Source organism: Blastomonas sp. AAP25 (assembly GCF_001295965.1).
GTDB classification, from domain to species: Bacteria; Pseudomonadota; Alphaproteobacteria; order Sphingomonadales; family Sphingomonadaceae; genus Blastomonas; species Blastomonas fulva.
This window is the reverse complement of sequence record NZ_LJHP01000013.1, coordinates 1-84,358: the sequence shown is the minus strand read 5'-3', so window position 1 is coordinate 84,358 and position 84,358 is coordinate 1. Positions and strand designations below refer to the sequence as shown.

Sequence of the window (84,358 nt, the reverse complement as noted above, 5' to 3'; positions counted from 1 at the left end):
CCCGCTGCGCGGGCGGTCCCCCTCCCCCAGCAAGCTGTGGGAGGATTTGAGAACGGAGCAAATATCATGCACACCGGATCATGCCTCTGTGGTGCGATCACCTTCACCGTCTCGGCCCCGCTCAAGGGCCCGGATGCGTGCCATTGCGGGCAGTGCCGCAAGCAATCTGGGCATTACTGGGCCTCGACCGACGTCAAGCGCAGCGCCCTTGCGATTACCGGCGCGGACCATATCCGCTGGTACCAGTCGAGCCCCAAGGTGCGGCGCGGGTTCTGCGATACCTGCGGCAGCTTCCTGTTCTGGGACCCGCCGCAGCGCGATTCGATGGCGGTCGCGATGGGCGCGTTCGATGCGCCCACCGACACGCATCTGCATGTGCATATCTTCACCGCAGACAAGGGTGATTACTACGCCATCGCCGACGGCCTGCCGCAGGAGTGAGGGGGGTCGGTTGAATTACCCGGTCCCCTGCGGAGGCAGGGGCCCATCTCCAAACGGCTGCCATATCCGGCCTGGGTAGGAGATGGACCCCTGCCTTCGCAGGGGACCGAAAAACTCAGTGCCGGTGGCAATTCGCCTTTTCGTCGGCCGTGTCGAAGGCTAAGCGATCAGCCATCAGCCGAATACCGCTCGAGCCAGGATCCTTTCACCATGACCGCCCCCTTCAAGCGCCTTGCCATCTATTGCGGCTCCGCTACCCCCTCCGACCCCGTCTATATCGAGAACGCCCGCATGGTCGGCGCGACGCTCGCCGGGCGCGGGATCGGCGTGGTTTATGGCGGCGGGCGGCTGGGGCTGATGGGCGCAGTGGCCGATGCCGCGCTCGATCTGGGCGGCGAAGTGATCGGCATCATCCCCGAAGCTCTGGTCCAGGCCGAGGTCGCGCACCAGGGCTGCACCGAGCTGCACGTCGTCCCCGGCATGCACGCACGCAAGCAGAAGTTCACCGATCTGGCCGACGGCTTTGTCGTGCTGCCCGGCGGGGTGGGCACGATGGACGAACTGTGGGAGGCGATAAGCTGGTCGCAACTGGGCTATCACACCGACCCTGTGGGCCTGCTCAACATCAACGGCTTCTACGACGAGCTGATCGCGTTCAACCGCCACATGATCGAGGTCGGCTTCATCCGCCCGCAGCATGCTGACATCCTGATCGTCGACGAGACGCTCGACGGGCTGCTCGCCAAGATGGAAGCCTATCAGCCGCACCGGACGATCTTCGCGATGACGGCGGATGATCTTTGAAGGATCGGGCGGGGCTGTGACTCCTTCCCCCACCCCAACCCCTCCCCTCAGCTGGAGGGGCTTTGATCGCGCAGCCCTCGTCGCCTACGCCCGCGATTCGATCGCGCGCGGCTCCAAATCCTTCGCGCTCGCCTCGAAGCTGTTCGATGCCCCCACCCGCGAGCGCGCCTGGCTGCTCTATGCCTGGTGCCGCAAGTGCGACGACCTCGCCGACGGGCAGGACATGGGCCATGGCATGAGCGCGGTCACCGACGCGCACGCCCGCGTCGCCTATATCCGCGAACAGACCCAGGCTGCGCTCGCAGGCGCGCCGACCGACGACCCGGCCTTCGCCGCGCTGGCGGTGGTCGCTGCCGAGTGCCGCCTGCCGCACCGCTATATCTTCGATGTCATCGACGGGTTCGATCTCGACGCGCAGGAATGGCGCCCGCGCAGCGCAAACGACCTTTACCAGTATTGCTATCATGTCGCAGGGGCCGTCGGGCTGCTGATGGCGATCGTGATGGGGGTCGATCCCGAGGACGACGCCACGTTAGACCGCGCCTGCGATCTGGGGCTGGCGTTCCAGCTCGCCAATATCGCGCGCGACCTGTCCGAGGACGATTCGATGGGGCGCTGCTATCTGCCGATGGAGTGGCTGGCAGAGATGGACATTCCGCCGGGCCAGCACATGAAACCCTGGCTTCGCTCGCAGCTGGTGCCGCTGGCGGCGCGGCTGGCGGATCGGTCGGAGGCGCACGAGGCATCGGCGCGGGTGGGGGCGGAAAAGCTGCCGTTCCGCGCGCGCTGGGCGGTGCTGGCTGCAGCGGGAATCTATGGCGACATCGCCCGCGAGGTGCGCCGCCGCGGCGCGCAGGCCTGGGATCACCGGGTGATCACCACGGGCGGGCAGAAGATCGGCTGGCTGGCGCGCAGCGGCTGGCAGGCGGCATCGCGTCCCGATCCGGTCAGCCGCGAGGGGCTGTGGACCCGGCCGCGCTGATCAGGCCGCGCGCGTCGCGGCAATCTGCTCGGCGAGCGGGTAGATCTCGCGGTGCTCCATGTCGATCCGCTGCGCCAGCGCCGTAAACACCTCGGCCGATTCGCTGCGGAACCGGGCCTGCTGCGCGAGCAGCACATCAGCGCGCTTCCAGCGATCGACAAAGTCCAGGAACACATCGGCCAGCCCGCCCATCTCGCGCCATGCGCGTTCGCCGATCTCCGCCGTGCGCGGGTGGCTCGACTTGCGCAGCGCCGGATAGAGAATCTCGTCCTCCAGCGCGAGGTGGATGCGCAGGATGCCGGTCAGCCGCGCCAGCATGAGCGTGATTTCGACCGCGCCGGGGCGGTCTGCGATGTGGGTGGACCGGGACTGGATGTCCTGAACGATGGCCAGGCAGGCTTCATGTTGGGATTTCAGTTGAGCGATGCGCCACATGGTGCGGTTGGTCCCAAAGGCAACTCCGGCAGGAGTGCGGTCACCACAGCTAGCCAGACGTGCTTAACAATCTGCTAACCCCTGCCGGGAACTGCAGTTTCTCGCGGATCATACCAAGGTTGACGCTTGCCAGCCAAACTGGTTGCATATAGAAACCCAATATGCGCTTTCCTTCCCCTGTCGCCGCCAGAATGACGCTGGGCCTGTTGCTGTCCTGGGCCGCGCTGTCGCTGGCCTCCTGCTCGGAAGAGAAATCCGCCTCGGCCGCTTCGGGCAGCGAGAAGGTCTATCCGGTGACTCTCGCGATCGTGCAACCGGCGGCGACATCCAAGACCATCACCGCCGCCGGAACGGTGCGCTATCGCTACGAGACACCTTTGGGCTTCACCAGCGCGGGCAAGATCGCCAGCATCCGGTTTGAGGAGGGCGACCGGGTGGTGCCGGGCGCGCTGATCGCGGCGCTCGATGCGACCCAGGTCAATTCCGGCCTCGAAAGCGCACGTGCCGAGCAGCAGCGCGCGCAGGCAGAGCTTGGCCGCTTCCAGCAGCTGTTCGAAAAGGGCTGGGTCACCCGCGCCCAGCTCGAGCGCAGCGAGGCGGCGGCGCGCGCGGCAACCGCGCAGGTGAGCAACGCAGGGTTCGCCAGCGGCACATCGCGGATCATCGCGCCATCGGGCGGGATCATCCTGGCGCGCACCGCAGAACCAGGACAGGTGGTCGCCGCGGGCACGCAGATCGTGGTGCTGGGCGAAACCAGCGGCGGCATGGTGCTGCGCGCGCCGATGATCGACAGCGACATCAGCCGCCTCACCCCCGGAATGCCCGCGCAGGTGACGCTGTCTGGCATCGCCGAAGGGGTGATCGAAGGCACGATCAGCGAGATCGACGCCCGCGCCAACCCGACCTCCGGCGCGTTCGAGGTGACCGTGGCGCTGCCCGCCAATCCCGGTCTGCGCTCGGGCCAGATCGGCACCGTGCAGTTCCGCGTTGCGGCCCAGCCGCAGGACACCGGCCTCGCCATCCCCGCGAGCGCAGTGTTCAACGTCCGCGCAGGCGAGGGGTTTGTCTATCTGCTCGACGCCAAGGCCAGCCGGGTGCGCGCGCGCGCGGTGCAGATCGGCAGGATCGATGACCGCCAGCTGGTCATCACCGGCGGGCTGAAGCCCGGCGACCGGATCGTGGCGAGCGGGCTTGGCCTGCTGGTCGATGGCGCACGGGTCAAGCCGCTGGCGACCCGCCAGCCCAGCCGGACCCGCCAGCCCGCGCCCGCCCCCATGACGGCCCGGTGACGCCTCCGGTGCAGACAGACCGACGCGCGCCATGAACCTTGCCGCCTTCACGATCAGCCGGTGGCAGCTCAGCCTGGTGGCGTTCATGCTGCTCGCCGCGCTGGGGCTCACCTCGCTGTTCACCATCCCGCGCTCGGTCGATCCGCATTTCCCGATCCCCGTGGTCACCGTGATCATCGCGCTGCCCGGCGCCGATGCCGCCGATATCGAGCAGACCATCGCCAAGCCGGTCGAGGAGGTGCTGCGCGGGATCGACGACATCGACGAGATCCGCACCGGAATCACCGACGGCTTCGTGACCATCACCACCGAATTCGACTGGAACGGCGACCCCGACCAGTATTTCAACGATGTCGTGCGCGAAGTCAGCGCGATCCGCAACCAGCTGCCCGAGGGCATCACCGAGCTGCGCTACCGCAAGGCGCGCACCACCGAGGCAGCGGTTCTGCAGCTCGCCATGGTCAGCGAGACCGCCAGCTGGCGGCGGATGCAGAAATATGCCGAGGATATCCGCGATACCTTTGTGCGCTATCCGGGTGTGCGCAACACGGTGATCGACGGCCTGCCCCAGCCCGAGGTGCAGGTCTCGATCGACAGCCGCCGCCTCGCCGAATTGGGGCTTGCACCCTCGGCCATCGCCGATGCGCTGCGCCGCGGCGGGGCGGAGCTTCCGCCGGGCGCGGTGGAGAGCGCCGGGCGACGCTTCAACGTCGAGGCCGGCGGCGCCTATCGTGATCTCGAAACCATCCGCAACCTGCCGATCCGCGCGGGCAACGGCACATTGCTGCGGATTGCCGATGTCGCCACGGTGGACTGGGGCAATGCCGAGCAACTGTACATCACCCGCTTCAACGGCAAGCGCGCGATCTTCCTATCGATCCAGCAGAAGGATGGCTACGACGTCATCCGGCTGCGCGATTCGCTCGATGCCGAGCTCAGGCGGCAGCAGGCCGGCTTCCCGCCCGATATCCGGCTGGAGCAGATCTTCGACCAGAGCCGCGACATCGAATATCGCCTGCGCGAGCTGACCCGCGATTTCTCGATCGCATTGTTCCTGGTCATCTTCACTTTGCTGCCCTTGGGCTGGCGTGCCTCGGTGATCGTGATGATCTCGATCCCGCTGTCGCTGGCATCGGGGCTGCTGGCGATCAGCGTGATGGGGTTCAACTTGAGCCAGCTCGCGGTCGCAGGCTTCATCGTCGCGCTGGGTCTGCTGGTCGACGATTCGATCGTGGTGACCGAGAACATCTCGCGGCACCTGCGCATGGGCAAGCGCCGGTCGATCGCAGCGATCGATGCGACGCGCGAGATCACGCCTGCGGTGCTCGGCTCGACCGGCGTCTTGATCTTCGCCTTCACCCCTCTGCTGTTCCTGCCCGAAGGCGCGGGCAAGTTCACCCAGTCGTTCATCTACACCATCATCTTCACGGTGTTCGCCTCTCTGGTGATCTCGCTGACGATCATCCCGTTCCTCGCCAGCCGCATTCTCTCGCGTGACGAGGACCCGGAAGGCAACGCGATCCTGCGCTGGCTGACCCACCAGATCGAACGATTGTACCGCCCGATCCTGCACCGCGCGCTGGACAAGCCGCGCCAGACTTTGTGGGCATCGATGGCGCTGACGCTGTCGGCGTTCGCGCTGATCCCGGTGCTGGGCTTCAGCCTGTTCCCTTATGCCGATACCGCCTATTTCCGGGTTACCGTCGATGCCGAGCAGGGCAGCGGAGTCGCCACCACCGATGCGCTGGTGAAGAAGGCCGAGGCGGTGCTGGCGCGCGAGAGCGACATCAAGGTGCGCGCCACCAATGTCGGCAGTTCCAACCCGCAGGTGTTCTACAACGTCTTCGCGCTCGATCAGCGGCCCAATTTCGGCGAGGTCTTCGCGGTGATGGATCGCTGGGACCCGAAGCAGAGCCCGCAGATGGTGCAGCGCATCCGCGAACGGCTCGAGGCGATTCCCGGCGCGCGGTTCAATGTCGAGCTGTTCCAGAACGGCGCCCCGATCGCATCGCCCGTGGCACTGCGGCTGACCGGCGAGAATCTGGAGACGCTGCGCAGCCTGGCCGCGAAGATCGAGACGATCCTGCGCGCGACCCCCGGGGCGCGCGACGTGATCAACCCCGTTGCCACCAACGGCATCGATCTCGACGTCGGACTGGACGAGGCCAAGGCGGCGATGCTCAACATCGCGCCGGGCGAAGCGCGCCGCGCGGTCCGGCTGGCTTTGTCGGGCGAGAACGCTGCAGCCTTCCGCGATGAGGAGGGCGACAGCTACCGCGTCGTCGTGCGCCTGCCGCTCAGCGGTTCTCAGCCGATTTCCGCGCTTGACCAGATTTATGTCGCCAGCCGCACCGGCGAGGCAATCGCGCTGTCGCAGATCAGCACCCCGCGGCTGGAAAGCGTGCCCCCGCAGATCCAGCGCTATCAGCTCGAACGCTCGGTCACGATCACCGCCAATGCCCAGCCAGGCGCGCTGCCTTCGCGAATCAGCCAGCAGGCGATGGACAAGGTGGCCGAGCTCAAGCTGCCGCCGGGCTATCGCGTATCGGCAGGCGGCGAGGCAGAGGCGATCGCCACCGTGTTCGGCGGGCTGGGACCGATCATCCTGATCGCCCTGTTCGGCATCTTTGCGGTACTGGTCGCCGAATTCGGCCGTTTTCGTGAGACGATCGTGGTGGCAGGCGTCATCCCGCTGGGCACCTTTGGCGGTTTCGTCGCGCTGTTCGTCACGGGTGCATCGCTGAGCTACATGGCGATCATCGGCTTTGTCGCCTTGGTCGGGATCGAGATCAAGAACTCGATCCTGCTGGTCGATTTCACCACCCAGCTGCGCCGCGAGGGCATGGGGCTGCGCGCAGCGATCGAGCGCGCGGGCGAGGTGCGCTTCCTGCCCGTGCTGCTGACCTCGGTCACAGCCATCGGCGGGCTGCTGCCGCTCGCGATCTTCGGCGGATCGCTCTATGCGCCGCTCGCCAGCGTGATCATCGGCGGGCTGATCTCGTCGACCCTGCTGTCGCGCATCGTCACCCCGGTGATGTACCTGCTGATCGCACGCGGCGGCGAGCAGGATGATGATCCGAAATCGGCGGCGATAGCGCCTGTTGCCGGTTGAGGAACTTGTGCAGCGAGCATCGCGCGCTATCTAAAGCTCACACTCTCTCCCCTCCCGCATGCGGGAGGGGCAGGCCCGGCTTCCCGGGCCGGGGTGGGCCTGTAAGCACGAACCTCTGCTCAGGCCCAGCCCGGCCTTCGGCCACCCCTCCCGCATGCGGGAGGGGAGAATTGAAAAGGAACGATTTCACATGACGCAACAAACCGCCATCATCGCCGGAGGCTGTTTCTGGTGCACCGAGGCCGTTTTCAACGACGTCATCGGAGTGAGCAAGGTGGAAAGCGGCTATATCGGCGGCACAGTGGCAAACCCGACCTACAAGGCGGTGTGTGCGGGCACGACCGGCCATGCCGAGGCGATCCGCGTCACCTTCGACAGCGAACAGCTGAGCTATGCCGACCTGCTCGACATCTTCTTTGCGACGCACGATCCCACGCAGCTCAACCGCCAGGGCAATGACGTCGGCACGCAGTACCGCTCGGCGATTTTCCCGCTCGATGCCGCGCAGCAGGTCGAGGCGGAAGCCGCGATGAGCCGCAACCAGCCCAACTGGCCCGCGCCGATCGTCACCACCATCGAGGAGGCAACCACCTGGTATCCGGCCGAGGACTATCACCAGGAATACTGGAATGGCGAAGGCCAGCGCAATCCCTATTGCCTCGCCGTCATCCCGCCCAAGTTGCAGAAGCTGCGCAAGAGCTTCGCCGCACGGGTCAAGGGCTGACCCTGCCCGGCCTGCACTCTCCCGCCGACGCGGCACTGTCGCCTTGACAGTGCCGCACCGCGCTGCAAGGCAGGGCGTCGTCGGGGTGTAGACAAAAGGATACGACGTGAAGCCCATCCGCAAGGCTGTGTTCCCGGTGGCCGGTCTCGGCACCCGCTTTCTGCCCGCCACCAAGGCAATCCCCAAGGAGATGCTGCCGGTCGTGGACATCCCGCTGATCCAGTATGCAGTGGACGAGGCCCGCGAGGCGGGGATCGAGCAGATGATCTTCGTCACCGGTCGCGGCAAGAGCGCGATCGAGGACCATTTCGACATCGCGTACGAGCTCGAGCACACCATGCGCGAACGCGGCAAGTCGCTCGATGTGCTCGAACCCACCCGGCTTGGCCCCGGCAATTGCGCCTATGTGCGCCAGCAGGAGCCGCTCGGGCTGGGCCATGCGATCTGGTGCGCGCGCGACATCGTCGGCGACGAACCATTCGCGATCTTCCTGCCCGACGAGTTCATGGTCGGATCGCCCGGCTGCATGAAGCAGATGGTCGATGCCTATGCGAGCCTCGGCGGAAACCTGATCAGCGTTCTCGAGGTCCCGCGCGAGGCGGTTTCGAGCTATGGCGTGATCGCTCCGGGCAAACAGGACGGCGCAATCACCGAAGTGACCGGGCTGGTCGAAAAGCCGAAGGTCGAAGACGCTCCGTCCAACCTCATCATTTCAGGCCGCTACATTCTGCAGCCAGAGGTCATGCAGACGCTGAAGACGCAGGAAAAGGGCGCGGGCGGCGAAATCCAGCTGACCGACGCCATGGCGCGGATGATTGGCACCCAGCCGTTCCACGCGGTGACCTTTGCCGGCAAGCGCTATGACTGCGGATCCAAGGCGGGCTATGTCCAGGCGAACATCGCCGTCGCGCTGGAGCGTGAGGACATCGGCGCGGAGATTCGCGCCTTTGCGCTCGACCTGCTGAAATAGCGGTTCAGCATCGGCTCAGCCGGGCTATAGCAGGGAGGCGCGCGGGCGCTCGATCTGCGCGCCGGAGGGTCGAATCGATGAAATTCCTGTATCCGCTCGTGTTGCTGGCGCCGCTTGCGCTCTCCGGCTGCATCGCCAGCGCCGTGGGTGCGGTGGTCACCGCCCCGGTCAAGATCGTCTCCAAGGGCGTCGACCTTGCCACCACCAGCCAGTCGGAAGCCGACGAGAACCGCGGCCGCGCGATGCGCAAGGCCGAAGAGCGGCTGGGCAAGCTGCAGCGCCAGCGCGACAAGGCGCTGCGCAAATGCGATGACGGCGACGAGCGCGCCTGCGCCGATGCGCGCAATATCCAGGACCAGATCGACGAGGAGCGCGACCGCTTCAACTGAGCCGCCGGCAATCCGGTCTGGCACGCACCGCGGCACTGGTCACGAATCGCTGAAGCCGATATGGGCAGAGCCGCGCCGCTTCGGTTCAAGGCGGCAGCGTTGATGAAAGGCCTCGATTTCCCATGGATGGACAGCAGCTTTTTTTCCTGATCGCCGCACTGGTGGTCGTCGCGATGATCGTCATCTGGGCGCTGGTCGGGCGCAGTGGTGGCACCGGACACCACGACGCCGGGCATGATCACGGCCATGGCCACGACGATCATGGCCACGCCGCGGTCGAAGCGCCGCCCGCGATCGTCCCGACGATGGGCGCAGCGCTCGATCACACGGTCGCGCCACTCTCCACCGCCGATGTCGACGCCCAGATCGCCGCCCAGGCCCAGGAAGCCCAGGCCAGCGGCACGCCGCGGATCGCCGCCGCCATCGGCGAGCCCGACGACCTGCGCAAGATCAAGGGCATCGGCCCCAAGCTGAACACGCTGCTCGGCGAACTTGGCGTGTCGCGCTATGACCAGATTGCAACCTGGACCGCCGCCGATGTCGCCGAGGTCGATCCCTATCTCGGCACCTTCAAGGGCCGCATCACCCGCGATGCCTGGATCGAACAGGCCGGCTTCCTCGCCAAGGGCGATATAGCCGGGTTCGAGGCGAAGTTCGGCAAGCTTTGAGGTTCATCCTCGCCGGGACGGGACCATCTTCGTCACCCTGAACTTGTTTCAGGGCCCATTTTTCCGGATTGTGGCTTCGGCTCTTGGGGGCACGATGGGTCCTGGAACAAGTCCAGGATGACGGCAACAGGCCGGGTCACCTGCCGGTGAGCAAACAAAAAGGGCCGGGTCATCGCATGATGACCCGGCCCTTTTGTGTTCAGTTCGAAAAGATCAGGCCAGAGCGGCCTTCAGCTTGTCGGCCAGGTCGGTCTTCTCCCAGGGGAAGAAGTCGCCTTCTGGCTTGCGGCCGAAGTGACCATAAGCAGCCGACTTCTGGTAGATCGGCTTGTTGAGGCCCAGATGCTCGCGGATGCCGCGCGGTGTCAGGCGAACCAGCTGCGGCAGAACCGCCTCGATCTTGTCGTCGGCGACCGTTCCCGTGCCGTGCGTGTCGACATAGAGCGACAGCGGCTCGGCGATGCCGATGGCGTAGGACAGCTGGATGGTGCAGCGGCGCGCAAGGCCGGCTGCGACGATGTTCTTGGCCATGTAGCGGCTGATATAGGCAGCCGAACGGTCGACCTTGGTCGGGTCCTTGCCCGAGAACGCGCCGCCACCGTGCGGCGATGCACCGCCGTAGGTGTCCACGATAATCTTGCGTCCGGTCACGCCGGCATCGCCATCGGGGCCGCCGATTTCGAACGATCCGGTCGGATTGACGTAGATCGCGGTTTCATCGGTGATGAAGCCTTCGGGCAGAACCTTGTGCATCACAGCGACGACGTGGTCGTACAGCTTCTTGTACTTGTCCGCATCGCCCTTGCCTTCGTGCCAGAAATAGCCCGGAGCGTGCTGGGTCGAGACGACCAAAGCGGTGGCGCGCACCGGCTTTTCGTCTTCATACGCCAAGGTCACCTGGCTCTTGGCGTCGGGCTCGAGGAAATCGACGACCTTGTTGTGACGATCGTGCGCGAGCTGCTCGAGGATCTTGTGCGAATAGTCGAGCGTTGCGGGCATCAGGTCTTCGGTCTCGTCCGACGCATAGCCGAACATGATTCCCTGGTCGCCTGCACCTTCGTCCTTGTTGTCCTTGGCATCGACGCCCTGCGCGATTTCCGAAGACTGGCCGTGCAGGTGGTTTTCGAAGCTGAAGGTTTCCCAGTGGAAGCCGTCCTGCTCATAGCCGATGCGCTTTACGGTGGCGCGAACGGCCTGCTCGATCTCTTCCTTGGCACCCGGTGCCCATTCGCCGTTTTCGTAGACGCCCTTGCAACGGATTTCTCCGGCAAGCACGACGCGCTGGGTCGTGGTCAACGTTTCACATGCAATGCGTGCATAGGGATCCTTGGAGAGGAACAGGTCGACGACGGCGTCGGAAATCTGGTCCGCAACCTTGTCGGGATGGCCTTCGCTGACGGATTCGGAGGTGAAGAGGAAGCTCTTGCGCATGGGTCGCCTTCTTGCTGGGGCATGCCGGAAAACCCCCCGGCAGGCACATATAAAGAATTCCTTATATGATCGCCCTTAACGACGGAATGCGCGCAGTGCAACCGCCAACAGCAGCAGCACGCCCGCAAACGCCAGCGGCACAAGGTTGCCCCACAAGGCAAACGGGGTCGGGCCGTGCGGGCGCGGCAGCATCGCATCGATATGGCCCGCGCTTTTGTGCGCGATGCTGTGGAGCAGCCGGCCATCGGCATCGATCACCGCCGAAATTCCTGTGGGGGTCGAGCGGATCACCGGCACGCCCTCTTCCAGCGCGCGCAGCCGCGCCTGCGCCAGATGCTGCGGCGGGCCCCAGGATCCGAACCAGGCATCGTTGCTCGGGTTGAACAGATAATCGGGGCGGTTGGCGGCATCCACCACCTCGCCCGAGAAGATGATCTCGTAGCAGATCTGCAGCCCCATCCGCCCGAACGATCCCAGATCAAGCGTCTGCGCGCCGGGCCCGGGCGTGAAGCCGATCGTGCCGGGAACCAGCCGCGAGAGGCCGATCCGGCCGAGGATCTCCTCATAAGGCAGATACTCACCGCCGGGCACCAGATGGCTCTTGTCATAGCTGCCCAGGATCTCGGACCGGCTGGACAGCGCGAACACGCTGTTGGCCGCCGCGATCGGCTGGCCGTTGCGGTCGAAGTCCAGCTTGACCCCGCCGGTGATCAGCAGGTCGCCATCATTGATCGCGCGGGTCAGCCGCGCGCGCACGCCCGCGGCGGTTTCCGGGTACATATAGCGGCGCGGATAACCGTCCTCGAGAAAGTCCTCGATCGCGGCCTCGGGCCAGAACACGATGCGCGGGCCAGCGGCCTTGCGGTCGACGGTCTGGCGGGTGAGCCGCGCAAAGTTGCGCGCGGAAGCGACGGGATCGTATTTTTCGCCCTGATCGTTGTTCGGCTGGACCACGGTGATTGGCGTATCGCTGAAGCCGGCTTTATCCATCTGGGTGAGCCAGCCCGCGCCGGTCACCGCGCCGACGCCCGCCAGTATAGCCGCCGCCGCGATGAACTGCCTGCGCGCGAGCAGCCATACCGCGCCCGCGGCCAGCACCACCAGCGCGCCAAGGCCATAGGTGCCCACCAGCCGCGATCCCCAGCCCGCCTCGAGCGCGGCCACACCCAGCGGGTTCCAGGCAAAGCCGGTGAAAACCCAGGCGCGCATCCATTCGGTAACCAGCCACAGCCCAGCAAAGGCGAGGACGAACGCCGTGTCTGCGCTGCGCTCCTCGCCTCGCGCCAGCCATCTGGCGAACAGCGCCGCAAATCCCGGGAACAGTGCCAGGTAGAGCGACAATCCGACCACCGCGACCCAGCCCAGCCAGGCCGGCATCGTGTCCTGATAGGTGAAGGCATGCGCGATCCAGTTGAGGCCGATGCTGAACTGCCCCACCGCGAAGAACCAGCCGCGCGAAAACGCGCCGCGCTTTGAAGGTGCGCTGGCGATCAGGTGGATCAACACTGCATAAGCGATCAGCGTCACCGGCCACAGCCCCAAAGGCGCAAAGCCGGTGGCAGACAGGGCGCCAGCCAGCAGCGCGAACGATCGGGGATGACGCAGGATCATGGCGGCAAGCCTATGCCCGGCCTGCGATGCGCTGACAATCGGCCTTGCAACGCGGCTGTCATATCGTGGCGGGATGCCTCGCGCGAAATCAGGTGACAGCATCCGGGCGGGTGCGCATAAGCGGCGGCATGAAAAGCCTGTTGCTGCTGCTGAGCCTGCAAACCGCCGCCGTTCCGGCTGCCCCCGCCGCCCCTGCGCCCGCGCCCGTTTCGGCTCCTGCGCTGACACCGGCGCAGCGCGAGGACCTGACCTGCGCGGCGGCGTTTGCAATCATCGCATCCGAACAGGCGCGCGGCGTGACCTCTGCGCTCGCCTATCCCACCCTGGTAGTGCGCGGCCGCAGCTATTTCGTCGCCACCGCCGAGCGGATCGTCACGGAGACCGCGACGGACGACGACGCGGTTGGGCTGGCACTTACCCGGATCGTCGAGGACCTGCAGGCCCAGGCGGCACAATCCAACGATCCGGCGGGCGTGGTCGATGCCATCATGACCCCGTGCCTTGCCAAGCTCGACGCTGCGGTGCCGCTGCCGCCGCCGCCCTCGATGCTGCAATGCGCGATCTATCTACAGCTCGCCTTTGACGAGGTCGCTGGCCGCGAAGGCGATTCGGCGACCGCACGCGATCTCAAGACTCTGGCCACGGTGCTCGAATCGCGCGCGCGCGACGAGATGCGCGACGAAGGCCTCAGCGGCAACGAGGCCGACCGGCGCTTCATCGAGACCCGCGAGGCGATCGACGCGCGCGAAAAGGCCCGCGCGCCCGACGACGATGCCACCGATGTCGATTTCGAGCATTGCTTCACGCTCGCCAAGCCCGCCGAAAAGCGCTGACCTGCGGCAGTTGCCGCGCGTCCGGATCCGGCACAGCCCCCGCCTGCCCCCTGTCAAAAAATTGGCGTAATCTGTCACCCGGGCTGACGGCTTTACGCATCGTTAACGAATTACCCCTAAATCGTTAACCCAAGGCGGTAACGACCGCCATGAATGGAAAACGGGGCAAATTACATGGAAACGCTGGACGCACTGGCAATGGCAGACATGATCGTGGGCAACAGCACCGCGATCCGCGAAATTCGCGGTCTGGTCCGTTTCGCCGCAGAAACCCGCGCTTCCGTGCTGATCACCGGTCCTTCGGGCACCGGCAAGGAGCTGGTCGCACATGCCCTGCACCGCGCATCGTCGCGCGCCGCATCACCCTTCATCGCGGTCAACAGCGGCGCCATCCCGCGCGAACTGATCGAATCGGAACTGTTCGGTCATGAAAAGGGCAGCTTCACCGGCGCCATGGCGCGCCGCATCGGCCATTTCGAAGCCGCCAACACCGGCACCCTGTTCCTCGACGAAATCGGCGAGATGCCGCTCGACATGCAGGTCCGCCTGCTGCGCGTGCTGGAGGACCACAAGGTCCGCCGCATCGGCAGCAACGACGATGTCAATGTCGATGTCCGCCTGATCGCGGCGACCCACCAGTGCCTGGAAAGCGCAATTGCCGAAGGCCGGTTCCGCGCCGACCTTTTCTACCGGCTCAACGTCCTGCCGATCGAACTCCCTGCGCTGGCAGACCGGGTCGAGGACGTGCCGATGCTGGTCCAGCATTTCCTGTCGCGCGGCTTTGCCAGCGACAACCCCCCGGTGTTCACCGACGAGGCGCTCGCCATCCTGATGGCGCACGACTGGCCGGGCAATGTCCGCGAGCTCAAGAACCTGGTCGAGCGCGCTGCCGTGTTTTTCCAGGGCATGGAAGTGGGCACCGACCAGATGGCGATGCTGCTGCGCCCCGCGCGCTCGGCGCGCGCCGCAATCGCCGCACCGGTCGCGGTCGAACTGCCCGAAAACGTGGTCGCGCTGGCCGCGCCGATGGCCGCCACCCCGCGCTTTGCCCGCCCGATGGACCTGCGCGAGCATCTGCAGAACGAGGAAAAGCGCGTCCTGATCGAAGCGCTCGAATCGACCGGCGGCGTGGTCTCGGCCGCCGCCCGGCTCGTCATGCTGCAGCGCACGACCTTCGTCGAAAAGATGAAGCGCTACCAGATCGGCCGCGAAATGGCGCTGAGCGCGTAAGAACGAGCCTCTCCCCTCCCGTTTACGGGAGGGGAGGCTGAGCCGAAGGCGAAGACGGGGTGGGCCTGCGCCAACGTCGTGCTTTCAGGCCCACCCCGGTTCAGCAAGCTGAACCTGCCCCTCCCGCAGGCGGTAGGGGAGATTCTCTTTAAAAATCCGCTTCTTCGTAATGCGAGGGGGGCTTGATCACTTCCATCCGTTCGGCCAGCAGCGGACGAAAGGAAGGCCGGGATTTGAACTTCCGGTACCAGTCGGCGGTCTGGGCGTGCGCCAGCCAGTCGATCCCGCCCAGATAATCGGCAATCGAGATATGCGCAGCAGCGGCCAGGTCTGCCAGGCTCATCGTCGCGCCGCCGATCCACGCATTATGGTCGAGCAGATAGTCGATGTAATCGAGGTGAGTGTTGGCCAGCCGCATCGCCTCGCGCAGCACCCGGCCATCGGGCGGCTGGCGATAGATCAGCCGCTTGCGCATGCGTTCGTGCATCAGGGGGGCAACGACATCGCCGAAGAACTGCTCATCGAACCACGCCACCAGCCGCCGGATCTCGGCGCGGTTGTCGGCGGACCCGTTGATCATCGGGTTCTTCTCGACCGTTTCCTCGAAATACTCGCAGATCGCCCAGCTGTCGCACAGGGTCTGGTCGCGATCGCGGTGGCGCATCACCGGGGTGCGCCCGGCGGGGTTCATGTCGAGAAATTCGTCGCGCTGTTCCCAGGGTGATTCGCGCACCAGCTCATAGCCGATACCCTTTTCCCCCAGCAGCAGCCGGACTTTTCGCGAAAACGGACACAAGGGAAACTGGAACAACTGCCACATGGCATTATCCATGCCCCAGCAACAGGCAGGCGTCCACAGCCGCGAACGGGCGAGCACTGATTTTCCCGGTGGAAAAAGCCGATGCGCGAAAAGCGTCCGCCAGAAATCGCGAAGATGAACAGATTGTCATTTTATTACGACCAACCGCAGCAATCTGTCGATTGACAGCATCTTTCGTTCAGCTTGCAGTCCGCCTTGGCAGTCTAACCGGGTGGGGCGTCGGCGTTGAACCCGACGTCCAATGAAGGACACAATAATGAAGAAACTCTCCCCCATCAAACTCGCAGCCTTTGCAGCCTTTGCTGCGGCACCCTTTGCCCTGTCGGCGCCCGCAATGGCGCAGGACGCGCCCCAGACCGAAGTCTATGTCGGTGCGCAGGGCGGCTATCATGACCTGGGCAACAACCCGCTCGGCAAGGACGGCAGCCCAATCTATGGCCTGTTCGCCGGTGTCGACGTTCCCGTCGGCCCGACGCTGATCGTCGGTGCCGAAGGCAACTTCAACCTTGGCTCGGGAATCATCGACAGCGAATATGGCGCCACCGGCAAGATCGGCGTGCGTGTTGGCCAGAGCGGCCAGATCTTTGCGCGCGGCGGCTATCAGTGGGTCGATGTCGACGTTCGTCGTGCGACCGGCGTGAATGCCCCGGCCGGCTTCGATGACACCAGCGGCGACTATCTCGTCGGCGTCGGTGCCCAGTACAAGATCGGCACCAACACCGCGCTGCGCGTCACGGCCGACACCCTGGGCTTCGACACCACCCGCGTAACCGGCGGCCTGGCGTTCAACTTCTGAGCGACGGCCTGCTGACCGCTATCGGGTAACCGACAGCGGCAAAAAAACAGACCCCGCCTGCAGCCCTTTCCCCAAGGCTGCAGGCGGGGTTTCTGTTTGGGGTGCAGGTGCCTATTCGGCTGCTTCCATCGCCACCGCATCGCTGAGCGGATGGGCCAGCCGGGTGAGCATCTCCTTGGGGCAGACCTGCCAGAATTGCGGCAGATAGCGATCCCAGTTGCGCAGGATCTCCTGTGCCCACTGGCTGTCGGTGCCCTCGATATGCGCAGCGATCAGCCCCTTGAGCCGGTCTTCCCAGTGCGCGCTGTCGATCCGCTGCCACACGATCGATTCGGGATTGGCCTGGCCGGAGAAGCGATCATGCCGGTCGAGCACGAACGCCATGCCGCCGGTCATGCCCGCGCCGAAATTGCCTCCGGTCTCTCCCAGGATCACCGCAGTGCCGCCGGTCATGTATTCGCAGCCGTTCGCGCCGCAGCCTTCGACCACCACCTCGGCGCCCGAGTTGCGCACCGCAAAGCGCTCGCCCGCCTGGCCCGCGGCGAACAATTTGCCCGCCGTCGCGCCATAGAGCACGGTGTTGCCGATGATCGTGTTGGCATGGCTGACCAGAGGCGAGCTGACCGTGGGCCGCACGATGATCGTGCCCCCCGACAGCCCCTTGCCGACATAGTCGTTGGCATCGCCGAACACTTCCAGCGTGATCCCCTGGCACAGGAATGCGCCCAATGACTGGCCCGCAGACCCACGCAGCCGGATGCGGACATGCCCCTCGTCGAGCGCCTTCATCCCGTAGATCCGCGTGATCTCCGCCGACAGCCGGGTGCCGACCGCGCGGTGCGTGTTGCGCACATTGTACGTCAGCTGCATTTTCTCGCGCCGTTCGAACACGGGCTTGGCATCCTTGATGATCAGCGCATCGAGGCTGTCGGGCACCGCGTTGCGCCAGGTGTCGAGGTTGAACCGGCGCTGGTCGCTGGCGACATCCACCTTGGCGAGGATCGGGTTGAGATCGAGATCGTCGAGATGCTCGGCACCGCGGCTGACCTGACGCAGCAGGTCGGTGCGGCCGATGATCTCGTCGAGGCTGCGGAAGCCCAGCCGCGCGAGGATCTCGCGCACTTCCTCGGCGATGAAGGTCATCAGGTTGATGACCTTTTCAGGCGTGCCGGTGAACTTGGCACGCAGCCGCTCGTCCTGCACGCACACGCCCACCGGGCAGGTGTTCGAATGGCACTGGCGCACCATGATGCAGCCCATCGCCACCAGCGAGAGCGTGCCGATGCCGAACTCTTCTGCCCCCAGGATCGCCGCGATGACGACATCGCGCCCGGTCTTGAGCCCGCCATCGGTGCGCAATTTGACACGGTGGCGAAGGCCATTGAGCGACAGAACCTGATTGGCCTCGGACAGCCCCATTTCCCACGGGGTGCCGGCATATTTGATGCTGGTCTGCGGGGACGCTCCGGTGCCGCCGACATTGCCCGAGACCAGGATCACGTCGGCATGCGCCTTGGCGACGCCGGCAGCAATCGTGCCGATGCCCGCAGCCGACACCAGCTTGACGCACACGCGCGCATTCGGGTTGATCTGCTTCAGGTCATAGATCAGCTGCGCCAGATCCTCGATCGAATAGATGTCGTGGTGCGGCGGCGGGCTGATCAAGGTCACCCCGGGGGTCGAATGGCGCAATTTGGCGATGTATTCGGTCACCTTGAAGCCCGGCAGCTGCCCGCCCTCGCCGGGCTTTGCCCCTTGCGCGACCTTGATCTCGATCTCCTCGCACGCGCCCAGATATTCGGCGGTGACGCCGAAGCGGCCCGAGGCGATCTGCTTGATCCCCGAATTGGCGTTGTCGCCATTCTCGCGCGGCGAAAAGCGCTCGGAGGCCTCGCCGCCCTCGCCCGACACCGCCTTGGCGCCGATGCGGTTCATCGCGATCGCCAGCGTCTCGTGCGCCTCGGGCGACAGCGCACCCAGCGACATGCCGGGCGTCACGAAGCGCTTGCGGATCTCGGTGATTGCCTCGACCTCGTCCAGGGCCACCGCCTTGGGCGCGTAGTTGAACTCCATCAGATCGCGCAGATACACCGGCGGCAGCTGGCGCACGCCTTCGGCGAACTGGAGGTATTGCGAATAGCTGTCCTTGGCGACCGCGGTCTGCAGCAGGTGCATCAGGCCGGCGGAATAGGCATGCGCCTCGCCGCCATCGCGCTGCTTGTAGAATCCGCCGATCGGCAGCCGCGCGACATTGCTGTCCCACGCCGCGTCGTGGCGCAACTTGGCGTTGAGGTGCAGCGAGGCATAGCCTTCGCCCGAGATCTTCGAGGGCATTCCGGGGAACAGGTCGTTGACCAAAGCGCGGCTCAGCCCCACTGCCTCGAAATTGTAGCCGCCGCGATAGCTCGAGATCACCGCGATGCCCATCTTGGACATGATCTTGAGCAGGCCCTCGTTGATCGCCTTGCGATAGTTGGCGATGCAGGTGTCGAGCGACAGCGCGCCGCATAGGCCGCGCGCCTGCCTGTCGGCGATCGAGAGCTCGGCCAGCCAGGCGTTGACCGTGGTCGCGCCCGCGCCGATCAGCACCGCGAAATGGTGCGTGTCGAGGCACTCGGCTGAGCGCACGTTGATCGACGAATAGGCGCGCAGCCCCTTGCGCACGAGGTGGGTGTGGACGGCGGCGGCGGCCAGGATCATCGGTACGCCGATCTGGTCCTCGTTGGCGGTCTCGTCGGTCAGGAAGATCTCGGTGCTGCCTTCGCGCACCGCCTGCTCGGCCTCGTTGCGGATCCGCGAGATCGCGCTGCGCAGCTGCTCGGGGCCGCCATCGGCGGGGAACACGCAATGGATCTCGGCGACGTTCGATCCGAAATCGGCCTTCAGCCGCAGCCAGTCGGCATTGGTCAGCACCGGGGTGTCGAGCACCAGCACGCGCTCGTTCTGGCTGTCCTGCTCAAGGATGTTGGCAAGGTTGGAAAAACGCGTCTTCAGGCTCATCACGTGCCGCTCGCGCAACGAATCGATCGGCGGGTTGGTGACCTGGCTGAAGTTCTGGCGGAAGAACTGCGCGATCGGGCGCGGCTTGGCGCTGACCACCGCAAGCGGCGTATCATCGCCCATCGATCCGATGGCTTCCTTGGCGTCCTCGGCCATCGGCGCAAGGATCGTCTCCATGTCCTCGATGGTGAGGCCGGCCGCAACCTGGCGACGGGTGAGTTCGGCGCGGGTCATGTCGGGCAGGCTGTCGGCAGCTGCGGGCGGCAGGTCGGAGAGCTGGCGGAAGCCCTTGACCAGTTCGCGGTAGGGCTGCTCAGCGGCGATCCGGTCCTTGATCGCACGGTCGTGGTAGAAACGACCCTCGTGCAGATCGACCGCGATCATCTGGCCCGGGCCAAGACGGCCCTTCTCGACGATGCTGCTTTCGGGCAGCACCACCATTCCGGTTTCAGACCCGATCACCAGCAGGTTGTCGTTGGTGACCGAATAGCGCAGTGGACGCAGCGCGTTGCGGTCGACCCCTGCGACCGCCCAGCGGCCATCGGTCATCGCGAGCGCCGCCGGGCCGTCCCAAGGCTCCATGACGCTGGCCATATATTCGTACATCGCCTTGTGCTCGGGCGGCAGCACCTGGTCGCCCTGCCAGGCCTCAGGCACCAGCATGATCTTGGCGGTGGGCGCCTCGCGCCCCGAACGGCAGATCGCCTCGAACACCGCATCCAATGCAGCCGTATCCGACGCACCAGCGGGGATCACCGGCTTGATGTCCTCGCTGTTCTCGCCGAACGCAAGGCTCGCCATCTTGATCTCGTGGCTCTTCATCCAGTTCTTGTTGCCGCGGATGGTGTTGATCTCGCCATTGTGCGCAAGGCAGCGGAACGGCTGCGCCAGCCACCATTGCGGGAAGGTGTTGGTCGAATAGCGCTGATGGAAGATCGCGATCCGGCTTTCGAAGCGCGGATCGGTGAGATCAGGATAGAACACCGACAGGCTCTCGGCGAGGAACAGCCCCTTGTAGATGATCGACCGGCACGACAGCGAACAGACATAGAAGTCGTTGATCTGCGCGGCGATGACCTTGTTCTCGATACGCCTACGGACGAGATAGAGCTGCTTTTCGAACTCGGCGACATTCTGTTCGTCAGGCATTGGACCCGCGATCATGATCTGTTCGATCTCAGGCCGGGTGCGCTGCGCCTTGTCGCCAATCACCGAGATGTCGACCGGCACCTGCCGCCAGCCATAGATGGTATAGCCCGCCTCGATGATCTCGCTCTCGACAATCGTGCGGCAGGTTTCCTGCGCCTGCAGATCGGTGCGCGGCAGGAAGATCATGCCCACGGCGAGCTTGTTGGGGAGCACCTTGTGCCCCGAATCGGCGATCGCATCGTCGAAGAAGCGCACCGGCAGATCGACATGCAGGCCGGCACCGTCGCCGGTCTTGCCATCGGCATCGACCGCGCCGCGGTGCCACACCGCCTTCAGCGCATCGATCGCGCTTTCGACCACGCGCCGCGAGGGCTTGCCATCGGTCGCCGCGACCAGCCCGACACCGCAGGCATCGGATTCATAGTCGGGCCGGTACATGCCCTCGCGGGCGAGACGTTCGTGTTCGGGAGTGGCGAAGTGGGTCATTCTGAAACCTTTTGCTGTAGGTCGGCGATGTGTGCTGCAATTGCATCAAGGAAGACCTGCGAAACGCGCCCCTGCTCGCGCGACAAGACCTCAGCGACCCAATCGCTCGTACCTTGCCGCAGCTTTGGCCGGAGAGCGGCCAGCTTGGGATAAACGGCCGAGTTCCCAAACCTGGTCAGTGCGTCGGTATCTTCGGGGCCCATTGCTTGCAGCGCTGCTATAGTACCTGCTTGGACGATCTCATCTAATTCAGACCCAGTTGCACCATTGATCGCAGCACGGGACAACTTTCGACCCGTTGGCGAGCTATAGAAATTATAAGCTTGGCTTACTTCATCTAAAGTCAGCTCTTTTTTTAAGAGACTTAATACGAAATGTCTAAGAGCTGGTAGATTTTCCTCCAATATTAATTCTGTCTCGTTACGCGTTGCACGAACAATGGCCTCAGTTATTCCAGGGTATGTCATTTCCGGGGAAACGTCATTTCCCTCTCCAACTTTTTTTCTAACTTCCCATTCAAAATCATTCAGTAGCGACTGAATCAACCCATCGGGACTTACCAAAAGATCTGCAAGCATCTCAACAGGTGATGACTGAACCATGGCTCTGTCCGCGCCAACCGGTTGCAAAAACGCATAGCTTGCTGCAGGCATCGCAAAGAACAATGGACCGAATATGAGGCAGGCGCAGTGCTTCATGCTGCGACCTTCTGCGCACCCGCCCGCGCCTTGGCCTTCAGATATTTGTGCATATGTTCGGCGACATCGCGTCCGTCGCGGATCGCCCAGACCACCAAAGATGCCCCGCGCACGATGTCGCCAGCGGCGAACACCCCGTCGAGGCTGGTCATCATCGTCTTGTGATCGACCCGCAGCGTGCCCCAGCGGTTGACCGACAGCTCGTCGCAGCCGAACGCGCCTGGCAGATCCTCGGGATCGAAGCCCAGGGCCTTGATCACCAGATCGGCGGGGACAGAAAAATCGCTGTCGGGATCGGGCTCGGGGGTGCTGCGGCCCGAGGCATCGGGCGCACCCAGCCGCATCCGGCTGGCGCGCACCGCGCTGGCGTGCGGCGTGCCTTCGACCGCGACAGGCCCGGACAGCCAGACGAACTCGACGCCTTCTTCCTCGGCGTTCAAAACTTCGCGCTGCGAACCGGGCATGTTGATCCGGTCGCGGCGGTAGAGGCATTTGACCGACGCCGCGCCCTGGCGGACCGCGGTGCGCACGCAATCCATCGCGGTATCGCCGCCGCCGATGACGACGACGTTCTTGCCTTGCGCATTGAGCGCGCCGCTGTCGAATGCGGGGACATCGTCGCCAAAGCCCTTGCGGTTGGAAGCGACGAGATAATCGAGCGCCGCCACCACGCCATCGGCGCCGATTCCGGGCACCTTGATGTCGCGCGCCTTGTACACGCCGGTGGCGATCAGCACCGCGTCATGACGCTCGCGCAGCTCTTCCATGCTCGCATCGCGCCCGACGTCGAAGCCGTTGTGAAACACGATACCTGCGTCCTCGAGCCGCTTGACCCGGCGCATGACCACGTCCTTTTCGAGCTTGAAGCCCGGGATGCCATAGGTCAGCAGCCCGCCCGCGCGATCGTAGCGGTCATAGACATGGACGTCATAGCCGCCCATGCGCAGATACTCCGCCGTCGTCAGCCCGGCTGGGCCTGCACCGATGATGCCCACCGACTGGCCGCGCGGACGCCCGACGGCGACCGGTTCGACCCAGCCCTGCTCCCAGGCGGTATCGGTGATGTACTTTTCGACCGAACCGATGGTCACCGCGCCGTGGCCGGAGAATTCGATCACGCAATTGCCTTCGCAGAGGCGATCCTGCGGGCAGATGCGACCGCAGATCTCGGGCATGGTCGATGTCAGGTTCGACATCTCGTACGCCTCGCGCAGCCGGCCTTCCGCGGTCAACCGCAGCCAGTCGGGGATGTGGTTGTGCAAGGGGCAGTGCGTCGAGCAATAGGGCACGCCGCATTGCGAGCAGCGCGCGGACTGCTCCTGCGCGGCGTGGCCATCGAAACGATCCGAGATCTCGTCGAAATCCTCGGCGCGCGCGTCGGCAGCGCGCTTGGGCGGGTATGACTGGTCGAGATCGACGAACTTGAGCATCGCCAGCTTTTCCGCTGCCATGGCCGCAGCCTGGGTTGCGCCGTGCGGTTGCCCGTTTTCCGGTTGTTCTGCCATATCCTACCTGTCGCGCTGATGGTTAGTCGGCGGCAGGGCTATGCGCCCGCCGCGATTGCCGCAGCTTTAGGTCATCGGATCGGCGGAGTCACGTACTTTTATGACAATAGGTAAGCCTTACTGACTTTGTAATTTTGGACCATCTAGCTACAGGCGTATGCCTGGAGGCATGGCCACCTTTAAAGGACCGAAATGCGACTATCTGTTGGCGAGCCACACCAGAGCCGCCACGCCTGCGATTATGCGATACCAGGCAAAGGGCACGAATCCGAAGCGGGTGATGATCTTGAGGAACGCCTTCACCACTACCAACGCGACCACGAACGAGACGACAAAGCCGATCGCGATCGCGCCGAAATCATCGGGGGTCAGCAGTTCGCGGTTCTTGAACAGCTGAAGCGCGGTGGCGCCGGTCAGCGTCGGCAGCGCCAGAAAGAAGCTGAACTCTGCCGCGGTCTTGCGGTCGACGCCCATCGCCATGGCACCCAGGATGGTCGCGCCCGAGCGGCTGACGCCGGGGATCATCGCGATGCACTGGACGAGGCCGATGCCGATCGCGGTCTTGAACGGAACGCCGGCAACACCGCCGGCATCGCTGGTCTTGGCGAGTTTCTCGACCACCAGGATCGCGACACCGCCGATGATCAGCGCCCAGGCGACCACCACCGCATTTTCGAGCAGTTTGTCGATCTGATCGCCAAACGCCAGGCCCAGCACGACGGCGGGGAAGAAGGCGATCAGCAGGTTGCGGGTGAAGGCGACCGCCGAAGGCTCCCATGTCATCAGGCCCTTGAGCACATCCATGAACGTCCGCCAGTAGAGCACGACGATGGCAAGAATCGCGCCGGGCTGGATCGCGATGTTGAACACCGCCCAGGCCTGGGCATCGAAGCCCAGCAGCTCGGTGGCGAGGATCAGGTGCCCAGTGGATGAAACCGGAAGAAACTCGGTCAGGCCTTCGACGATTCCCAGCAAAATGGGGATGAGATACAGTTCGATCATCCGGCTGTAAGAGCGGCGGCAGACTGCCAAGTCAACCGGCTATCGGCCTTTTTGCATGGGCATCTGCCGCACGACAGATCGGTTTTCGAACCGGGCCGACGAACAGATGCTGACATCCGCGATCGCTTATGGCAGCATCGCTGCCAATAGATAGGCGCAGCAGCGCCAGGCGATCAGGATGGAGGATGACGATGAAACGGATCTGGAAAACCGGCGTGATGGCGCTTGCGCTCGCGACGCCGATGGCGGCGCAAGCGCAGCTCACCGACGCCGAGCGCGCGGCCGTGCTGGCGAGGCTCCCCGCCGATGACGGCAGCGACCTTGCCGATGCGACCCGCGGCAAGATCGCCGAGATTCCCGGCGGGCTGATCCGCACGTCAGATGGCAAGACCGTTTGGGATGCAGGCGCGTTCGATTTCCTCAACGCCGAAACCGCACCTTCGACCGTCCACCCCTCGTTGTGGCGGCAGGCCCGGCTCAACCGCATCCATGGGCTGTTCGAGATCGTCCCGGGCAAGGTGTGGCAGGTGCGCGGCTATGACATCGCGGTGATGACGATCATCTCGGGCAAGACCGGATGGATCGTGGTCGACCCGCTTCTCACCGAGGAAGCTGCGGCCGCAGCGATGCAGCTTGCCGAATCGAAGATCGGCAAGCTGCCGATATCGGCACTTCTGTTCAGCCACAGCCATGCCGACCATTTCGGCGGGGTCGGCGGGATCATCTCGGCTGACGAGGTGAAAAAGCGCAAGGTGCCGGTGGTCGCGCCGCACGGCTTTGCCGAGGAAGCGGTGAGCGAGAACGTGCTTGCGGGCAACGCCATGACCCGCCGCTCATCCTACATGTTCGGCACCGCGCTGGCGCCGGGAGTCGAGGGCCGGGTCGACAATGGCCTTGGGACCGGGCTGTCGGTCGGCACCACCGGGTACCTTTCGCCCAATATGCTGATCGGGCCCGAGGGTGGCCTGAAAATCATCGACGGCGTGCGCTTCGATTTCCTCGATGCCGCCGGGACCGAGGCGCCCGCCGAATTCCTGTTCTATCTGCCCGATTTCAAGGTGCTGCACACCACCGAGGTTTCGGTGAAGACGATGCACAACATCCTCACGCTGCGCGGCGCGCAGGTGCGCGATGCGCTGCTCTGGTCGAAGATCATCGACAAGGCGCTGGTCAAATGGGGCGGCAGCGCCGAGGTGCAGATCGCGTCGCACAACTGGCCGACCTGGGGGCAGGCGCGGGTCGCGGGCTATCTGGAGAACCAGCGCGATGCCTATCGCTTTGTCCACGACCGCACTTTGGGCCGCGCCAACTCCGGCATGACGCTGCACGAACTTGCCGACGGCATCGCCGAGCCTTCGGCGCAGCAGCAGGCCTATGCCGCGCGCGGCTACTACGGCACGATCAACCACAACATGAAGGCGACCTATCAGCGTTATTATGGCTGGTGGGACGGAGTTCCGGCCAACTTCAATCCGCTTCCCCCGGTGACCGCGGGCAAGGGCTATGTCGAGCTGGCGGGCGGCGCCGATGCGCTGCTTGCGGCGGGCAAAAAGGCGCAAGGCGCGGGCAACCACCGCTGGGCCGCCGAATTGCTCAACCATCTGGTGTTTGCCGAGCCCGCGAACGCGGCAGCCAAGGCGGCGCTCGCCGACAGCTACGAGGCGCTGGGCTTTGCTGCCGAATCGGGGATCTGGCGCAATTACTATCTCGCAGGCGCGGCCACGCTGCGCGGCACCGAACTGCCGCGCAAGGGCGCGAGTACCCAGAGCCGCAGCTTCATCAGCGCTATCCCCACGGCAGAGTTCTTCGATGCGCTCGCCACCCGCTTTGCCGCCGAACGCTCGGGCAACATGCGCGCCAGAATCAACTTCATCCTGCCTGACACCAAGGAGACGCTGGGCATCATGGTCAACGGCGATGTCGAGATCCCGCGCTATGGCGCAACGCTCAGCGATGCCAATGCAACCGTGACGCTGAACCGCAAGGACTTTGACGCCATCGTGCTGGGGGAAACCGATTTCCCGAAGCTGATGCAGTCGGGCGCGATGAAGATCGACGGGGATTCGGGGCTGTTCCTGCGCTGGCTGATGCTTCACCCGCCATTCGACCCGGCGTTTGCCGTGGTGACGCCATAGCGCGATCTCTCTCCCCTTCCGCAGGCGGGATGGGAGAAATACCTTACCGCTCGAACCGGTCGATCACCCACGTCTCGGCGAGCGCGGCCTCGGTCCATTGCGCCATCCATTCATGGCCCAGAACCGCCTCGCTGTACGCGCGGGCAAAGCCCGGCAGCGTAAACCCATAAGTTTCGAACCGGCTGACCACCGGGGCGAACATGATGTCGGCGGCGCCAAAGCTGCCGAACAGGAACGGACCGCCGCGCCCGAAGCGCGCGCGCGCCTCGGCCCAGAGCGAGAGGATGCGCATCACGTCCTGGTGCGCCTCGGGGCTGACGGGGACGTCGGTGTGCCGCGCGCGCATGTTCATGCTGAATTCGCGGCGCAGCGCCATGTAGCCGCTGTGCATTTCCGCCGCCATCGAGCGCGCAAGCCCGCAGGCGACCGGGTCCTTGGGCCAGAAGCGGTCGCGGTGCGTCCTGTCGGCAAGCCAGTCGATGATGCCGAGCGAATCCCACACCACCGCTTCGCCATCCCACAGCACCGGAACTTTGCCGGCAGACGGCTGGAACTCCTCGCGCAGGCGGGTCTCGGCCCAGGCATCGTCATACAACGGCACGACGATCTCTTCGAACGGCAGGCCCGACTGCTTGCACGCCAGCCAGCCGCGCAGCGACCAGCTCGAGTAGTTCTTGTTGCCGATGTACAGTTTCATGCCAGCCCCTGCCCCTGCCGCGCTGTTCACTCGCTGATCGAATCCATCACGAACCCGCGCAGCTCGTCAATGCCCATGCGCTTTTCGGACGAGGTGATGATGACATCGGGGAAGGCGGCGGCGTGCTTGCGCGCTTCGGCGCGGGTGGCGTCGGCGACCTTTTCGAGCTCGCTTGCCTTGAGCTTGTCCGCCTTGGTCAGCACCAGCCTGTAGCTGACCGCAGCCTCGTCGAGCATCTTCATGACGTCGAGATCGACCTCCTTGACCCCGTGGCGGCTGTCGATCAGCACCAGGGTGCGCTTGAGCACCGCGCGGCCGCGAAGGTAATCGTTGATCAGGAAGCGCCATTTCTTGACGACATCCTTGGGCGCCTTGGCATAGCCATAGCCCGGCATGTCGACCACGCGAAAGCGCACCGGATCGCCGATATCGAAGAAGTTCAATTCCTGCGTGCGGCCCGGCGTCACCGAGGTGCGCGCGATCGCCCGCCTGCCCACCAGCGCGTTGAGCAGCGAGGATTTGCCGACGTTGGAGCGGCCCGCAAAGGCGATTTCGGGCACCGAGGGGGCGGGCAGGAATTCGAGCGCGGGCGCGGACTTGAGGAAGGTCACCGATCCCGAGAACAGCCGGTTGGCCTCCTGCAGCAGCGGATGGATGGTGGGCTGGGATTCGTCGGTCACGCGCCACCCTTCTCTTTGGGCATCTTGTCCTTCTCGGCCTTGGCGGCCTTGGCCGCCGCCTCTTGCGCGGCCAGCTCCTTCAACTGCGGATGACGGCTGTAGAGCCACTTCTGCTGCGCGATGGTGAGCACGTTGGACATCGCCCAATAGAGCTGCAGACCCGCGGCAAACGGCGCCATCACGAACATCAGCACCCAGGGCATGATCGAAAAGACCTGCTGCTGGACCGGGTCCATCGGCGCGGGATTGAGCTTGAACTGCAGCCACATGGTGACGCCCAGGATGATCGGCAGGATGCCGATGGCGATCATGCTCGGCGGATCGAAGGGGAGCAGTCCGAACAGGTTGACCGGAGTCAGCGGATCGGGCGCGGAGAGATCCTTGATCCACAAGACGAACGGCTGGTGACGCATCTCGATCGCCAGCAGCAGCACCTTGTACAGCGCGAAGAACACCGGGATCTGCAGGAACATCGGCAGGCATCCGGCGAGCGGATTGACCTTTTCCTTGCGGTACAGCTCCATCATCTCGGTCTGGAGCTTCTGTTTGTCGTCCTTGTAGCGTTCCTGCAGCGCCTTCATCTTGGGCTGCACCGCGCGCATCTGCGCCATCGAGGCGAACTGGCGCTGTGCGATCGGGAACATCAGGCCGCGGATGATGATGGTCAGCAGGATGATCGCCACGCCGAAATTGCCGACCTGCTCGAACAGCCAGTTGAGCAGCTTGAAGATCGGCTTTTCGAACCAGATGAACCAGCCCCAGTCGACCGCGCGGTCGAGCAGCTTGATGTCCTTGGCATCGACATAATCGTCGAGCAGCTCGGTTTCCTTGGCGCCGGCAAACAGCATCGCCTTGGTCTCGACCATCTTGCCGGGTGCCACGACCTTGCTGTCGAACAGCAGCTCGGACTGGTAGAGCTTGCCGCCCAGGCTGCGGAAATTGCCCGCCATCTGGCCGGTCGATCCGGGCGCGGGGATCAGCGCCGAGAGCCAGTAATGGTCGGTGAAGCCCAGCCAGTCGATGTTGCCGCCATATTCGACCAGCTTCTTGGGGTTCTCGTCGAGATCGTCATAATGCACGTCGAAATCGGCGACATCGTCGAACACGCCCAGCGGGCCGTTGCGAACGGTCCAGGTGCTGGGGTCGGCATTGGCGCTGGTGCGGTTGATCAGCCCCAAAGGCCGCACGATCGCAGGCGTGGCGCCCGAATTGATGAACCGCTGGGTGACGCTGATCAGATAATTGGCGTCGATCGCATAGACGATCTCGAACCTTTGCCCGGCCGGGTTGGCCCAGCGCAGCGTGACGGGAGTCGATGGGGTGAGCCTGCCGCCGCTGGGCGTCCACACCGTCTGGCTGGTCGGGGTGACCACGCCCTCGCCGATCCAGCCGAACTGCGCGAAATACTGGTCTGCGGTACCGGCAGGCGAGAACAGGTGGACAAGGTCGCTGTCCTTGTCGAGCTTCTCGCGATAATCCTTGAGCACGACATCATCGATGCGCGCGCCGGTGAGGTTGATTGACCCGCCCACGCGCGGCGCATCGATGGCGACGCGCGCGCTGTCGGCCAGCACGGCCTTGCGGGTGCGGATGATCTTGGAGGCGCTTGCGGTATCGGGAACGGTGCCCGAAACCGCGCCCGAAGAGGTGCCGGGGGTGGCGGGATCGAGGCCCGGGCGCGGCGCATTGGCCACATCCTCGACCGTTGCCGGGCGCGCTGGATAGAACACCTCCAGCGCATAGGGCCATCCGAACAGAATCAGGGCCATCAGGGTGATGGCCAGGATGACGTTACGCTGATTCTCCACGCTTCAAACCTCGTTCCGGTAATGCATTCGGGGGCGCCTCATCTGCGCGTCAGGGCACCGGATCATGGCCGTGCCCGCCCCATGGGTGACAGCGCAATAGCCGCTTCGTCGCCAACCAGCCACCCTTAATCGCACCATGGCGTTTGAGCGCCTGGATGGCATATTCCGAGCAACTGGGATCATAGCGGCACGACGGCGGAAGGATGCGCGACGGGCCAAGTTGCCAGCCTCGGGCGATCCAGATCAGCAGGGTGCGCATCGGTATTCCATGCCCCCAAGCTCAAGCCGAACCTGCCGCGCGCGGCCAGAGCTATCGGACCGGCATGCGATTCCAGGCGACCAACACGCGATCATCGGCTGCGCCATCATCGCCGCCGGGGCTTGCCACGCGGCGGACGGCGATCGGACGAGGCCTTGCCATCGCGCACCCGCTCGAGCGCGCGGACCAGATCGGCGTGCATGGCGGCAAAGTCGCGCGTCATCGCCTCGCCCCTGCCGATCAGCACATGATCGGCGCCGGGAAGGCCGTGATGGCCAAGCACCTGGTGCGCCAGCGCGCGAAAGCGCCGCTTGATCCTGTTGCGGACGACCGCGTTACCGATCTTCTTGGTGACGGTATAGCCGATGCGCTTTGCCGGGCTGTCGTCCTGGCGCGGCTTGACCAGCAGCACGAAAGCCGGGGTGCCGACGCGCAGGCCGCCATTGGCCGCGAGAAAGTCGGCGCGCTGGCGCAGCACAACGGGCGCGCCGGAGGTATCCGGAGCGCCCGTCGAATCGGTCGGACTGGAAGGTGTGTCAGCAGCCACGCCCGCATCCACGGACGCCGGTTGCTCCACAGCCCCGATCAGGCGCTCAGGCGCTTGCGACCACGCGCGCGGCGTGCACGCAGAACCGCGCGGCCACCCGGGGTTGCAGTGCGCGAACGGAAACCGTGACGACGCGCGCGCACAAGGTTGCTGGGCTGAAATGTGCGCTTCATGCGGCACTCCTGATAAAACGGTGTTGGTTGATGATTCGCCGCGTGCTGCAGCTTGCGCCGAGCCCGCGAAAGCAGGCCGCATACGGTCGGGGCCAACCAAAGTCAAGCAATCCGCACCCTGCCCCGCGCCATTTCTGGCAGAGCGGGACGAATGCTCAGCCCGCCGCTGCCTCGCATGCGGTCAGGATGCTCATCAGATTGCCGACCGGGCTGATATCGCGCAGCGACAGCGCGAACAGCCGCTGGATCGAGGCCTCGTCTGTGTGGCCCTTCTCGATGTAGCGTTCCGGGGTCAGCCGCGCCGACAGCCGGTCCGCCAATGCGGTCATCCGCTTGCCGAACGGGCTTTCGCCCGAATCCTCGAGCTCGCTCTCCGCCACGCCCGCCATATAGCCGGTGAGCGCATAGCATTGCATGTCGCGGGTAAACGGGTCGGCAGGCAAGGTGATGGTGCGCTTCGAGCTGATCAGCGGGTAGCGCGCCGCACACAGCGGCAGGAGCTGCGGCGCATCGGTCGCCAGCGTCTCCAGATTGGGCGGGGTAAGCCCGACCAGTTCCTCGACCTTCTCCACGAAAGTCTCGGGCGTGTCGGCGGTCACCCTGCGCGCGGCATCGAACAGGAACCACGTCGCTTCGGCCACCGCTTCGGTCTGGCCGCGCCCGGCGAGCACTGCGGCATAGAAGCACATGATGCCCGCCGCCTGCGCATCGGCAGGCAGGGAAGGCGTCGCGGCGACCTGCGCCCGTGCCGGGGAGGCCGGCACCGCGCCAAGGGCCATCGCCGCGCCGATCAGCGCAGCGACAGCCCGTGACACGAACGGCTTCATGCAGCCAGCTTCCTCAGCACGTAATGCAGGATGCCGCCGTTCATGAAATACTCGATTTCATTGGCGGTATCGATGCGGCACAGCGCCTCGAAGCTGAAGGTCGAGCCATCGGCGCGGGTTACCTTGACGGTGACCTGCTGGCGCGGCTTGAGATCGGCAACACCTTCGATGGTGAAGCTGTCGTCGCCGGTCAGGCCCAGCGACAAGCGGGTATCGCCGTCCTGGAACTGCAGCGGAAGCACGCCCATGCCCACGAGGTTGGAGCGGTGGATGCGTTCGAAGCTCTCGACGATCACGGCTTTCACACCCAGCAAGTTGGTGCCCTTGGCCGCCCAGTCGCGCGACGATCCGGTGCCGTATTCCTTGCCCGCGATCACTACCAGAGGCGTACCATCGGCCTTGTGACGCATCGCTGCGTCATAGATCGGCATCACTTCCTGGCCATAGCGGCTCATGCCGCCCTCGATGCCCGGGACCATCTCGTTCTTGATGCGGATGTTGGCGAAGGTGCCGCGCATCATCACGTCATGATGGCCACGGCGCGCGCCATAGCTGTTGAAGTCGGACTTGGCGACCTGATGCTCCATCAGCCACTTGCCCGCAGGCGAATCCGCCTTGATCGAGCCTGCGGGCGAGATGTGGTCGGTGGTGATCGAATCGCCCAGGATCGCGAGCGGCTTGGCCTCGATGATGTCGCCCACCGGCGCGGGGGTCATGCTCATGCCCTCAAAGTACGGCGGGTTGGCAACATAGGTCGAGCCCGCGCGCCAATTGTAGGTGTCCGAACCTTCGACGTTGATCGCCTGCCAATGCTCGTCGCCGAGGTAGACGTTCGCATAGCGCGCCTGGAACATGGCGCGGTCCATGCACGCCGCCATGGTGTCGGCAACTTCCAGATTGGTGGGCCAGATGTCTTTGAGGAACACGTCATGGCCGTCGGTCGCCTGGCCGATCGGGGTGGTGGTGAAGTCCTCGATCACCGTGCCCTTGAGCGCGTAAGCCACGACCAGCGGCGGGCTGGCGAGGAAGTTGGCGCGCACGTCGGGCGACACGCGGCCTTCGAAGTTGCGGTTGCCCGAGATGACGGCGGCGGCGACCAGACCGTTCTCGTTGATCGCCTTGCTGATCGGCTCGGCCAGAGGGCCCGAGTTGCCGATACAGGTGGTGCAGCCATAGCCGACGAGGTTGAAGCCGACCGCATCGAGATGCGTCTGCAGCCCGGCCTTGTTGAAATAGTCGGTGACCACCTGCGATCCGGGCGCGAGCGAGGTCTTGACCCAGGGCTTGGGACGCAGGCCCAGCTCATTCGCCTTCTTGGCGACGAGGCCGGCGGCAACCATCACGCCGGGGTTCGAGGTGTTGGTGCACGAGGTGATCGCAGCGATCATGACATCGCCATCGCCGATATCGAAGTCCTTGCCGTCCACCGCGACGCGGGTGTTGGCGCGCTTGTAGGTTTCGGCCATGTCCTTGGCGAAAACGTCGTCGACTTCGGTGAGATCGACGCGATCCTGAGGACGCTTGGGACCGGCAAGCGAAGGCACGACGGTCGACATGTCGAGCTCGAGCGTGCTGGTGAACACCGGATCGACCGCATCGGGGTGGATCCAGAAGCCCTGCTCCTTGGCATAGGCTTCGACCAATGCCAGCGCGTCTTCGTCACGCCCGGTGAGGCGCATGTAATCGAGCGTCTTGTCGTCGATGCCGAAGAAACCGCAGGTCGCGCCATATTCGGGCGCCATGTTGGCGAGCGTCGCGCGGTCGGCGAGGCTCAGCGAAGCCAGGCCCGGGCCGAAATATTCGACAAAGCGGCCGACCACGCCATGCTTGCGCAGCATGTTGGTGCAGGTCAGCACCAGATCGGTGGCGGTCACGCCCTCGTTCAGCTGGCCGGTCAGCTTGAAGCCGACGACTTCGGGGATCAGCATCGAGACCGGCTGGCCCAGCATCGCGGCTTCCGCCTCGATCCCGCCGACGCCCCAGCCGAGCACGCCCAAGCCGTTGATCATCGTGGTGTGGCTGTCGGTGCCGACGCAGGTGTCGGGATAGGCGACGGTGGCGCCGCTTTCATCGGTGCTGGTCCATACGGCCTGCGCGATGTTCTCGAGGTTCACCTGGTGGCAGATGCCGGTGCCCGGAGGAACCGCCTTGAAGTTGTCGAGGCTCTTGGAGCCCCACTTCAGAAAGTCGTAGCGCTCGCCGTTGCGGTAATATTCGATCTCGACATTCTGCTCGAACGCCTTGGGGTGACCGAATTCGTCGACCATCACCGAGTGGTCGATGACCAGGTGAACAGGGACGAGCGGATTGATCTTGCTGGTGTCACCGCCCAATTTGGCGATGGCATCGCGCATCGCCGCGAGATCGACGACGCACGGCACGCCGGTGAAATCCTGCAGCAGCACACGCGCGGGGCGATACTGGATTTCCGCATCCGACGAGGGGTTCTTCTGCCAGTCGACGATCGCCTGCGCATCGGCCACCGACACGGTAAAGCCGCCGTCTTCAAAGCGCAGCATGTTCTCGAGCAGCACCTTCATGCTGAACGGCAGCCGCGAGATATCGCCGAGCTTCTCAGCCGCCTTGGCGAGCGAATAATACGCGATGGACTTGCCGCCCACCTCCATGGTCGCGCGGGTGCCGAGCGTGTCCTGTCCAACAGCGGTCATGTGAAGGTCCCTCCAAAAGTACCAGTTATATGTATGGCGCATTGAAAGCGCCGGGTGTGACGGTTCGCACCAGAGGCCGGAATGGGGACGCGCGCGACCATTTTTCTGCGCGAAACCGGCGGGCCGATGCTGAATCGGGTGTGTCGGGGGAGGCCTTAGCGCAAGGTTGTGCGGGGGGGAAGGGGTAGATGGGGTCGGCAGTGTGGGTTCGCGGTTCGCAAGCCTTGCGGCGGGCTGTCTTACGCTCCGGTTCCCCCCACCGTCAGCCCGCTGACCAGCAACGTCGGCTGGCCCACGCCCGCAGGCACGCCCTGGCCTGCCTTGCCGCACATGCCGACGCCTTCGTCGAGCGCGAAGTCGTTGCCGATGCCGGTGACCTTGGTGAGTACGGTGGGGCCGTCGCCGATCAAAGTGGCGCCCTTGATCGGGGCTCCGAGGCGGCCGTTTTCGACACGATAGGCTTCGGTGCACGAGAAGACGAACTTGCCCGAGACGATGTCGACCTGGCCGCCGCCGAAGCTCTTGGCGAAGATGCCGTTTTTCACGCGCGACAACAATTCCGCCGGGTCATCATTCCCTGCGCGCATGAAGGTGTTGGTCATGCGCGGCATCGGGGCGTGGGCGTAGGACTGGCGGCGGCCGTTGCCGGTGGGGGCGACGCCCATCAGCCGGGCGTTGAGCCGGTCCTGCATGTATCCGCGCAGGATGCCGTTTTCGATCAGCACATTTTCCTGTGTCGGCGTGCCTTCGTCATCGATGCTGAGCGATCCGCGCCGGTCCATGATCGAGCCATCGTCGACCACGGTGACGCCATCGGCGGCGACGCGCTGGCCGACCCGGCCCGAAAACGCGCTGGTGCCCTTGCGATTGAAATCGCCCTCGAGCCCATGCCCGATCGCTTCATGCAGGATGATCCCGGGCCAGCCGGGGCCGAGCAATACGGTCATCTCGCCCGCGGGCGCAGCGACGCTCTCCAGATTGGTCAGTGCCTGCGCCAATGCCTCATCGATCGCGCGGTTCCAGGTCGCCTCATTGAACAGGCCGTCGTACAGATAGCGCCCGCCCATGCCGAAGCTTCCGACCTCGCGCCGCTCGCCGCTTTGCGCAACGATCGAGACGTTGAGGCGCACCAGAGGGCGGACATCGGTGGCGACAAAGCCATCGGCGCGCACCACCTCGATCACCGACCAGCTGCCGATCAGGCTCGCGGTGACCTGCGCCACGCGTGGGTCACGCGCGCGCGCGGCGGCGTCGATCTTTTCGAGCAGCGCGATCTTGGTCTCGAACGGGATGCTCTCGAGCGGGTTGCCGTCGGTGTAGAGATGGCGGTTGTTCTGCCGCGGCGGGGGGGCCGCCTCGCCCTTTGCGGGATCGAGCAGTTTCAGCGTCTCGGCGGCGCGGCGGATGCCCGCTTCGCTGACGTCGTTGGCATGCGCAAAGCCGGTCATCTCGCCCGAGACCCCGCGCAGGCCGAAGCCCGAGTCGGTCGAATAATCGGCGGTTTTCAGCCGGCCGTCATCGAACACGAAACTCTCGCTCGCGGCGTACTGCAGGTAGAGCTCGCCATCATCGCAACGCGCGAGCGCATCGCGGGTAAGGCGCTGCGCAGCATCGGGATCGAGCGCGTCGGGGCGGTAGAGGAACGAGCGGGGGTCTGCGGTGGCGATCATGGTCATGCCACTGCATATGCGGCATGCGAGGGGATTATCCAAGGGCGTGCCGAGTTTTCACCTTCCCGTCATTCCCGCGAACGCGGGAATCCCGCTTTGCGACTACGCGGAAGACGGAAGTGTGACCCCCGCCTGCGCGGGGGTGACGAAATTGGGCAAGGCGTGGCGTGCGTCTAGCCGCCAAGTCGCTCCAAGGCCCGCTCGCGCCCGATCAAAGGCAGCAGTTCGCCCATGTCGGGCCCATGGTCCATTCCGGTGAGCGCGCGGCGCAGCGGCAGGAACAGCCCTTTGCCCTTGCGTCCGGTGCTGGCCTTGAGCAGCTCGGTCCAGTCCTTCCAAACCGTCGGACCGAAGTCGATCGGTTCGAGCGCAGCGCGCGCCTCGACCAGAAACTCCGCATCCTCGGCTTCCGGCGCGGGCGCGTTGATCGGCCCTTCGATGATCCGCCAGTAATCGGCGACCTCGCCCAGATGCGCGATATTGGGACGGATCGCGTGCCACGCCGCCTTGTCGATCTGCGGCGGAAGCTGATCGGCGATCGCAGCGAACTCGGCGGTGTGGATCAGTTGGCGGTTGATCCGCTCGAGATCCTCTTCGGCAAAACGCGCGGGCGCGCGGCCGAAGCGGGCGAAGTCGAAGCTCTCGAGCAGCGCTGCGCGATCATGCAGCGGCTCGACCGGATCAGACGTGCCCAGTCTTGCCAGCAGCGCGACGATCGCTTGCGGCAGGATGTGCTTGTCGCGCAGCTCGCCGACACCCAGCGAGCCCAGCCGCTTGGAGAGCTTGCCCTCCGAGCCGACCAGCAGCGCCTCGTGCGCGAACGCAGGCGGCGTGCTGCCCAATGCGGTGAACATCTGCAGCTGCACCGCGGTGTTAGAGACATGATCCTCGCCGCGCACGACATGGGTGATCTGCATGTCGACATCATCGATGGCAGACGGGAGCATGTACAGCCAGCTGCCATCGGCACGGCGGATGACGGGATCGGAGAGGCCGGCGGCGTCGAATTTCTGGGGCCCGCGGATCAGGTCGTCCCAGGCGATAGGTTCGTCATGGTCGAGCTTGAACCGCCAGTGCGGTTTCAGTCCCTGCCCCTCGAGCTCTGCGCGGTCTGCATCGGTGAGATTGAGCGCAGCGCGATCGTACACCGGCGGCAGGCCGCGCCCCAGAGCGATCTTGCGCTTGAGGTCGAGCTCCTGCGAGGTTTCGTAACACGCATAGACCCGGCCCGCGTCGCGCAGCCGGTCAAAAGCCGCGTCGTACAAGGCGCTCCGCTCCGACTGGCGATATTCCGCATCGGGGGCGAGCCCCAGCCAGGCGAGGTCCGCGCGAATGCCCTCGACATACTCCTCGCGACTGCGCTCCTGGTCGGTGTCGTCGATGCGCAGGATGAAGCGCCCGCCCGTCTTCCTCGCCCACATCCAGTTGTGCAGCGCGGTGCGGATATTGCCGATGTGCAGGTGCCCGGTGGGCGACGGGGCGAAGCGGGTGGTGGTCATGGGTTACAATCTTGTTGGTGCACGCCGCGGGTCGCCCGGCGGGGCTCCTCGCGTTGGGTGGGTTCAGGCAGCTGTCTGCAATGGCTCTACAGTCGGCTGGCTGTGCTCGAGTGCCATGGCAAGATCATAATTCGCCTGCAAGCCGATCCAGAATCGCGCGGTGCTCACACCTGCGCGTTCCAGCCGGATGGCAAGATCAGGGCTGATCGCGGCTCGGCCATTGATCACGCGCGACAATGCCACTCGCGACATACCCAGCTTGCGCGCTGTTTCGGTGACACCAAGGCCGAGCGGGACGATAACGTCATCGCGCAGCATGGTTCCTGGGTGGGGGGGAGTTTTCATCATCTCAACTTGCCTCAATGATAGTCCTGATAATCCACTAGTTCCACATCAGGCCCGACAAACCGAAATGTGACCCGCCAGTTGCCGTTCACCCATATCGACCAATGACCTGTCATATCGCCCTTTAGCGGATGCAGCCGGTATGACGGGAGCGGGAGCTCGCGGGGCGACTGGGCTACATCCAATGCTGCCAGAATGCTGAGCAACTTCGCCTTGTGACCAGCCTGAATGCCTTTGGTCGAACCAGTTTCGTAAAGCAGCCGCAGGCCCTTGTGACGAAAGCCGATGATCATGGCACCGATATATCGCGTAACGATACACGATGCAAGCGATCACACTGTCCGGAACCTGTTGGTGATCGGGTAGCGCCGGTCGCGGCCGAAGTTGCGGATGCCCAGTTTCACCCCAGGCGGGGCCTGGCGGCGCTTATATTCGGCGATGTAGAGCAGGCGCTCAATCCGCGCGACGGTATCGTGCTCGAAGCCGCGTGCGACGATCTCGGCGACGCTGAGATCCTCCTCGATCAGGCCGTGCAGGATCGGGTCGAGAATTTCGTAGGGCGGCAGGCTGTCGTCGTCGCGCTGGTCGGGGCGCAGTTCGGCGCTGGGCGGCTTGGTGGTCACGCGCTCGGGCATCACCGGGCCGTCCGGGCCCAGCGCCAGCGGCGGCCTGTGCGCGTTGCGCCAGCGCGACAGTTCGAACACGGTGAGCTTGTAGGCGTCTTTCAGCACATTGTAGCCGCCCGCCATGTCGCCATAGATGGTGGCATAGCCGACGCTCATCTCGCTCTTGTTGCCGGTGGTGAGCAGCATGTGCCCGAACTTGTTGGAGAGGCTCATCAGTGTCACCGCGCGGATGCGTGACTGGATGTTCTCTTCGGTGATGTCGACATCGCGGTCGGAAAAGCTGCCTTCGAGCATACTGTCGAACGCTGCGACCGCAGGCTGGATCGGGATACTGTCGAGACGGCATCCGAGCATCTTGGCGCAGCCTGCGGCATCATCCAGGCTCTCCTGGCTGGTGAAACGGCTGGGCAGCATCACGCACCACACCCGCTCGGGGCCCAGGGCATCGACCGCGACGGCGGCGGACAGCGCGCTGTCGATCCCGCCCGAAAGCCCCAGCACCACGCCGGGAAAGCCATTGGCGTTCACATAATCGCGCAGCCCGACGATCATGGCATGATAGGCATCCTGCGGGAACGGATCGAGCGCATGGATCTCGCCGGGAGCACACTGCCAGCCGCCTGCCCCGCGCGTCCATTCGGTGCGCACGCTCGCCGCCTCCCAGTCGGGCAGCTGATGGACAAGCGATCCATCGGCGTTGACCACGAACGAGGCGCCGTCGAACACCAATTCGTCCTGCCCGCCGATGCGGTTCAAGAACACCAAAGGCAGCCCGGTCTCGGCAACGCGCGCGCGCACCACATTATGCAGCCGGCGCTCATCCTTTTCGATCTCGTAAGGGCTGCCATGCGGCGCGATGAGGATCTGCGCCCCCATCGCCTTGAGATGCCCGCAGACCTTGGGGAACCAGATGTCCTCGCACAAAGGCAGGCCCAGCATCACGCCGCGGAACGGCACCGGAGGCTGCAGCGGAGCAGACGCGAACAGCCGCTTCTCATCGAAGGTGCCGTAATTGGGCAGCTCGTGCTTCAGGCGCACCGCGGTGATCGCGCCGCCATCGAGCAGTGCGAGGCCATTGAAAAGCTGGCCTTCACGCGCGAACACCGACCCCACCAGCATGGCCGGGCCGCCATCGGCGGTGGCTGCGGCCATCTCGTCGAGCTTGGCGGCAGCGCGCGCGATCAAAGCGGGCTTGAGCACCAGATCCTCGGGCGGATAGCCGATCAGCTGCAGTTCGGGGAACACGACAAGATCGCTTCCCGTCGCCTTGTCCCGCGCCGCCAGCATGGCATCGGCATTTCCGGGGATATCGCCCATCGCCTGCGCGCACTGGACAAGGGTGATCATAAGCCGGTCGGTCATCCCTGCCAGATAGGCGGCAGGCGCAAGCGCGGCAACCGAATTTGGCGGACCGCCCTGATGGTCGGCGGCGCGGGCTTGCGTGTCACACACATTTCACGAAACTTACATCTTCCGCTTGCCGGGTCACTTGGCTAACAGGGCCAAATTCGATCCGCGCAACGGGGAAGCACGATCACATGAAAATCCTGTCTGGCAACAGCAACCTGCCGCTGGCGCGTTCGATCGCGGCCTATCTGGAAATGCCGCTGACCGATGCCAGCGTGCGCCGCTTTGCCGATGAGGAAATCTTCGTCGAGATCCACGAGAATGTCCGCGGCGAGGATGTCTTCGTGATCCAGTCGACCGGCTACCCCGCCAACGACAATCTGATGGAACTGCTAATCTGCATCGATGCATTGAAGCGCGCATCGGCCCGCCGCATCACCGCAGTGATCCCCTATTTCGGCTATGCCCGGCAGGACCGCAAGCCCGGCCCCCGCACCCCGATCTCGGCCAAGCTGGTCGCCAACCTGATCACGGTTGCGGGCGCGGACCGCGTTCTTTCGGTCGATCTGCACGCAGGACAGATCCAGGGCTTTTTCGATATCCCCACCGACAACCTCTATGCCGCACCGGTGATGGCGGCGGACATCCAGGCGCGCTTCGGCGAACACCAGCTGATGGTGGTGTCGCCTGACGTGGGCGGCGTGGTGCGCGCGCGTGCGCTCGCCAAACGGCTCGACAACGCGCCGCTGGCGATCGTCGACAAGCGCCGCGAACGCCCGGGTGAATCCGAAGTCATGAACATCATCGGCAACGTCGAAGGCCGCTTCTGCATCCTGATCGACGACATCGTCGATTCGGGTGGCACCCTGTGCAACGCGGCGCAGGCGCTGAAGAACGCAGGCGCGGTCGACGTGGTCAGCTATGTCACCCATGGCGTGCTTTCGGGCGGCGCGGTCGCGCGCGTCAACAACAGCGCGCTCAAGGAACTGGTGATCACCGATTCGATCCAGGCCACCGACGCAGTGACCGGATCGGACCGCATCCGCAGCCTGCCCATGGCGGCACTGATCGGCGAAGCCATCCGCCGCATTGCAGACGAAAGCTCGGTCTCAAGCCTGTTCGATTGATCCGGCGACATGGCGTCGATCCGCATGGCTGCCCTGCTGCTGGCAGCGATCGGGCTGGCGGGATGCGCGCGCGATAACAGCGACGCGCTGGCGGTGTACCGGCCAGCACCCGGTATCACCGAGATCGTGTCCGGGCCGATAGAGGCAGCGCCGGGCCATCATCTCGTGATAGGCGACCTCAATATCCCGCCGGGCGCGCCGATCCCGCGCCATTTCCATCATGGCGAGGAGTTTCTCTACGTCATCGGCGGTAGCACGGTCATCGCCCGTCAGGGTCAGGAGGCCATGACGCTGCTGCCCGGCCAGGGCATCCGCATCGCGCCCGGCACGGTGCACTGGGGCCGCGCCGGACCCGAAGGATTGCGCGCCGTCTCGAGCTGGGTCGTGCCCGATGGCCAGCCGCTGCGCGTGCCCGTACCGGCACCTGAAGGCAGCGCACATTGACCGCATTTCTTGATCGCTACCTCGCCCGGCTCGGGCTGTCACAGCTTCCTTCGGTCGATCTTGCCGGGCTGGATTGTCTGCTCTGGGCACAAAGGCTGGCCATTCCCTATGATGCGCTCGACGCACGCCTGGGCCGCGGTGTGGACCTTGATCCTGCTGTCGTCGCGGCCAAGCTGCTGTCGGGCACACGCGGGGGCTATTGCTTCGAGCTCAACCAGCTGTTTGCGCGCGGGCTCGAGGCGCTGGGCTTTGCCGTGGACCCGATGCTGGCGCGGGTATGGTTCCGTCAGGAGCCGGACGAAGACGTCCCGCCGCGCACGCACATCGTGCTGGCCGTCGCGCTGGAGGGCGAGCGCTGGCTTGCCGATGCAGGCTTTGGCGGCGGGCATGTCCCGGCGATGCCGATCCGGGACGGAGCCGAGGCCGCAGGCAATGACGGTGCCATCCATCGGCTGAGGCGCGATGCGGAATTCGGCTGGATGCTCGACCGGCATTTCGCCGGGCAGTGCCGCAACCAGTACAGCTTTACCGAAGACACTGCGCTCGCCGCCGACATCGCGATGTCCAATCACTGGACCGCGACATCGCCCTGTTCGCGCTTTATCCGCAACGTGCTGGTCAGCCAGGTGACGCAGGACGGATTGAAAGCGATCACCAACGACCAGTTCAGCGTGCAACGGGGCGACACCACCGACCGGATGCAGATTACCGGGCCCGAGGCGATGCGCAGGCTGCTCGCCGACGAATTCGGTATCATCATGTCAACACATGACGTCGAGGCACTCGCCGCATTTTGACCCGGATCAGTCTGGCCAACCGCGGCCCGAAGCGATAGCAGCATTCCCATGATCCACAGCAAAGACATAGCGCTCGCCGAAAGGCTGGCCGAAGCCGCAGGCGAAGCCATCCGCCCGTTCTACCGGTCCACCTTCACCACCGACCGCAAGGCCGATGCCTCGCCCGTCACCGAGGCGGACCGGGCCGCCGAGGCCGCGATGCGCGCGATCCTGGATGCCGAGGCGCCGCGCGATGGCGTGATCGGCGAGGAGTATGGCGAAAAGCCCGGCTCGACGGGCCGGGTGTGGGTGCTCGATCCGATCGATGGCACCACCAGCTTCATCGCCGGGCGGCCGATCTTCGGCACGCTGATCGCGCTGATCGCCGAGGAGTGGCCGGTGCTGGGCGTGATCGATCAACCGATCGGGCGCGAGCGCTGGGTCGGCGCGACCGGGCGCGGCACCACCTTCAACGGCAAGCCGGTCAGGGCGCGATTGTGCCCCGAGATCGAGGACGCGGTGCTCGCCACCACCAGCCCGCACCTGTTCAGCGACCATGACGCGATGCACTTCATGGCGCTCGCCAAGCAGTGCGACACCAGGCGGCTGATCTGGGGCGGCGATTGCTACAATTACGCGCTGGTCGCGCAAGGCAGTGTCGATCTGGTGTGCGAAAGCGGGCTCAAGCTGCACGATTTTGCCGCGCTGGTGCCGGTGGTCGAAGGCGCGGGCGGGCATATGTGCGACTGGAACGGCGATCCGCTGCACAAGAACAGCGACGGCCGCGTGATCGCGATGGGCGATCCCGCGCGGCTGGAAGACGTGCTTGCCGCGCTGGGACAGCACGATCATTGAAACATCATCCCCTGCCCCGCCATGTCCAGTGAGCAGGGCAGGGGAATGACGGCGCTCCACCCGGCAAAGGGCGGAGCGCCGACCCTTATTGACCGGCGTTAGCGACCCGCTGTCCACCTGCCATCCGGGTATTGTCTTCGATCAGCTTGAGCGCTTCGGCCTTGGCCTTGCCTTCCGTCAACTTGCCCTCGACGATCTCGTCCGCCATCGTCAGCAGCCGCGCGCTGATCACGGTTCCGGCCTGCGCCTCTTCCTGGATGGCAATGCCGCCCTTGGTGGTCGCCACCTTGTCCCAGGCCGAACGCACCGCAGCCCAATAGCCCTTGGTCGCAGCCCAGTAATCGTCCGCCGCCTTGACGTTATAGCCGTCGAACCTGGTGTAGGTGTTCAGCACATACTCCTGCACGACGGGTTTGAGCGACCCCTCGTCGAGCCCCATCTTGATGTTGTCCTGCCAGTGAACCCAGCCATCGGGCGTGGTCTGGTGGCGGTTGATCGCGTAATAGCGGTCATACACCGGGTTACGCACCGCATCGCGGCGGGCGAGCGGGCGCCAGGTCCAGTTGGACCGCCAGCGGCGCAGGCCACCCTGCTCCTCGAACTGGCCCCAGCCGGCATAACGCGGGCTGTCGTCAACCTGCCAGACGGTCTGTGACCAGCGGCCGCGGCGCATCTTTTCGGGCACGTCCTCCCAGGTCCAGGCATTGCGGTCCGAATAGACCAGCACCTTGGCTGGCTCATATTCCCAGTCCTGTCGCCAGTGCTTGGTGATATGCGGCTTGCCCTCGTGCTCGGAGACCAGAATGTGCTGCAGCACGATGCGGCGGCCGGTGTCCTCGATCACCCGCACCACCTCGTGCCCGCCAGAGATCTTGCGGTCGAGCGGGGCATAGCCCTGTTGCCAGGGGGTGGCCTCCTGCATGTCGAAGCGCACCTTGAAGTTGCCCGCCATGGCAAGGATTTCGGCGCGGTCGGCCTCGAACACCGCAGCCTCTTCCTGCGCTGGGCGCTCGGCGATCGGCGGGTGCGCCAAAGAAGGTGTGGAGGCCAGCGCCAGCAGGCTGGCGGCGGCAAGAGAAACGATCGAAGTCTTCATCATCTGTACCCCTATTTCCGTATTGCTAACAATTTTGCGAATCAAAAGCGATAAGTCAACGAGACACTGCCGTTGCGCCCCGGCTGGGTGAACGCGTCGGCGATCGTCGTGGTGCTGGCGAGGCCGCGGACATCCGACCACCAGGCGTATTTGGCGTTGGTGAGGTTGAACACCCCGCCGCGCAGCGTCACCGGCCCCAGATTCACGAAAGCGGTGGCATCGAGAATGGTGAACGCGCCGGGGCGGAAGCACGACGGCGTGCACACCCCAGTGCTGCGCTCGTCGGACTTGCGCGCGCTGTGGGTGGCGATCAGTTGCCCGCCAAACCGTCCCGCCTTGTCGCGCCAGCCGATCCCCGCTACCAGCTTGAGCGGGTCGACCGTGGCCAGCGGCACCCGCGTGCCCGCCGCGGGATCGATAACATCGCCCCTGGCATAGGAAAAGGCCAGCTGGCCGGTGATGCCGTTGCGACCGCGCAGGTCCATCCGGGCTTCTGCCCCCTCCACCTTGACCCGGTCGAGGTTGATGAACTGGAAGATCGCGGGATTGGCGGGCGTGAAGCCGCCACCGACCACCTCCTGGCTGATGAAATCCTTGTACCGCGCCGAGAACGCCGTCGCGCTGAGGCTCACCGCCTCGCTGACGAAACGGATGCCACCCTCGATGCTCTCGCTGCGCTCCGGCCCCAGATCGGCGTTGGGCCGCGAGGTATAGCCCTGCCCCAGATTCTCGAAGAACTGGTTGACCTGGCTGGGCTCGGGCGCGCGGAACCCCTGCGCGTAGTTGGCGAACAGCCGCACCTCCTCGGTGAGCTTGAGCACCGCGCCCATCTTGGGGCTGACCCGCTCGCCCGACTGGCCGGTGGTGACGAAGGTCGGCGGCAGCAAGGGATCGGCCTGCGGGGTGAGCTTGTAGTGATCGAACCGCAGCGCCGGGAACAGGGTGAGCGGCCCGACGCTGATCTCGTCGCCGAGGAACAGCCCGGTCAGCACATAATCGGTGACCGGAAACGCGCTCGATGGAAATACCTCGCCCGCAGGCGGCACGGTGCCGCCGCGCACGCCCTGCTGCCGGGTCCAGCTGGCATCGGCGCCAAAGACCAGCTTGTGCTGCAGCGGCCCGGTGGCGAACGCAGCGCGCCCTTCGGCGGCGAGCCCGTAGACGCGGTTGTCGAAGGTGTTGAGCCGGGTGCGGTCGGCCAGCGGGGTGCGGTCTTCCTGGGAGAACTGCCGGTCCTTGGCCGACTGCCAATAGGCACTGACCCGCGCCATCTCGAGCGTGCCCTCGCCCTCCCAGATCCAGTCGCCCGCCACGCGCCAGCGCTTGCCGGTGTCGCGCGCAACCAGATTGTCGATGGTCGCCGAGCGGCCCGAGAGCAGATCGGTGACCAGCGCATTGTCGAGATACTCGCCCGTCAGCCGGACCTTGTGCCCGCCTGCCGGGTCCCAGACGATGCGCGCGGTGGCGGCGTTGCTGTGGCCGTCCTGCGGATTGGGGGTGGTGCGGTTCGCACCCAGCACATCGTTGGTGCCGCGGTTGTCGAGTTCGTTGAAATCGCGGCGGCTGTAGGAGACCAACGCCGAGATATCGCCGCTGCGGCCCGCGAGAATCGCGGTGTGCGCGAACTCGTCGTCCGCGCTGGCATATTGGCTGCGCACCAGTCCGGCGACCGCCTTGCCCTTGAGGATATCCTCGGGATCGCTGAGCGTGAAGCTGACCGCGCCAGCCAGCCCATCGCTGCCATAGAGCGCAGAAGCCGGACCGCGCAGGATCTCGACTGATTTGACGAGACCGATATCGACCGAATCGCCCCGACCCACGCTTTGCGCGCCGAAGCTGAAGCCCATCGGCACGCGCACGCCATCGACCTGGATCAGCACGCGGTTGCCGCCGATGCCGCGGATGGTGAAATCCTCGTTGCCCGCTCGGCCCGTGCTGCCCAGCGCGGCACCGAAGCGCGCAGGCTGGCGGCGAACGCTGACCCCGGGCTCGAACCGCACCAGATCCTTGATGTCGGTGGCGAGTTCGTCGGCGATCTCCTCGTCGCTCTTCGACGAGACGGTAACGGGCGCGTCATCAATGGTGATCGGGGTGCGGGTTGCCGAGACGACGATGGTGCGACCATCGCTCCCGGCCTCGGCATCCGCGTTCTCGGTTTCGGCTGCGAGCGCAGAGCCCGGCTGCGCGGCAAAGGCGGCGCCGGGCGCGGCGCACAGGCCCCCCAGCGCGACGGAACAGAACCAGCGTGTCATGAAATCCCCCATCTAATGCTATTGCTAGCGATTCGCATTAGCCTATGGCGTCTTTCCCTGCAGCGGTCAATATGGATGGAGCGGAGGCTGCCGCAGGGCATGACAACAGACCGCGCCACTCGGCACAGCAAGCGAGGTTACATTGGTAAAGAGTGCCAGGCGGTTATCCGCTGGCGAAGGTGGGTGCGAGGCGGGCGGCGCTCAGAAGCGCTAGCCGGTCTTGCGGCGCTTATCGCCACCACCGTTTTCGTGCATGTCGACATCGGGATAATGGCACGGACCGTTGACGCTCTTGCCCACCACCAGGAACACGCAATCCACATCGCTCTCGTTGATCAGGCAATGGCCATTGCCATCGTTCTTGGGAAACGCAGCGACATCCCCCGCCACCAAGGGCGTGCGCCCGTCATCGTCCACCAGCACCGCAGTGCCCGACAGGATCACCAGCAGCTCGTCCTCCTGCTCGTGCCAGTGCCGCTGCGCCGACCAGGCGCCGGGCTTGAGCACGACATGGCTGGCGCCGAAATCGGTGAGCCCAGCAGCGGGAGACAGGCGGCGATACCAGCGCCCCTGCACGACATCAGCCAGGTGGTCAGGATATCCCGTGGCGTTGGTTTGCGGAACCGCTTGCAGGTCGACTTTGGGCATGCGGCGATGCTAATGCAGGCGCAGACAACAAGAAAGCCCCCATGACCGACACCGCCACTCTCGCCGCTTCCCCGCTCGAGCTTGCCAGCCGTCTGATCGCCTGCGAAAGCGTCACCCCCGCCACCGGCGTGGTGTTCGACTGCCTTGAAAAAATGCTCGCCCCCCTGGGGTTCGATGTCACCCGCTTCGTCTGCGGCGAGGCGCCCGACGGTCCGGTCGAGAATCTGCATGCGATCCGGCGGCCTGCGGGCGATGCGGGACGGCATTTCGCCTTTGCCGGGCATCTCGACGTGGTGCCGCCGGGCAAGGGCTGGGCCAGCGATCCGTTCGAGCCTGTGGTGCGTGGTGACCTGCTCCACGGACGCGGCGCGGTCGACATGAAGGGATCGATCGCAAGCTTCGTCGCGGCGGTTGCCGACATTCCGCGCGAGACCGGAACGATCAGCCTGATCATCACCGGCGACGAGGAGGGCCCTGCGGTTTATGGCACCCGCGCGCTGATCGACCTGATGCAGGCGCAGGACACGGTGCCCGATCTGTGTCTGGTGGGCGAGCCGACCTCGGTCTCGCGGCTGGGCGACATGGTGAAGATCGGGCGGCGCGGATCGGTGAACATGTGGATTCGCGTGGCCGGCCAGCAGGGCCATGTCGCCTATCCGCACCTCGCCGACAATCCGATCCCGAAGCTGGTGTCGATCCTTGCCGAGATCGAGCAGGTGATGCTCGACAATGGCACCGACTGGTTCCAGCCGAGCAACATCGAGATCACCGATCTGGCGGTGGGCAACCCCGCGCACAATGTCATCCCCGCCGGGGCAGAGGCGCGGATTTCGATCCGGTTCAACGACCTGCACAGCGGATCGTCACTGATCGAGCTGATCAGCGGCATCGCCGGGGCGATGGGGGGAAGTGTCGAGGCGAAGATTTCGGGCGAGGCGTTCCTCACCCCGCCGGGCGAGTTGTCCAGCATGATCGCCGACGCCATACGCGCCGAGACCGGGCTCGAGACCGAGCTGTCCACCACCGGCGGCACATCGGACGCGCGCTTCTTGTCGCGGATCTGCCCGGTGGTCGAGTTCGGGCTTTGCAACGCGACGATGCACAAGCTCGACGAGGCGGTGGCGATTGCCGACCTGGACACGCTCGCGCGGATCTACCGCCGCGTGGTGCTGGGGGCTTTGGTGGGGACGAGCTGATCTTTCTCATTCCTGCGACCGCGGGAATCCCGCTTTTCCGTCAGCCTTGCGCAGAAGCGAGCCCCCCGCGTTCGAGGGGGTGGCGGTATGGAACTGTGGTGAGAAGCTGCCAGGTCAGTGCGCGGCGTCGCCGCTCACCCATTCGACCCATTCGGGGAAGAACACCGGCGCGCGCAGCGACCAGCCGGGCGCGGTGGCGGCAGCCTCGCTGATCGACTGGAGCAGGATCTTGCGGCGGTCGGGCTGGATCTGCGGCAGCGCGGCCGCGGCGCAATAGGCCGATGGCAGCCAGGGGCGCACATCCGCGCCCAGCAGGCGTTCGTACAGGAAGCGGAACGACGAAAAGCTCTCGATCCGGCCCTGCGCCAGATCGAACGCCGCCAGCCGCACCAGCAGCGCCATGAAATGCTCGAACCCGTCCTCGTGCGGCGCATCGGGCACATTGCCGCGCAACAGCTTCAAATCCTGGTAGACGAGATAGTGCATGCGGATCGAGGCGGTTTCCTCGGCGTTGCGCGCCCAGCGCTTGAACGCATCCTCGCGCGCCAGCCCGATATCGAGCGCGCGCTTGATATAGCGCTGCGCCCCGGGCGAGAAACTTGCGAACTCGCGCAGTTCCGCCAGCGTCAACGCCGCCGATGAATTGCCCGATGCTGCGCCGGGATGGCTCGCCATGCCGCATTCTCCTTGCCTTTCCGCAAGCAGATGTGCCGCAGCGGAATGGCCAAGGTTGATCACAGCATGGTTAGGATAGGGTTAACCATGCTGTTTCAATCCTCCCCGAGCAGGCCGGGGGAGGATTTGTAGGTCACTCCGCCTGCCCCGAGAGCGCGTCGAGCATCGGACGGATCGGGCTGAGATCATAGCCTGCATTGGCGGCGACGCGGCTGAGCTCAGCCGGACTCCTGCCCTGCTTGGCCTGTGCCAGCGACCACAGAAGCGTCGAGCGGGTCCCCGAGCGGCAATAGGCCAGCACCTTGCCGCCGCTGCCCTCCGCCTTGCCCAGCGCCGCGATCATCGCATCGACCTGCGGGCCGGAGAACCCGGCATGGGTGACGGGGATGGCGACATAGTCGATCCCCGCCGCCTCGGCGGCCGCGGCGATGTCCGCGCCCTGCGGGGCCGACGGATCCTCGCCATCGGGGCGGTTGTTGATGATCATCGTCACGCCCTGCGCCTTGGCAGCGGCAACCTGATCGATCGAAATCTGCGGGGAAACCTCGATGGTTTCGGTCAGCGGAGTAAACATTTTCTGGTCTTTCATGGCGGAGGCGGCAGAGGCAGACGGGGCGGCGGAGAGCGAGGCGAGGATCGGCGGCATCTGGACTGGAGAGCGCTCGCCCTGGCTGCGGTCCTTGCAGCCTGGCAGTGCGGCGAGGCTGGCGGCCAGCATCAGCGACAGGGCAAGCGACCTTTTCATACCGTCTGTGCCTCTTCCTTCTCGCGCTCCAGCGCCTGGCGCTGCCACATCGCGGCGTAGAGCCCGCCCTTGCGGAGCAGTTCGCGGTGCGACCCCTGTTCGGCGACGCGACCCCTGTCCAGCACGATGATGGTATCTGCATGGGTGACGGTAGACAAGCGGTGCGCGATCACCAGCGTCGTTCGCCCCTGCGCCAGCGACCCCAGGGTGTCGAGAATCTCCGCCTCGGTGGCGCTGTCGAGCGCGGATGTCGCCTCGTCGAAGATGGTGAGCGGCGGGTTCTTGAGCAGCGTGCGCGCAATCGCGACGCGCTGCTTTTCGCCACCCGAAAGCTTGAGCCCGCGCTCGCCCACCTCGGTATCATAGCCCTTGGGGAGCGATTCGATGAAGGTGCCGATCGCCGCGCCATGCGCCGCGCGGACGATCTCGTCCTGGTTCGCGCCCTCGCGGCCATAGCCGATATTGTAGCCGATGGTGTCGTTGAACAGCACGGTATCCTGCGGCACGATCCCCAGCGCCGCGCGCAGCGATCCTTGCGTCACCCTCGCGATGTCCTGCCCACCGATCAGGATGCGCCCGCCTTGCGGATCATAGAAGCGGAACAGCAGCCGCGCGATGGTCGACTTGCCCGCGCCCGAGGGCCCGACGATCGCCAGCGTCTGCCCCGGCTCCACCTTGAAGCTGAGGCCGTGCAGGATCTGCCGGTCGGGATCATAGCCGAAATCGACATTCTGGAACTCGACCGAGGGCAGCGCGCTGTCCAGCGCCGGCGCGCCGGGGATGTCGACGATCTCGGCGGGCGTATCGATCAGGTCGAACATCGCGGCCATGTCGACCAGCCCCTGGCGGATCGTGCGATAGACCATGCCGAGCAGATCGAGCGGGCGGAACAGCTGCATCAGCAGCGTGTTGACCAGCACCAGATCGCCCACGGTGAACAGGCCCTGGCTCCACCCCCAGATTGTATAGGCCATCGCGCCCGCCATCATCAGGTTGGTGATCAGCGACTGGCCGACATTGAGCAGCGCCAGCGAGTTTTCGGACTTCACCGCAGCGTTGGCATAGGTGCGCGCAGCATCGCCATAGCGCTTGGCTTCGCGCGCCTCGGCGGTGAAATACTTGACCGTCTCGTAGTTGAGCAGCGAATCCACCGCGCGGCCCAATTGCTTGCCATCCAGCGTGTTCATCGTCTCGCGCAAGTGGTTGCGCCAGTCGGTGACGATGCGGGTGAAGCCGATGTACAGCGCGACCATGGCCACCGTCGCCAGCACCAGGCCGATGCCGAAGTTGATCCAGAAGATCACCAGCACCGCGATCAGCTCGAGCACGGTGGGCGCGATGTTGAACAGCAGGAAATACAGCATCACGTCGATGCTCTTGGTACCGCGCTCGATGACCTTGGTCACTTCGCCGGTGCGGCGGGCAAGGTGGAAGCGCAGCGACAGCGTATGCAGCTGGACGAAGACGTTCTCCGCAAGCGTCCGCGTCGCCTCCTGCCCGACGCGCTCGAACACCACGTTGCGCAGATTGTCGAACAGCACCGATCCCAGCCGCGCCGCGCCATAAGCGAGCACCGCGGTGATCGCCACCATCGCCATGGTGGTGCCGTCGATGGTCATGCTGTCGATCGCGGCCTTGTAGGCAAAGGGCATCGACAGCACAGCCGCCTTGCCGAGCAGCACCATCAGCATCGCGCCGCAGATGCGCAGCTTCAGGTCGGGCCGGCCATCGGGCCACAGATAGGGCAGGAAGCGCGCGAGCGTCTGCCGCATCGCGGGCTGTTTACCGCTCGGAGCGGGAGATGCTGTGTGGAAGGACTGCATGTCTGTGCCTCGATAGGGTCGAACCCCCAAGGTTCCAAGCCCTCAGTCAGAAAAAGCACCGATCTGGAGAGGTGAAACCACGTGTAACGGTGAAAAGCCGGGTTTCTTGGGCGAGACGCGGATTTTCATGTCACGTCCAATTGCAAAGTTACATTCAACTATATATCGTCTGTTTTTCACAAGTGCGGACATGATAAAGGTTCAGGGCGCTTCATCCGCAAGAAATGGCGACAGGCAACCCCGAAGGGACTGCATCACGTGAGCGCGCAACCTGACAGAATCGCTTTGCTAAGCGAACTGGCACTGGTGATGCAATCGCCCGAATTTGTGCGGTCTCCGGTCCTGCGCAGACTTCTCGAATATCTTGTCGATCAGACGCTCGCGGGCCATGGCGCGCGGCTGAAGGCTTACCAGATCGCGGTCGAAGGGCTGGGCCGCGATGACAGCTTCGATCCGCAAAGCGACAGCTACCCCCGCGTTCAGGTCGGGCGCCTGCGCAAGATGCTCGATCTGCATTATGCCGCGCTTACCCCCGACCAGGCGCATGGCCGCCAGCGCATCGCCATTCCCGTGGGCCATTACAATGTCGAGCTGCTGCCGCTGACCACGGTATCGCCCGAACCGGCAGGTGCAGGTCCGGCGGCGGCGGATCCCAAGACTCCGGCGACAGGCGCTGCGCAGGCGGCCGATCCGGCAGCGGCAGCGACCCATACCGTCCTGCCGACCCCGTCCTCGTCCGCATCCATGCTCCAGCCAGCCCCGCCACCGGTGCCGCAGGGAGTCGATCGCGGCTGGCTGATCTGGGCGTTGCCGGTGCTGATGCTGCTGGCACTGCTCTATGTGATCTGGCTGGTGGCGCGACCCGATGCGGCCGACCGCGATCTCGCACGGCGCGACCTGCGCCAGCAGGTCGCGCATGTCACGATCACCACCGATCCGGCTGCTGGCAATGACGATCTCGATACCGTCGCGCAGATCGCCGAGATGCAGCTGCAGCGCTTCGAAATGCTCGCTGTCAGCATGGGATCGCATTCCGACAGTCCCGCGATGCGCGACGCCGCGCGCGAATATCAGCTGCTGCTGCGCGGAGGCGGCCGCCAGCAGGGGGCCTCGCCCGAACTGCTGTTCCTCACGCTGCGGCATGGCGCCACCGGCACCACCTTGTGGTCCTACGAGCTGCCGCGCAACGGCAGCCGCCTGACCGCGCCGGATTTCGAGCAGGCGATCGGATCGGGCATTTCCGCCATCGCCCGGTCGGGCGGGCTGATCGCGCAGCACCAGCGCAAGCTGATCGGCCACGACACTAGCCCGGGCTATCCCTGCCTGATCCAGTATGATGCCTTCCGCCAGCAGCGCGATCCGGCGTTGCGCCCGGCGCTGAAAAAGTGCCTCGCCCGCTCGCTCGAGGCCTATCCCGACGAACCGCTGTTCCTGCAGGCGCAGTCCTATCTTGCGCTGTCCAGCCCGCAAGCCGGTCGGCTGACGCCGCTCGTCCCCTCCAAGCGCGGCAGGGACCTGGCCGAGGCCGCGCTGCAATTCGATGGCCGCTCGTCGCTGGCGCAGATCGCGGTGGCGCGCTCGGCGCTTGCGCGCGGCAATTGCCCCCGGGCGATCGCCTTTGCCCGCCGCGCGGTGGAGAGCAACCCGCTCGAGCCCGACACGCTGGGGCTGGCAGGCACCTTCCTGCTGTCGTGCGGGGACACGCAGGGCGCCGAGCCGGTGCTCGAGCGCGCGCTGACCATGAACAGCGAACCGGGCGGCTATCAGATCGCATCGCTGGTGATCACCCGCCAGCTCAACGGCAAGGCGGCATCGGCGCTGGATCTCGCGATGCGTGCGGATTCGCGCGACAAGGCCACCCAGCCCAACTTCCTGCTCGCCAAGGCGCTGTCGCTGGCGGCCAATGGCCGGACGCAGGAGGCGCGGCGCAGCTGGGGCGAGCTGGAAAAGCTGGTGGGGGTCAATCCCGGCACGCCCGCCCCGGACATCCTCGCGCGCTTTGCCATTTCGCCATTTTTCAGCCGGCGCATGGTCTCCGAAGCAGAACGCGTCGGCCTGATCGCACCTGCAGCCTGACCCGCGAAGCGCGAAGCGCGAGCAGCAATCCTGATTAATGGGAAATTTCCCCAACTGTCAGCATCCGTTCATCTCGCAAAAACCCTGCTTCACAGTCAAGGCACTGATTTAGCTTTGTTTTTCAAACTGGCACGCCCTGTGCAATGTGTCTGGCATCTCCGGCCAACCCGGTCGGAACCGACAGAAACACATGAAAGGACGTACCCATGACCATCTTCACCGCCGCCCAGAGCCAGCTGATCGCCGCCGCTCTCGCCATCGTCTGCTCCAGCGTCTTCATCGCTGCCAGCGTCATCCCCGGCGCGGTCGTCTGATCCGCGCACACCTCCACAACCCCATTATTTGAAAAGGACATTCTCATGAACATTCTCGCAACCGCTCTCGCCACGATCTGCTCTGCCGTTCTGATCGCCACCAGCGTCCTGCCCGGCATGATCGTCTGAACCACCCACACTTCCACTCACCAGATAAAAGGAAATCCCGTCATGAACCTCATCGCTACCCTGCTCGCTGCCGTCTCGTCCTTCGTGCTCATCGCAGCCAGCATCGGCCCCGGAACGATCGTCTGATCGCCCGCAGGATCAACCCCGCACAAATCGTCAAGGAATATCCCATGTTTATCGCCGGTCTTGAAAGCATCCAGGGTCAGCTGTTCACCACCGTTGTGGCGATCGTGACCTCGTCGATGTTCATTGCCGCCAGCCTGGCGCCCAGCGCGATCGTCTGAGCCGAAGCGCGCTCAGCCCGATACGACCAGCGCCGCGAGCGCGCGGCCAGAGGTCCAGGCACTCTCGATCCGGGGCCCGACCAGCCAGTCGCCGCACAGCCCCAGCGATCCATCCCACACCGCCGTCCTGCCTGCAGAGCCCGACATTGCATAGCGCCAACGGTGCGCCTGCACCGACAGGGTCGCAGGCAACACGCCACCGGCCATTGCTGCAAGCTCTGCCAGCAGCAGCGCGCTGACCGCCTCGGCTTCGTCTTCCAGATGCGCCGTCGACCAGTCAGGCGAACCCTGCACCACCCAGCTTTCCGGCCCGGTCCGTCCCGGCTTGGCGCTGTTGCGCGCCGCCCAGCCGATCGCACCGCGGGTGCGCAGACAATCGTCCGCGATGGCGACCGGCGCATCGAATGCGGCCATCACCGTCCAGCAGGGCTGCGAGTGCGTTGCCTGCGCGAGCTCCGCCCAATCGAGCTGATGCACCGCCACCAGATCCGCCACCTGCTCTGCAGGAACTGCGACAATCACCGCATCGGCGGCTTCTGTGCCCTCGGAATGCCTGAGGCTCCACCCTTTCACTTCGCGCGCAATGCTTTCGATCCGGCAGGTCCAGCGCACCTGATGGTCCGCAGCCAGCGCCTTGATGATCGCGTTCATCCCCGGCGTACCGACCCAGGCATCCGCGCCCGCAGCCGGCCAGCGCGCCGCAGACCCGCCTGCCTGCCAGCGGGCCACCTCGGCGGCAAAGTCCGGATCTCGCGCGGTGAAATATTGCGCGCCATGGTCGAAGAACGCCATACCCAGCGCCGTCTCGGTGCGGCGGGTCGACATCCGCCCGCCCGGTCCGCGCGCCTTGTCGAACAGTGCGACCTCGTGCCCGGCGTGCTTCAACGCGCCTGCCGCGGTCAGCCCGGCCAGCCCCGCTCCAATGATGGCGATCTTCATGTCGGTTATCTCCGCAGCAGGAACACGGCGTGTTCGGCGAGCAGATTGGCCATGCCGCGCGAGGTCTGCTGGTCGCCCGAGAGGAACCATTCGCCATCGCAGGTCCAACCGCGCTGCGCGATCAGCTCGCGGAAATCGTCGATGGTGACATGGTGGATGTTGGGGGTTTCATACCAGGCTTCGGGGATCAGCCGGGTGACCGGCATCCGTCCCTGGGTGAGCAGCGACATGCGGATGCGCCAGTGCGCGAAATTGGGGAAGCTGACGAACGCCTGCCGCCCGATGCGCAGCAGCTCTTCGAGCACCTTGTGCGGCGCGCGCGCGGTCTGCAGCGTCTGGCTGAGAATCGCATAATCGACGCTGTCGGACGGATAGTCGACCAGATCGGTATCGGCATCGCCCTGGATCACCGAAAGCCCGCGGGTCACCGCCGCGCTGACGTTCGCCGGGTTCAGCTCCAGCCCGCGCGCGCGCACCTGGCGGCTGTCGCGCAGCGCCGCCATCAGCGCGCCGTCGCCGCAGCCGATATCGAGCACCCGCGCGCCCGGAGTCACATTGTCGGCGATGATCCGCAAGTCCGGGCGCAGGCCGGTCACGTCGAAGCTCCGGCGCGCAAGAAGCCGTCGACGATCCGGTTCATCTCGGGGCATTCGAGCAGGAACGCATCATGGCCGAAGGGCGAGGACAGCTCGACAAAGCTCACCTCGGCGCCCGCAGCATTGAGCGCGTGAACGATGCGCCGCGATTCGGCGGTGGGATACAGCCAGTCTGTGTCGAAGCTGATCAGGCAGAAGCGCGTTTTCGTCCCCATGAACGCGCGCGCCAGCACGCCGTCATACGGCAGCGCGAGATCATAATAGTCCATCGCGCGGGTGATGTAGAGATAGCTGTTGGCATCGAACCGGTCGACGAAGCTGATCCCCTGGTGGCGCAGATAGCTCTGTATCTGGAAATCGGCATCGAAGCCGAAGCTGCTGCCCCCCGTCTGATTGGCGCAATCCTGGCCGGTCTTGTCCTGCAGCCTGCGCCCGAACTTCTCGGTGAGACCCGCTTCGGACAGATAGGTGATGTGCGCCGCCATCCGCGCGACCGCGAGCCCCGATGCGGGCACATCGCCATCGGCATAATAGGCCCCCTTGCGCCAGCGCGGATCGGCCATGATCGCCTGGCGCCCGACCTCGTGGAACGCGATATTCTGCGCCGAATGCCGCGCGGTAGAGGCGATGACGAGCGCGGCGCGCACCCGGTCGGGGTACAGCACCGGCCAGCTGAGCGCCTGCATGCCCCCCATCGACCCGCCGATGACGGCCGCGAGCGTTTCGATGCCCAGATAATCGAGCAGCAGCGCCTGCGCGCGCACCATGTCCGCGATCGACAGCACCGGAAAATCCATGCCCCAGGGCTCGCCGGTCGCGGGGTTGACCGTCGCGGGGCCCGACGAGCCCATGCAGCTGCCGATGACATTGGCGCACACGATGAAATCGCGCGCGGGATCGACCGGCTTGCCTGGACCCACCAGCCGCTGCCACCAGCCGGGCTTGCCGGTGATCGGGTGGGTCGAGGCGACATATTGATCGCCGGTGAGCGCATGGCAGATCAGCACCGCGTTGCTCTTGTCCGCGTTCAGCGTGCCATAGCTTTCATAGGCGATCTCGACCGGCGCCAGCGCCGCGCCGCAATCGAGCGGCAGCGGACCGAGCAAAGTCACCCGCCGGTCCAGCCCGAAACGGGCGTCATCAAGGGGAGCAGAAGCGCTGGCCATGGCCCGTGCGATTGGCGGCAAGGTGAGCGGCTGTCAATGGGGGGGAGGATTGGAACGAAGCGGTGGCGCCAAACCACTCTCGTCACCCTGAACCTGTTTCAGGGCCCATTTCTCCTCACGCGGCTTCGGTCCATTCGGCACGATGGGTCCTGAAACAAGTTCAGGATGACAGAAGGAGGGGCGCGCGGCGCAGCCTCACCGCACCCTGTTCTGCGTCCCCATCCCCGCCGTGATGAACAGCGCGGTCGCGGTGCCGTCGACATCCGCGGTGTGCCAGACGCCGGGCGGGTTGATCGCATAATCGCCGGGGCCAAGCTCGAGCGTCGTCACCGTGCCATCGGGATGCTCCTGATGCAGCGTCATCCGCCCCGCGGTGCACAGCACCACCTCGTCGCCCGCCGGGTGCATCTCCCACATCGTCCAGGGTACATCGAAGGTGAACTGGGTGACCAGCCGCCCCTCGATGCCGTCGCTCGCGGTCCGTGCCTCGTAATCCTGGTACCATTCTGCCGCTCCATCCATCGGCGGCAGCGTAATGGCCTTTGCGCCAAGGCCCAGATGGACCGGATGGGTGGATATGGACCGCACCGTCATCGCATCCCCTCCTGCATCACCCTGCGAAGAAATTGAGCTCCAGCAACACGCCATTGGGATCGAGCGTGAAGATCTGGCTGAGGCCGATCGCATTGACCGTGTTGACCGAATACTCCGCGCCCCTCGCCTGCAGCCGCTGTTCCATCGCGTCGAACCCTTCGCAGCGAAAGGCGATGTGGTGGATCGACCCGGTGGGCCCCGGCGCGACATCGCGCGGAAAGGTGCGCGGGCAATCCACGCTGTTGATGTGCACCACCGCCTGGCCATTGCGGTCATACGCCCATTGCGCGTTGTCCGGCGTCAGCGGCGGCGGCGCGTCGCGGATTTCGAGGTCGAGCAGCTCGGCATAGAAACGGGCGGTGGCGGCCAGATCCTGCGCGATGATGTTGACATGATCGAGCCGCTCCACCGTCATCGCGCGTCTACTCCCACACCGCTTCGGGCGGCAGGCTCATCAGGATGGCGTCGATGTTGCCCCCGGTCTTGAGCCCGAACAATGTGCCGCGATCGTGGATCAGGTTGAATTCGGCATAGCGCCCGCGCCACACCAGTTGCTGGTGCTTGTCGGCGGGGGTGAAGTCCTGCGCCATCCGGCGGCGCACCAATGCCGGGAAGATGTCGAGGAACGCGCGGCCGACGTCCTGGGTGAAGGCGAAATTGGCATCGAACGTCGGCTGGTCGGTGCATTCGAGATGATCGTAGAAGATGCCGCCTACGCCGCGGTGCACGCCGCGATGGGGGATATAGAAATAGTCGTCGGCCCAGGCCTTGAACCTGGCATGATAGTCCGGATTGTGCGCATCGCACGCAGCCTGCATCCGGGCGTGAAAATCATCCGTATCTTCGGCGTAAGGCAGCGGCGGGTTGAGATCGGCTCCTCCGCCGAACCATGCCTTGGTGGTGACAAGGAAACGGGTGTTCATATGCACCGCGGGTACGTGCGGATTGGACATATGCGCGACCAGGCTAATTCCGGTTGCAAAGAATCGCGGGTCCTCGCCCGCGCCGTTGATCGATTTGGCGAACTCCTCGCTGAACCGGCCCTCGACGGTCGAGACGTTGACTCCCGCCTTTTCGAACACCTTGCCCTTGATCAGCCCGCGCACGCCGCCGCCGCCATGCGATCCATCGGCCTCGGTCCGGTCCCATGCGGAATAATCGAACTCGGCGTCCGAGCCCGCCTCGCGCTCAATGGCGGTGAATTCGGCACAGATTGCATCGCGCAGGCTTTCGAACCAGCCCCGCGCCGCCACTCTCTGTTCAGTCCAATCGGTCATCATGCTCCCCTGCGCTGGCGTACGCCTTCATGCATCGCCCAGCTGCCGTGTCTGCCGCAGCGCCTCGCCAAGCGCAATCCCGGTTGCAACCGATATGTTGAGCGATCTGAGGCCGGGCGCCATCGGGATGGTGGTGGCAAGCTCGCACGCATCGCGCACATGCGGCGGCACGCCGGCGCTTTCCGACCCCATCAGCAGGATGTCGTCGTCGCGGAATTCGGTGCGATAGATGCTGGCGGGCGCATGCGCGCTCATCAGCACCAGCCGTGCACCCAAGCACTTGCGGAACGCCTGAAACGCCTCCCAGTCGGCATGCCGGCGCATCTCGGCCAGCGGGCCGTAATCCATCGCCGCGCGCTTGAGCCTCTTGTCGTCGAACACGAAGCCGCACGGTTCGATGATCTCTACCGGAACCGCCATACAGGCGCCCAGCCGCAAAATGGCCCCCACATTTCCGGCGATGTCGGGTTGGTACAGAGCGATGCGCATGCCCCTGCTTTAGCGCTGTCGACGGCCAAGTCACGCAGCCGATGGGCCGGTCGCGCAATTTTGTGCGCGCCATCATCCGTCATTCATGAAAACTATGCTGCGCCGCGCCAATTTCGTTGTTGGCAAAATGACGTTTTTGCGTCTATCAGGCCCCCAATCATGCGGACGGGCGAAGGGCAACGCCGTGCCATGCCGCTTTCAGCATCGAAAAAATCAATCAACTTTTCAATAGCTTGAGGGTCAGGTTAGCGACATGGCAGAACAAGTAACCATGAATCAAGACGGTAGCGCGGCCATCGAATCCGATGGTGTCCGTCGCCGTGACTTCATCAACATTGCAGCGGTCAGCTTTGCAGGTGTTGGTGCAGCCACGGTTCTTATCCCGCTGATCACGCAGATGGCGCCCAGCAAGGACGTCCTCGCCCAGGCCTCGACCGAAGTCGATGTTTCGGCGGTGGAACCGGGCCAGGCGATCAAGACCGTGTGGCGCAAACAGCCGATGTTCATCCGCAACCTGACGCCGGCCGAAATCGACGCCGCCAACAAGGTGGACGTGAACTCGCTGCGCGATCCCCAGTCGCTCGCCGACCGTACGCTGGAAGGCAAGACCAACTGGCTGGTCACGCTGGGCGTGTGCACCCATCTGGGCTGCGTGCCGCTGGGCGCGGCGCAGGGCGAGGTGAAGGGCGAGTTCGGCGGCTATTTCTGCCCTTGCCATGGTTCGCATTACGATACCGCTGCACGGATCCGCAAAGGTCCGGCCCCGACCAACCTTGTCGTGCCGGAATATGAATTCCTGTCTGACACAGTCATCAAGATCGGTTGAGGAGCATAGAAGATGAGCTTTTCCTGGGCCAAGCATTACGAACCGAAGTCCGATCTGACCAAATGGCTGGATCAACGCCTGCCGCTGCCGCGGCTGGTCTATGGCGCGATCGGCGCCGGCTATCCGGTTCCGCGCAACCTGAACTATTTCTGGAACTTCGGCGTTCTCGCCGGGGTCGCCCTGGTCATGCAGATCGTGACCGGCATCATCATGGCGATGCACTATGCGCCCAACGCGCTGGTCGCCTTTGATTCCACCGAACACATCATGCGCAATGTCAACTGGGGCTGGATGCTGCGCTACGCGCACGCCAACGGCGCCAGCTTCTTCTTCATTGTCGTGTACATCCACATCTTCCGCGGGCTGTATTTCAGCTCGTACAAGGCCCCGCGCGAAATGATCTGGCTGCTCGGCCTGGTCATCTTCCTGCTGATGATGGCGACCGCCTTCATGGGCTATGTGCTTCCCTGGGGCCAGATGAGCTTTTGGGGTGCCAAGGTGATCACCGGCCTGTTCGGCGCGATCCCGCTGGTCGGCGAGCCGATCCAGACCTGGCTGCTGGGCGGATTTGCGCCCGACAACGCCGCGCTGAACCGCTTCTTCTCGCTGCACTATCTGCTGCCGTTCGTGATTGCCGGTGTCGTTATCCTGCACATCTGGGCGCTGCACATTCCGGGTTCGTCGAACCCCACCGGTGTGGAAGTGAAGTCGGAATCGGACACCGTGCCGTTCCACCCCTATTACACCGCCAAGGACGGCTTCGGCCTCGGCGTGTTCCTGATCCTGTTCTGCTCGGTGCTGTTCTTTGCGCCGAACTTCCTGGGCCATGCGGACAACTACATCCCCGCCAACCCGCTCTCGACGCCCGCCCACATCGTTCCCGAATGGTATTTCTGGCCGTTCTACGCGATCCTGCGCGCCTTCACCTTCGACTTCTTCATTGTGCCGGCCAAGCTGCTCGGCGTGCTGGCGATGTTCGCCTCGATCCTGCTGCTGTTCTTCCTGCCCTGGCTGGACCGTTCGCCGGTGCGTTCGGGCAACTATCGTCCGCTGTTCAAGATCTTCTTCGTGATCCTGGTGCTGGACGTGCTGCTGCTGGGTTATCTGGGTGGCGCGCCGGCTGAAGAGCCGTTCGTGATGCTCAGCCAGCTGGCTTCGGCTTATTACTTCGCGCACTTCCTGATCATCCTGCCGATCATCGCGAAGATCGAAAAGCCCAAGCCCCTGCCCTTCTCGATCACGGAAAGCGTGCTCGGCCGGGACAGCATCGGCACCGCTGGCGGCCCCGCGCTGCAGCCCGCCGAATAACGCCAGACGCTAAAAGGAAAGTCATTCGACATGATTCGCATTGGTGCATTTTTGGTGGGGCTGTTCTTCAGCGGCTGGCTGCTGGTCTCGTTCGGTGTGGGCGCGGTCGCCTATATCAGCGAGCCGCCGCAGGAAACCGCAGAGCATGCCTTCCACGAACACCCCAAGAAGCTGTCGCTGAGCAGCGACGGCCCGATGGGCAAGTTCGACCGCCAGCAGCTGCAGCGCGGTTTCCAGGTCTACAAGGAAGTCTGCTCAGCCTGCCATTCGATGCGGCTGGTTGCCTTCCGCAACCTGGGCGAGCTTGGCTATAACGAAGACGAAGTGAAGGCGATCGCCGCGAACTGGCCCGCCCAGACCCCGTCGATCGATCCGGCCACCGGTGAAGCAACGACGCGCAAGCCGCTTCCGGCCGACTTCATCCCCTCGCCGCACGCCAACGAAACCGCTGCCCGCGCAGCCAACAACAACGCCCTGCCGCCTGATCTTTCGCTGATCACCAAGGCGCGTCATGGCGGAGCAGCCTATATCTACTCGCTGCTCACCGGCTATCAGGAACCGCCGGCGGAACTCGCCAAGCGCTTCCCCGATGCCATGCCGGGACCGGGCCTGAACTATAACCCCTACTTCGCGAACCTGAACATCGCGATGGCTAACCCGCTGGGCAGCGACGGTATCGTCACCTATTCCGACGGCACCAACGCCACCCGCGAGCAGATGGCCAAGGACGTGGCAGCGTTCCTGGTGTGGACCGCAGAGCCCACGCTGGAAAAGCGCCACCAGACTGGCTGGGCCGTGCTGATCTTCCTGATCATCGCGACCGGCCTGGGCTATATGGCCTATCGCAACGTGTGGGCGGGCGTGAAGCACTAAGCTTCGCATCGCTCCACCGCAGACAACCGATCCGGCCCGGAAGTGCAGACTTCCGGGCCGGATTGCGTTTGGGGGATGCAAGCGGCGGCTGTGCGGTGCGCTGCGGGGCGTGATGCCTGGCAGGCGCGGACGAACAGGTGATGCTGTGCGCCGGGGCCTTGGCCTCTCTCCTCGGCGCGGCGGGTGAGGGAGCCGGACACCTCAAGAGGCCAGGAACGAAGCAGCCACATCAAGCCAGCCGCGAACAGCGCATCAGGTGGCGGATGATGTGGGACTGCGCTCGGTGGCGCAGGGACCAGGGGCCCCTCTCAGCTTTCGTGCAGCGCCTGCCGCAAGCGCTTGCGGATCAGCCAGTCTTCCAGGATCCGCCCGGCGACGAACAACACGGCAAAGATCGCGGCGAAGACATAGGCTGCGGTCGGCGAATGCTTCTTGTCCTTGGCCTTGTCCTTCGCTTTGTCCTTTTCGTCCTTTTTCGGCTTTTCGGGGGCCGGTGCGCCAAGGAACTGATCGATCGGGTTCAGCGTCTGGACCTTCTTGTCCTTCGCCTCCTGCTTGGCCTCTTCGGCTTTCAGTTCGGCTTCGGTCGGGGGGCCTTCCAGCACGCCGATGCCTACGATCATCTGACCGAAGGCGATGAACAGCAGGGGCGCGAGCAAGCAGAACAGCAGCGCGCGGCTGTACAGCCGATAGCGCAGCACCGCGCCGTCCGCGCCCTGTTCGATCTGCAGCGCTCCTGCATCGAAGATCGACATCCTGTCCTGCGCGGCCTGGTCCTTCTTGGTGAACACCAGGGTCTCGCCGCTGCGCTCGCAGCTGGTGCCAGGCTGCTGCAACAGCGGATCAAGCCTCGCAAACGCCTCGTCCCCCGACTGGCCCGGCGGCAGGGGAACGCTGCCCCGGATGTTCCAGAGCCAGTCGATGAAGCGCAGGTTCATCTGAAATCCCTGCAACAAGGGTGTCTGAGGATGAGGGCTATGGTCGCCGAGCGACTGGGCCTGGTCGATCATTCCGCCGCAATCGCATTGCTGTCGGCAAAGGGCGCGTCCGGCGTGGCCTCGCGCTTGCCGAAGCGCTGCTTGGTCGTCTTCCAGCCTTCGGTGAAGGGGAACAGCATCTGTTCGCGGATCGACATGCGGCGGCCGCCTTCCATGCCCAGCAGTTCGGCCTCGCCGTCGACACAGGTGCCGAAAATCCGGTCGATGAAGATGAAGTTGCTGGCATAGTTGCTGCGCGTCGCCTCGAAATCCTGCGAGTGGTGCAGGCTGTGATGCTCGGTGGTGTTGAACAGGAAGCGCCACCAGGCCGGCGTGTTGAACCGCACGTTGATGTGCTGATACACCCCGATCGACATGCCGATCGCGCCCGCGAGCAAGGCTGCCCGCGGCAGGAAGTCGAACAGCCCGCCAATGCCCAGGCCGATCAGGAACAGCTCCACCGGGTTGCCCACCGCGCCCTTGTTGATGTTGAGCTGGGTGATGTAGTGGTGCACCGAGTGGGTCAGCCACAGCGGGTACCAGTTGTGCATGCCGCGGTGCATCCAGTACTGGCCGAAATCGAACATGAACAGGATCAGGAACGCCTGGACCAGCAGCGGCAGGCCGGTGAACCAGCTGAATTTGCCCCAGTCATAGGTGCTCAGCAGCGATTCGATCAGCACATCGCTGCCGATGTAATTGTCGACCATGTTGAGGATGGTATAGCCCAGACCGACATAGAACAGGTCGGTGACCAGCTCCTTCCAGGTCAGCTGCCAGCTTTCGAAGCGCGGGTTGACCCATTCGAGCACCAGCAGCAGCACGCGGAAAGCGATGCCGATGCCGATCGCGGTCGAGGCCTTGGCGATCGAGTTGGGGGCGTAGTACCAGAACAGCACCATCGCGAAGAGAACCGCAGGCTGGAAATAGGTGAAGACGAACTGCTTGACCGGCCCGCCCTGCACCCGCGGGATGTTTACCCAGCCGATGGTAACCGGCGATTGCCCGCCGATGATGCGATTGCCTACGCGAACTCCGTCCATATGCCTGTACTCGCAGTTGCTGACCCGATGACCTTGGATAAGCCGCAGAAAACCGGGGCATCAGGATGATGAAATTCAACTTACCGTCGTGAAAACCGCCCCATCACGCCAGATGGCAATGCGGTATAGATCCCATAGATCTGGTCTATGTCGTCACTCCGCACGGGCACCCACCGGCATGATGATGAAGTGGTCGTGCACCTGGCCCTGGTCGGGCACGTCGAGCCTGGCGGTGAGCCCCTGGCGCAGCTCGGCGATCGCGGCTGCGGGCAGTTCCAGCGCATGTTCGTCGGGATGGCTTGCCGCCTCGTGGGCATAATCTCGCCCCGGCGTCCGGGTCATCTCGATATGCGCGCCCAGCACCGCGCGGATCGGGTGCCGTTTGGCAAAGGCCGCCAGCCGGTCGATGCTCTTGCGGTTGTCGTCGAGGAAGTTGACCGGGATGTAGAGCCGTCCGGGATAGAGCGTGTCGCCCGAGATCAGGAGTTTGAGCTGCGGATCATAGACCATGATCGCGGCGGCCTGATGCCCGGGGGTTGCCAATATGCTGAGCGCGCGGCCACCCAGATCGAATGTCGCAACATCCCCGGGCCACGGATCGATGCCGAAGAACGCCGCGACATCCGCCGGCTTCAACCCGACGACCACCGTGCCGGGCCGCTTTGCGAACGCGGCGTCCGCAGCGATATGGTCGCCATGGGAATGGCTGTGCGCGACGATCAGCGGGATCGCGCTGCGCTTGTGCGCGATCAGCCATTCGGTGATCAGCCGGTCGACGGTCGGCACGATCTGCCCGCCGTCCGCGCCGCTGTCGATCAGCAGCACCCTGTCGCGCCCGAACAGCAGGTAGAGGAACGGCGCCTCGAAATTGCTGTGGACCGACTGGCGGATGACGAAGGTATCCGCGTCGAGCGCCTGGACCTGGGTGGCGGGTTCCGCGCCGTTGGTGCCGTCGATCCAGCGCTCGGCAAACAGCCGGGTAGGCGCTGCGGTTTTTGCCCCGGCTGGCGGGGTGCCTGCCAGACACCCCGCCAGCAGAACCGCCGCGCCCAGCCTGATGAAAGGTTGCAGACCCGACACCCGCGCGGCTCAGTACTTGAACCGCGCTTCGATGCCGAAGGTGCGGGGGTTGATGACATTCTGCCGGAAATAGCGTAGCCTCACGCCATCGTTCAGGCCGACGCGTGACCGGTCATTGGAAACCGAGCCGACCGCATATTTGTCGAAGATGTTGCCCGCGAACACGCCGATGCTGAACTTTTCGGTGTCATAGAACACCGATGCACGGTGCGTGGTGAAACCGGGCAACTTGTCGCCGAAGGCACGGTCCCAGCCAATACGGGTGACGACGCTGCCGCGATAGGTTGCGGTCCAGTCGGCAACGATGCTGCCCTCACCCAGGGGTGCCGTATAGGTGGCCCCGAGACTGCCGCTGTTCCTTGCCGATCCGGGCAGGCGGTCGCCCGCAAGCGCATCCAGCCGGATGGGACGGCTTGGATATGTTCCGGCGGGACTGTTGACCGCGATAAGCGCGGGAACATCCTGTGTGAGCCTTGCATCCAGATAGGCATAGGTTCCCTGGATCGACACCCGTGGCACCGGTCGCAGCTGGAACGAGGTTTCAAATCCTTCGGCCTTGCCCTTGCCGCCATTGACGGTGATCCCGACAACCCCGTTGATCGTCGCAGAACCGACCTGAATACCGTCCCAGTCGATCGTGAACGCGTTGGCGTTGACCGTCAGCATTCGGTTGAACAGCTGCGCGCGGACGCCAATTTCAATGTTCTTGGTTGTATCCGGCAGGAACTGTTCCTCCTCCGGCAGAGCGCACACCGCCTGTTGGCCTGGTACCAGTGGTCCGCAGGGTGCCACAGAGTTGGGACCGCCAACGCGATAGCCCTTGCTGTAGGTGGCGTAGAGCATGATGTCGGGCGTGAAGTTGTAGGAACTGTTGAACTTCCACACCCAGCCATTGGCCCCGGCATCCCCGCCAGCCGGCGGCAGATCGAAAGGACTGATGGGATCGCCCAGGATGGGCAGCACTGCGCGGCCCGCAATGGACGAAGTATAGTCATAGTAGCGGGCGCCTGCCGTTACCTGCCATTCAGGCGTGATCCTGAAGGTGCCCTCGCCGAAAATCGCCTTTTCGGTCACTTTCGACCGGGTGAAGGCTGCATATTCGACCTCGTCTGGATTGGGCTGCGTTCCGAATGCTATGAAAGGGTGGTTGGGCAGGCGTTCACGACCAAAGCTGTCGAGCCTCTGTTCGTTGTAGAAGCCGCCGAGCACCCAGTTGAACGGACCGCCATGGCGCGAGACGAAGCGGATTTCCTGGTTGAATTGCTTGCGGCGATTCTGGTTCTCATTGAAGCCCGCAAAGGCCGGGAACGATTCATAGCCATAATCGAGGTCAAGCAGCAGGTCGGTAATGTCGCTGCTCGTGTTGTTCTTGACATCGGTATAGGCGGTGGTCGCGACCAGATCGGCAATATTGCCGAGATTGGCGTTGATCTCGACGCTGGCAAGGTGCGCCCGGCGCTTGACCGGTTCGAGAAAGCGGACCGCGCTTTGATACCGACCGGTACCGAACACGCCATCGCTGTTGTACTGGCCGCCATCGGTCTTGGTCTGCTGGAAGGCGTAAGTGAGGATGACCTTGAAGTCTTCGCTCGCCTGATACAGCAACTGATTGCGGGTGGTGATGGTCTTTTCGAAATTGACGTCGTTCTCGCGCCGCAGATTTGCCGCATAGCCTGCCGGGGTGACGAAATTGGGCCCGTTGGGCTGAGGCAGCGAAATGCCGGGACGCTGCACCAGCAGCGGATAGTCGATAAAGCCGGGGTCGAAATAATATCCCGTGGCCGACCGAAACGCGAGGTGATCCTTGATGATCGGGATGTTGATAACCGCGTCAGCCTGATACCCCAGATCGCCGCTATGCTGCTTGGCGTAGAAGCGGCCGTGCACCTCGCCTTCGAAACGATCGAGGTTGGGCCGGTTGGGGATGTTGCGGATGGCACCTGCCAGGGTGCCGAGGCCGTACAGCGTCCCTTGCGGACCCAGCAGGACTTCCACGCGCGCAATGTCGATCAGCTTGAAATCGTAATAGAGCGGGACTTCGCCCAGATAGATGCCAAGCGCGTTGTCGAAGGAATCCCCGGTTGCGCTCGAATCAGACGCATTGAGGCCGCGCAGCACGATGCTCCCGGTGGAACTGGGCCCGGTATCGACGATGGTGATACCCGGTGTGAAATCGGAGATGTCGCGCACGTCATCGATCCGCTGCTTTGCCAGCTCGTCCGCGCCGATCGCGCTGATGTTGATCGGCACGTCCTGCAGCGAGGTCGCGCGCCGGGTGGCGGTGACGACGATGGTGTCGGCACTGTTCGGGGCTTCGGATTCCTGTGCGAACGCGGGACCGGTGCCAAAGCCCATCAGCATGGTTGCGCCAAGCAGTGTGTTGCGGAACATTTTTCGTGTCATTCGGACCCCCCTTATCGGTGAGCCTTTCGTGTGAATGACATCCTTCCCCTCTGGCGCTCTGGCTAGGCCGGCACCTTGTCGGCCGTGTTGCGGCCCTTGTTTTCGAGACATAAAACGCCCCGGCCGCTGACCGCCGGGTATCTGGCAAGGTGCCCTCCAAGGTCACCATGACCGCCTGCCAGGATGAGGCTGCAGATCCGTGCACCCGGCTGATACCCGGCGGCGTGCATCAGCAGCACATCGCCGAAAAGAGCATCAACTGAGGCCTGGCCTTGGTCCACTCACCCTCGCTTGGAACTATCGGTTTTCTTTCACCCGCCATCGCAGAAACGATGTGCTTAACGGTATGGATATTACGTAATGCGTCAAGCGTAATATTTTTGCACCTGCTCAGTATGAACGAATTTCATGCTGCAGCGCACAAAATGACGCTTTTCCAAGCCGTTGCTCTGTCTCCGCATATTTCCGGAAATGCCCGTTTGAGGCGCGGGGTGAGGGAACAAGATCGCCGCACCGAATCACTTTGGCCGATTTGCAACACCCGGCCCCCTTCGACTCGCTACGGCGGCTATCTCCCGAATTTGCCGGGAAAATGGTCTTCCGGGTGCGCTGCTGCAACAGCTCAGGCAAGCCGAGACACCGCCTCCGACGTGCAGCGCGCGCGCCATCTTCGGTATTACGCTTTTTTCTGCGGGTAATATTTTTAGATGGACAACCGCCACAACTGTGCGATGCTGCACTGCGAAAGGGGATCGAATCATGATGAGGCTTTTGGGCAAACTCGGCACCGCGGTGCTGATCGCAGGGTCTCTCATGCTGGCAGCCTGTTCGCAGGGCCCCGATCCCAAGACTGAAGCAAAGACCGAGTTCACCATCGGCTGGTCGATCTATGCCGGCTGGATGCCCTGGCCCTATGCGCAGCAGGCCGGCATCGTGAAGAAATGGGCGGACAAATACGGCATCACGATCAACCTGGTGCAGGTCAACGATTACGTGGAATCTGTCAACCAGTACACCGCGGGCAAGTTCGACGGGGTGACCGTCACGAACATGGACGCGCTGACCATCCCGGCAGCGGGCGGCAAGGACACCACCGCAATCATCGTCGGCGATTATTCGAACGGCAATGACGGCATCCTGCTCAAGGGCGCCAATTCGCTCGCCGCGCTCAAGGGCCGCCAGGCCTATCTCGTCGAGCTGTCGGTCTCGCATTATCTGCTGGCGCGCGGGCTCGACAAGGCGGGGCTGAAGTCCCCCGATGTCAAGACCGTCAACACCTCGGACGCCGATATCGTCGCCGCCTTCGGTGCGCCCGATGTCACCGCGGCGGTCGCGTGGAACCCGCAGCTTTCGGTGATGAAGGCCGAGAAGGGCGTGAACCTGGTCTTCAGCTCGGCCGATATTCCAGGCGAAATCCTCGACCTGATGGTGGTCGACACCGCCACGCTCAAGGCCAACCCCAATCTTGCCAAGGCGCTGGTCGGTATCTGGTACGAAACCGTCGCGCTGATGCAGCGGCAGGATGCCGAAGGAAAGGCCGCGCGCGCTGCGATGGCCAAGCTTTCCGGCGCCAGCCCAGAGATGTTCGACAGCCAGCTGGCGACGACCTTCCTCTATGTCGACCCCAAGGCAGCGCTCGCCGCGACCACCTCGCCCTCGCTGGTCGAGACGATGACTTTGGTGCGCGACTTCAGCTTCTCCAAGGGCCTGTTCAAGGGCGCGAGCTCCGCCGACGATGTCGGCATCGGCTTTCCCGGCGGCAAGACATTGGGCAATCCCGACAGGGTGACGTTGCGCTTCGACGACAGCTTCATGAAGCTCGCCGCCGACGGCAAGCTCTGATCGGTCGGCGGGCGGCAGGAGAGACAACGGGCATGCGCTGGGTCAACCTTCATCTGAGCCGCGGCCAGCGCGTCCTGCTGGGGGCAGCGCCGATCGTGCTGCTGATGCTGGTCTATCTGGTGATGGCGGCGCAGCGCCATGCCGACAACCCCATGGACAAGATCCTGCCGCTGCCCGGCGCGATGATCACCGCCATGTCCGCGCTGATGTTCCAGCCGGACCAGCTCACCGGGCAGCTCACCTTCTGGGTCGATACGCTCGCCAGCCTGCAGCGGCTGGGGCTGGGCCTGGGGATCGCGACGATCACCGCGCTGGTGGTCGGGCTGGTGCTCGGCGTGCTGCCCCCGGTGCGCGCGACCTTCGGCCCGCTGGTCACCGGCGTCGCGGTGATCCCGCCCATTGCATTGCTGCCGATCCTCTTCATCGCCTTGGGGCTGGGCGAGACCGCCAAGGTGGCGCTGATCGTCATCGGCATCGCGCCCGTCATGGTGCGCGATATCGCAGCGCATGTCGGCGCGCTGCCGCCTGAGCAGATCATCAAGGCGCAGACCCTGGGCGCAAGCTCGTGGCAGATCATGATCCGAGTCGCGCTGCCCCAGGCGATGCCGCGGCTGATCCATGCGGTGCGCATGGCGCTGGGTCCGGCCTGGGTGTTCCTGATCTCGGCAGAGGCGATCGCCTCGGACGTCGGGCTTGGCTACCGCATCTTCCTGGTACGCCGCTATCTGTCGATGGACGTCATCATCCCCTATGTCGCGTGGATCGCGTTGCTCGCCATCCTGATGGATGCGGCGCTGACCTGGACCGGCAGGCGGGCGTTTCCCTGGGCGACGGGAGCCAGCCATTGACCGAGCCTGTGCTTCCCGGCCCGATCCTCAGCCTGCAGAATGTGTGGGTCGAATATGGCGACAAGATCGTGCTCGAGCGGGTCGATCTCGATATCGCGGCGGGATCGTTCGTCTCGATCGTCGGGCCCTCGGGCGCGGGCAAGAGCAGCTTGCTGCGGATCATCCTGGGCCAGGAGCGCCCGACCCGCGGCGCGATCGCGCTCGATGGCGCGCCGCTCGCGCCCGAATGCGGACCCGATCGCGGCGTCGTCTTCCAGCGCTATTCGGTGTTTCCGCACCTCTCGGCGCTGCGCAACACGGTGTTCGGGCTGGAGTGCCCGCAGGCACCGCTCTCGGCGCGATTGTTCGGATCGGCCCGCCGCGCCGCGCGCGCCGAAGCAGAAGCGATGCTCCACGCGGTGGGCCTCGGTGATTCGATGCACCTGTATCCCGCGCAGCTTTCGGGCGGGATGCAGCAGCGGCTGGCGATCGCGCAGGCGCTGATCAAGCGCCCGCGCATCCTGCTGCTCGACGAGCCGTTCGGCGCGCTCGATCCGGGCATTCGCGCCGACATGCACAAGCTGATCCTGTCGCTGTGGCGCGATTATCAGCTCACCATCATCATGGTGACGCACGACATCCGCGAGGCGTTCACATTGGGAACCCGCGTGCTCGCGCTCGACAAGCGCCGCCATGATCCGCACGCGCCGCACCGCTTCGGTGCCACCGCGGTTTACGACATCGCGCTGCGCAAGGACCCCGAGCCTGAACCCGAAGCTCCGCCGATTCCCCTGCCCCAAGCTCAACCACAAGAGAGTGCCTGACGTGAGTACCGAACCCACAAGCCTTGCCCGGCTCTCGATGAGCCTGCCCGGCGAGCTGTTTCGGCAGCTCGACAACATGGTGGAGGAACGCGGCCTGCCGTCGCGCTCGCAGCTGATCGCCGAGCTGATCCGCCACGCGCTCGCCGAGCATGAGGCATACACCCGCCCCGACGAGATGCTCGCGGGCACCATCACCATCGTCTATCGCGGCGACCGCGGCCGGGTGCGCCATCAGCTCGCACAGACCCAGGCGGAGTATCTCAAGGAGGTCATCTCCTCGCAGCACGTCTTCCTCGAGGACGACCAGTCGCTCGAGGTGCTGCTGGTGCAGGGCCCAGCCGTGCGGTTGAAGGATCTTTGCGATGCACTGCGCCGGGTGCGCGGGGTGCATCAGCTCCAGCTGGTCACCACCACCGCGTTGCTGCCGCCGCTCTATGAGCCCGATGCAAACCTTGCCGAAGGAGCCGCCGCATGAGCGCTGTCCTTGCCGATCCGAACGCCGCGCGCGAGCATGCCCGGTCGATGGCGGGCACCAGGGTCGAGGCGATGCCGCTGCTGCCGCCGGTCGCCGCCGACCTGCCCGAGGGCGTCTCGCCCGACGATCTGGTGTGGGAGGAGACGATTGCAGCAGGCGGCTATGCCACGCGGCGGCTGGCGCGCGGCACCCGGTTGCGGCTGATCGACACCGGGGGCGATGCCTGCGCCGCACTGCAGCTGTTCAACGCCGAAATGCCGACCGAACGGCTCAACGTCGCCGACACCGTCAAGGTGCAGTGGAACGCCTATCTGGGCGCGGGCAAATTGCTGCTATCGGACATGGGCCGGGTGCTGATGAGCATCCTCGAGGACGACGCGGGCACGCACGATGCGTTCTGCGGAACCTCGAACGCTGCCACTAATGCCGCGAAATACGGCGATGGCAGCAACAGCGGTCCGCATCCCAACGGCCGCGACCGCTTCCTGCTCGGCGCCGCCAAGCACGGGCTGCAACGGCGCGATGTCCATCCGTGCATCACCTTGTTCAAGGGCGCCAAGATCGCCGCAGACGGCGCGATTCTGCCCGAGATCGGCCCGTTCGCAGGCGGTCGCAGCGTGACCTTGCGCGCCGAGATGGAGGTGATCGTGGTCATCGCCAACGTGCCGCATGTGCTCGATCCGCGTGCCGATTACACCGTCACTCCGCTGCGCGCGACCGCCTGGCGTGGCCCGGTGACCAGCGAAGACGACGCCATCCGCAATGCGACGCCCGAAGGCCAGCGCGCCTTCCTGAACGTCGAAGACTATTTCCGCCGCTGAAAGAAGGAGCCTGTTCCCATGAGCGTCGATCCCCATCTTGCCGGGCTCACCGGCCCGGTCGTCCATGACTGCATCGTGCCCGCGCGCGCGCCCTGGCTACACCCCATCGCCGCCGGGCAGACGCTGCGCATCGTCGATCTGGAAGGCAACCAGGCGGTTGATTTCCTGCTCTACGCCACCGCCGATGATGCCGAACGCTACAGCGCGCAGGATACGGTGGCGGCGCAAGGCAATCTGTTCCTGCGGCAGGGCACGGTGCTGCGCTCCAACGAGGGCCGCGCGATGATGACCATCGCGGCCACCTCGGTCGAATATCACGACACCATCGGCGGCGCGTGCTCGTGCGAGTCCAACACGCTGCGTTATGGCCACCACACCAAGTCCGAACACGCCTGTGTCGAGAACTTCCTCGAGGCGAACCTGTCGGAAGGCCGCGGCAAACGCGACATCGTCTCCAACATCAACTTCTTCATGAACGTGCCGGTGGAGGAAGACGGCGCGCTGGGCATCGTCGACGGCATCTCCGCCCCGGGGCTGACGGTCGATCTGCGCGCCGAAATGGACGTGACCGTGGTCGTCTCCAACTGCCCGCAGATCAACAACCCCTGCAACGGCTTCAACCCCACGCCCGTGCGCATGATCGTCACCGCATGAGCTTCGACACCGTCCTGATTGCCAACCGCGGTGCAATCGCCACGCGGATCATCCGCACATTGCGCCAGATGGGGCTGCGCTCGGTCGCGGTCTATTCGGAGGCCGACGAGGATTCGCTGCACGTCGCCCAGGCCGACGAGGCGGTGTGCATCGGTCCGGCGCGCGCGTCCGAAAGCTATCTCAACGTCGCCGCGATCCTCGAGGCTGCGCGCCGAACCGGCGCGGGCGCGATCCATCCGGGCTATGGCTTTCTCGCCGAGAACGCCGAGTTTGCCGAAGCCTGCGCGCAAGCGGGAATCGTGTTCATCGGCCCGACGCCTCAAAACATGCGCACCTTCGGGCTCAAGCACAGCGCGCGCGCACTCGCGGCTGCGCATGGCGTGCCTCTGGCGCCTGGCACCGATCTGCTCACCGACGAGGACGAGGCCGCGAGCGCCGCAGACTCAATCGGGTACCCGGTCATGCTCAAGGCGACTGCAGGCGGTGGCGGGATCGGAATGCGCATCTGCGAGGACGAGGCCGCGGTGCGCGAGGGCTTTGCTGCGGTCCAGCGCCAGGGGCTGGGCAATTTCGGTGATGCGGGCGTGTTCCTTGAACGCTATATCCGCCGCGCGCGGCATATCGAGGTGCAGATCTTCGGCGATGGCGCAGGCACTGTCGTCGCGCTGGGCGAGCGCGACTGTTCGCTGCAGCGGCGCAACCAGAAGGTGGTCGAGGAAGCGCCCGCGCCCTTGCTGCCCGCCAATGTGCGCGCGGACCTGATCGCTTCGGCGATCCGGCTGGGCCAGGCCGCGAACTACCGCTCCGCAGGCACCGTCGAGTTCCTCTACGATTCCGAGCGCGAGCAGTTCTTCTTTCTCGAGATGAACACCCGGCTGCAGGTCGAGCATGGCGTCACCGAGGAGGTGATGGGGATCGATCTGGTCGAGTGGATGGTGCGCGGCGGCGCGGGCGATTTCGCGTTCCTGTCCGATGCGCCGAGCCAGCCCAAGGGCCATTCGGTGCAGGTGCGGCTCTATGCCGAGGACCCCGCGCACGATTACCGCCCGACATCGGGCACGCTGACCGCGGTCGAATTCCCCGCCGATATCCGCGCCGAAACCTGGGTGATGGCGGGCAGCACGGTCAGCGTCTGGTACGATCCGATGCTCGCCAAGCTGATCGTCCACGCCGATACGCGCGAAGCGGCCGTCACTGCGATGCAGGCCGCGCTCGATGCGAGCCGCGTCGATGGCATCGAAAGCAACCTCCGCTGGCTGCGCGATGTCGTGCGATCGCCCGCCTTCGTCAGCGGCGAGGTTTCGACCCGCGCGCTCGATACAATCGAGTATCACCCGCGCAGCATCCAGGTGGTGAGCGGCGGCACCGCGACCACGGTGCAGGACTGGCCCGGACGCCAGCGTCTGTGGTCGGTCGGCGTCCCGCCCTCGGGCCCGATGGACGATCAGTCGTTCCGGCTGGGCAACCGCTTGCTCGGCAATGCGGAGGGCACCGCCGGGCTCGAGGTCACGATTTCGGGCCCGACTTTGACCTTCAACGCGCCCGCGCGCATCTGCCTGATCGGTGCAGATTTCGGCGCAACGCTCGATGGCGTGGCGGTTCCGCGCGGCGAGGCCCTGGACATTGCTGCCGGCCAGACCCTCGCGCTGGGGCGCGCCACGGGCGGCGGATTGCGCGGCTATATCCTGCTCGCCGGCGGGCTCGATATCGCGCCGTATCTTGGCAGCCGCAGCACCTTCGAGCTCGGCCAGTTCGGCGGCCACGCCGCGCGCCGCCTGCTCGCGGGCGATACGCTGCATCTGGGCGATGAGCCGACTGGCACGCCCCTGCCCCGCGCAGCCATGCCCGCGCTTCCCGGCGAATGGACGCTGCGCGTGCTCTATGGCCCGCACGGTGCACCCGATTTCTTCACCGATGACGACATCGACACCTTCGTCGCGGCGCAGTGGCAGGTGCACTACAACTCCAATCGCACCGGGGTGCGGCTGATCGGCCCCAAGCCGGTCTGGGCACGCAAGGATGGCGGCGAGGCGGGGCTTCACCCCTCCAACATCCACGACAACCCCTATGCCATCGGCGCGGTCGATTTCACCGGCGACATGCCGATCATCCTCGGCCCGGATGGCCCGTCATTGGGCGGTTTCGTCTGCCCGTTCGTGGTGATTGCAGCGGACCGCTGGAAGATCGGCCAGCTTGCGCCCGGCGACACCCTGCGCTTCGTTCCGGTCAACGCGCACGATGCGTTTGCAGCCGACAGCCTGCAGCGGCGTCTGCTCGCCACCGGCGACGGATGCGAGCTTGGCCCCGCACGGCCGATCGCGACGCTGTCGCCGATCCTGGGAATGATCCCGCAAGACCCGCAGCGCCCGCGCACCGTCTATCGCCAGCAGGGCGACCGCAACATCCTGGTCGAATACGGCCCGATCGTGCTCGATATCGAGCTGCGTATCCGCGTACAGGCGCTGATGACCGAGCTCGAGCGGATGGCGCTGCCCGGTGTGATCGATATCGTGCCGGGCATCCGCTCGCTGCAGTTCCATTTCGATGGCGCGACGATGACCCAGGGCATGGCTCTTGCCGCCTTGATGGGCGCGGAGGAACGGCTGGGGGATCTTGAGGACTTCACCATCCCCTCGCGCATCGTCCACCTGCCGCTGAGCTGGCGCGACCCTGCGACCATCGAGACGATCGAGAAGTACATGGGCGCAGTGCGCGACGATGCGCCATGGTGCCCCGACAACATCGAGTTCATCCGCCGGATCAACGGCCTGCCCGATGCGGCGGCAGTCGAGAACCTGATCTTCGAGGCGAACTATCTCGTACTGGGCCTGGGCGACGTCTATCTCGGTGCGCCGGTCGCAACGCCGGTCGATCCGCGCCACCGGCTGGTCACGACAAAATACAACCCCGCGCGCACCTGGACCCCGCCCAATGTCGTGGGCATCGGCGGCGCGTATATGTGCATCTATGGCATGGAAGGCCCCGGCGGCTATCAGCTGTTCGGGCGAACGCTGCAGGTGTGGAACACCTATCGCCAGACCGACGCGTTCACCGAAGGCAAGCCCTGGCTGCTGCGCTTCTTCGACCAGATCCGCTTCTATCCGGTCAGCGCCGATGAGCTCACCGAATGGCGGCGCGACTTCCCGACGGGAAGGCGCTCGATCCGCATCGAGCCTTCCGAGTTCCGGCTGGCCGATTATCGCGCATTTCTCGCCGACAATGCCGATGCGATCTCGGTTTTCGAGCAAACCCGCCAGGCCGCGTTCGACGAGGAGCGCGCCGACTGGCAGCGCCGCGGCGAGTTCGACCGCGCCGATCCTGCCGAGGCCGAGACGGTCGCGGCGGGCGCGGTCGAGGTTCCCGAGGGCGCCGATGTCATCGAGGCCCCGTTCGGCGGCAGCGTGTGGAAGATGCTGGTCGCGGTGGGCGATACCGTCGAGGCGGGGGATGCGATCGCGATCATCGAGGCGATGAAGATGGAATGCCGCGTCGACAGCCCCGGCGCAGGCACGATCAGCGCGCTGTATGCGCAGGAACGCCAGTCGGTGCAGCCCGGCGCGCCGATCCTCGCGCTGACGAGGCACGCATGAGCGCGCCGGGTCGCCTCAGCGCGAGCGCGATCGCGCAGGCGGTCGCCAGCGGTGCGACAAGCGCGGTCGCCATTGCCGAGGAAACGCTGGCGCGGCTCGATGCCTATGACAGCATCCAGCCGCAGATCTGGATCAGCCGCGCATCGCCCGACGCGCTGATTGAGGCGGCGCGCGGAATCGATGCGCGGGTCGCGGCGGGCGAAACATTGCCGCTCGCGGGCGTGCCGTTCGCGGTGAAGGACAATATCGACGTCGCTGGGTTCGAGACGACCGCAGCCTGTCCCGACTTCGCCTATGCACCCGAAACGTCCGCGACCGTGGTCGAACGCCTGCTGGCAGCAGGTGCATTGTGCGTCGGCAAGACCAATCTCGACCAGTTCGCCACCGGTTTGAACGGCACGCGCAGCCCTTATGGTAGCCCGCGCAACGCCTACAATCTTGCCTATGTCAGCGGCGGATCGAGCTCTGGCTCGTCGAGCGCGGTGGCGGCAGGCCTTGTCGCCTTTGCGCTGGGCACCGATACCGCAGGATCGGGCCGGGTGCCCGCCGCGTTCCAGCACCTGATCGGGTTCAAGCCCAGCAAGGGCCGCTGGAGCAACCGCGGCGTGGTCCCCGCTTGCCGCACGCTCGATTGCGTTACCGTGTTCACCGACGATACGCGGGACGCGCGGTTGGTCGATGGCGTGGTCGCGGGATTTGATGCCGCCGATGCCTGGTCCAAGCCGCTCGCCGATCGCCCGATTGCGCGCAAAACCATCGGCGTGCCGCGCCGCGACCAGCGCGTGTTCTTCGGCGATCCGGAATCCGAGTATCTCTACGATCGCGCGCTGGCCAGGCTTTCCGTGCTCGGCGACATCGTCGAGATCGACTACGCCCCGCTGCAGGAGGCCGCGCAATTGCTCTACAGCGGGCCCTGGGTCGCCGAGCGCACTGCGGCGATGGAGAGCATCCTCGCCAGCAACCCGCAAGCGATCGATCCCACCGTGCGCGAGATCGTCTCGGTCGGGCTGGAAACGCGCGGGGTCGATCTGTTCAACGGCATCTACCGCCTCGCCGAATTGAAGCGCCACGCCGACACGCTCTGGCAGAGCATCGACCTGATGGCCTTCCCCACCACCGGCACAACCTACCGCGTCGCCGAACTCGCCGCCGCGCCGATCGCGCTCAACAGCGCGCTTGGGTTCTACACCAATTTCGTCAACCTGCTCGACATGGCCGCTTTGGCCGTTCCCGCAGGAACCCGCGCCAACGCCACCGGCTTCGGCATAACGCTGATCGGCCCGGCGGACACCGACCGCGCGCTGCTCGATGTCGCCGACGATTATCTTGCCATCGCCGATCTTCCCCCACCACCCCCGCTCGATCTGGAGGGCAAAATGCAGACCGTGAAACTCGCCGTCGTTGGCGCGCACTTGAAAGACATGCCGCTGCACTGGCAGCTGACCTCGCGCGACGCGACCTTCGTCGGCGCGTTTCAGACCGCGCCCGAATACCGGCTCTATGCCATCGCCAACAGCACGCCGCCCAAGCCCGCTTTGGTGCACAGCCCCGATGGCGCGGGAATCGCGGTCGAGGTCTACGAGCTGGGCGTCGCCGAATTCGGCAGCTTCGTGGTCGAGGTGCCCCCGCCGCTCGCGATCGGGACGGTGACATTGGCCGACGGCACTTCAGTCAAGGGCTTCGTGGCCGAACCGCGCGCGATGACCGGGGCGCAGGACATCACCCATCTGGGCGGATGGCGGGCGTATATCGCGCAAATGACCTGATTTTTTCCGGCAACTCGAAAGGGCAGACGATGCAGAAACTTCGCATGACGGCCGCAGCACTCGCAGCGGGGATTTCCGCCCTCTCACCTGTGGCACAGGCGCACCCCGAGCAGGTGATCGACGTGCCTGGCTTTGCCGATTTCCTCGCGGTCGATGGCGACAGCGTCTGGGCGACCAACGATGGCCGTGTCGAACGCTGGTCGCGCAAGGGCAAGATCGCAGGCGTTGCCATGTCCAAGCCCTGCGGCGCGATGGCGATCCTGGACGGCTCGCTGTGGGTGGCCGACTGCAAGGAGAAGGCGCTGGTCCGGATCGACACGCAGACCGCACAGAAGGTCGCGACAATTCCGACCGGCCTTGCCAGCACGGGCGAATTGAATGTGGTCGCAGGCGCAGGATCGATCTGGGTGGCGAGCGATAATGTTGCGGGCAAGGTTGCGCGCGTCGATCCCGCCACCAACACCGTCATCGCCAGCATCACCGTCAGCCCCGGAACCTGGTATCTCACCTATGGCTTCGGCGCGGTATGGGCGGTGAGCAGCGAGAGCAAGACAGTCCAGCGCATTGATCCTGCCACCAACACGGTCACCAAGACGACTACGCTGGGCAATATCCCCGGCTTTCTGGCGGCGGGCGAAGGTGCGGTATGGGTGCAGGAACAGGGCGACGGCACGGTGGCGAAGATCGACCCCGAGACCGGCGCGGTGCTGGGCCGGGCCAAGGTCGGCGCGGTGCTCAAATATGGCGATATCGATACCGGCGCCGGGATGGTGTGGCTGCGCACCACCGAGGACCAGACCTTCGTCGCGATCGACCCGAAAACACTCGAGGTCGTCGCCAGGCTGGGCAAGGCGGAGGGCAGCGGCGCGCTGCGCTATGTGTCGTCCGGGACCAGCACCGGCCTTTGGACATCGGCGCACGACGTGCACACGCTGACCTGGTGGCCCGAGCCGATCCTCACGCCAAAGCCCTGAAACGCAAAGCCTTGAATCGCAAGGCCTGAAACGCAAGGTCTGCAACGGGTACCCTCGCCCATCCGCGACCGGGTGCTCCCGGCCGCGGAACGGGCAGGAAAGGATCAGCGCAACGCTGCGACCTGGGTGGCCGAGGTGCTCGCGCGGGCAAGCCGGGCTTCGATCTGCGCGCGGACATCGGCGGCCACCGACACGCGGCATTCGCGAGTCTTGGCCTCTGCTGCGAGATGGACATTGGCGAGACGCTCGCCGCACACCGCGCGCGCGGCCTGATCGACACGGATCGCGAGACGCTGCTGGCCATCGGCGGTCGACAGATCAAGCCCCTGCAGGTTGAGGATCGCCTTGTCCTTGGCGAAAGGGTTCTCGGATGCGGTGTTTTCGGATGCGACAGCGGCGCCAGCCGAAAGCGCAAAGGCAAAGGTGGCGAGTGCCACAAGGCCGGTTTTCATGGTTCATCTCCTTGCGAGTGACAGATACGGCTCTGCGGCCGCTGGCGCACTGTATAGCGCCACGCAAGGAAACTTTCAATATAGTGCGCAGATTTGTTCTTTTATTACTTTGCTCTGACCCCGTTATTACTTCACCCGAACCACCAGCATCGCCAGATCGCGCTTGGGCGCCAGCATCCCTATGGGCAGCGGAGCCTCTTGCGCGACATCTGCGACCGCCACCGAAATGCTCTGCGCATGCGGCGGTGACCACGCGCGCACGGTGCTCACCGGAACCCGAACCCGCCAGTGGCGCGCGCCCTGCGTCTCGACCTCATGGCCGTTGATGCGGATCTGCGCAGTCGCATCGTCGCGTCGCCCCGTGACCTGCAGGCAGCTTTGCGCGCCGCATGCAACCAGCCGGGTGGCAGGCGCGGGCCCGGCCAGCGCGGGGGCGGATATCGCCAGCAACGGGCTCAGCGCAAGCAGGGCAAATCGGGTCATAAGCGGGGTGCTCCGTGTCATTCGGTGGCGATGCCGTGCTGTTCGAAAAAGGCGCGGACGGGCTCCAGCACCTCGGCATGCCGCTTCCAGCGGGCGACCGAGTCGGAGTAGATCGGGCGGCGGACCTGCGCGGCGCTGGGGGTCGAGACGGGCGCTGCGTTCTCGTGAAAGCTGAGGCAGCGCTCGGACCAGTCGAGCCCGGCATGCTCGATCAGGCGGCGGGTCTGTCCCTGCTGATCGGCGATGAGGTCCTCATACGCGACTTCGAGCACCCGCCCGGGCATCTCGCGCGCCCACAGCGCCATCAGCCGGTCGAAGCGGACATAATAGGCCGCGATATCGAGCAGGTCGTAGCTGTAGTCGTAGTAACGCGAGCTGATCGCGAACAGGTTGCGGAAGTTGGCAAGCACCGTGTCCATCGGGTTGCGACGCAGGCAGATGATCCGGGCCTCGGGAAGCGCGCGCGCGATGAAGCCGGCATACTGGAAATTGCCCGGAAACTTGTCGGTGAAACGCAGCGACGGGTCGCGGCGGTGATGCCGCGCGCGCTTGAGATAATCGTGCCCGATTCGACCCATGTCGGCCCGCGAGGCGGCCGCGATGGTCTCGGCGTCCAGAACGGTCCGGCTGCGCGTCGCCGCTGCCATCTTCACCGCCAGCGGCATCGCCTGGAGTTCGCCTGCGCTTTCCACGCCGGGGTGCGAGGAGACGATGCGGTCGACCAGCGTGGTGCCGGTGCGCGGCATGCCGATGATGAAGATCGGTGCCTCGCGCGAGAGCGCGGCGGCAGGCGCGGCGCGCACCGCCGGCCAGTGCGCCTCGATCGCATCGAACGCGGCGGCGTCGCGCGCGAAACTGTAATCGAGCGTGCGGCGGTGCTCGTCATTGGCCGCGCACAGCATGTCGAGCGCCTGGTCAGGCTCGCCAATATCCTCGAGCTCCTTGGCCAGCGCATAGCCCAGCAGCAGCCGGTCGCGGCCGTCTCGCGCCTGGGCATGGATCCGGCCCAGCCGCGCAACATGATTGGCCCCGGCGCTTTGCTTGCGCAGGCTGGAGAGCAGGTGGTGCGCGCGGGCATGGCCGGGCACCATCGCGATCAGCGCTTCCAGCGCCGCGTCGGCGGCATCCACCCGGCCCAGAAAGTTGAGCGTGACTGCATGGTTGTAGCGATATTCGCTGTTGCCCGGCTCCAGCGCGACGGCATGGGCAAAGTGCACCAGCGCTGCGGCATGATCCCCCAGCCTTGCATAGACGCAGCCCATGGTATCGCGGCTGAGCGCGTCTTCGGGCGGCGCCTTTTCCGCCGCACGCAGGGTCGCCGCCGCATCGCCGTCGCGCCGCACCAGGCAGAACAGTTTGGCGAGTTGCGCGCAATATTCGCCGCGCGGGTCGAGCGCCACCGCACGGTCGAGATGCAGCACCCCCGCCTGGATCCGCCCCTGGCTCGATTCGACCACACCTAGCAGGAAATGCGCCTCGGCATCGCCGGGGCTGTCCGCCAGCAGCGCGCTCGCCAGCGCGTGGGTTGCCTGCAGGTCTCCCTTCGCCAGCGCCTGGCGCGCCGCATCGATCCGCCGGGAGCGCGTGACGATCATGCCGCGGCAGCGCCTCCCGTGCCGGCATCGTCCTGCCCGGACGGGCTCGCCGGCTCGGGGACCGCTCCTCGCGATCGCCGGATCCGGTCGATCAGCGGCTGGAACGGAAAGATCGTCTGCTCCCAGATCGAGAGCCTCCTGCGATCATCCTGCCCCACCAGAACCCCTTCGCCCTCACGATAGGTGCCGAAGATGCGATCGAGCAGGATCAGCGAATTGCCGTAGTTGCAGCGGGTGTTTTCGTAATCGGTCGAATGATGCAGGCTGTGATGGCGGATGGTGGTGAAGACGTAAGAATACCAGATCGGCGGGTTGGACTTCACATTGGCGTGCGCGAAGGTCGCGATGACGTTGAGCGTGTTGAGCCCCGCAAACAGCGCGGTCATGTCGAAGTCGAACAGCGCCAGCACGCTCAGGCTGATCAGGAACAGCTCGATCGGGTTGCCCACCGCACCCTTTGCGGCATTGAGCTGGGTGATGTGGTGGTGCGGGGCGTGGGTCAGCCAGAACGGCGTCGAATTGTGCATCAACCGGTGCATCCAGTACTGGCCGAACTCCAGGATGACGATGACCATCATCACCTGCACCAGCCAGGGCACCTGCGCCATCCAGGTGGTGGAGATCCCCAAAGCGGTCTTGGCCGCGAGCAGCGGGTCCTCGGCCAGTGTCTTGCTCAGCCAGGCGATCACCGTCGCGCTCAGCACCACGTAGAACAGGTCGGTGAAGAATTCCTGGGCATTCATCCGCCAGCCGCTGTGCCGCTCGTGCACGAACTCAAGCAGCAGAACGATCACCGTGATCGCCGAAGAGGTGATGATTAGCGTCCAAGGATTTCCGGTCACCGCCTTGGGGGCACAGGCCCAGAACAGCAGCACCAGCGCGATCATGAAAGGCGGGACAAGGTTGAAAACCCGGTCCTTCAGGCTTTCAGAAGGGGTGACGATCGGTGACATGCCGCAGCTCCGTTGTGGCGGAGAAGTCTGCGCTGCAGTGCATCATAAGGGCAGGGGCAAATCCTGAATGAAAGACATAGATGCGATCTATGCCCGGCGCAGCGCCCTTACCCGGCGAAAGACCTCGTCCCAGAACAGTTGCGTCGCGGTGTCGCGCGCAGGATCGGTGCGGGCGAGCAGATAGATGTCATAGCTGGGCTCGACATCGGCATGCAGCAGTGGCCACAGCCTGCCTTTGGCCACCTCGCCTTCGGCCGCCAGGATCGGCAGGAACCCGATGCCGACGCCCAGGGTGATCATGCGCTTGGCCTCGTTGATATCCTCGGCCAGTCCGCTTGCGCGCGTGCCCAGCCGGTTGCGGCGGCGCAGATGGGTGATCAACTCGATCTCGTCCTCGCCGGTGAGCACGAAGCGCTCGTCCTTCAGGTCGCTCAGTCGGCTGACGCGATGCCCGAAATAGGGGCTGCTGCGCGAGCAATAGAGCTGCTGCCGCTCGACCAGCAAGGGCTCGTACATCAGGCTGCCGCGCACCGAGCTGTCATAACTCACCCCGATCTCGACCTCGCCCTGTTCGAGCGCGTCGAGCACCTGCCGCCAGGGCGACACCCGGATCTCTATATGGATATCGGGGTTGCGCCGGTGGAAGCTGGCGATCGCCTCGTCGAATTCGGGCGAGACGAGCCCCGAGACGATCTGGATGCGGACGAACCCTTCTACCCGCTTGGTCGCCTGCGCGATCTGGTGCGGCATCATCCGCGCCGATTCGAGCATGTCCTCGCACAAAGCCAGCATCGCCTTGCCCGCCGTGGTCATCTCCACCCCGGTGGCGGTGCGGTGCAGCAGCGTGGTGCCGACATGCTCCTCGAGCCGCTTGAGCGCCGCGCTGATGCTGGGCTGCTGGCGGTTGAGCGTGCGCGCTGCCGCACCGATTCCGCCTGCACGGACGATGTCGACAAAGGTGCGCATCAGGTTCCAGTCCACCCGGCTGGCGAATTTCTTGTCGATCAGCGGAATGCGGTCGCTCATTTCGGTGATTCCCCCCGGAATTGGTGTCGTCGAGGCCGAGCATAGATGAAATCGATGGGATTCCAACAATGCGCTGTTACGCCGCTATGCCCCGCAGGTCCTCGCCCACACCCCATAGCCGCGGCGGCTGCCGATCCGCGCATAGCATGACCATGCCGCAGCAAAGCGCGCATCCTGGCGCAGGAAGGCGAGATAGTCGAAAGGCTCGCCGCCGAAGAACAATTTGCGCCGGTTTTCGTCGATGAACACCCGCTCGGGCCGGTAGGCGATCAGGTCATCGACCATATTGCCGCGTGCCCGGTCGAGCACCTCGGCAAGCTCGCGACACACCTGCCCGGCACAGTCGCCGCGCTGCAGCCGAATATGCGCGCCGGGCACCAGCCAGTGCGCGGGATAGCGGCTTTCCCA

General features: G+C 64.9%; 75 protein-coding genes. 31 read left to right on the top strand and 44 right to left on the bottom strand.

The annotated features are described in order from the left end of the window. The first annotated feature begins 66 nt into the window (after window positions 1-66). From IP68_RS11230 to IP68_RS11220, 3 genes are all read left to right on the top strand, one after another. Window positions 67-441: a GFA family protein gene (locus tag IP68_RS11230; RefSeq protein WP_054135076.1), complete on the top strand. Its 375-nt coding sequence runs from the start codon at window positions 67-69 to the stop codon at window positions 439-441. Window positions 442-651: 210 nt separating this feature from the next. Continuing rightward, the gene (locus IP68_RS11225; protein WP_054135075.1) at window positions 652-1,245 is read left to right on the top strand and encodes a TIGR00730 family Rossman fold protein; all 594 of its coding nucleotides are present in this window, start codon (window positions 652-654) and stop codon (window positions 1,243-1,245) included. A 16-nt stretch (window positions 1,246-1,261) separates the two neighbouring features. Further along, window positions 1,262-2,227: a phytoene/squalene synthase family protein gene (locus IP68_RS11220; protein WP_231683928.1), complete on the top strand. Its 966-nt coding sequence runs from the start codon at window positions 1,262-1,264 to the stop codon at window positions 2,225-2,227. On the opposite strand, the gene IP68_RS11215 is transcribed toward IP68_RS11220, so the two are convergent. Beyond that, window positions 2,228-2,662 (bottom strand): hemerythrin domain-containing protein, encoded by a 435-nt coding sequence (locus IP68_RS11215; RefSeq protein WP_054135074.1) that lies wholly within the window; start codon window positions 2,660-2,662, stop codon window positions 2,228-2,230. A 161-nt stretch (window positions 2,663-2,823) separates the two neighbouring features. Between IP68_RS11215 and IP68_RS11210 the strand changes: the two genes are divergently transcribed. The 6 genes from IP68_RS11210 to IP68_RS11185 all read left to right on the top strand — a co-directional run bounded on the left by IP68_RS11210 (window position 2,824) and on the right by IP68_RS11185 (window position 9,814). Continuing rightward, window positions 2,824-3,951 (top strand): efflux RND transporter periplasmic adaptor subunit, encoded by a 1,128-nt coding sequence (locus IP68_RS11210; RefSeq protein WP_082382302.1) that lies wholly within the window; start codon window positions 2,824-2,826, stop codon window positions 3,949-3,951. A gap of 31 nt (window positions 3,952-3,982) precedes the next feature. Then, window positions 3,983-7,063 (top strand): efflux RND transporter permease subunit, encoded by a 3,081-nt coding sequence (locus IP68_RS11205; protein WP_054135072.1) that lies wholly within the window; start codon window positions 3,983-3,985, stop codon window positions 7,061-7,063. Between the two features lie 190 nt (window positions 7,064-7,253). Next, the gene (gene msrA / locus IP68_RS11200) at window positions 7,254-7,787 is read left to right on the top strand and encodes a peptide-methionine (S)-S-oxide reductase MsrA (RefSeq protein WP_054135071.1); all 534 of its coding nucleotides are present in this window, start codon (window positions 7,254-7,256) and stop codon (window positions 7,785-7,787) included. Between the two features lie 106 nt (window positions 7,788-7,893). After that, window positions 7,894-8,757: a UTP--glucose-1-phosphate uridylyltransferase GalU gene (gene galU, locus IP68_RS11195; RefSeq protein ID WP_054135070.1), complete on the top strand. Its 864-nt coding sequence runs from the start codon at window positions 7,894-7,896 to the stop codon at window positions 8,755-8,757. Between the two features lie 77 nt (window positions 8,758-8,834). Continuing rightward, the gene (locus IP68_RS11190; protein ID WP_054135069.1) at window positions 8,835-9,146 is read left to right on the top strand and encodes a hypothetical protein; all 312 of its coding nucleotides are present in this window, start codon (window positions 8,835-8,837) and stop codon (window positions 9,144-9,146) included. 122 nt (window positions 9,147-9,268) lie between these two features. Continuing rightward, on the top strand, window positions 9,269-9,814 hold the full coding sequence (locus IP68_RS11185) for a hypothetical protein (RefSeq protein WP_054135068.1): 546 nt from the start codon (window positions 9,269-9,271) through the stop codon (window positions 9,812-9,814). Window positions 9,815-10,027: 213 nt separating this feature from the next. Here IP68_RS11185 and metK read toward each other — a convergent pair whose 3' ends face one another. After that, window positions 10,028-11,245 (bottom strand): methionine adenosyltransferase, encoded by a 1,218-nt coding sequence (metK, locus tag IP68_RS11180; protein ID WP_054135067.1) that lies wholly within the window; start codon window positions 11,243-11,245, stop codon window positions 10,028-10,030. A gap of 75 nt (window positions 11,246-11,320) precedes the next feature. Continuing rightward, window positions 11,321-12,856, bottom strand: coding sequence for an apolipoprotein N-acyltransferase (gene lnt, locus IP68_RS11175; RefSeq protein WP_054135066.1), 1,536 nt, complete (start codon window positions 12,854-12,856; stop codon window positions 11,321-11,323). 128 nt (window positions 12,857-12,984) lie between these two features. Between lnt and IP68_RS11170 the strand changes: the two genes are divergently transcribed. Beyond that, the gene (locus IP68_RS11170; protein ID WP_054135065.1) at window positions 12,985-13,689 is read left to right on the top strand and encodes a hypothetical protein; all 705 of its coding nucleotides are present in this window, start codon (window positions 12,985-12,987) and stop codon (window positions 13,687-13,689) included. Between the two features lie 174 nt (window positions 13,690-13,863). Further along, the gene (locus IP68_RS20785) at window positions 13,864-14,919 is read left to right on the top strand and encodes a sigma-54-dependent Fis family transcriptional regulator (protein WP_304438729.1); all 1,056 of its coding nucleotides are present in this window, start codon (window positions 13,864-13,866) and stop codon (window positions 14,917-14,919) included. Between the two features lie 148 nt (window positions 14,920-15,067). Here the strand turns inward: IP68_RS20785 and IP68_RS11160 are convergent, their stop codons facing one another. Next, window positions 15,068-15,739 carry a glutathione S-transferase family protein gene (locus IP68_RS11160; RefSeq protein WP_054135089.1) on the bottom strand — a complete coding sequence of 224 codons (672 nt, stop codon included), beginning with the start codon at window positions 15,737-15,739 and terminating at the stop codon, window positions 15,068-15,070. A gap of 256 nt (window positions 15,740-15,995) precedes the next feature. Here IP68_RS11160 and IP68_RS11155 point away from each other — a divergent pair, with 256 nt between their 5' ends. Beyond that, complete coding sequence (locus IP68_RS11155) at window positions 15,996-16,535, top strand: outer membrane protein (protein ID WP_054135063.1); 540 nt, start codon at window positions 15,996-15,998, stop codon at window positions 16,533-16,535. A gap of 111 nt (window positions 16,536-16,646) precedes the next feature. Here IP68_RS11155 and gltB read toward each other — a convergent pair whose 3' ends face one another. From gltB to IP68_RS11135, 4 genes are all read right to left on the bottom strand, one after another. Further along, on the bottom strand, window positions 16,647-21,170 hold the full coding sequence (gene gltB, locus IP68_RS11150; RefSeq protein WP_054135062.1) for a glutamate synthase large subunit: 4,524 nt from the start codon (window positions 21,168-21,170) through the stop codon (window positions 16,647-16,649). Next, the gene (locus tag IP68_RS20220) at window positions 21,167-21,868 is read right to left on the bottom strand and encodes a DUF2059 domain-containing protein (RefSeq protein ID WP_156318062.1); all 702 of its coding nucleotides are present in this window, start codon (window positions 21,866-21,868) and stop codon (window positions 21,167-21,169) included. Before IP68_RS20220 ends, gltB begins: the two co-directional genes overlap by 4 nt. Beyond that, the gene (locus tag IP68_RS11140) at window positions 21,865-23,298 is read right to left on the bottom strand and encodes an NAD(P)-dependent oxidoreductase (protein WP_369814858.1); all 1,434 of its coding nucleotides are present in this window, start codon (window positions 23,296-23,298) and stop codon (window positions 21,865-21,867) included. The genes IP68_RS20220 and IP68_RS11140 overlap by 4 nt, the downstream gene beginning before the upstream one ends. A 273-nt stretch (window positions 23,299-23,571) precedes the next feature. Beyond that, window positions 23,572-24,375: an undecaprenyl-diphosphate phosphatase gene (locus IP68_RS11135; RefSeq protein WP_054135060.1), complete on the bottom strand. Its 804-nt coding sequence runs from the start codon at window positions 24,373-24,375 to the stop codon at window positions 23,572-23,574. A gap of 191 nt (window positions 24,376-24,566) precedes the next feature. On the opposite strand from IP68_RS11135, the gene IP68_RS11130 reads away from it, so the two are divergent. Further along, a complete protein-coding gene (locus IP68_RS11130; protein ID WP_231683925.1) occupies window positions 24,567-26,510 on the top strand; it encodes an alkyl/aryl-sulfatase in 1,944 nt (647 codons plus the stop codon). Window positions 26,511-26,553: 43 nt separating this feature from the next. Here the strand turns inward: IP68_RS11130 and IP68_RS11125 are convergent, their stop codons facing one another. The 13 genes from IP68_RS11125 to IP68_RS11075 form a co-directional block, all read right to left on the bottom strand. Further along, window positions 26,554-27,207, bottom strand: a complete 654-nt coding sequence (locus tag IP68_RS11125; RefSeq protein WP_054135058.1) for a glutathione S-transferase family protein — start codon at window positions 27,205-27,207, stop codon at window positions 26,554-26,556. A 26-nt stretch (window positions 27,208-27,233) separates the two neighbouring features. Then, complete coding sequence (gene yihA, locus IP68_RS11120; RefSeq protein WP_197275784.1) at window positions 27,234-27,887, bottom strand: ribosome biogenesis GTP-binding protein YihA/YsxC; 654 nt, start codon at window positions 27,885-27,887, stop codon at window positions 27,234-27,236. Continuing rightward, window positions 27,884-29,695 carry a membrane protein insertase YidC gene (yidC, locus tag IP68_RS11115; protein ID WP_054135057.1) on the bottom strand — a complete coding sequence of 604 codons (1,812 nt, stop codon included), beginning with the start codon at window positions 29,693-29,695 and terminating at the stop codon, window positions 27,884-27,886. Before yidC ends, yihA begins: the two co-directional genes overlap by 4 nt. 49 nt (window positions 29,696-29,744) lie before the next feature. After that, on the bottom strand, window positions 29,745-29,954 hold the full coding sequence (gene yidD, locus IP68_RS19770; RefSeq protein WP_082382300.1) for a membrane protein insertion efficiency factor YidD: 210 nt from the start codon (window positions 29,952-29,954) through the stop codon (window positions 29,745-29,747). 106 nt (window positions 29,955-30,060) lie between these two features. Continuing rightward, window positions 30,061-30,501: a ribonuclease P protein component gene (gene rnpA, locus IP68_RS11110; protein WP_231683923.1), complete on the bottom strand. Its 441-nt coding sequence runs from the start codon at window positions 30,499-30,501 to the stop codon at window positions 30,061-30,063. 38 nt (window positions 30,502-30,539) lie between these two features. Further along, complete coding sequence (rpmH, locus tag IP68_RS19765) at window positions 30,540-30,674, bottom strand: 50S ribosomal protein L34 (protein ID WP_081985062.1); 135 nt, start codon at window positions 30,672-30,674, stop codon at window positions 30,540-30,542. Between the two features lie 155 nt (window positions 30,675-30,829). After that, complete coding sequence (locus IP68_RS11105; RefSeq protein WP_054135055.1) at window positions 30,830-31,501, bottom strand: hypothetical protein; 672 nt, start codon at window positions 31,499-31,501, stop codon at window positions 30,830-30,832. Then, the gene (gene acnA, locus IP68_RS11100) at window positions 31,498-34,170 is read right to left on the bottom strand and encodes an aconitate hydratase AcnA (protein ID WP_054135054.1); all 2,673 of its coding nucleotides are present in this window, start codon (window positions 34,168-34,170) and stop codon (window positions 31,498-31,500) included. Before acnA ends, IP68_RS11105 begins: the two co-directional genes overlap by 4 nt. 239 nt (window positions 34,171-34,409) lie before the next feature. Further along, window positions 34,410-35,840 (bottom strand): metalloprotease TldD, encoded by a 1,431-nt coding sequence (gene tldD / locus IP68_RS11095; RefSeq protein WP_369814857.1) that lies wholly within the window; start codon window positions 35,838-35,840, stop codon window positions 34,410-34,412. Between the two features lie 173 nt (window positions 35,841-36,013). Then, window positions 36,014-37,339, bottom strand: a complete 1,326-nt coding sequence (gene gltX, locus IP68_RS11090) for a glutamate--tRNA ligase (RefSeq protein WP_054135052.1) — start codon at window positions 37,337-37,339, stop codon at window positions 36,014-36,016. A gap of 63 nt (window positions 37,340-37,402) precedes the next feature. After that, window positions 37,403-37,684, bottom strand: coding sequence for a HigA family addiction module antitoxin (locus IP68_RS11085; protein WP_197275783.1), 282 nt, complete (start codon window positions 37,682-37,684; stop codon window positions 37,403-37,405). 14 nt (window positions 37,685-37,698) lie between these two features. After that, window positions 37,699-37,977, bottom strand: a complete 279-nt coding sequence (locus IP68_RS11080; protein WP_054135050.1) for a type II toxin-antitoxin system RelE/ParE family toxin — start codon at window positions 37,975-37,977, stop codon at window positions 37,699-37,701. 39 nt (window positions 37,978-38,016) lie between these two features. After that, entirely contained in the window at window positions 38,017-39,672 is a 1,656-nt protein-coding gene (locus tag IP68_RS11075; RefSeq protein WP_054135086.1) for an NAD+ synthase, read from the bottom strand. A gap of 176 nt (window positions 39,673-39,848) precedes the next feature. Between IP68_RS11075 and IP68_RS11070 the strand changes: the two genes are divergently transcribed. The 4 genes from IP68_RS11070 to hisN are packed head-to-tail and all read left to right on the top strand — an operon-like array spanning window position 39,849 to window position 42,859. Further along, a complete protein-coding gene (locus IP68_RS11070; RefSeq protein ID WP_054135049.1) occupies window positions 39,849-40,784 on the top strand; it encodes a ribose-phosphate pyrophosphokinase in 936 nt (311 codons plus the stop codon). 9 nt (window positions 40,785-40,793) lie between these two features. After that, window positions 40,794-41,228 (top strand): cupin domain-containing protein, encoded by a 435-nt coding sequence (locus IP68_RS11065; RefSeq protein WP_054135048.1) that lies wholly within the window; start codon window positions 40,794-40,796, stop codon window positions 41,226-41,228. Further along, window positions 41,225-42,025, top strand: a complete 801-nt coding sequence (locus IP68_RS11060; RefSeq protein WP_054135047.1) for an arylamine N-acetyltransferase — start codon at window positions 41,225-41,227, stop codon at window positions 42,023-42,025. The genes IP68_RS11065 and IP68_RS11060 overlap by 4 nt, the downstream gene beginning before the upstream one ends. Before the next feature lie 48 nt (window positions 42,026-42,073). Further along, window positions 42,074-42,859, top strand: coding sequence for a histidinol-phosphatase (gene hisN / locus IP68_RS11055; protein ID WP_054135046.1), 786 nt, complete (start codon window positions 42,074-42,076; stop codon window positions 42,857-42,859). An 85-nt stretch (window positions 42,860-42,944) separates the two neighbouring features. Here hisN and IP68_RS11050 read toward each other — a convergent pair whose 3' ends face one another. The 3 genes from IP68_RS11050 to IP68_RS11040 all read right to left on the bottom strand — a co-directional run bounded on the left by IP68_RS11050 (window position 42,945) and on the right by IP68_RS11040 (window position 46,855). Further along, the gene (locus tag IP68_RS11050; RefSeq protein WP_054135085.1) at window positions 42,945-43,955 is read right to left on the bottom strand and encodes a DUF6607 family protein; all 1,011 of its coding nucleotides are present in this window, start codon (window positions 43,953-43,955) and stop codon (window positions 42,945-42,947) included. A gap of 41 nt (window positions 43,956-43,996) precedes the next feature. Next, window positions 43,997-46,207 (bottom strand): TonB-dependent hemoglobin/transferrin/lactoferrin family receptor, encoded by a 2,211-nt coding sequence (locus IP68_RS11045; protein WP_054135084.1) that lies wholly within the window; start codon window positions 46,205-46,207, stop codon window positions 43,997-43,999. A gap of 210 nt (window positions 46,208-46,417) precedes the next feature. After that, the gene (locus tag IP68_RS11040; RefSeq protein ID WP_054135045.1) at window positions 46,418-46,855 is read right to left on the bottom strand and encodes a cupin domain-containing protein; all 438 of its coding nucleotides are present in this window, start codon (window positions 46,853-46,855) and stop codon (window positions 46,418-46,420) included. 41 nt (window positions 46,856-46,896) lie between these two features. On the opposite strand from IP68_RS11040, the gene dapE reads away from it, so the two are divergent. Next, complete coding sequence (dapE, locus tag IP68_RS11035) at window positions 46,897-48,051, top strand: succinyl-diaminopimelate desuccinylase (protein WP_054135044.1); 1,155 nt, start codon at window positions 46,897-46,899, stop codon at window positions 48,049-48,051. A 114-nt stretch (window positions 48,052-48,165) separates the two neighbouring features. On the opposite strand, the gene IP68_RS11030 is transcribed toward dapE, so the two are convergent. From IP68_RS11030 to IP68_RS11020, 3 genes are all read right to left on the bottom strand, one after another. Further along, the gene (locus IP68_RS11030; protein ID WP_054135083.1) at window positions 48,166-48,726 is read right to left on the bottom strand and encodes a hypothetical protein; all 561 of its coding nucleotides are present in this window, start codon (window positions 48,724-48,726) and stop codon (window positions 48,166-48,168) included. Between the two features lie 133 nt (window positions 48,727-48,859). Next, the gene (locus tag IP68_RS11025; RefSeq protein WP_054135082.1) at window positions 48,860-49,300 is read right to left on the bottom strand and encodes a TIGR01244 family sulfur transferase; all 441 of its coding nucleotides are present in this window, start codon (window positions 49,298-49,300) and stop codon (window positions 48,860-48,862) included. A 167-nt stretch (window positions 49,301-49,467) separates the two neighbouring features. Beyond that, window positions 49,468-51,243, bottom strand: coding sequence for an ABC transporter ATP-binding protein/permease (locus IP68_RS11020; RefSeq protein ID WP_197275782.1), 1,776 nt, complete (start codon window positions 51,241-51,243; stop codon window positions 49,468-49,470). Window positions 51,244-51,552: 309 nt separating this feature from the next. Between IP68_RS11020 and IP68_RS11015 the strand changes: the two genes are divergently transcribed. After that, window positions 51,553-53,370, top strand: a complete 1,818-nt coding sequence (locus tag IP68_RS11015; protein WP_156318060.1) for a M48 family metallopeptidase — start codon at window positions 51,553-51,555, stop codon at window positions 53,368-53,370. Window positions 53,371-54,109: 739 nt separating this feature from the next. On the opposite strand, the gene IP68_RS11005 is transcribed toward IP68_RS11015, so the two are convergent. From IP68_RS11005 to IP68_RS10975, 7 genes are all read right to left on the bottom strand, one after another. Beyond that, the gene (locus IP68_RS11005; RefSeq protein WP_054135040.1) at window positions 54,110-55,036 is read right to left on the bottom strand and encodes an NAD(P)/FAD-dependent oxidoreductase; all 927 of its coding nucleotides are present in this window, start codon (window positions 55,034-55,036) and stop codon (window positions 54,110-54,112) included. Between the two features lie 5 nt (window positions 55,037-55,041). After that, a complete protein-coding gene (metW, locus tag IP68_RS11000; RefSeq protein WP_054135039.1) occupies window positions 55,042-55,632 on the bottom strand; it encodes a methionine biosynthesis protein MetW in 591 nt (196 codons plus the stop codon). Then, window positions 55,629-56,798 (bottom strand): homoserine O-acetyltransferase, encoded by a 1,170-nt coding sequence (locus tag IP68_RS10995; protein WP_054135038.1) that lies wholly within the window; start codon window positions 56,796-56,798, stop codon window positions 55,629-55,631. Before IP68_RS10995 ends, metW begins: the two co-directional genes overlap by 4 nt. A gap of 195 nt (window positions 56,799-56,993) precedes the next feature. Continuing rightward, on the bottom strand, window positions 56,994-57,392 hold the full coding sequence (locus IP68_RS10990) for a cupin domain-containing protein (protein ID WP_054135037.1): 399 nt from the start codon (window positions 57,390-57,392) through the stop codon (window positions 56,994-56,996). A 16-nt stretch (window positions 57,393-57,408) separates the two neighbouring features. Next, window positions 57,409-57,807, bottom strand: coding sequence for a VOC family protein (locus tag IP68_RS10985; protein ID WP_054135036.1), 399 nt, complete (start codon window positions 57,805-57,807; stop codon window positions 57,409-57,411). A gap of 7 nt (window positions 57,808-57,814) precedes the next feature. After that, the gene (hemF, locus tag IP68_RS10980; RefSeq protein WP_054135081.1) at window positions 57,815-58,669 is read right to left on the bottom strand and encodes an oxygen-dependent coproporphyrinogen oxidase; all 855 of its coding nucleotides are present in this window, start codon (window positions 58,667-58,669) and stop codon (window positions 57,815-57,817) included. A 27-nt stretch (window positions 58,670-58,696) separates the two neighbouring features. Next, window positions 58,697-59,158 carry a tRNA (cytidine(34)-2'-O)-methyltransferase gene (locus IP68_RS10975; protein ID WP_054135035.1) on the bottom strand — a complete coding sequence of 154 codons (462 nt, stop codon included), beginning with the start codon at window positions 59,156-59,158 and terminating at the stop codon, window positions 58,697-58,699. Window positions 59,159-59,429: 271 nt separating this feature from the next. Here IP68_RS10975 and petA point away from each other — a divergent pair, with 271 nt between their 5' ends. From petA to IP68_RS10960, 3 genes are read left to right on the top strand one after another with little or no spacing between them, the layout of a single operon-like run. Next, window positions 59,430-59,984, top strand: a complete 555-nt coding sequence (gene petA / locus IP68_RS10970; protein WP_369814855.1) for a ubiquinol-cytochrome c reductase iron-sulfur subunit — start codon at window positions 59,430-59,432, stop codon at window positions 59,982-59,984. Window positions 59,985-59,996: 12 nt separating this feature from the next. Continuing rightward, complete coding sequence (locus IP68_RS10965) at window positions 59,997-61,292, top strand: cytochrome b/b6 (protein WP_054135033.1); 1,296 nt, start codon at window positions 59,997-59,999, stop codon at window positions 61,290-61,292. A gap of 30 nt (window positions 61,293-61,322) precedes the next feature. Further along, the gene (locus tag IP68_RS10960) at window positions 61,323-62,165 is read left to right on the top strand and encodes a cytochrome c1 (RefSeq protein WP_054135032.1); all 843 of its coding nucleotides are present in this window, start codon (window positions 61,323-61,325) and stop codon (window positions 62,163-62,165) included. A 308-nt stretch (window positions 62,166-62,473) separates the two neighbouring features. Here IP68_RS10960 and IP68_RS10955 read toward each other — a convergent pair whose 3' ends face one another. The 4 genes from IP68_RS10955 to IP68_RS10940 form a co-directional block, all read right to left on the bottom strand. Then, entirely contained in the window at window positions 62,474-63,103 is a 630-nt protein-coding gene (locus IP68_RS10955; RefSeq protein ID WP_054135080.1) for a hypothetical protein, read from the bottom strand. A gap of 68 nt (window positions 63,104-63,171) precedes the next feature. Further along, entirely contained in the window at window positions 63,172-64,185 is a 1,014-nt protein-coding gene (locus IP68_RS10950) for a sterol desaturase family protein (RefSeq protein ID WP_054135031.1), read from the bottom strand. Window positions 64,186-64,338: 153 nt separating this feature from the next. Further along, the gene (locus IP68_RS10945) at window positions 64,339-65,265 is read right to left on the bottom strand and encodes an MBL fold metallo-hydrolase (RefSeq protein ID WP_231683916.1); all 927 of its coding nucleotides are present in this window, start codon (window positions 65,263-65,265) and stop codon (window positions 64,339-64,341) included. Window positions 65,266-65,274: 9 nt separating this feature from the next. Further along, complete coding sequence (locus IP68_RS10940) at window positions 65,275-67,668, bottom strand: TonB-dependent receptor (RefSeq protein WP_054135030.1); 2,394 nt, start codon at window positions 67,666-67,668, stop codon at window positions 65,275-65,277. A 759-nt stretch (window positions 67,669-68,427) separates the two neighbouring features. On the opposite strand from IP68_RS10940, the gene IP68_RS10935 reads away from it, so the two are divergent. Genes IP68_RS10935 through IP68_RS10895 form a run of 9 tightly spaced genes read left to right on the top strand, consistent with a single transcriptional unit; the run spans window position 68,428 to window position 79,441 of the window. Then, window positions 68,428-69,510: a putative urea ABC transporter substrate-binding protein gene (locus tag IP68_RS10935; RefSeq protein ID WP_054135029.1), complete on the top strand. Its 1,083-nt coding sequence runs from the start codon at window positions 68,428-68,430 to the stop codon at window positions 69,508-69,510. A gap of 32 nt (window positions 69,511-69,542) precedes the next feature. After that, window positions 69,543-70,358 carry an ABC transporter permease gene (locus IP68_RS10930; protein ID WP_054135028.1) on the top strand — a complete coding sequence of 272 codons (816 nt, stop codon included), beginning with the start codon at window positions 69,543-69,545 and terminating at the stop codon, window positions 70,356-70,358. After that, window positions 70,355-71,161 (top strand): ATP-binding cassette domain-containing protein, encoded by an 807-nt coding sequence (locus tag IP68_RS10925; RefSeq protein ID WP_054135027.1) that lies wholly within the window; start codon window positions 70,355-70,357, stop codon window positions 71,159-71,161. The genes IP68_RS10930 and IP68_RS10925 overlap by 4 nt, the downstream gene beginning before the upstream one ends. A 37-nt stretch (window positions 71,162-71,198) precedes the next feature. Further along, complete coding sequence (locus IP68_RS10920; protein ID WP_369814856.1) at window positions 71,199-71,636, top strand: CopG family ribbon-helix-helix protein; 438 nt, start codon at window positions 71,199-71,201, stop codon at window positions 71,634-71,636. Next, a complete protein-coding gene (locus IP68_RS10915) occupies window positions 71,633-72,457 on the top strand; it encodes an urea amidolyase associated protein UAAP1 (protein ID WP_054135026.1) in 825 nt (274 codons plus the stop codon). The genes IP68_RS10920 and IP68_RS10915 overlap by 4 nt, the downstream gene beginning before the upstream one ends. Before the next feature lie 18 nt (window positions 72,458-72,475). Further along, complete coding sequence (locus IP68_RS10910) at window positions 72,476-73,111, top strand: urea amidolyase associated protein UAAP2 (protein ID WP_054135025.1); 636 nt, start codon at window positions 72,476-72,478, stop codon at window positions 73,109-73,111. Next, a complete protein-coding gene (uca, locus tag IP68_RS10905) occupies window positions 73,108-76,701 on the top strand; it encodes an urea carboxylase (protein WP_054135024.1) in 3,594 nt (1,197 codons plus the stop codon). Before IP68_RS10910 ends, uca begins: the two co-directional genes overlap by 4 nt. Next, entirely contained in the window at window positions 76,698-78,467 is a 1,770-nt protein-coding gene (gene atzF, locus IP68_RS10900) for an allophanate hydrolase (RefSeq protein ID WP_054135023.1), read from the top strand. The genes uca and atzF overlap by 4 nt, the downstream gene beginning before the upstream one ends. A gap of 44 nt (window positions 78,468-78,511) precedes the next feature. Further along, window positions 78,512-79,441 carry a YncE family protein gene (locus tag IP68_RS10895; protein ID WP_369814854.1) on the top strand — a complete coding sequence of 310 codons (930 nt, stop codon included), beginning with the start codon at window positions 78,512-78,514 and terminating at the stop codon, window positions 79,439-79,441. A 104-nt stretch (window positions 79,442-79,545) separates the two neighbouring features. Here the strand turns inward: IP68_RS10895 and IP68_RS10890 are convergent, their stop codons facing one another. The 6 genes from IP68_RS10890 to IP68_RS20475 form a co-directional block, all read right to left on the bottom strand. Continuing rightward, window positions 79,546-79,893 (bottom strand): UrcA family protein, encoded by a 348-nt coding sequence (locus tag IP68_RS10890; protein WP_054135022.1) that lies wholly within the window; start codon window positions 79,891-79,893, stop codon window positions 79,546-79,548. A 126-nt stretch (window positions 79,894-80,019) separates the two neighbouring features. Next, window positions 80,020-80,376, bottom strand: a complete 357-nt coding sequence (locus IP68_RS10885) for a hypothetical protein (RefSeq protein WP_082382298.1) — start codon at window positions 80,374-80,376, stop codon at window positions 80,020-80,022. Between the two features lie 17 nt (window positions 80,377-80,393). Then, window positions 80,394-81,971 carry a tetratricopeptide repeat-containing sulfotransferase family protein gene (locus IP68_RS10880; RefSeq protein WP_054135020.1) on the bottom strand — a complete coding sequence of 526 codons (1,578 nt, stop codon included), beginning with the start codon at window positions 81,969-81,971 and terminating at the stop codon, window positions 80,394-80,396. After that, a complete protein-coding gene (locus tag IP68_RS10875) occupies window positions 81,968-82,924 on the bottom strand; it encodes a sterol desaturase family protein (RefSeq protein ID WP_054135019.1) in 957 nt (318 codons plus the stop codon). The genes IP68_RS10880 and IP68_RS10875 overlap by 4 nt, the downstream gene beginning before the upstream one ends. An 87-nt stretch (window positions 82,925-83,011) precedes the next feature. Then, entirely contained in the window at window positions 83,012-83,950 is a 939-nt protein-coding gene (locus IP68_RS10870; protein WP_054135018.1) for a LysR family transcriptional regulator, read from the bottom strand. 84 nt (window positions 83,951-84,034) lie between these two features. Further along, the coding region (locus IP68_RS20475) for a hypothetical protein (RefSeq protein WP_197275781.1) at window positions 84,035-84,358 on the bottom strand (324 nt) is incomplete at its 5' end.

Excerpts from the sequence above, each read along its gene's own strand:
- IP68_RS11230 (WP_054135076.1), top strand. The coding sequence starts at position 67 with ATGCACACCGGATCATGCCTCTGTGGTGCGATCACCTTCACCGTCTCG.
- IP68_RS11225 (WP_054135075.1), top strand. The coding sequence starts at position 652 with ATGACCGCCCCCTTCAAGCGCCTTGCCATCTATTGCGGCTCCGCTACC.
- IP68_RS11215 (WP_054135074.1), bottom strand. The coding sequence starts at position 2,662 with ATGTGGCGCATCGCTCAACTGAAATCCCAACATGAAGCCTGCCTGGCC.
- IP68_RS11210 (WP_082382302.1), top strand. The coding sequence starts at position 2,824 with ATGCGCTTTCCTTCCCCTGTCGCCGCCAGAATGACGCTGGGCCTGTTG.
- IP68_RS11205 (WP_054135072.1), top strand. The coding sequence starts at position 3,983 with ATGAACCTTGCCGCCTTCACGATCAGCCGGTGGCAGCTCAGCCTGGTG.
- msrA (WP_054135071.1), top strand. The coding sequence starts at position 7,254 with ATGACGCAACAAACCGCCATCATCGCCGGAGGCTGTTTCTGGTGCACC.
- IP68_RS11190 (WP_054135069.1), top strand. The coding sequence starts at position 8,835 with ATGAAATTCCTGTATCCGCTCGTGTTGCTGGCGCCGCTTGCGCTCTCC.
- IP68_RS11185 (WP_054135068.1), top strand. The coding sequence starts at position 9,269 with ATGGATGGACAGCAGCTTTTTTTCCTGATCGCCGCACTGGTGGTCGTC.
- metK (WP_054135067.1), bottom strand. The coding sequence starts at position 11,245 with ATGCGCAAGAGCTTCCTCTTCACCTCCGAATCCGTCAGCGAAGGCCAT.
- lnt (WP_054135066.1), bottom strand. The coding sequence starts at position 12,856 with ATGATCCTGCGTCATCCCCGATCGTTCGCGCTGCTGGCTGGCGCCCTG.
- IP68_RS11170 (WP_054135065.1), top strand. The coding sequence starts at position 12,985 with ATGAAAAGCCTGTTGCTGCTGCTGAGCCTGCAAACCGCCGCCGTTCCG.
- IP68_RS20785 (WP_304438729.1), top strand. The coding sequence starts at position 13,864 with ATGGAAACGCTGGACGCACTGGCAATGGCAGACATGATCGTGGGCAAC.
- IP68_RS11160 (WP_054135089.1), bottom strand. The coding sequence starts at position 15,739 with ATGTGGCAGTTGTTCCAGTTTCCCTTGTGTCCGTTTTCGCGAAAAGTC.
- IP68_RS11155 (WP_054135063.1), top strand. The coding sequence starts at position 15,996 with ATGAAGAAACTCTCCCCCATCAAACTCGCAGCCTTTGCAGCCTTTGCT.
- gltB (WP_054135062.1), bottom strand. The coding sequence starts at position 21,170 with ATGACCCACTTCGCCACTCCCGAACACGAACGTCTCGCCCGCGAGGGC.
- IP68_RS20220 (WP_156318062.1), bottom strand. The coding sequence starts at position 21,868 with ATGAAGCACTGCGCCTGCCTCATATTCGGTCCATTGTTCTTTGCGATG.
- IP68_RS11140 (WP_369814858.1), bottom strand. The coding sequence starts at position 23,298 with ATGCTCAAGTTCGTCGATCTCGACCAGTCATACCCGCCCAAGCGCGCT.
- IP68_RS11135 (WP_054135060.1), bottom strand. The coding sequence starts at position 24,375 with ATGATCGAACTGTATCTCATCCCCATTTTGCTGGGAATCGTCGAAGGC.
- IP68_RS11130 (WP_231683925.1), top strand. The coding sequence starts at position 24,567 with ATGAAACGGATCTGGAAAACCGGCGTGATGGCGCTTGCGCTCGCGACG.
- IP68_RS11125 (WP_054135058.1), bottom strand. The coding sequence starts at position 27,207 with ATGAAACTGTACATCGGCAACAAGAACTACTCGAGCTGGTCGCTGCGC.
- yidD (WP_082382300.1), bottom strand. The coding sequence starts at position 29,954 with ATGCGCACCCTGCTGATCTGGATCGCCCGAGGCTGGCAACTTGGCCCG.
- rpmH (WP_081985062.1), bottom strand. The coding sequence starts at position 30,674 with ATGAAGCGCACATTTCAGCCCAGCAACCTTGTGCGCGCGCGTCGTCAC.
- IP68_RS11105 (WP_054135055.1), bottom strand. The coding sequence starts at position 31,501 with ATGAAGCCGTTCGTGTCACGGGCTGTCGCTGCGCTGATCGGCGCGGCG.
- acnA (WP_054135054.1), bottom strand. The coding sequence starts at position 34,170 with ATGACCGCTGTTGGACAGGACACGCTCGGCACCCGCGCGACCATGGAG.
- tldD (WP_369814857.1), bottom strand. The coding sequence starts at position 35,840 with ATGATCGCCACCGCAGACCCCCGCTCGTTCCTCTACCGCCCCGACGCG.
- gltX (WP_054135052.1), bottom strand. The coding sequence starts at position 37,339 with ATGACCACCACCCGCTTCGCCCCGTCGCCCACCGGGCACCTGCACATC.
- IP68_RS11085 (WP_197275783.1), bottom strand. The coding sequence starts at position 37,684 with ATGAAAACTCCCCCCCACCCAGGAACCATGCTGCGCGATGACGTTATC.
- IP68_RS11080 (WP_054135050.1), bottom strand. The coding sequence starts at position 37,977 with ATGATCATCGGCTTTCGTCACAAGGGCCTGCGGCTGCTTTACGAAACT.
- IP68_RS11075 (WP_054135086.1), bottom strand. The coding sequence starts at position 39,672 with ATGACCGACCGGCTTATGATCACCCTTGTCCAGTGCGCGCAGGCGATG.
- IP68_RS11070 (WP_054135049.1), top strand. The coding sequence starts at position 39,849 with ATGAAAATCCTGTCTGGCAACAGCAACCTGCCGCTGGCGCGTTCGATC.
- IP68_RS11065 (WP_054135048.1), top strand. The coding sequence starts at position 40,794 with ATGGCGTCGATCCGCATGGCTGCCCTGCTGCTGGCAGCGATCGGGCTG.
- hisN (WP_054135046.1), top strand. The coding sequence starts at position 42,074 with ATGATCCACAGCAAAGACATAGCGCTCGCCGAAAGGCTGGCCGAAGCC.
- IP68_RS11050 (WP_054135085.1), bottom strand. The coding sequence starts at position 43,955 with ATGAAGACTTCGATCGTTTCTCTTGCCGCCGCCAGCCTGCTGGCGCTG.
- IP68_RS11045 (WP_054135084.1), bottom strand. The coding sequence starts at position 46,207 with ATGACACGCTGGTTCTGTTCCGTCGCGCTGGGGGGCCTGTGCGCCGCG.
- IP68_RS11040 (WP_054135045.1), bottom strand. The coding sequence starts at position 46,855 with ATGCCCAAAGTCGACCTGCAAGCGGTTCCGCAAACCAACGCCACGGGA.
- dapE (WP_054135044.1), top strand. The coding sequence starts at position 46,897 with ATGACCGACACCGCCACTCTCGCCGCTTCCCCGCTCGAGCTTGCCAGC.
- IP68_RS11030 (WP_054135083.1), bottom strand. The coding sequence starts at position 48,726 with ATGGCGAGCCATCCCGGCGCAGCATCGGGCAATTCATCGGCGGCGTTG.
- IP68_RS11025 (WP_054135082.1), bottom strand. The coding sequence starts at position 49,300 with ATGTTTACTCCGCTGACCGAAACCATCGAGGTTTCCCCGCAGATTTCG.
- IP68_RS11020 (WP_197275782.1), bottom strand. The coding sequence starts at position 51,243 with ATGCGGCAGACGCTCGCGCGCTTCCTGCCCTATCTGTGGCCCGATGGC.
- IP68_RS11005 (WP_054135040.1), bottom strand. The coding sequence starts at position 55,036 with ATGAAGATCGCCATCATTGGAGCGGGGCTGGCCGGGCTGACCGCGGCA.
- IP68_RS10995 (WP_054135038.1), bottom strand. The coding sequence starts at position 56,798 with ATGGCCAGCGCTTCTGCTCCCCTTGATGACGCCCGTTTCGGGCTGGAC.
- IP68_RS10990 (WP_054135037.1), bottom strand. The coding sequence starts at position 57,392 with ATGACGGTGCGGTCCATATCCACCCATCCGGTCCATCTGGGCCTTGGC.
- IP68_RS10985 (WP_054135036.1), bottom strand. The coding sequence starts at position 57,807 with ATGACGGTGGAGCGGCTCGATCATGTCAACATCATCGCGCAGGATCTG.
- hemF (WP_054135081.1), bottom strand. The coding sequence starts at position 58,669 with ATGACCGATTGGACTGAACAGAGAGTGGCGGCGCGGGGCTGGTTCGAA.
- IP68_RS10975 (WP_054135035.1), bottom strand. The coding sequence starts at position 59,158 with ATGCGCATCGCTCTGTACCAACCCGACATCGCCGGAAATGTGGGGGCC.
- petA (WP_369814855.1), top strand. The coding sequence starts at position 59,430 with ATGAATCAAGACGGTAGCGCGGCCATCGAATCCGATGGTGTCCGTCGC.
- IP68_RS10965 (WP_054135033.1), top strand. The coding sequence starts at position 59,997 with ATGAGCTTTTCCTGGGCCAAGCATTACGAACCGAAGTCCGATCTGACC.
- IP68_RS10960 (WP_054135032.1), top strand. The coding sequence starts at position 61,323 with ATGATTCGCATTGGTGCATTTTTGGTGGGGCTGTTCTTCAGCGGCTGG.
- IP68_RS10955 (WP_054135080.1), bottom strand. The coding sequence starts at position 63,103 with ATGAACCTGCGCTTCATCGACTGGCTCTGGAACATCCGGGGCAGCGTT.
- IP68_RS10950 (WP_054135031.1), bottom strand. The coding sequence starts at position 64,185 with ATGGACGGAGTTCGCGTAGGCAATCGCATCATCGGCGGGCAATCGCCG.
- IP68_RS10940 (WP_054135030.1), bottom strand. The coding sequence starts at position 67,668 with ATGACACGAAAAATGTTCCGCAACACACTGCTTGGCGCAACCATGCTG.
- IP68_RS10935 (WP_054135029.1), top strand. The coding sequence starts at position 68,428 with ATGATGAGGCTTTTGGGCAAACTCGGCACCGCGGTGCTGATCGCAGGG.
- IP68_RS10930 (WP_054135028.1), top strand. The coding sequence starts at position 69,543 with ATGCGCTGGGTCAACCTTCATCTGAGCCGCGGCCAGCGCGTCCTGCTG.
- IP68_RS10920 (WP_369814856.1), top strand. The coding sequence starts at position 71,199 with ATGAGCCTGCCCGGCGAGCTGTTTCGGCAGCTCGACAACATGGTGGAG.
- IP68_RS10915 (WP_054135026.1), top strand. The coding sequence starts at position 71,633 with ATGAGCGCTGTCCTTGCCGATCCGAACGCCGCGCGCGAGCATGCCCGG.
- IP68_RS10910 (WP_054135025.1), top strand. The coding sequence starts at position 72,476 with ATGAGCGTCGATCCCCATCTTGCCGGGCTCACCGGCCCGGTCGTCCAT.
- uca (WP_054135024.1), top strand. The coding sequence starts at position 73,108 with ATGAGCTTCGACACCGTCCTGATTGCCAACCGCGGTGCAATCGCCACG.
- atzF (WP_054135023.1), top strand. The coding sequence starts at position 76,698 with ATGAGCGCGCCGGGTCGCCTCAGCGCGAGCGCGATCGCGCAGGCGGTC.
- IP68_RS10895 (WP_369814854.1), top strand. The coding sequence starts at position 78,512 with ATGACGGCCGCAGCACTCGCAGCGGGGATTTCCGCCCTCTCACCTGTG.
- IP68_RS10890 (WP_054135022.1), bottom strand. The coding sequence starts at position 79,893 with ATGAAAACCGGCCTTGTGGCACTCGCCACCTTTGCCTTTGCGCTTTCG.
- IP68_RS10885 (WP_082382298.1), bottom strand. The coding sequence starts at position 80,376 with ATGACCCGATTTGCCCTGCTTGCGCTGAGCCCGTTGCTGGCGATATCC.
- IP68_RS10880 (WP_054135020.1), bottom strand. The coding sequence starts at position 81,971 with ATGATCGTCACGCGCTCCCGGCGGATCGATGCGGCGCGCCAGGCGCTG.
- IP68_RS10875 (WP_054135019.1), bottom strand. The coding sequence starts at position 82,924 with ATGTCACCGATCGTCACCCCTTCTGAAAGCCTGAAGGACCGGGTTTTC.
- IP68_RS10870 (WP_054135018.1), bottom strand. The coding sequence starts at position 83,950 with ATGAGCGACCGCATTCCGCTGATCGACAAGAAATTCGCCAGCCGGGTG.